This window comes from Lysinibacillus sp. NPDC097162 (assembly GCF_044762185.1).
GTDB lineage: Bacteria > Bacillota > Bacilli > Bacillales_A > Planococcaceae > Lysinibacillus.
The window spans coordinates 1-115,343 of sequence record NZ_JBIWDT010000001.1 but is presented as its reverse complement, the minus strand read 5'-3'; the positions used below and the strand labels follow the sequence as shown (position 1 = coordinate 115,343).

The window sequence follows — 115,343 nt, the reverse complement described above, 5'->3', positions numbered from 1 at the left end:
AACTATGAAGGTCGGACGTCAAATAACTGAAGTAATTTTGCAACATAAGAAAGTTTCTAAGGCTGATGCTAAAAAACGCGCAATCGAACTTTTAACGCAAGTAGGTATCCCCTTCCCTGAAAAACGTTACAATCAATATCCACATGAATTTTCAGGCGGGATGCGTCAACGTGTTGTTATCGCTATTGCACTTGCGGCTGATCCTAAGCTGTTAATCGCCGATGAGCCAACAACTGCATTGGACGTAACAATCCAAGCACAAATTTTAGAATTAATGAAAGAAATCCAAAAAAGTTCTAAAACTTCTATCATTTTCATTACGCATGACTTAGGCGTTGTAGCTAACGTTGCTGACCGCGTAGCCGTTATGTATGCTGGTCAAATCGTCGAGTATGGTACAGTAAATGATATTTTCTATAATCCAAAACATCCTTATACATGGGGATTACTTGGTTCTATGCCTGATTTAGATAGTAATGAGGACGAGCTATTACGTACGATTCCTGGTTCACCTCCAGATCTTACAAACCCTCCAAAGGGAGATGCTTTTGCTGCTCGTAATGAATTTGCAATGGCGATTGACTATGAGCAAGAGCCGCCAATGTTCCAAGTAAGCGACACTCACTTTGCAAAAACTTGGTTGTTACATCCTGATGCGCCAAAAATTCCACTTCCAGATGCGGTTGCTAAACGTATTGAGGGCTTTTTAGCGAAGGAGGCAGAATTCAATGACTAAAACAGGTGCAAAAAAAATTCTTGAAATTAAAAACGTAAAGCAATACTTTGGTTCACCAAGCAACCCTATTAAAGCTGTTGATGGTATTAGCTTTGATGTTTATGAAGGTGAAACACTTGGACTTGTTGGAGAATCAGGCTGTGGTAAATCGACGACTGGTCGCTCAATCATTCGCCTATATGATATTACAGATGGCGAAATTATTTTCGATGGTCAAAACGTGCATGGTAAAAAATCAAAAAGCGATTTAAAGACTTTTAATCGTCAAATGCAAATGATTTTCCAAGATCCATATGCTTCGTTAAACCCTCGTATGACAGCTGGGGAAATCATTGCAGAAGCTTTCGATATTCATGGCTTATACAAGGATAAGAAAGAACGTCGCGAAAAAATCAACCAATTGCTTGAAGCTGTAGGTTTAAACAAAGAGCACGCCAATCGTTACGCACATGAATTCTCAGGTGGTCAACGTCAGCGTATCGGTATCGCTCGTGCCCTTAGCTTAGATCCAAAGTTCATCATTGCCGATGAACCAATCTCTGCACTTGACGTATCGATTCAAGCGCAAGTTGTTAACTTATTAAAACAACTACAAAAAGAACGTGGCTTAACATACCTGTTCATTGCCCATGACCTTTCAATGGTTAAATACATCAGTGATCGTATCGCCGTTATGTATCGTGGTAAAATTATGGAAATTGGTAAAGCCGATGATATTTATAATCATCCTGTTCATCCTTATACAAAATCATTATTATCAGCAATCCCGCTTCCAGACCCAATGTCAGAAAAGCGTCGTCAACGTATTCCTTACAAACATACAGAAGTTGACGAAAGCGCAACATACCATGAAGTTGGCGAACAACATTATGTTTATGGTACTGCTGACCTTGTGAAAACATGGGTTGCCACTAAATAATATATGATCCATCCATTGAACTTATGCAATGGATGGATCTTTTTTTTGAGGATTCGATTATTCATCTCTTCTATAAATTGTAAGAAATACTATATTTACCATTATACACTTATTTTATCGGTGCATCAGCTATTAGTTCAAGATCTTGTATCTCTGTACCCGTTTCCCGATCAATATTATAGCTTTTTATCCGTTTATTGATTGCTATCGTTGACGTGCGGAAATACATTGGTATTATCATTGCCTTGTCACTCATATATTCTTGCCATGAACGGAATGCCTTCGCTCGATATGTTGCATCCAATGCCTCTTCTGAGTCAATATCATTTAATAGCTTTGTTAAGTCATCAGAAACGTAGCGACTAAAGTTAAATGCGGCTCCTTTGCTGTACAACCCTGCTGGTGACGGGTTCGTGCCAGTACTCCAAGCAGCCATATACATATCAATTTCAGGATCATCTGCTTGTACTTTATCGTAGAAGTTGTTGAATTCAATTAAACGCCCTGTCGTTAATTGCACATCTAAGCCTACCTCTTTCCAGTTTTGACGATAGTACTCGACGATCGCTTCATCCGTATCAGAACCTGACATCGCCGCTAAACGAATGGTAAACTTGTTGCCCTCTTTATCTTCACGAATACCGTCACCATCTATATCTTTATAGCCCGCTGCATCTAATAATTCTTTCGCTTTCTCAGTATCATAATGATAGCCCTCAAGCGCTCCATCATAGTATGTTTTAAATGCTGGTGGAATTAATGAATTCGCACGCACTCGCAGACCTTGATAAAACCTATCTGTTACGGTTTCGATATCCATTGCATAGGCAATCGCATGTCGTAATTGGATATCATTCATTTTAGCGTTTTCGTCATAAATATTTTCACCTTTTTCTTGATCGTATTTTCCTAATTTAAAGCCGAGATAGCTGTATGATAATTCAGGACGCCCTAAAATCGAAATATTCGATAAATTTTTTATAGTATCATATTGTGTAGCAGGGACTGAAGCGATATCAAATCGCCCTGCTTTCAACGCTTCACCAACAGTTGAAGTGGAAACGACTTGTACAATAAGCTTTTCAATTTTCGGTTTTCCTTTAAAATAGTGTTCATTTGCTACAAACTGCACGGACTCTCCATTCACAATTTGCTCAAACTTAAATGGTCCAAGTGTGATTGGATTTTTTCTTACAGCATCAGATGAAATTAAATCTTTTATCGCAATGGATTTTAGTTGATGCTTAGGTGCTGCATAGCCCCATAAACCATCACCACCTGAATAAATTGCAGGTGACACTTTCTTTAAAGAAATTTCAATCGTTTTATCATCAATCTTTTTAATACCAGAAATTGTAGTAGCTTTGCCATCATGGTATTCTTCTGCGCCTACAATATTTTTGAAGTTGTCATCATAACGTACGCCTTCATAATCGGGATGGCCGATTATTTCATATGGATAGATTAAATCCTCTGCCGTTAATGGCATTCCATCCGACCATTTTACATCACTTTGAATAGTGATTGTCGCTTTTTTATTGTCAGTATCAACTTCTAACTTGGCTATTCCTTCATCTGTTATTAGAAAGTCTCCATCGACTTCGAATAAACCATTTGAAGCATAGCCTGTAATAGAACTATCTGTAGCGTCCGCAGAAAGCTCAGCTAAGAAAATGCCTTTGAATGGTGAATCTGAAACAAGCCCTACATGTAATGTGCCTCCTTGAATGGCTTCACCCTCATTTATTACTTCAGTCGGTAGTAAACTTGTATCTATTTTGTTATCCTCTGTTTGTGCTGGTTTATCATTACTGCCTTCAGGCTCGTTTGCCTGCTCTTTATCGGTACGATTGCAGGCAGCTAATAGCAATAGGAATGCTAACATTACGGATAGTATTGACCATTCTTTTCTCATCGGTATTTCCTCCCCATTTCTTCCAATGAATCTCACTTCTCTTTATATTAGTTACATCATAAACATTGACCTATTTAATTGCTGTGTCTGCTATAAATTCAACATTTTGTAGCTCTGTAACATTTCCGTATTTAATAGTGTAGTTTTTTATGCGTTTATTGACAGGAATAATTTCAGTACGGAAATACATTGGTATAATCGTTGCCTTTTCATGCATATATTCTTGCCATGCACGGAAAGCCTGTGCACGATAATCTGTATCTAGCGCTTCCTCAGAATCGATATTATTTAATAAATTCGTCAACTCTTCCGAAACATAGCGACTGAAGTTAAACGCTGCGCCTTTACTATATAATCCTGCTGGAGATGGATTTGTTCCAGTTCCCCAAGCCCCCATATACATATCAATTTCAGGATCATCTGCTTCTACTTTATCGTAGAAGTTGTTGAATTCAAGAAGACGCCCTGTCGTTAATTGCACATCTAAACCAACATCCTTCCAATTTTGACGATAGTACTCAACGATCGCTTCATCCGTATCAGAGCCAGCTATCGCCGCTAAACGAATAGCAAACTTATTACCGTTTTTATCTTCACGAATACCATCACCATCTGTATCTTTATAGCCTGCTGCATCTAGTATTTCTTTCGCTTTTTCAGGATTGTAGTGATATCCCTCTAGCGTTTCATCGTAGTATGATTTAAAAGCTGGTGGGATCAGAGAATTGGCACGCACTCGTAACCCTTGATAAAATTTATCTGTTACAGTTTCAATATCCATTGCATAGGCAATCGCTTTACGTAAATCAATATCATTCATTTTTGCCTTTTCATCATAAATATTTTCGCCTTTTTCTTTGTCATATTTCCCTAACTTAAAGCCGAGATAGCTGTATGATAATTCAGGACGCCCTAATATCGAAATATTCGATAAATTTTTAATACTATCATATTGATTAGCTCTAAATTCTGATGTTATATCAAATTTCCCTGTTTTCAGCGCTTCCCCAACGGAAGTTGCTGGTACAACTTGCACAACCACTTTATCAATTTTTGGTTTACCTTTATAGTAGTGTTCATTTGCTACAAACTGTACGGACTCACCATTGACTATATTGTCAAATTTAAATGGCCCTAGTGTAATTGGATTTTTGCGAACGACATCAGATGAAATTAAATCTTTTACGGCAATGGATGCAAGTTGATGTTTCGGTGCTGCATAGCTCCATAAACCATCACCACCTGAATAAATTGCAGGTGATATTTTCTTAAAAGTAATTTCAATCGTTTTATTATCTATTTTTTTAATACCAGAAATCGTTTCTGTTTTGCCATCATGATATTCTTCTGCCCCTACAATATTTTTGAAGTCATCATCGTAGCGTACACCTTCATAATCGGGATGACCAATTATTTCATAAGGATAGATTAGATCTTCCGCGGTTAATGGCGTTCCATCCGACCACTTTACATCTCCTTGAATCGAAATCATTACTTTTTTATTATCTGCATCGACGTCTAACTTGGCGATGCCTTTATCAGTTATTAAAAAGTCTTCATCTACGACAAATAAATTATTTGTTGCGTAGCCCATAATTTCTGCATCATAGACATCTGCATAAAGCTCCCAGGAGAAAACTCCTTTGAAAGGCGAATCTGTCACAAGCCCTACATGTAATGTGCCCCCTTGAATAGTGTCCCCTTCGTTTGTTACTTCAACTGGAAGAGTACTTGTATCTACTTTGTTATCTTCCGTTTGTGCTGGCTTATCGTTGCTGCCTTCAGCTTCGTTTGCTTGCTTTTTATCGTTGCGATTGCAGGCAGCTAATAGCAATAAGATTGCCAACGTAACGATTGTCATCAACCACTTTTTCCTCATTGTTATAGCCTCCTCTGTTATCCCAATCTTTGTTTTGCATCAGCGGCGCGACGAAGTGCTTGTCCGATATAATTAATACCAAGCATTAAAACTAAAATTAATAAAGATGCTGGTAGCCAAACCCACCATTTGTCAGCTAAGACGAGCGGATTTCTAGCATAGCTTACTAAAGTTCCTAAACTTGGAGTCGAAGGGGGTAGCCCAAACCCTAAAAATGATAGCCCTGTTTCAATCCCAATATTACCCGCAAGACTTAATGTAAACTCTACTATTAAAATCGAACTTAAATTCGGTAATACCCCTTTAAACATAATAGCGATATCACTTGTCCCCATCGTTTTGGATGCACTCACATAATCCCGTCGTCCTTCTGATAAAGCTTTACTTCGAATTAACCGAGCAATCCCTATCCATTGAAATGCACTAATAATAATAACGAGCTCAAGAACGCCATATTCTGGAATGATAGAAACAAGGACAATAAAAATCATAAGTGTCGGTAATGTAATAATAAAATCAATTATTCGCATCATCACATTATCCACAATACCGCTGTAATAGCCCATAATAATTCCCATAGCTATGCCTATAATATTGGCTATCACCGTTACCCATATAGCAATTAAAAGCGAATTTTTCGCCCCAATAATTAGCTGGCCAAGCACATCACGCCCTGCCTCATCCGCTCCAAGAATGTATCCATTAACACCTGGTTCGGTATAGCGTTCTAGCAAATTAATTTTCAATACTTCTTCTTGGTTGAGCATCCCTGCTGCAATAAAAATCATTAACATAATAATCGTGACACCAAAAAAGGAAAACATCGCTACTTTATCTTTTTTAAACTCTCGTAAAACGACTTGTATACCTGTCGGCGGAGAGTTTTCCATCATATTCGTCTCGTAAGTTTGTTGCGTCATTCATATTCACCTCTTCTTACACATTATGTTAGTCGTTAGTCTATACGGATACGAGGATCCACAATGCTCATAATAATGTCCGACAGCAGACTACCTAATAATGCTAAGAAACCATAGAGCATGATGAGTGCAGTAATGACACTATAGTCGCGACTCGTTATTGAACTAATAAACAATTCCCCCATACCTGGGTAGCCATAAATAGTTTCTATGAAAATCGAGCCACCTAATAAACCTGTTATTGTAAACCCTAAAAACGCTGCAATAGGAAGAACTGAATTGCGGAAAATATGTCGCGCATATATTCTACGGATTGGAATGCCTTTACTTCGAGCTGTTTTTACATAATCTTGTGTTTTAGCATCAATAATTTCCGAGCGTAAATATTGGATAATCCCTGTAGTACCTAAAATAGCTGCCGTCATAGCAGGCAATAGCAAGTGATATATTTTATTCCAAAAATAGGCCATCGTTCCTGATTCAAGTCCAACATCAACGGTTCCACTCGTTGGGAACCACATTAAGCGATAACCAAAAACGAACAAGAAAACGAGAGATAATACAAAAGTGGGAATTGCGAAGCTAATAAAACTGTATAGGATAATCGATTTATCTAAAAATGTATCTTGCTTACGTCCTGCAAGCATTCCCAATGGTATGGCGAGCAAGTAGACAAGAATAACACTAAGTAATGAAAGCCAAAATGTATTAAGTGCACGCTCACCAATAAGAGTGGACACCGCAATTTTATATGTATAGCTTTGTCCAAAATCACCTTGAAAGGCATTCGTAATCCAGCGATAATATTGAACATACCAAGGATCATAGAAGCCCGCTTGTATGCGTAGTTCCTCAATCCTCGAAGGATCTGTCTCTGGTGTAATTAATCCTGTAAAAGGATCGCCAGGCATTTGTTTTGCCAAAATAAATATAATTAAACTCAATATAAACATTTGGGGAATCATTACAATAATGCGTCTAATAACAGTTTTCCACATTTTACAATCCCTCCTGCTCAATTTCAGACATCGCTACTTTATGGGTCTCTGAAATGGATTTTAAAGGGTATACTTTACCATTCTCATCATAATAGTGATGATGATCTTTGCGATACTTCTCTTCGACTTTTTGCCGAGCTGCTTTACGTGCTATCCTCGTTTCAGGCTCAATATGTGGTATAGCTGACAACAGGCGATTTGTGTAAATATGCTGTGGATTGATGTAAATATCCTGACGGGTACCCGTTTCAACAAAGCGCCCCTTGTACATGATTGCAATGTAATCACACATATGTTTTACGACTCCGAGGTCATGAGATATAAATAAGTAACTTAGCCCATATTCTTGCTGAATATCTTTCATAAAATTTAGTACTTGTGCTTGAACCGATAAATCAAGTGAGGATACAGGCTCGTCCGCAATAATCAATTTTGGATTAGTAGCAACTGCCCGCGCGATACCAAGACGTTGCTTTTGTCCTCCTGAAAATTCATGCGGATACTTTAACAAGACGTCCTCTGACATACCAACAATGGCAAGTAGCGCTTTAATACGCTTGCGTTCCTCCTGATCGCTGAGCTTCAAAAAATTGCGCATTGGCTCTGCTAGAATATCCAGTACACGCTTTCTTGGATTCATACTCGAGTGTGCGTCTTGGAAAATCATTTGAATATCTCTGTTATACGCAGAATTACGCTTACGTCGTTTATTAGTAACATCGTGCCCTTCATAAATGATTTGGCCAGACGTTACCTTTTCGAGACCAATGATTGCTTTACCTGTAGTTGATTTACCAGAACCTGATTCACCGACTAAACCATATGTTTTTCCTTTTTCAAACGCCATCGTCACACCGTCAACCGCATACACTTTATCAATGACAGTATTAAAAAAGCCACCTCGTATTGAATAATGGACGTTTAAATCTTTAATTAGCATAAATGTCATACTGTCCACCTCCTAGCTCCCCTTCAAAGCAAAAGTGTTTCCAGCAGGTGCAACGAACAAAATGCCCCGGTGCAATTTCATGTAATTGTGGATCACTTTCATGTGCTGATGCATCAATCCACGGTATGCGTGCAGAGAAACGACAGCCTTCACGTGGCAAATTCATGAGCGAAGGCACCATACCCCGTATTACCTCTAGCCGTTCATTTTCCTCATGTGTTTGTGGAATTGAATTTAATAAGGAACGTGTATATGGATGTTTAGCATTATTAAACAGTTCTTGAACGGGTGCCTCTTCAATAACTTGCCCTGCATACATGACGGCTACACGGTCTGCAATTTCTGCCACAACACCTAAGTCATGGGTAATTAAAATAATGCCTGCTTGTGTCTCATCTTGAAGCGACTTTAAAAGGTCTAGAATCTGTGCTTGAATCGTTACATCTAAAGCTGTAGTCGGTTCATCAGCAATAATGATGGCCGGTTTACTGGATAGCGCTATCGCAATCATGACACGTTGGCGCATACCACCTGATAATTGATGCGGGAATTGTCTAGCAACCCGTTTAGGATGAGCAATCCCTACTTGCTCAAGCAATTCTAAAACACGTGCTTCACGTTGCTTTTTAGTTAGTGTTGTGTGATAAATAAGACCTTCCGCAATTTGTTCATGAATGCGCATTAATGGGTTTAAAGCTGAAAGAGGATCTTGAAATATAAAGCCAATATCATTGCCTCTTAATTGGTTGAATTGTACTTCACTTAACTTTGTTAAATTTTGTTGATTGTAAAGTATTTCCCCAGTCACTTTTGTATTCCCATCATTATGTAAGCCAACAATAGTTGTGGCTAACGTACTCTTCCCACAGCCCGACTCTCCTACTATCGCTAAAATCTCATTTTTTCTTAGTGAGAGCGAGACATCTTCTACTGCTGCGTGGTATGTGTCTTTAATACGAAAACTCGTTGTTAAATTGTTAATTGTTAATAAGTTATTTGTACACAAACAATCTCCCTCCAACATTCAGTTTTCTGACAAATACATTTATCTTTATTTCAAAATTATAATTCCCCTAAACTAACCCCTCCCTATTTTTTTATTTTTGCTAAAGACAAGCACATTTAGCTTGTTAATTACAAGTAAAGCAACCTGCCTTCGTATAGATAGAATTATCTGATAATTAATTATAACGCTATTTTATCTAGTATTTATATGCAAAATCAAGCGTTTTTTTCAAATTATTATCATAAAAAAGAGTATTCTCACCTACTATTTATCTAGATGAATTTCATTTTCCACCTACCAATTTTACTTATTTGTTATATAAATAAAACAAATAAGTAAACGCTCATGAAATATTTTAAAATAATAAAATAGAGTGAAGTTTAACTTCATAAATCAACCTTTTTCAATAATTAATAAAAAAATTTGCTAATAAATAAATTTTATTTGAATGCTTTTATTCAAGTACGTTTTGTTTTAAAACGCTTTGTTTTTTAATTCCTTATTACATTAAAAAAATTTTATTTTTACCATAAACTTATAATTATTTTTTTATTTTCCACACAAAAATCAAATTTAAATTTAGCAACCTTTTACATAAAAATAGTTAGTTTCTACGCTTCATTTCAGGCTTCCATGTACAATTTTGATATTTCTTTCTACATATTTCTAATAGAGCGGGATTAGGTCCCTGCTTCGATGGATTACCTCTCTCGCTTCGCGGAATTCTCTCCTTGCTCCGCGGAATTCTCTCCTCGCTCCGTGGAATTATCTGCCCGTTCCGCGGAATTACACCCTCGCCCCGCGAAATTACCTCTCCGCTCCGCGGCATCACCCCCTTGCTCCGCGGAATTCTCTCCCCGCTCCGCGGAATCACTACCTCGCTCCGCGGAATTCTCTCCTCGCCCCGCGGCATCACCTCAATTACCTCCTCACTCCGCGGAATTACCTCCTCGCTTCGCGGAATTACACCCTTGCTCCGCGGAATTACACCCTTGCTCCGCGGATTTACATCCTTGCTCCGCGGATTACTCCCCCGCTTCGCGGAATTATCTCCTTGCTCCGCGGATTTACTCCCTTGCTCCGCGGAATTCTCTCCTCACTCCGCGGAATTACCTCCCCGCTCCGCGGAATTACCTCCTCGCTCCGCGGAATTACTACCTCACTCCGCGGAATTACCTCCTTGCTCCGCGGAATTACACCCTTGCTCCGCGGAATCACTACCTCACTCCGCGGGATTCTCTCCTCGTTCCGCGGAATTACCTCCTCACTCCGCGGAATCACCTCCCTTGCTCCGCGGAATCAACTCCTTGCTCCGCGGAATCACCTCCTTGCTCCGCGGAATCACCTCCTTGCTCCGCTAGCAGAATCACCCCCCTCGCTCCACACCAACAGCAAATGGCACCTATCAAAGTGAAGTTCACTTTGATAGGTGCCATTTATTTACCAACATTATCTTCTTGATTTTGGATTCATCGCATCTTTTAGTCCTTCACCGATAAAATTAATCGATAAAATTACTAATGTAATTGCTGTTGCTGGTGGAATCCATATCCAAATTTTATCTCTTAACACATCTGAGTTTCTAGCCTCTGCAAGCATATTTCCCCAACTTGGCGTATCTGCTGGCACACCGAAGTTTAAGAAGCTTAACGCCGACTCTATTACAATGGTTACCGCCATTAATAATGTAGCTTGTACAATGATTGTAGAAGCGACGTTCGGTAATAAATGTTTAATAATGATTTTCGATGATTTACAGCCGATTGACTGTGCAGCTAAAATGTACTCATTTTCTTTTTCTGCAAGAATTCGACTTCGTACAACGCGGGCAACACTACCCCAGCTTAAAACGGAAATGACAATGATTAACGTCCATAGCCCCGAAACTTTACCAACTAAAATCGTATTTAATACGATAACAAAAACTAATAAAGGGAACATTAATACAAAGTCAGTGAAACGCATTAAAATTTGATCAATCTTGCCACCAAAATAACCTGAAATAGACCCTATAGTTGTCCCAATTAAAACAATGAAAAACATACAACCTATACCAACCGTTAAAGAAGATTTACCAGCATAAAGCATTCGTGTAAATACATCACGGCCATTTGTATCGGTTCCAAGCCAATTCTCACTTGAAGGTGGTTGGCTAATTTTCATAAAGTCTACACGCACAATATCTTTTGTCGTAATATATGGCGCTAAAAACGATAGAATAATAACGATTAGTAAAAAAATAAGGCTTATCATAGCTAATTTATTTTTAACGAACTTTCTTCTCGCTATCACCCATGGAGAGGGGCTTTTATTCAGTGTTTTTGATGCAGACGCTTCTTGTTTTGTAATAATCTCCACATATTTCCCCTCCCTAATCTAGTCTAATTCGCGGATCTACTATACCATACAATAAATCGGCTACTAAATTCCCAAAAAGTGTTAAGAACGAAAGTAACATAGTTATCGACATCATGACCGCATAATCTCTTCTACCAACGGAATCTAAGAACAGTGCGCCTATTCCGGGATAAGTAAAGATGGTTTCTGTTATTACTGCACCACTAATTAATGTAGCGATGTCAAAACCAAGAAAAGTAATAATCGGAATAATCGAATTTCTTAAAATATGCTTGTTGTAAATTTTTGATTCCTTTGTTCCTTTTGCTCTCGCTGTACGGACGAAATCTTTTCTGCTGTTTTCAATAATATCGTTTCGTAAAAATTGCGTATAGGAAGCCGTTCCCATTAATCCTAATACAAGTGAAGGCAATAACACATGATGAACCCTACTTAGGTAATAAGCAAACGTTCCTTCTTGAAGCCCTACGCCAACTGAGCCGTTGAATGGGAACCACCCTAGTTGGAAAGAGAAAACATAAATGGCTACAATACCAGCGACAAATGATGGAATCGCTAAAGCCAAATAATTGTACGAAGCTATTAAATTATCGCCTAATGTATATGGTTTTCGCCCAGCATACATACCCATGAAAAAAGCAAAAATATACGTCAAAATTAAAGATGTTACTGCTAAAAATAATGTATTCGGAATTCGTTGTACAATTACTTCTACTGCAGGTTTTTTATAAACTGTTGATTTACCAAAATCCCCTTGTACAAAATTAGACATCCATCTTCCATATTGCACGATAATTGGATCATTATAGCCTAACTTCTCTCTCATTTCCTCGATGTATTGTGGGTTTGTATTTGATGGATCAATTTCTCCCGCAAATGGATCTCCTGGCATCATTTTTGCTAAGAAGAACACAACTAACGAAATAAGGAGTAACAATGGAATCATGCCGAGTAATCTTCGAAGTGTGTATTGAAGCATGTGACGTCCCCTTATCAATTATAATTTACTACTACCAGGCTCCTAAAAGAGCCCGATAGTAGTAGGTTTCTCAGCCTTTTTTAGGCATTTAACTTACTCGACAATATGCCATTTATAAACGTCTGTTTGGAAACCAACAGCGTTAATATGAACACCTTGTAGTCGGTTGTTAATACCATATAGATCTAGGTTTTCCCATAAAGGAAGTGCTGGTAATTGTTCGTTGAAGTATTTTTGCCAATCAACATAAACTTTTTTACGGTAGTCTTTATCAAATGCAGCTTCACTTAACGCTTCTTTTAATAATTTGTCGTTTTCCTCATCTACATAACGACCGTAGTTCCATTCTGCATCATTTGCCCATAGGCCAGATGGATCTGGATCAGAGCCCATACTCCAAGAACCGAAGAATGCCTCTAATGCAGCGTCATCATTATCTTTCATCTCGTTGTACAAGTTAAACTCAACTAAGCTACCTGTTGCTAATTCAGTTTTTACGCCAATATCATTCCAAGATTGGATGATTGCTTGTGAACGACCTTCAAATGCCGCTGGTCCTGCATAGTGTCCAAATGAAATTTTAAATGGTTGGCCTTGTGGATCTTCAACAAATCCATCGCCATCTTTATCAACATAGCCTGCTGTTTTTAACAGTTCTTTCGCTTTATCTACATTAAAGTCATATGCATTTAAATCTGAAGCATCTGCAGCAGTCCAGAAAGTAACTGGAATAACTGTATTCGCAACTTCAGCTTTTCCTTCTAAGAAAGCATCGATCATTGCTGGACGGTTAAGAGCATATAATAGTGCCTGACGTAATTCTTTTGAATTGAATTTATCAAAATCTGCTACATTTTTAAGTGTAGCTTTATCACGATGACCAAAACGAAGCCCGATATAAGAATAGCCTACACCAGTCGTTTCTTCGATACGTACATTGCTTAATGCTGAAAGCTCTTTCACAGATTGTGGTCTAATATCCATGATGTCGATTTCTCCGTTTTGGAACGCACCCGCAGCTAATGATGGGTCAATTACTTTTACAATTACACCATCAAGCGTTGGTTTCCCTTTCCAGTAATCATCAAAACGCTCTAATTCAGAATATTCGCCGTCAACAACTTTTTTCACCTTAAACGGTCCATTGCCTACAGGCGTTTCACGCACTTGCTTCGATTCACTTAAATCTTTTACTGCAATGCCTTCATAATGTTTCTTCGGCATTGGGAATTGCCAAATACTTTCTAGATTATTAATTTTCACTTCTTTAAATGTAACTTTAATCGTGTAAGGGTCAACAACTTCAATTCCTGAAATTTTATCTGCTTTACCTGCTTTTTTATCTTCTGCCCCTTTTACACCTTCAACATAATTAAAACGAGGGCCATCATAATCAGGATCTGCTAAAGTTTCTAAAGCGAATACCCAGTCTTCACCTGTTAATTCCTCACCATTATGCCATTTCACACCTTTTTCAAAGTTGAATGTATACGTTAATTTATCTTCACTAATATCCCATTTTGCAAGGTTTGGTATATATTCTAACTCATCATTTACATCATAAATACCATCCATCATGAAGCCTTGGATATAGCTATCTACAATACTTCCTGCAAAGGCAGGGTCAAATACGCCCTCTGGCGCTTGGTCTGTACCGAATGTTACAACGCCACCTGCTTTAGCATCAGTAGTTGTCGTTACTGGTTTTTCTGTATCCTTTCCTGTATCTTTGTCGTCAGTTTTCGATGAATCATTATTACATGCTGCTAGGAACAATGCCATGACGAGCATTAGTAAAAGTGACCATGATGTTTTAGTCTTTTTCATTTTTTTCCCCCCGTTAATTTTTTATTTTGAAAAGCATTTTTTCCTTTTTTTTCTTGCCATATTTAATATAAGTGGCAAGCAACTTTATGATCTGGCTTCACCTCCTTTAATACTGGTTTAGTTAAGGAACATTCCATCATAGCCTTCGGGCACCTTGGATGGAATGGGCATCCTTGCGGAGGATTAGCTGGGCTCGGTACATCGCCTTGTAAAACAATGCGATTGCTTTTTTTTCGAGGATCCGGCACAGGTATTGCTGAAATGAGTGCTTGTGTATATGGATGCAATGGCTCGTCATATATGCTTACCTTGTTTGCAATTTCAACAATATTGCCTAAATACATAACGCCAATGCGGTCACTCATATGTTTTACAACACTTAAGTCGTGCGCAATAAATAAAAAGGTTAAATCAAACTCATCTTGCAATTCTTTTAGTAGATTTAAAACTTGTGATTGCACGGAAACATCTAAGGCAGAAACTGGTTCATCGGCAATTATTAGCTTCGGTTTAAGGGCTAGTGCTCTTGCAATACCAATTCGTTGACGTTGACCACCTGAAAATTCATGCGCATATTTATAATATGCGTCCTTAGGTAACCCTACTTTTCTTAATAATTCAATGACTTCTTCTTTTAAAGAATTCAGTGTTTTATTATGAAAATTCATAATAGGCTCAGCTACGATACTCCCTACCATCTGCATTGGATTTAATGATGCATAAGGATCTTGGAATACCATCTGGATATCTTTTCTTATTTCTCTTAATGATTTGCCTTGTATTTTCGTAATATCCTTTCCATCAAACACGATTTGTCCTTCTGTAGAATCTAACAATCTAATAATCGTACGGCCTGTTGTTGATTTTCCGCATCCTGACTCACCAACTAAGCCCAATGTTTCACCATTTTTGATAGAAAATGAAATATTGTCTACAGCCTTCACTTGTCCGACTGTTTTTTTAAGAAATCCACCTTTAATAGGGTAATAGGTTTTTAAGTTGTTCACTTCGAGCAAAGTTTCTTTTTGTTGTTTGATTGTCGTATCAGTCATGTTGTTACCTCACACCTTCTCTAGGATAGAACCTTCATATAGTAAGCACGAAACCTCATGGCCATCGCCGATTTGGACAAGCTGAGGAGTTACCGTACTACACTCGGGTTTCACCGACGGGCATCTATCTGCAAATCGACAGCCGACTGTCGGCATATTTTTTAAAGATGGCACAATGCCTTGAATTGTCGTTAGCTCACTAACTTCGATATCAATGCGTGGAATGGATGCCATTAATAACTTCGTATAAGGATGCTTTGGATTATAGAATAGATTGTCCACATTCGTGCGCTCTACAATTTTCCCAGCATACATAATGATGACTTCATCACACATTTCTGCCACTACACCTAAATCATGCGTAATCAATATAATGGACATATCATTTTCCGCTTGAATTTTTTTCAGCAATTCAAGTATTTGTGCTTGTACAGTTACATCTAGTGCAGTAGTAGGTTCATCAGCAATTAAAAGCTTTGGATGACAAGCGATGGCAATCGCAATCATGACCCTTTGTCGCATCCCCCCTGATAGTTGATGTGGATATTCGTCGACAATTTTATCTGGTCTTGGTATGCCTACACTCTTTAATAATTCAATTGACTGCTGTCTTGCATCAGTTTTCGAGATTGGTAGATGGTTTAATAAAATCTCTTCAATCTGATTGCCAATTGTAAATACAGGGTTTAAAGATGTCATAGGCTCTTGAAAGATCATACTAATATCTTTTCCTCGTATTTTATTCATCTCATCACTTTTGTAGCCCTCAATACTTTTGCCTTGGAACTTTATTTCTCCGCCAGTAACTTTGCCAATCCCTTGAGGAAGTAGCTGCATAATCGACAGTGACATAACACTTTTTCCACAACCAGATTCCCCTACAATACCTACAATTTGGCCGGGCTTAACGGAAAACGAAACGTTATCCACCGCGTGATATATATCTCCGTCTATATCAAAACCAGTTTTAAGGTTTTTCACTTCAAGCATTAAATTCATTGCAATCATCACACCTTTTTGTATTTTTTCTAAATAGAAATATGTAGTAAAAACTTACGATGACAATCTTTTCTGATTCAATATTCAGAAAAAAGGATTCAAAATTGATTAAACTTATTTCAATATCATTTCTACTCAAATATTTATTAGTTTTTATATAATTCTAATTAAAAACAAATTAATAAATTTTTTACAGTAGAAACAAAAAAATCATCTAACTATATACTTATGGAATTATCTGAAAATTATTCATATTGCTATTTTATATAGAAATAACGCATTTAATCAAGAGTTTTTTTCCAACTCTCATAATGTTATATACATAATAAACCATACAACTATTACAAAAAATTATATAATTTTTCTATTCTTTTTAAACATCTATTTGCTTCCCTTCTTATTTTTTCTATTATCCATCAATTATTTATTATTTAAATATACTAATATTCTAAACTGTATTTCATGCTCTTCTCTCTTAATTCATTCTTTTATTTGGTAAACTTGAAGATTATAGGAACAATTCGATATTTCTGTTTATTTTAAATATTCAATAATTATTTTTATATAATTTTTCGGTTTAAAGTATTAACAACAAAAAGCACTTTTTGCTACAGTAAAAAACTATTTTTTTATAAATTTTTCTAAACGTACATCTTTATAAAAAAAAAAAAACGATCACTGGCTAATTTACCCGTGATCGTTTTTTATTCGTTTTTCTGATTTATTAAACTTATAATGTTCCAGCTTTAAGTTTTGCATGCCAGTCTTTTAAAAATGGAATATCTTCTTCTTTAATAGCACCTGATTCGTTTGCTGCTTCAATTAGAAAATCAAAGTTAGTTAAAGATACATATTGAATGCCCGCTTCTTCAAACGCTTGCTCAGCGCGTGGCAAATTATAAGTGTAGACACAAACAACACCTAGTACTTCACACCCCGCTGCACGCAAAGCTTCTACTGCTGTAATGGAAGAACCACCTGTTGACACAATATCTTCTACTACCACAACTTTTTGGCCTGCTGTGTATTTTCCTTCAATTTGATTTCCACGACCATGCTCTTTTGCTTTTGAACGCACGTACACCATTGGTAAGTCTAAAATATCGCTTACCCATGCAGCATGTGGAATACCTGCTGTAGCAGTACCAGCTACAATTTCTGTACCTTCGAAATTTTCCTTAATAATTTTCGCTAAGCCGTTTGCCAATTGCTTACGGATCACTGGATCTGAAATAGTTAAGCGTGTATCACAGTATATCGGCGATTGAATGCCCGATGCCCATGTGAAAAGATCTGTTGGATTTAATTCGACTGCGCCAACCTTTAGCATAGCGTGTGCGATTTCGTTTTGTAATGTCATTTTGTTGCCTCCCATAATTCACTTACGATTTTATATGCTGCTACTGGATCTTGGGCACCTGTTACGGCACGCCCTACTACGATTAATGAAGATCCATCACGTTTTGCACCATCTGGCGTAGCGATGCGTTTTTGGTCGTGTGCATCACCACCAGCTAAACGGATACCTGGTGTGACACGTAAGAAGTTCTCACCGCACACTTCGGCGATTGCCTGTGCTTCATGAACTGAGCAGACAACACCATTTAAGCCCGCTTGTTTTGTTAAGCTAGCATAATGTAGTACAGATTCTTGTAATGTTAACGCAATTTTTTGCTCCGCTTGCATTTGCGCTTCCGTAGTAGATGTTAGTTGTGTCACAGCAATCAATGCTGCACGCTCTCGACCTGCTGGTGTACCCGCTTCTAGTCCTTCGAGTGCAGCTTCCATCATTGGACGCCCACCTGCAGCATGTACATTGACTAAATCTACTCCTAATTTTGCTAAGCCCTTCATCGCAGAGCCAACAGTATTTGGAATATCATGTAGCTTTAAATCTAGGAAAATATCGTGCCCTAAATCCTTCACTTTACGTACAATATCAGGACCTTCCTGCATATAAAGCTCCATACCAATTTTTACGAAAAGAGGCTCTTGAAAATGTGCTAAAAACTTGAAAACTTCCGCTTCACCTGGGAAATCAAGTGCTAGTATTGGTTTTGTATTCATTAACGATGGCTCCTTCCGATTATGTCCGTAATATGCTCTACGCCTAATGCGTCAAGCTTTGCTGGTAACTCCTCAATGATGTTTGGACAAACGAAATGGTCAACAAAATTGGCTGTCCCAACTGCGACTGCTGATGCACCTGCTGACATAAAGTCAATGACATCTTGCGCTTCGCTCACTCCGCCCATTCCAATAATCGGAATATTGACGGCTTTATATACCTCATATACCATACGAATGGCAACTGGTTTTACTGCAGGGCCAGATAAGCCCCCTGTACCATTTGCAATTACTGGTTTACCTGTACGTTCATGCAAACGCATGCCAATTAATGTGTTAATCATCGTAATTCCATCCGCTCCACCAGCTTCAACTGCTTGAGCGATTTCTACGATATTCGTTACATTTGGTGATAATTTCACGTAAACAGGGACTTCAGAAACAGCTTTTACTGCTGCAACAAGCTCTCGTGCTGTTGCTGGGTCTGTACCGAATTGAATGCCCCCACATTTGACGTTCGGGCAAGAAATATTCAGTTCTAGCGCTTTTACATTTGGCGCTGCAGAGATGCGACGTGCAACTTCCACGTAATCTGCAGTTTCAGTACCAGCTACATTGGCGATAATTGGCACATCATAGCGTTCTAAAAACTTTAATTCTTCATTCATTACTTTTTCAATACCAGGATTTTGTAAGCCAATGGCATTTAGCATCCCTGCTGCTGTTTCCGCTACACGTGGTGTTGGATTGCCGGGTCTTGTTTCCACTGTTGTTGCTTTAATCATAATAGCGCCAAGCTTCGATAAATCGTACAACTGAGCATATTCACGACCAAAGCCAAAGCAGCCTGAAGCTGGCATAATTGGATTTTTTAAATTTAAGCCAGGTATTTGGATATTTAAACGACTCATAATGCCACCGTACCTTTCGGGAATACTGGACCGTCAGAGCATACTTTGACATAGTCTTTTTCAATTTGATCGGTTGTCTTGCACACACATGCAAAGCACGCTCCAATGCCACAGCCCATGCGCTCTTCAAACGATAAATAGCCTTCTTTTTCTGGGTAGAAGCCTTCTAACGCTTTGAGCATCGGTAGAGGGCCACAAGAATAGAACACATCAAACTCCGGCGCACGCGTTTCTAACACGTTTGTTACAAAGCCCTTCGTTCCTTTCGATCCATCTACAGTTACGTAATGTGTTTCACCAAGTGCATTAAATTCTTCCTCATAGAAGCAAACATCTTCTGTTTGGAAGCCTAATACATGGATTGTTTTCACACCACGAGCATTAAGCTGTTTTGATAGTTCATGTAAAGGTGGTACACCGATGCCGCCACCAACTAACAATGCCGTCCCGCCCGTCTTTACAGCATCGACTGGGAAGCCATTACCAATTGGGCCAAGGACATTGACTAACTGTCCTTCACGATTTGTCGCTAACACTTGTGTTCCTCGACCTTCCGCACGATAGATCATTGTAAATTCACTATTGTCTTTATCTATGTTTGCAATACTAATAGGTCGACGTAAAAGCGGCTCCAATGAATCTGACACCTTTACATGGACAAACTGGCCAGGAGTCATATCCTGAACCAGTTCACCATGAAGTGTCAATTCGAAAATGTTTGTCGCAATTTGCTTTTGAGAGACGACCGTCATTTTCTCTTGACGAATCATATTAATGTACTACCTCCGCTTTCGGCATTTGTTCTGCTGTAAATGTCATTGATTCAATTACACGAAGCATTGCTTCTGCTGTATCTAATGACGTTAAGCAAGGTACACCATTTTCTACAGACTCACGACGAATTCGGAATCCATCACGAGCTGGTTGCTTGCCTTTTGTTAATGTGTTGACTACTAACTGAGCTTCACCATTTTGAATTAAGTCTAGTAACGTTTGTCCTTTTGCACCGATTTTACCTACTACATCTGTACGAACGCCAGCTGCTTCAAACGCTTGTGCTGTACCTTCTGTCGCTACAATGCGGTAGCCAACTGTTGAAAAACGTTTTGCAAGTGCAATTGCTTCTTCTTTATCCTTGTCAGATACAGTGAATAATACTGTGCCTTCTGTACGAATTTCCATGCCAGCTGCAACTAAGCCTTTGTAAAGGGCTTTTTCTAATGTTGCATCTTTACCCATTACTTCCCCTGTTGATTTCATTTCAGGTCCTAATGTGATGTCCACACGGCGTAATTTTGCGAATGAGAATACTGGCACTTTAACAAACACACCTTTTTGCTCTGCCGCTAAGCCAGTTGGATAGCCTTGCTCTACGATTGATTTACCAAGAATCGCTTTCGTTGCAATGTTAGCCATTGGAATGTTCGTAATTTTACTTAAGAACGGTACTGTACGAGATGAGCGAGGGTTTACCTCAATCACATACACTTCACCTTGTGAAATTACATATTGGATGTTCATTAAGCCGATGATGCCAAGTCCTTTTGCTAGACGAGTCGTGTAATCGACTAAAGTATCTTTTTGCGCTTGTGTTAATTTTTGTGGTGGGTATACAGAAATCGAGTCACCAGAGTGTACCCCTGCACGTTCGATATGTTCCATAATACCTGGGATTAATACATTTTCACCGTCACAAATCGCATCTACCTCAATTTCTTGACCCGTTAAGTAACGGTCAACTAAAACTGGGTGGTCAGGTGAAGCCTCAACAGCATTCTCCATATAATGTTGTAATTCTTCTTCGTTATAAACAATTTCCATTGCACGTCCACCAAGTACATATGAAGGGCGTACTAGCACTGGGAAGCCTAAGCGTTTACCAATCACAAGCGCTTCTTCTGTTGATACAGCCGTTTCACCTGGAGGCTGTGGAATGTCTAATGCATGTAAAGCTTGTTCAAATTTATCACGATTTTCAGCACGATCGATGTCTTCTAGCGATGTACCTAAAATTTTCACACCATTTGCAGCTATTTTATCAGCTAAGTTTATAGCTGTTTGACCGCCAAATTGTACAACTACGCCAATTGGTTGTTCTAAATCGATAATGTGCATTACGTCTTCAATCGTTAATGGCTCGAAGTATAACTTATCTGAAATCGAGAAGTCTGTTGATACTGTTTCTGGGTTTGAGTTAATAATAATTGCTTCATAGCCTGCTTCTTGGATAGCCCAAACTGAGTGCACTGTAGCGTAATCGAACTCTACCCCTTGACCGATACGGATTGGACCTGAGCCTAATACGATAACAGATGGTTTTTCAGACTTGATTGATTCATTTTCTTCCTCATAAGTGCCGTAGAAATAAGGTGTTTCTGATTCGAACTCTGCCGCACATGTGTCCACCATTTTATAGACAGGGATAATACCGTTTTCTTTACGGTATGCATAGATTGCTTCTGGCGTTGTATCCCAAAGCTCAGCAATTTTTTTATCTGCAAAGCCTAGACGTTTTGCAGTACGTAATACTTCTTTATCGTTTTTATGGTCAGCAAGTGTTTGCTCCATATCTACAATGTTTTTGAATTTATTTAAGAAGAATAAGTCGATTGCAGACCATTCATGAATTTGTTCGATTGTTACACCACGGCGCAATGCTTCTCCGATGAAGAATAAGCGTTCATCGCCTGCTTTACGGATGCGTTTTTCAATCCAAGAATCAGAGTTATCTTCAGCATGTTTCAGCTCTAGATGAACTTGACCTGTTTCAAGAGAACGGACAGCTTTTAGCATCGCTTCCTCGAACGTACGACCAAGCGCCATAACTTCCCCAGTAGCCTTCATTTGTGTGCCTAGGTTACGTTTTGCAGATTCGAATTTATCGAAAGGCCAGCGTGGAATTTTTGCTACGATATAGTCTAGTGCTGGCTCGAAGCAAGCATACGTTGAACCTGTCACTGGATTTTTAATTTCATCTAACGTTAAGCCTACTGCAATTTTTGCTGCCAGTTTCGCGATTGGGTAACCCGTTGCTTTTGATGCTAATGCAGATGAACGAGATACACGTGGGTTTACTTCGATTACATAGTAGTTGAAGCTATATGGATCAAGGGCTAACTGTACGTTACAGCCACCTTCAATTTTTAGTGCGCGAATAATATCTAATGAGATATTACGTAACATTTGGTTTTCACGGTCAGAAAGTGTTTGTGTTGGTGCTACTACGATTGAGTCACCTGTATGAATACCTACTGGATCGACATTTTCCATGTTACAAACAACGATCGCATTGTCAGCTGCATCACGCATTACTTCATATTCAATCTCTTTCAAGCCAGCGATTGATTTTTCAAGTAAACATTGTGTAACTGGCGAATATTTTAAACCTGATGTGACGATTTCCTCTAGGTCTTGATCGTTGTAGCAAATACCGCCGCCTGTACCACCAAGTGTGAATGCAGGACGTACGATTACTGGGTAACCGATTTTTGCGACAAAGTTTTTCGCTTCATCTAAGTTATGAATAATGTCTGATTCCGGTACTGGTGCACCTAGTTCGTACATTAAGTTACGGAATAAATCACGGTCTTCTGCTTTATGGATAGCATCTAGTTTTGTACCAAGAATTTCGATATTTAGTTCATTTAAAATACCTGAGTTGTCTAACTCGATTGCCATATTTAAACCTGTTTGACCACCTAGTGTTGGTAGGATTGCATCTGGACGTTCTTTACGTAAAATGCGTGATACAAATTCTAGTGTGATGGGCTCAATGTAAACTTTGTCTGCAATTTCAGTATCTGTCATAATTGTTGCAGGGTTTGAGTTTATTAAAATAACGCGGTAGCCTTCTTCTTTTAATGAAAGACAAGCTTGTGTTCCTGCATAGTCAAATTCTGCTGCTTGTCCGATGACGATTGGGCCAGACCCGATTACTAAAATAGTTTCTATATCTGTACGTTTAGGCATGTTGTTTCCCCTTCCCTGCTTCTACTTCCATCATTTCAATGAATTCATCAAATAAGTGGTTTGAATCTTCTGGTCCTGGTGATGCTTCTGGGTGATATTGTACTGTGAAAATCGGATATTTCTTATGACGTACACCTTCACAAGTACCATCATTTAATGCGACATGTGTTAATTCTAAATCTGTATCTTTTAATGACTCAATATCGATTGCATAGCCATGGTTTTGAGATGTTATGTCTGTACGACCTGTGCGTAAATCTTTTACCGGGTGGTTACCTCCGCGGTGACCGAATGGTAATTTAAATGACTTCGCGCCACTCGCTAATGAGAAGATTTGATGACCTAAGCAAATACCGAACATTGGCACTTTTCCGATTAAATTGCGTACCGTTTCGATACCTTCTGCAACGTCTTCAGGATTTCCTGGGCCGTTTGACAGCATAATACCATCCGGATGCCATGCTAAAATTTCTGCTGCTGGTGTGTTGTAAGGTACGACTAGTACATCACAATCACGTTTATTTAATTCACGAAGAATACCATGCTTCATACCGTAGTCAATTAATACTACTCGTTTACCACGACCTGGTGATGGATAAGCAGCCTTTGGCGTTACTTCGCGAACATGATGCGTAATCGCTGGTGTCGCTTGTAGTTTTGCGACGATTTCTTCTACATTCACTTCTTCGTCAGCCGCAGTTAAAATCGCTTTAACAGATCCTTTGCTACGAATAATGCGTGTTAATTTACGTGTATCAATCCCTTCAATCCCTGGGATATCCTTTGATGTTAAATATTCATCAACTGTTAAATCACATCTGAAGTTTGATGGTGTTTTTGCTAGTTCGCGGACTACAAATCCACGAATTGCTGGTGTGATTGATTCGAAATCATCACGGTTAATACCGTAGTTACCGATAAGTGGGTATGTTAACGTTACGATTTGTCCGTAGAATGAAGGGTCTGAAATCGTTTCTTGATATCCTGTCATCCCTGTTGTGAATACGACCTCACCTTGTGAAGCTCGCTCGCTACCGAACGCTGTGCCTGTAAATACTGTGCCATCTTCTAAAATAAGTAAACGTTTTTTCATTACTCTGCCTCCTGGTATACGATATTACCTTCAAAAATTGTTATTACTGGCCAACCTTTTGCGACCCAACCATTGAAAGGTGTATTGCGACCTTTTGATACAAAACCTTCTGCATCAATAGTTTGTTCTTTCTTTACATCAATTAAAACCATGTCCGCTGATGCACCAACTTGTAACGTTCCATATGGTAAGTCGAAAATTTGTGCTGCTTTCACAGTCATCCAATCTATCAATTGCTTTAAAGTCCATTTCCCTGTCTCAACAAATTGTGTATACAACAGTGGGAATGCTGTTTCAAAGCCGACGATGCCGAACGGTGCGCCAACCATACCACAACATTTTTCTTCTATTGTATGTGGTGCATGATCTGTTGCGATGCAGTCGATTGTGCCATCAAGTAGTGCTGCGTGTAGAGAATCTTTATCGTCTGCACCGCGTAATGGTGGGTTCATTTTCCAGTTAGCATCATCGGATGGAATGTCCATCTCTTCAAGTAATAAGTGGTGTGGACAAACTTCAGCAGTGACACGAATACCTGCAGCTTTTGCATCACGTACTGCACGCACAGATTCTTTTGTTGATACGTGGCACACATGGTAGCGTGCGCCCGCAGCTTCTGCAAGAAGAACATCGCGCGCAATTTGAACAGATTCACAAATGGATGGAATACCCGGTAGTCCTAGTTCTTTATTGCGCTTGCCTTCATGCATGACACCATCATAAATTAATGAATTATCTTCACAGTGTGCTACAACAACCACGTTATGCTTTGCCGCATCCTGCATTTGTTCATACATCGTCGATGCTAATTGGATTCCTACACCATCGTCTGAAAATGCTACAGCACCATGAGCTTTTAATTCCGCGATATCCGTACGAACTTCACCTGAAATGTCTTGTGTTAATGAGCCATATGGCAGTACGCGAATCACTGCGCTTTCTTGAATAAGACCGTTAATTAGTTGCATATTTTCTACAGTGTCAGGCACTGGTTTCGTATTTGGCATTGCACAAATCGTTGTAAAACCACCTTTTGCTGCAGATGCAGAGCCTGTGGCAATTGTTTCTTTATGTTCAAAGCCTGGCTCACGCAAATGTGTGTGCACATCTACAAAGCCTGGAGCAACAACTAAACCGTTTCCTTCGATAATTTCCGCACCAGCTACATTGACATCTTGTCCAATGGCAGTAATTTTGCCATCTACCATGGCGATATTCACTGTATGCAGTTCACCTTGTTCATTTAACATTTGCACATTTTGAAGTACTTTTGTCATGTTATTCTCTCCCTTGTAAAATCGTTTCAATAATTGCCATGCGCGTATATACACCATTGCGAACTTGATCAAAAATTCGAGAACGTTCGCTTTCGACTAGCTCTGATGCAATTTCTACATCACGGTTAACTGGCGCTGGATGCATAATAATTGCCTTTTCCTTCATTTTCTTCTCACGTTCCACTGTCAATCCGTACTCTTCATGATAGCTTTCTTTTGAGAAGCTTTTATTTACTTTATGACGTTCATGTTGTACACGAAGTAACATAATAACATCGCTTATTTCGATTAAATCGTCCCAAGAATGATGTGCTTTAAAATCCCCTGCCCAATCTTCTGGGCAAAGAAAATGCACATTTGCTCCTAGTCGTTGTAACGCCGAAGCATTTGATTTCGCAACGCGACTATGAGATATATCCCCAGCGATTGTGATATTTAACCCTTCAAAAGAACCAAACTCTTTTTTTATCGTGTACAAATCCAGCAATGATTGTGATGGATGTTGACCAGCGCCATCTCCTGCGTTTATAACTGCAACATTAATGCCTTCTAGTAGCTCGTTATAATATTCATCTTCTTGTGCTCGGATAACGACCGCATCTATGCCAATCATTTCTAATGTTTTGACTGTATCGTACATTGTTTCACCCTTTGTCACACTTGAAAAGCTTGCGTCAAACGGGATTACAGTACAGCCAACTTTCCGCTCTGCCATCTCAAAACTTGTTTTCGTTCGAGTACTCGGTTCAAAAAATAAGTTTGCAACGTTGTAAGCACGAGATAACGATGATGTTTCGCCATTTTCAAAAGCCTGCGCACGATGTAAAATGCTGCTAATCTCTTCAGTTGTTAAATGTTCCATTGATAATAAGTTCTTCATCATGTACCTCCATTAGATTGTGTGTCATGAACGTCTATGTATGACGTTCTTCATTATTTAAGTGTCTAAATAATGTAAAAGCCCCGCTGATGTCATCAGCGAGGCATAAGGAGGCGTGACAAACTATAGTAAGCTCTATGCCTACTTATCGCTTGTCCACTACTTCCCTTTTTTTGCCTCTCTGGACAATTCATTAAAAGGTACTACTATGAATTATTATTTTGATTGTAAGGTACTGGTATATCGGCTTCTTTTTTACCAGGTAAAACCGCATTTAGCACAACTCCGATAATCGCTGCTAATGCCATACCTTCTAAACTTAGTGATTCTGTGACGATAAATTTCGCACCGCCGATACCTATTACTAGAATAACAGAGGCAATCACTAGGTTGCGGCTGTTGCCAAAGTCGACATGATTGTCTACTAACATACGGAGACCGCTTGAAGCGATGATACCGAACAGCAGAATGGAAACTCCGCCAAGAACAGCTGTTGGAATTGTTGCAATCACTGCCATTGCTTTCCCGAAGAATGACAGGAAAATCGCTACTACTGCCGCTCCTGCTATTACATACACACTGTAAACTCGTGTGATAGCAAGAACACCGATGTTTTCACCGTACGTTGTTTTTGGTGGACCACCAATGAATGCACTAACTAATGTCCCAAAGCCATCACCTAGTAATGAACGATGTAAGCCTGGTTCTTTAATATAATCGCGATTCACTACTTTTCCTAGCACGAGCTGGTGACCGATATGCTCTGAAATTGTTACAATGACAATCGGTACCATCGCTAGTAAAATCGTTGATGTAATCGTAAAGTCATAATCTACACCAGGAATGATGAAATGTGGTACTGCAAACATCTTTGCCTCTTTAATCGGTTCGAAGTTGACGATACCGATTAAAATGGAGTAAACATAGCCAACGATCAGGCCGATTAATATCGGCATTGTACTTAAAATCCCCTTAAAGAAGATTGTAAAAATAATGGCTGTAAATAGTGTGACAAGTGCTGCTGAGAAATGCAGTAAGTTATATTCTCCATCAACATTCATTGCCATGCCCACCGCTGTTCCTGATAAGCCAAGGCCGATAACCATAATAACAGGGCCTACTACGATTGGAGGAAGGATTTTCATAATCCATTTATAGCCGCTCTTCCAAATGATGAGTGACACAATGCCGTAGGTTACACCGACGGCCATTGCCCCTATCATGGCGTTACCTGGGTTGACACTTAAGCCATTGTCATCTAAACCGCCTGCGGCAAGTAAAATTGGTGCGATAAAGGCAAACGATGAGCCTAAATATGCTGGTACTTGAAACTTCGTTATTAATAGGAAGAACAATGTTGCAATTCCGCTTGTTAAAAGGGCAATTGCAGGGCTAAGGCCTACAAGCTGTGGTACTAAAATCGTTGACCCAAACATGGCAAACATATGTTGGAAACTTAATGTCACCAATTGGACTGGGGTCGGTTTGTCATTTACATCTAATACTGCCTTTGACATAACATTTCCTCACTTTATAGTTAGTCTTCTTTATAAATAATGACGCAATCTTCACCATCGACTTCAGTTAAATTGACAACGATGCGCTCTGTGCCAGATGTCGGAACATTTTTTCCAACATAGTCAGCTCGAATTGGTAGCTCTCGGTGTCCTCGATCAATCAACACTGCCAGTTGAATTTGTGCTGGTCGTCCTAAGTCCATTATGGCATCTAATGCAGCACGGACTGTTCGGCCTGTATATAGTACATCATCGACTAAAATAATTTTTTGGTTGGCAACTACATAATTGATATCCACTTGCTCGACATGAGCTTGCTCATTTTCATGCTTTGTCGATAAATCATCTCGGTAAAGAGTAATGTCAAGCTCCCCTGTACGAATGGCTTTACCTTCTATTTTTTCGATACGCTCCGCTAAGCGTCTCGCTAGAAAGGCACCGCGCGTTTTTATACCAACTAAAATACATTCATCAATGCCTTTATTACGTTCAATAATTTCATGTGCAATACGTGTTAATGCTCTTGTCATAGATGGCCCATCTAATAGCTCATTTTTTGACATCTTTTGTCCTCCTCTCTTGTATCTATTTTCAGTGTTGTCCATTATGCGCAACTTTTATTAGAGTATTACCTCTGGTAAGCTGTTTAGCACAATCGAATTGTTACGGGATGCTTCCTAAGTGGTAAAGCATCATTACAACGGCATAAAAAAACCTCTCGAGGCGAATAGCCTGAGAGGGTTGAGTACGTGTTTAAATAGCATGTCGGAAAAATTTGCAGCACAAATTTTAGCAACACGTTCACATGTACCTTCTCAGCCTCTCTGGACTGCCATTAAAGGTGAATATTAAGTTAAAGTCATTCATTCACTTTCGTTAGTATAGACCTTCTTTAAATATTCGTCAATCCTTATTTCGTAATTCATCTAATAATTGTACATAATCAACAGGAAGTGGTGCTTCAAACTCCATATATTCGCCTGTTGTAGGATGATTGAATCCTAAAACTCCTGCATGTAATACTTGTCCACCAAAATCAATTGTCTTTCTCGGTCCATATTTTGGATCACCAACAAGAGGGAATCCAATATAATTCATATGCACACGAATTTGGTGTGTACGGCCCGTTTCAAGACGACATTCTACTAGTGTGTATTCACCGAGACGTTCAATAACTTGGAAGTGCGTTACTGCATGTTTACCTTTATCAACGACTGCTTGTTTTTGACGATCCTTTTGGTCACGACCAATCGGTGCGTCAATTGTCCCTTTATCATGTGCAATATGTCCATGAACAAGAGCTGTATATTTACGCGTTACTGTTTTTTTAACAAGTTGATCGACTAATGATTCATGCGCAACATCATTTTTTGCTACCATCAGTAAACCGGATGTATCTTTATCGATACGGTGTACTATACCTGGGCGTAAAATACCATTAATGCCCGATAAATCTTTACAGTGATACATTAAACCATTTACAAGTGTACCTGCCATATGACCAGGTGCTGGATGGACAACCATACCCTTTGGTTTGTTAACAACGAGCACATCTGCATCCTCATAAACAATTTCAAGTGCTAGGTTTTCAGCAATTACATCTAATGGCTCTGCTTCTGGCACGATGATTTCTACAACATCGCCTGCTTTTACCTTATATTTCGCTTTAACTGTCTCACTATTTACTTTGACAATTCCTTCTGTAATCCAATTGCTAATTTGTGTACGAGACCACTCTGTCTGTATACTTGAAATCGCTTTGTCAATGCGCTCTCCTTGCTGTTGTTCTTCGATTGTATATAATACTTGCGTCATTGTTTCACCTGTTTCTTTTCTTTTTTATCTTCGGCGATTAAACCAATCATTAATACGACAACGGCAATTGTTAATGCTGCATCCGCAATATTAAAAATTGGGAAATCGTAATTCATAATAGGGATTAATACGTCGACAAAATCTACTACTTCTCCTCTAAATAAACGGTCAATAAAGTTACCAATGGCGCCGCCCAATAAAAGCATTAAACCCACTTGAAAAAGAGGCTTGCCCTTTGCTTCTTTGTGATAAAAGTAAATGATGGCACAAATAACGCCTATTGTTACAATAGAAAACAACCACATTTGCCCCTCAAGCATTCCCCATGCTGCCCCTCTATTACGATGAGATAAAATGCCAAACCATGGATCCCATACGGAAATGCGCTCACCAAACTCCATATTTTTCACAATTAGCCATTTTGTCCATTGATCTAAAATAATCACAAAAGCGGCCAATCCATAATATTTATACACAGCTATTCCTCCGATCACTCAACATCTAACCTATTCTACCATAAGAGCTTATATAGCAATAACTAATATAACATGAAAATATGACGGAAACACAAGGCTGCGGTCCAAAAGTAATAATCGGAGTGCTTAATCAATCGTTCAGTCAATAAAATCACATAAACGCCATGCCTTGTCCAAAAAAAGTTCAATAAGTTGTCCCCTATTTCAGACGTCTTCTACGCAAAATAGGAAGCCGTTGATTTCCGTTCTAGACGCTCCCTTTCCGCAGGCACGGCTCCAACTAATTTTTGCGGCTTCTGCCGCAAAAATGGATTTCCCTCTCGTGCTGTTCCTGCAGGAGTGTCGCGCCTTCCAGTCTAGTATCGCCTGCTAATAAAATAAACTGCTCCTAAAAAATACATGAGGTGATGATAACTCTTTTTGAGTTTCCTCACAAAAGTATCCGTGTTGGGACTTGCCTCGTGAAAAATATCCAACTTTACATAGTCCAATAGACGATTGCGGACACATTACTTTAAAAGAAGCATTAATTGATTGACCCAAAATAAAAAGACAGTAGACCAACTCAAACTTCTTTGAGTTAATCTACCATCTATGCTTGTTACAATCTATTACTAAATAGTGAAAGTTGTATCAGGACTTATGCAGTTTCAGATTCTTTCGAGTGTACGCGCTTCATAAAATCATTTACATCAGCAGGTACTTTACGATCTAACAATGACACAATAATGACAGAAAGGAAACCTACTGGTACTGTTACAATACCTGGGATTTTAAATTGTAGGAAACTCGGCAGTGTTCCTGGTAAGAAAATCATCCACATGGACACAACAAGGCCAATCACCAATCCAGCAATAGCTCCTTTTTCTGTCATACCTCTCCACCAAATACCTAATATAAAAATCGGTGTAAATGTACTCGCAGCAACCGTAAATGCTAAAGCGACTAAATGACCGATCGATGCATCCTTAACGAGTAAACCTAGTCCACCATAAAGAATACCTAAAATAACAATGGCTACTTTTCCGGCAACTACTCGCTGTTTTTGCGTAATATCTTTTTTCATAAAGCTAGCGTATAAATCATGTGCTAATGCGCCCGAGCTTGTAATGAATAGTCCTGATAAATTAGAGAAGATTGCAGCGAATGCCCCTGCAATAACAAGACCGAGAAGCCAATCGCCTCCTAAGGCAAGCGCAGTTGTTGGAATAACCATGTTATTGCCACCAAGTACTAAATCTCTCATCACTTCTTCACTTGCACTACCTGAAATGAAAATAGCACGGCCAACAACGCCTAAAAATACTGCTAACAAGAAGAACGTACTGGCAATTCCGATGGCCATCAAAGCGGATTTACGGGCAGCCTTAGCACTTGGATTCGTATAAAAACGCAATAAAATATGCGGTAATCCAATAGTACCTAGCGCCAAACCGATTGTCATACTTATCGTTTGCCAAAACGTCGGGAAATAAAAGCCTGTCCCTGTCCATGCCGCACCATCAAAATTGATATCACTACCATCCAATGCATAAGGTGATGTACCTGTAATCGGACCATTAAAGGAATTGATGGCTGCTAAAATTTTATCGTAATGCAAGCCCCCATACATTGCTGCAACTAGCATTACAATGAATGCTCCTAGACGAATCCAAAGCTCTAATGCTTGGTTAATTGTCGTCCCTTTCATTCCGCCTATTCCTACGTAGAAAATCATCACTACACATGTAAAGATAATACCGAATTCATAGGATGTACCAAAAAACATACTTAATATTTGTGCTGCTCCTAACAGCTGTGGCGCCGCATAGAAGCCTGAAATCGCTAAAACAACAATTACTGCAGCTAAACGAGCTCGTCTACTATGGAAGCGATAGGCTAAAAAGTCTGCCACAGTAAATGCTCCAAAACGTCTTAATGGCCCAGCAACAAAAATGGCTAATAGCGTCAAGCCAATTGAGAAGCAAAATGCATAATAGGCACCATCATAGCCTAGCTGAAATGTTAAACCAGCAATCCCTAAAAATGTAGCTGCACTTAAGTAGTCTCCCCCAATAGCTGATCCATTCGTAAACCATCCAAAGCTCCGTCCCCCAACGAAGAAATCAGATGCCGTTGTATTTTTTTTCGTTAAATACGTAATGTACACAATGGTTCCCATTAGTGCAATTGTCAGCAACATTTTAGGTTCTAAAATCGTCTCAATCATTCAACCTACCCCCTTTAGTGAACTACTTATTTGACATTTCATATTTTTTCAAGCGCTTTTCATACAAAGTCGTATGGACAAATGCAATAACAAATGCCATCACCATCATGACAATTGTCGTGACAAACCATGTTACAGTCATGCCTCCCCATACTTTCTTAAATGCAATTTCAGGAGCAAACCAATTCATTACTGGGATACTAAAAATTAAAATAAAATAAAATACCGTTAAGCTAAAGCCTGTAGTAAACTCATCCTTCATAATTTTATGCGTCGTCGGATCTAACGGTGGCAACTCTCTGACATCCACAGTTCCAGCTTCCACATACTCATAATCATGACTCCCCGCCATATTACTAACCCCCTTTAGTCTAGGTGAATAATTATCTGAAATTTCAAATTATTATTCACTACAACTATTCTATTCTATTTTTCTAATAATATAGGTACAATATTTTGCTGTATTAGTACAAAATATTGCTATTTTAAGTTAAAATACTTTTATCAATCTTCTTTTTATTTTTTGATTTTAGAAAGGGGCTGTTTAGCATTTTAAGCGTCGTATGGTACGTTGAGAATTCAATTGAAAAACAGCAAATGATAGGATGGCTAGAAGAGTTTCTCCCAAATACATTTACTGAATGTACACAACCGAGTACACAAGAGGTGGCGATTTTCGTCTATGAAATTAACCATTTATTTGATTGGGTTAAGGTCAAACGATTAAAGAAAAATTATCCTAATAGTATTATTGTCCCTATTGTTGCAGTACACTTAACCTATTCAGCAGGTATTGCCATTGAATTAAATTTACTAGCACTTCTTATTAAACCTTTGCAAAAACAAAAATTTTTACGAATTGTAAAAAAGCTTTATACATCCTATAAAGATCAGCAAGCAAGTACCGTTACGATGCTTGAGCTATCACAACAAATCCCACACAATCATACGTCACCATTTCGCGAAGCTTTTTTGAGACGACTCATACGGGGAGAAATTAATAACGAACAGGAAATTGTCCAAGCTTCTTCATTTTTATCAACTGACTGTATTCCAAATATCATTTTTTTAATCCAAGGCTATGTAGATGCTCAGCAAAACCGACCGATACTGTACGATGCAAGTAGTGTAATTACCAAAGTCTTTCGTCAGCATTTTTCGGACAAAGCACCCATGTCCTTTTTAAATTTCGAGCGTTACTTATTATTGCTGATGCGGATTCCTCATACGTATACATCATTTAAACATTGGTCAGATGGTGTCACCACTTTATTGACCGTTATCGAGCTTTTAAAAAGAGATTATAATATCCACCTTTTTATAGGAATTGGTGGTGTGTTTTTGCAATCTTTGCAAGTTAAAGAATCCTACAGTCAGGCTAGAAAAGCACGTAGAAAGCCACCTGTAGATAATATTCATATACGATTTTATGAGGACTTAACGAAGCATGAACAGCTACAAAAGGCTATTCAATATATTGAGGACCATTATGATGAGCAACTAATTATTAGTGATGTCGCTAAATCAATTAATTTTAGTCCTACTCACTTTAGTCGCTTATTTAAAAAAGAGACTGGTCGTAATTTTGTTGATTATGTAGCGTATACTCGCATAATTAAAACACTCCCTTATTTACGGAAATTTGACTACACTATTGAAAAAATTTCAGCAAGTTCTGGCTTTAATACACCCAATTATTACAGTCTTACATTTAAAAAATATGTAGGAATTTCTCCAACTGACTACCGCAATACAATCGAAATATTGTTTAAGTAAGTATCCTGAATGCTCGGTTTTCAAAACAGCTTCGTGCAGACACCCTCGCTTACTTCCTATTCAACGTTACTTTCCACTATCGTACTTAACTTTAGATCGGTATGTTCACAGCTATCCATTCATATAAAAAATGAGCAGTCGATTTCATCATCGACTACTCATTTTTATTTCATGAAATTTTATACGTAATACTTTTCAACAACTTCTGCACAACGAGCACATACTGTTGGTTGCTCTTCATTTGTTCCAACTGTTGCAGAAATTGACCAACAACGCTCACATTTCTCACCTGTTGCTTTTTCAACAACAATTGATACATGTTCTAAAGCTAGCGCTTCAGCAGGAGCTGATTCAATTGGTGCTACTTCAAAAGCAGAAACGATTGAAAGCTGAGCAAAATCAATGTTTGCATCATTCAATAATGCTAATACTTCTGGTTTTGCATAAACTGTTACTTTCGCTTCAAGAGACTTACCGATTGTTTTAGCATTTCGAGCTTCTTCTAATGCTTTTAAAATATCATCACGTACATCGATAATTGTTTCCCATTTTTCACGTAACTCATCGAAGTTTGCTTGCTCAACTACAGATGGGAAATCCGTTAATTGAACTGATACCTCTTCGACAACACCTTGTGCGTGTAAATAAGACCAAACTTCATCTGTTGTATGTGGAATGATTGGTGTCATGATTTTTACTAATGTCATTAATGTATCGTAAATAACCGTTTGCATTGCACGACGATCGTGATTGTCATGACCTTCAATATAAACAACGTCTTTTGCGATGTCTAAGTAGAATGAAGATAGTTCTACAGCAACAAAGTTATTAACTGCATGGTAGACAGCAGCAAAATCATAACGATCATAAGCGCTACGAACTGTTTTTAATACATCTTGTAGACGCATGTAAATGTATTGATCCATTTCACGTAAATCCGCATATGGTACACGGTCTTTCAATGGATTGAAATCAGCTACATTGCCGTGTAAGAAACGGAATGTATTACGGATTTTACGGTAAACTTCAGATACTTGCTTTAACATATCCATTGAAATACGAACATCAGCAGTATAATCTACAGAAGCTACCCATAGACGTAAAATATCAGCACCGTATTGATCCATTACCTTTTGTGGAATAATTACATTTCCTAGTGATTTACTCATTTTGCGACCATCGCCATCTAGAACGAAACCATGCGTTAATAGACCTTTATATGGTGCATAGCCATTAATCGCCACAGACGTAATTAACGACGAGTTAAACCAACCACGATGTTGGTCAGATCCTTCTAAGTAAAGATCAGCTGGATATTTCATACCACGTTCAACTAGCACACCTTGGTGAGATGATCCTGAGTCAAACCATACGTCCATAATGTCGTTTTCTTTCGTGAATTCACCATTTGGACTACCTGGATGTGTAAAGCCTTCTGGTAATAATTCTTTAGCCGTCATTTGGAACCAAATATTTGATCCATGCTCACGGAATAATGTAGAAATACGTGCAATTGTTTCTGGCGTAATAATCGGCTCACCATTTTCAGCATAGAAAATTGGAATTGGTACACCCCATGCACGTTGACGAGAAATAACCCAGTCTCCACGATCACGAATCATATTATAAAGACGTGTTTCGCCCCAAGAAGGTGTGAATGTTGTCGATTTTACCGCTTCTAATAATTCATCACGGAAAGCATCGATTGACGCAAACCATTGTGGTGTAGCACGATAAATTACTGGTTTTTTTGTACGCCAGTCATGTGGATAAGAGTGCGTAAAGAAGTTTAGTTTTTCTAATGCGCCAACTTCTTCTAATTTAGCAGTAACCATTTTGTTTGCATCATTGTAGAAAACACCTTCAAAGCCTGGTGCTTCGTCAGTATAACAACCACTGTTATCCACTGGACTTAGAATTGGTAAACCGTATAACTTACCAATTTGATAGTCATCTTCACCGTGTCCTGGAGCAGTATGAACACAGCCAGTACCCGCCTCAGCAGTAACGTGTTCACCGACCATTACAAGGGACTCACGGTCGTAGAATGGATGTTGTGCTACAATGCGATCTAATGCTTCTCCTTTTACTTCTTGGATAACTTCATAAGTTTCCCAATCAAGCTCTTTTGCAACTGTTTCAAGCAATTCTTTCGCAATAATGAATTTTTTATCCGCTACTGCAACAACAACATAAATGTATTCTGGATTTAAAGAAATCCCTAAGTTCGCTGGTAATGTCCAAGGTGTAGTAGTCCAAATAATAAATTTCGCATCAGCTGGGACAACACCTTTTGCATCTTTGATCGCAAAGCTAACATAAATAGAAGCTGATTTTACATCTTTATATTCAATTTCAGCCTCTGCTAATGCAGATTCTGAAGATGGTGACCAATACACTGGTTTTAAGCCTTTATAAATATAGCCTTTTTCAGCCATTTTACCGAACACTTCAATTTGTCGTGCTTCAAATTCTGGTTTTAACGTAATATATGGGTTTTCCCAATCACCACGAATACCTAAACGACGGAATTGCTCACGCTGATTATCGATTTGTTCATATGCATATTTTTCGCAAAGCTCGCGGAATTCAGCAATAGACATTTCTTTACGTTTTACACCTTTGTTCGTTAAAGCTTGCTCGATTGGTAAACCATGTGTATCCCATCCAGGAATATAGTTGACATGGAAACCTGTCATTGAGCGATGACGTGTGATCATATCTTTCAGCACTTTATTTAAGGCGTGACCAATATGGATATCACCATTTGCATATGGAGGGCCATCATGTAGAACATATTCAGGGCGACCTGCTGTACGCTCCATTTGTAGTTTATTGATGTCCATCTCATTCCATTTTTCTTGCATTTTTGGTTCATTCGCTGGTAAATTTCCGCGCATTGGAAAATCTGTTTTCGGCATTAGTAACGTTTCTTTATATTCAACCATTTGTTAATTCCTCCTTTATTTTTTTGCAAACAGAGAACAATTGCTAAGCATTTGATTACATTCGACAGATTTTTGTAAGTCCCAAGCAAAGGTAAACAGAACACAACTTGTGCCAATCATTTAAATTACACCTTTTTGCTATACTTTCCTAGTGACACGCAAAACAATCCATTAACAACAAAAAAAGCCCCTCAATCCCTGTAAGGGACGAGAAGCTTGAACTCGCGGTACCACCCTAGTTGTAGTACATAATTGTACTACCGCTTGAAAGCACGTTAACGTTGTGCGCTCCGAAATAACTTACTAAACGTTCAGTTATTTAGCTCAGAAGTGATTTTCTTTGTTATTTGCTTGTCTGGGCTCACACTATCCCCAAATCGCTTTACTACACCTAACAAATACTGTCTTCGTCTCTGCCTATATGCATATCTGTTCTTATTTAATTACTATTACAATAGTATATGGAAATCCATGTATGGCGTCAAGTCATATTCATTACATGACTACGTCACTTTTTCAATGGACTATTTAGATTTCTTCTGATTCTTGGGCTTCCTCAACAGAAGACTGAATTTCTGTTAAATCAATATCATATTGCAATAAATGATCCCAATCGTCTGCATTAAGTAAATCCAATTGTGCTTCTACAAGCATTTTAAATCGATTGCGGAAAACTTTTGACTGCTTTTTCAGCTCATCTATTTCTATAGTTACTTTACGTGCTTTCGTTAATGCCTCATTAACAATGCGATCAGCATTTTTTTCGGCTTCTTTCACAATAAGCTTTGCTTCTTTTTGTGAGTTTCTTCGTACCTCATCTGCTGCCTCTTGAGCGACAACAATTGATTTTTGTAATGTTTCCTCTAAAGAATTAAAATGTCTCGCTTGCTCTAAAGCCATTTCCAGCTGCTTATCGACATCTTTTTTTTCACGGAGTAATTTTTCATAATCTTTAATAATTTGATCTAAAAATTCATTTACTTCATCTTCAGCATATCCCCTGAAAGATTTTGTAAACTCCTTATTATGTATATCAATAGGTGATAATGGCATACGATCCTTCTCTCCTTTACATGTACATTCGTAATTCCTATTATACAATTGTTCTAACAACTTAGCAGTAAAAATAAATAGAAATTACATGTTTTTTACCCTTTTTGGGTCAAACGACCGATTTGCAAACGAATTTTATCTTTCTTTGTTCGGCCTTCTGTCATTATTATTTTCACACGACCACTACCTCGTACTGATAAAATATCACCTTCTTGACATTCAAAAGCAACACTATCTCGCTCAGTCCAGTTTACACGCACTTTTTTTCCGCTAATAAGAGCTTGCGCTTTTTGACGAGACACTTTTAATACCGTTGCAATAATGACATCCAAACGCATAGAAGTAACGGTATGAGATTCTTCCTGCCAGTCATCTTCATTTTCAATAAGCGCTTGTGACTCTTTAATAGATTCTACATGCACTTTAACCTTCCCAATCCCTGTTAAATGAAGGCGTACATAATCTGCGACCTCTTCAGCGACTACAAACTGCACTTGCTGCTCATTCACCCGAATATCTCCGAATTTAGCTCTGTCTAAGCCTAATGATAATAGGGCACCGAGCACATCTGGGTGGCGCAATTGGACAAATCTTGCAGGATAGTGAATTGTAAATACTGTAAGCTGATAATCGTCCTCTTGCGGTTCGAAATACGTTGGGAAAATAAGCATACGTTGACGTTCTGCCTCATGAAACAAGCCATCGCTTGTCGTTTGAAGCATATTATTTTGCGCAATGATAGACATCACGATAAAACGCTGCCTTGGATCTAAAAAATCTGTAAGTTTCGGAGCATAGCGGTCTTCCACCTCGCGTTGCCAACTTACTACCTGCTCAATAAAAGGCTGCTCGTCCTTCCTAAAATGTTGTATTAAATGCTCCATCTATCGTTCACCCCATCTACCTCATCCATTTGAAACTACTAGTTTATGTATGTCTAGTATTCCCTTTTTACACAAAAAATCCCCACTAATTGTGAGGATTCTGACTAAAACATAAAGAATATTTTTTGAATCACAATAAAAAGCCCATTTTTAATAAAATTCAACATGAATATTGCCACAATCGGAGAAATATCAATCATGCCAATAGGAGGAATGATTTTTCTGAAAAGCCCTAAGTATGGATCACACATTCTTTCAAGAAAACGGCCAATTGCTGAACTTTGAGCAGCTGGTACCCAAGACATTAAAACATATGCTACTAGCATAAATGAGTACACAGTAAATGCTAAATCCAAATAATGCAAAATTATATAAAAAGTCATATAAACTACAATCCTCGCTATTAATTATCGTCTAAAATAAAATTTGAAATTTCGCCAGACACTTCTACATTATCTGGTGTGCATAAGAATATATCTTTGCCTATACGTTGAATGTCTCCACCTAGCGCATAGACTGTACCGCTTAAAAAATCGATAATTCGTATACCTTGCTCTCTTTCAATACGTTGCAGATTAACAATTGTTGCTCTTTTGTTTTTTAAGTTTTCTGCGATATCCTGAGCCTCTGCATAAACTCTCGGTTCTACCAATACAACCTTTGCACCTTTTGTATTCATAGCTGCTTGTAAACTAACAATATTATTATTAGCATTTGTACTTTGCGGTACAATTTCATGAATTTGTGCCTTACGTTCTTTGATAACCTTTTTAGATGGTTTAGCTGCATGAATCGGTTGTTGTTGCACGGGTTGTTGCTGAATAGGAGCTTGCGTGATTTCTTCTTCTAGGTCTTCTTCAAGATAAAAGAAGTTTTTAATTTTATTTTTCATGCTCATCCTGTTCCCCTCTTTCATTTCCAACAAGAGCCGTTCCGACTCGAACGAATGTAGCTCCTTCCTCTACCGCTATTTCAAAGTCATTAGACATGCCCATTGATAACTCGGTACAAGGTGCGTGTGCGAATCCTCGTTCGGCTATTTGCTGTTGACATTGTTTTAATTGCTTAAAAACAGAGCGAATAATTGTTTCGTCCTCTGTATTTGGTGCCATTGTCATTAAACCTACAACTTGAATTTTCGTGAAGTCTTGTAAAGATTCAATAAAAGTTACTGCGTCTTTTGCTGTTAAACCATGTTTTGATTCTTCACCTGACACATTAACTTGTACAAAACATTTTACCGTTTTTGTTGCTCTTTTTTCAATTTCTTCAGCTAAGCTTAGACGATCTAAGGAATGTAAGTAATCAATTTCGTTAATAACTTGTTTTACTTTTCGAGTTTGTAATGATCCAATATAATGCCAGTGTACATTTGCTTGAATGGCTTCAATTTTTTGTTTTAAGCCTTCAGGACGATTTTCACCTAAATGTATAAGCCCTGCATCAATTGCTTCTTGTGTTCTCTCAACGGAAACCTCTTTCGTAACAGCAATAATTTGAACATTAGTTGCCTCACGATTTGAACGATGTTGTGCTGCTTGTATTTGATTATTAATTTTGTCTAAATTTGTTAAGATTTTCGTCACTGTTTTTCCCAACTTTACAACTTAGTTTCCTTTATTGTAACAAGCAACTGTTCATTTATCAATGAATAGCCTGACCTATAAAAATGCTGATACATTTACGCTGCTCACGCGGAATGAGGGGCTACAGTCTTACTGTTCGAAAAATATGAGCGAGCAGCACAAATGCTATGATTCTACGATAATGCCTTTACTAGAATGACATCCTTTCCGACTACAAGAACATCTTTCATATACACTTTTCTTATTGATTCTTCTCCTCTAAAAAACCCTAGATATTTTCGTGGCTCTGCAATCATAAATGCCGTTACATAGCCCGTTTCTTTTGATACTTCTGCATCTACAACAAAGCCTAAAAAACGTCCATTCCCTGCTTCTATTACTTCTTTTTGCTGTAACATCGAGAAACGCATCTGTATCCCTCCTACTAAATCAATTACCATTGTGTTTTATGTTGAGCTAAAACAATTACAATGCTTATTGATTAATTGCTGTATAGCTCATAAAAATCTATGACCGCTATCTTCATGTTCGCACTAACGCAATGAAGATAAAATGCGCACCGAAGTTTCGGGTGCGCATTGTCTACTTACTTATAATCTTTCTGCATTGTTTCAATGGCATTTTTTTCTAGACGTGAAATTTGCGCTTGGGAAATCCCTAATTCTTTTGCAATTTCAGTTTGTGTCTCACCATAATAAAAACGCTTCGCTACAATCATCTGCTGACGTACATCTAACTTTTGTAAGCTTTCCTTCACTGACACGTAGGCAACCCATTGATCTTCTGATACATCATCATCACGTAATTGGTCCATCATATAAACAGCGTCTCCACCGTCTGCATAAATGGGTTCTTGTAATGAAACTGGGTCTTGAATGGCATCTAAAGCAAATAATACATCTTCCTTTTTCATGTCAATCATTTCTGCGATTTCTTCAATCGTTGGTTCTCGCAAATTATCGGTTATCCATTGCTCTTTTGCCTGCATCGCCTTATACGCAATATCTCTAAGAGAACGAGAAACACGTAGTGCATGATGATCACGCAGATGGCGACGAATTTCACCAATGATCATTGGTACAGCATATGTTGAAAATCGTACATTATGCTTCAAATCGAAATGATCAATGGCTTTCATGAGGCCAATACAGCCTACCTGAAATAAATCATCTGCCTGTTCACCCCTGTAGGCAAATCGTCCGACAATACTTAGCACTAACCTTAAATTACACATTACAAGCTCTTCCCGAATCTCTGTTTCTCCTGCTTGTAATCGAATGAAGAGTTCCTTCATTTCTTCGTGCTTTAAAATTGGCAAAGTCGATGTATCTAAGCCGCAAAGATCTACTTTTGTTCGCATATTCGATTCCTCCGGATGTTATTCTCTGACTAAACCGTTACATCAGTTTGTCCGACAGAATCGAGAATATGCAGAAAAAATGTGACCAATTTTAGGTAGGATAAATTTCCCTATCTAAGATATTGGCTGATTCAAATTTTCTCGTAAATCTTGTATAATTTTCTTTTCTAACCTTGAAATATATGATTGCGAAATTCCTAAATGATCTGCTACTTCTTTTTGCGTCATTTCAATTTTACCGTTTAATCCGAAACGACATTCCATAATGTATCGTTCACGTGCACCTAATAAATTAATGGCATGGAACATATGCTGACGTTCGATTTTCTTTTCAACATTATCTAGAATAATATGTTCCTCTGTCCCTAAAATATCAGACAATAGTAACTCATTTCCATCTGCATCAGAATTTAGTGGTTCATCTAGTGAAACTTCACCCTTCATGCGACTTGTTTTACGTAAATGCATCAAAATTTCATTTTCAATACAACGTGATGCATACGTTGCAAGTTTAATATTTTTATCGGTATTGAACGTTTCAATCGCCTTTATTAAGCCAATTGAACCAATACTAATTAAATCTTCAATCGGCGTACCCGTATTATCAAAACGTCTAGCAATATAAACAACAAGACGTAAATTACGTTCAATAAGTGTATCTCTAGCTCGTAAATCTCCGTTCATAAAGGATGCAATGACTGTGACTTCTTCTTCTCGACTTAGTGGCACTGGCAATGAATCATTTCCCCCTATATAGTACGTTTCACGACTCCGAAACTTACCCCATAATTTTTTCAAGCTAGCAAGTAGCCTAAGAAGCAATAGTTCTCCCCCTCTATGAGTTATTTGAAAGCGCTGAAAAATGTAAAATTGCTGCTGTGCTATGCGGAAAATTTTTAGCTTTTTTTGTTAAAACGATATATTCATTTGTTTTTACTTGTGATGACTCTCCTTTAATATGCAATTCATCAAAGCGAAAGCCTAAGACAACAGTTTGTTGTTGCACAGTATTGACATGAATAAATCGAATAAGACGCTGATAATCTACTGAAAACATTGATACATCGTAAGGATCTGTTTCTTGCCATTGCGATAGTGCATCTCGAATTGTTGCTGGTAAATAAGGTCGTAGCGCTGAATACGAAACGAAATGAACAGGTTTCCCCGACAGTGGCTCAATACATTGATTTCCTGTATCAACAAATGCCGAAAGTGGGATAACTTCATCAAAAACCTTTAAGGTCGTTTGAAATACAAACTGTCCACTTACACGCTCCAGCTTTACAAATCCCCATTGCTTATAAAATATAAGGAGATTACCAAATGCCAGCAATAAGCAAAGTACAATAAAGTGAATGACAGAAAGATTCTTTAAATACGGTTGTAATGCTGTTAACAGTCCGCCAATAACAATCGTTGCGGTCAGTACAATAGGACCTTGCTTTTGAAAGCTTCGAAGTTTAAAGCGAAAAGCTAGACCAATTAGTACAATAAAGCTTAGCACAATCGTAAGCAGCATTTGACCACCGATTACAGCTATTAAACTACTAATAATTGAACTCATTAATAATCTCGTATTCTTTACATAAACGCCTGTAACTTTTGCTGTAAACGTCAATATTGCTAGATTATAAAGCGTATTAATGAGCACCAGCCATTCTCCATACATAACAGCCGCCTCCTACTTACAAAGTTAGCACGCCAGCGCCACAAATATTGTCAAACAATCGCATGATTTCCTTAAAATGTTTTGACAAAAAACTTCGTTTCCTTACACAAAAAGTGCCTGACACGCAAACAATTCAGAATTGTTTGCGTGTCAGGCACCTAAAAAAACTCGTATTTTACATATGTAAAATACGAGTTTTTATTATCCGCGATTTTTACGGTTACGTAAAAATGCAGGTACTTCTAACATGTCATCTTGTCCATAATTTTGCTGACTTTGGCGCTGTGGTTGTTCTTGCTGAACATGTACCTCTTGACGCTGCTCACGAATAGGTGCTTGTTGTTGAGGAGCAGCTTGTCGATTATTATTAATGCTGTTAATGCCTGGACGCGTATTTCCTCGGTGTTGTTGTAACGACTCTTCTGTGAAACCAGTCGCAATAACAGTTACAATGATCTCATCTTTTAAATTTTCGTTAATAACCGAACCGAAAATCATGTTAACTTCTTCATCCGAAGCCGATGCAACGATATCTGCCGCTTCTTGTACTTCAAATAAACTTAGGTTAGAGCCACCTGTAATGTTCATCAAGACACCTTTAGCACCATCAATTGATGATTCAAGTAATGGGCTTGAAATTGCTTTTTTAGCAGCTTCTGCTGCACGATTTTCGCCTGTCGCAATACCGATACCCATTAATGCAGAACCTTTGTTAGACATAATTGTTTTTACGTCAGCAAAGTCTAGGTTAATCAGACCTGGTGTTGCGATTAAATCCGAAATACCTTGTACACCTTGACGTAAAACGTTATCCGCTTCACGGAAAGCTTCTAGCATCGGAGTCGATTTGTCGACAATTTGTAATAGCTTGTCGTTCGGAATGACGATTAATGTATCGACAGCTTCTTTCATGCCACCAATACCACCAATTGCCTGTGTTTGTCGCTTTCGCCCTTCAAAAGTAAAAGGTCGTGTTACAACACCAACTGTTAGTGAGCCTAAATCACGTGCAATTTGGGCGATAACTGGTGCAGCACCAGTACCTGTGCCTCCACCCATTCCAGCTGTTACGAATACCATATCCGCACCGCGTAATACTTCTTCTAATTGTTCACGACTTTCTTCAGCCGCTTTTTTCCCTACTTCTGGATTAGCTCCTGCTCCTAAACCACGCGTAAGTTTTGTACCGATTTGTAGCTTAATTTCTGCTTTCGATAAATTCAAAGCCTGTGAATCTGTGTTTACTGCGATAAAATCAACACCTTGTACACCATGCTCTATCATTCGGTTAACAGCGTTGTTACCGCCACCACCCACACCAATGACTTTTATAACTGCAAGTTGATCAACACTTGTATCAAATTCTAACATTCTTTTTTCCTCCCACGGTAACTCGACTCTGTATCATTCATTACGCATTCAAGTTAATCAAAAAATTTATCAAATAATTTTTTTGCTCTACCGATTACGCTTCCTTTTGATTCTGAAGGTGTAGCATATTCTTGCTTTTTAGATGCTGGTGCTTGAGCACCGACAACCGCATACTCAATAGGCTGCGTATTCGTACCTTTTCCATAAAAATCATCTTCTAGATAGGCGTAACGAATCAGTCCAACTGCCGTCGTAAATGAAGGCTCTCTAACGCCAATATAATCTGGAGTATATATTCTAACACGCGTTTGCAGTATCTGGCGTGCTAATTGAGCTATACCATCTAGCTTTGCAACACCACCTGTTAAAACAACACCACCTGGCAAATCTCGAACGCCTAGACGTGCTAACTCATCAATTACTAGTTCAAATAATTCTTCTAATCTAGCACCAATAATTTCTGAAATAAAGCGTTGGCTGTACTGATCCCTTGAATCTGTACCTACAACTGGCACTTCAAAAAGTTCCTCGTCTGAAGCATCATCGTAAAAGGCATGTCCAAATTGGTGTTTAATTTGCTCCGCTTGATCTGTCGGTGTTTTTAAAACAATTGAAATGTCTTTTGTAATATGATCCCCACCTACTGGAATGACACCAGTATGTGTAAGTAGCCCCTCTTCAAATACCGCAATAGTTGTTGAGCCGCCACCTAATTCAATAAAGGCTGTACCTTGGTTTTTTTCATCTTCCGTTAATGCAAAATAACCAGCCGCCAGTGGTTGTAAATAAATCTCTCTAATGCTTAATCCCGCTTTCTCTACGCAACGTAGTACATTGTGTAACAACGTTTTAGAGGTCGTAATCATTGTCGCATCCATTTCGAGACGAATACCAATCATACCGCGTGGGTCTTTAATTTCGTCTAAATTATCTACTATAAACTGTCTTGGAATGATGTTGACTAATTCACGTTCAGGAGGTATTGACATGACTTGTGCAGATTCTACCACTCTGTCTAAATCATCATCTGTAATTTCTCTATTTTCACTATTTACAGCGACAACACCTTTAACTAGTTGTAACATCGTCTGATTAGCTGGAACGCCTAAAACGACTTCATCGATTTGATAACCTGTCATTCGTTCTGCTTGTTCTACTGCTTTTCGAATAGATTGAACTGTTGCATCAATATCAACAATTGCACCTTTTCGAACCCCATTCGATTTTACATTACCGACCCCAATTACATGTAATTGTCCGTCGCTCATTTCACCTATTAATACTTTGATAGAGGAAGATCCTATATCGAGTGATATATATAATTCTTGATGATTCAAATTCGCTGCACCTCCTTGAAAATGCTCTTAATTTCATTCTATTGTAAATCTTGCCTAATGTCTAAGCAAATCGAGTATTTTGGTCAATTTTTCTCTCATTCTATGGAAGTTTTTTTCTTATTGTGACGTTTTTCATCTAACCGAGTTAGTAAAATACGCCTAATTATTGCTATATTTTGGAACAAGCGTACTCCAAAGGCGAAAATGGCAGCTAAATACAAGTCCACCCCTAAATTCACACCTATGAACGCCAATCCCGCCGCAAGAACTATATTAAAAAAGAAACCTGATACAAATACTTTATCGTCATATACTTGTTGTAATTGAGCTCGAATACCTCCAAATAACGTATCTAATGCAGCCAGCACTGCTATTGACAAATAATTTTCATAGATAGAGGGAATTTGGATATTTGTTAACAAGCCAAGCGCTAGTCCAAATACCAAACCTAAAAATGGTAGCCACATATATTAATCTCCTTTTTTGACCTCTGTTAAATAATCATTCGTCAATGGTTGATCGAATGCCGGTATGGTTAACTGTGCAGTAGGCTCCTCTATCACTAATTTAAAATTATCTAAATAAAATGAATCGATAAATGTTGAAGCTTGAATAGAATTATACATTTTTTGTGCTGCTTTATATGTGCTTGTCCCAACATAGATTTCGAAAGGTGGTGATGAAAGTGCTACACTATTCACCGTCGTTTTCCCATTTATGTCTCTGATGGCTGATGTATGAACAATACGATTCCCATCAATGGCAACACTAGCAGCATCATATTTAAATAATTCATTCAGTAATTGGGTAAGTAAATCCGGAGAGATCTCTTTCATTTCATACCCCATTGCAACTAATTCCGGAGCTGGCTCTACTCGGAGTACTACCCCTGGACCTGTAGTATCCGTTAAGCCTGCCTGTTGTTTTAATTGATTGACTGTGTCATTTAAAACAGCTTGTAAATTAGCTTTTTCAGATTGCTCATAGCGACCCATTACCTCATTAAGTGAGCGAATATCTGCTAATAATGTGGAATGCCTTTGCTTTTCTTCTGCTAATTCCTCTCGTATGGCCCAAATATCTCGTGTATCTCGCTCAGCTGGTTTTTGAATGGTATTGTATTGTACCGCTATCATCAAACCGATAATAAATAGCACGATCGTTATTCGGGTGTACATATTTTTTTTCAAAATAGCCCCTCCTAGACGTATCGCAAACAATTACTCCTTGATATCGTTAAATTTAGATGTTGAATTGTTATATGAACAATTTTTATCTAGGACATCCGTGGGAGGCTTTACCTAATTTTTACCCCATGTTTATTCATGGAATAATAGTCGTTAACTTTCTACTTTTACATTTGGCATTGTTAACTTTTGATTTTCTTCTAATGACACTACAATATTGTCATTTAACAACTGATCTACTACACCACCACTTAAGTTCAGTGAAGCACGAAGTGTTGTAGAATCCCCTATCGCCTCAATTACAAAGGGGGCAGGGTGTTGCTTGCCGTCAATTGTAATAACAGGTCCATTACATCTTATATAAGAATTAGCCAAGACCCGTTGCCCATTAATGGCAATTGCCTGTGCTCCAGAAATTTTTAATTCATTCAATAATTTAAACACATGGCTTTCGTGGACGATATAATCATTAGGGTTTACAGATTTAGGATCGTAATCGCCATCTTGAAGCGTTATACGTATACCCTTTCCTTCCGAACTTAAATCACCTAATAGTAAACGTAAGTCTTCTGCTTCTTGAACTAATTGTTTAGAATCCTTTTCATTCGAAGCGAATTCTTTTTCATAGTTCCGAATCTTTTCTTGTAACTTGTTCGCTTCTTCTGTGAGTTCTTTATTGCGCTCCTGCTGTTCAATCAACTCCTCACGATACGTATCTTCTTGTTCAAATAGCTCAGATTTAATCGAGCTTGTTTGCCGATTGTCCTTTGCTTGGTTGTAAGAATAGCCGATGATAAACCCAGTAGTTATACAAACGATGAGGAGCTCAAATTGTTTCCTCGTAAAGAAATTCCCTTTGCTATTCTGTTTCTTGTTGTTCATCTTCATTCACTTCCTGGTTGGCGGCATTTTCATCAGGGTTGTCCGCTTTTTCATCAGGGTTGTCTGTCATATCAATGCTGACTTTATTGTACTCATCATTAAAGGGACGGTAATATGAGCCAACCTCGATGTCAATAACACCCTTTTCTAAATTTGCTATTTGCGCAACAATTGAAGGATAATAATTTAGCTTGTCAGCTAATGTTGGAATAACTGCACGTACTTCATAGCCATCATTCATATAAAGTTTGACCGCATTAGGATTAGCCTCATTACTGTTAGTATTGACTTGGGAGATTAAAGCTAATACTTCTGGTTTTAAACGTGCTAATTGCTCTACAAGCTTGTTAATTGTTTTTTCCCCTGTAATGCCAATAAAAACAGGTGCATCAATAGGGATATTGTCGCCCGCTTGTTCAAACTTCTTACCGTTCTCTAACAATGGGTAGTAAGTTCCGTCACCAGCTAAGTACGCAACTTTTTTCCATTCCTTAATATCAATCGTTACGCCCCGCAGCCATTTGCGCTGGACATGTGCCTCTTGTACCCATTTGTCCTTTAGCAATGCCTGCTCTACATCTTTCACCGTAAAACCCCACATCGACTTTCCTGGTGCAAGTGTACTAGCCTCTAAATAATATTGTTCGTCAGCTAGTTGGGCACCATTAACCGTAATGCTTTTAATATCACTGTAAGGAGATTGAAAATAAAGGAGTACAGCTAGCACTAAAAAGAAAAGTAATATTAGGACAATGAATTTACGATTTGTACGCTTTTTTCGTCGCTGCTTAAGCGTAGGGATGCGATCTTCTATATCAATTACTTTCTCCATAAAAAGTACTCCTCCTTTATATTTATTTCGCTAATTGATAAATAATACCTATTATCAACCACATTGTTACTAAAGATGTTCCACCATAGCTTATAAATGGTAATGTGACACCGGTTACAGGAACCAAACCGATAACTACAGCTATATTTAAAAACGCCTGTACAGTTAACATTGTCACAAGACCAATAATCGCATAATAGGATGTTCGTGTTTTAGCCTGTACTGCAAATTTATAACCAGCGTATATTGTCAGTATAAATAGTGCTAAAATAACGAGCCCACCCACCAAACCAATTTCTTCTAAAATAATCGCGTAAATAAAATCATTTTGCGGTTCAGGTAAATATAGGAATTTTTGTCTACTTTGTCCAAATCCATGTCCGAAAATCCCGGCTGGGCCAATTGCCATTAAAGATTGAACCGCTTGGAATCCACTTACCAATGGATCTGCCCAAGGGTCAAGAAACGCTTCAATACGTTTAAGTCGATATGGTGCTGTGGCAATCAAGCCTACTAATCCAGCAACTCCTGCTACCATTATCATCGCGTAAAGCTTTAACGGATACCCTGCCACAAATAACAATAAAAAAACAGATACTACAAGTATAAATACAGATCCAAAATCAGGCTGAAGCATAATTAACACAACGGGTAACACCACGATAACAGCATGTCGCCAATTAACGATTGGCGTACCAGTTTTGTGCTGCGCTAATATATGACTGATATACACTAGCACTGTAATTTTCGTTATCTCAGCAGGTTGTATCGTTAATGGTCCTACACCAATCCAGCTTTGAGACCCATTTCGTTCAAGTCCAATACCTGGTATCAGTACAAGGACTAGTAAAACCAACGAAAATATATAAGCCATCTTCCAAAAGGATTGCTCTTTTAATATGTTTAATCGAATGGTAATTAAAAACACTACAATGCCTACCACAAAATACAAACTTTGTTTCATATAAAACGGCATTTTTCCACTATAATGAACGGCACTCCAATAGGTGCCTGCAGAATAGACGAAAATAATGCCGATTATTGATAGCATCAAAGTTGTGACGAGCAATAAATAGCTTTCTTTCCCTCTCAGTAATGCCATCCTTCCACATCAAGTATATTCTAAAATAGTTACAGGCTCATTACAGCTTCATTACAGCATCAATAAAAACGTCACCACGAATTTCAAAGCTGTCATATTGATCCCAACTTGCACAAGCTGGTGATAGTAGAATAATATCTCCTTCTGCAGACATCGGCGCGGCATAATGAACAGCATCCTCTACATTTTGAGCAATAACCGTTTGCGATACACCACAAGACTTAGCAAATTCTACAAAACGTAAGCCCGTTTCACCGAACGCCACAACGCCTTTCACATGACCCATACAAGGTCTTAACTCTTCAAAAGAATGCCCGCGGTCTAAACCACCCGCAAGCAAAATAATTGGTGCTTGGAATGCATCTAATGCACTTTTTGTTGCTAAGCAATTGGTTGCTTTAGAGTCATTGTAAATTTTTCGACCATTCCACTCACGGACAAATTGTGTACGGTGACGGACGCCTCCAAATTCAGCTAATACCTCTTCCATTTTAGCTTTGTCACAGCCAATCAATATACAAGCTGCTACAGCGGCTAGAATATTTTCTAGATTATGTTTACCAGGCAGAGCAATATTCGCTCGGTCCATAAACGGCTCACCTTGCCAATAAATTGTCGTATCATCAGCGCTAATTCCTTGTTCAGTACGTCCTTTAGAAGAAAAAGGTACTTTTTTTGCATTTGATTTTGCAGCATAGCCAACAACAATTGGTTGATCCGCATTGTAAATGAAATAATCATTTTCATCCTGATTGCGTGTTACACCAAACTTTGCCTCAGCATAGTTATCAAACGTACCATGATAATCAAGATGAGCATCATAAAGATTTGTTAAAATAGAAATTTTTGGTTTAAATGTTTTGATACCCATAAGCTGGAACGATGAAAGCTCCGTAACGATGACGTTATCCTCTTGTGCTTCTCTTGCTACACCGCATGCAACTGTGCCGATATTCCCTGCAATTAACGGTTTTTTCGCACCGTTTTCCAACATCTCAAAAATTAATGTCGTCGTTGTCGTTTTACCATTAGAACCTGTAATACCAATAAATGGTGCATCACTAATTAAATAAGCTAGCTCTATTTCTGTCCATACAGGTATATCACGACTAATTGCATCTGCTACAATTTTATTGCTATACGGGATACCAGGGTTTTTTACAACGAGCTCAAATCCTTCGTCAAGTAAATCCTCTGGATGACGACCACAAATAACTGTGATGCCTTTTTGCAGTAGACCTTGCGCATCTGGGCTTTCATCAAACGGCTTTGAATCATTGACTGTTACAAAGGCGCCAAGCTCATGTAAAATCTCCGCTGCTGCCACACCACTTTTAGCTAGGCCTAAAACAAGGACTTTTTTATGTTGTAAATCTGTATATTCTCTCATAAGAACGCCTCCGATAAGACTGCAATCAATGCTACTGCTAAAGCAGTTGACCAAAATACAAGTACAACTTTCCATTCTGACCAACCTGATAATTCAAAATGATGGTGGATAGGACTCATTTTAAATATTCGTTTTTTACGAATTTTAAAGCTACCCACCTGTAAAATAACAGATAGTGTTTCAATAACAAACACTAATCCAACTAATAAAAGTAAAAACTCTTCTTTCACTAGTACCGATACCATAGCTAGTGCTCCACCTAGAGCAAGTGAGCCAGTATCTCCCATAAATACTTTTGCAGGGTTTGCATTGAATAGTAAAAATCCTAATAATGCTCCTGTTACCGCAAATGTAAATAACGCGATATCTGCTTGGCTTTGGAATAGTGCAATAACACCAAATGCCGCAAATGCAATCGATGCTGTACCTGCCACAAGACCGTCAAGACCATCTGTTAGGTTGACAGCATTAGAAAACCCAACTAACCAGAAAATCATAAAGGCTACATAAAACACACCAAAATCAATTGTCCAGTCTGTAAATGGAATGGCTAATGATGTATCAAAAGAACTAACGTGCAATAGGAAGTATGCAAGAATCGCAATAACGATTTGCCCTATTAACTTTTGAATCGATGTTAACCCTAAATTACGTTTGAAAATGACCTTTAAGCCATCATCTAAAAAGCCAATTAATCCGAAACCTGCTAGTACAAGTAAAAGGACCACAGTTTGTGTTGTTAATAAATCTAAAAAGCTGCCAATTGCTACCGTTGTAATGATGATGGCCATTAAAAAGATAATGCCTCCCATTGTCGGTGTGCCTGCTTTTTTCATGTGTGATTTCGGTCCTTCTTCTCGAATACTTTGCCCAAACTTCAATCGACGAAGAAGTGGAATACTAATTGGTGCCAAGATAACTGTTACTATAAAAGCAATAGCTAAAATGGTAAGCGTTGTTGCGAGTTTCATTGAAAAATCTCCTTTAAATCTTGTTTCACTTTCTTCTTCACGAAAAAAGCACAAACTCTCATATATTTATTACTACCCTTCATAATAATAGTGGTTCTTTCCCTTTTTTTAAAGGTAAAGTTACGTTAGTTCACTAAATATAAATGAATGGTGCCATCTTGTTTGATAACACTATCCACTTCAGGTAATTGACTACCAATTTTAGTACCTTCTCCATGCCATTCAATGCGGAATGGATAATGTTGCTTGGCAATATCATCCTTCGTTTGCCCTATGAAACTTGGTACTTTCACCGTAAGTGGGTCACCCCAACGATAATCTTTTTCAAGCTGTTCTTTCGATTTTTCAATGCCAACAAATGGTGCTGCATCTTCAATAATTTGGCCAACAATCGGAGCTGCTACAACACCACCAAATTGTGTTGTTTTCTTTGGATTATCCACTGCTACATACACGACGATTTGTGGATTGTCAGCAGGTGCAAATCCTATAAAAGATACGATATATTCGCCATCTTTATACCGTCCATTTTCAACTTTTTGTGCTGTACCTGTTTTGCCTCCAATACGTAGACCATCTCGATATGCTTGTCGACCTGAACCTTTCGCAACAACCGACTCTAATGCCTCACGTACTTTTGCAGACGTTTCCTCACGAATTACTTGCCTTTTAATAACTGGTTCTGTTTCATTGATGGTTTCGCCAGTATCTGGATTAAAAATCTTTTTCACAACATATGGCGTATAGAGCTTGCCCCCATTGACGGCAGCAGCTACTGCTTGCACTTGTTGGATCGGTGTAACTGCAACACCTTGACCAAATGAGGTTGTCGCTTGCTCTACAGGACCAAATGCTTCTTTAGAAAATAATATCCCTGAAGCTTCACCAGCAATATTGGATCCTGTTTTTTCTCCAAAACCAAAGTCTTTAATATATTGTAATAACTTTTCACCGCCCAAGCGTTGACCTAATTCAATAAAGCCTGGGTTACAAGAATTTTGTACTACTTCTAAAAACGTTTCATGTCCATGACCTTCACGCTTCCAACAGCGCAATCTAGCACCTGCAACCATTGTAAAACCTTGATCGTAAAAAGTATCATTTTCTAAATCTACCAAGTTCTCTTCTAAAGCGGCACTGAGCGTAATAATTTTAAAAGTTGAACCTGGCTCATATGTCATCCAAACCGGTAAATTTCGATTATAAATAACTGGCTCGACTAATTGATATTCGGCTGGATGAAAGGTTGGATATGAGGCTAAAGCTAGTATTTCTCCGGTATTTGGATTCATAGCAATCGCCATTGCTTGGTCAGCTTCATAGCGTTCCATTGCCTGCGATAGCTCTCGCTCAACGACTTGCTGTACATCTACATCAATTGTTAGCTCTATCGTTGCGCCATCTTCTCCAGCTTTCCATGCACTAGCGACATTCGGTAAGTTATTACCTTTCGCATCTGTAAAAAGCCTTATAGCAGAAGAATTAGCTTGTAACAGCTTGTCGTATTCATATTCTATTCCCGCTAGCCCTTGCGCATCATACCCTGTAAAACCTAAAAAGCGAGATAGTAGCGTACCATAAGGATATTCCCTTGAGTAATCTACACCACTATATAGTCCTTCAATTTGCATTCCTTGCAACTCAACAGCCTTCTCATAAGAAATATTTTTCGCTTCAGGTGCTAGCTTTACTAAGTACGCTTTTTTTTGCATTTTTTCTAACAGTTTTTGTTCATCTACTTCAAGCACCTGTGCAATTTTCGCTGCCGCTCCTGGAATATCTTTGCTTTGTGACGGCATGAAATATAATGTAGGAGCTAGCTTGTTCGTCACAATACTGTTACCATCTCGGTCCGTAATATGCCCGCGTTCATTTGCAAATGGAATTTCACGATCCCAGTTCTCTTCTGCTTTTTGCGTCAATTCTTTCTGATCAAACACTTGCAAAACAAATAACCGAATGACAATTGCAACTGCTACACACATAAACAAAACATATAAAATACGTAAACGCTTTTTGGAATGGATAGAAATCCACTTCATTCGACATCACACCTTGTTTTTTACAACGTATGAAATAAAGTGGACTTCTATTCAGTGACTATTCATCATCTACTTGTTCAACTTCTCCTTCAGATGGCGCTTCCACGTCTTGCACAAAGCTTTCAGCAGGTGTTTTCAATTTCACGACAATTGGTGCATTATCTGAAATCACTGTACCTGCAGATACACTTTGGCTCACTGCAAAGCCCTCTCCAACAACTTCAATCTGAAGACCTGACATTGATTTGAAAACTAATAGATTACGCAACGACCAATCAGTAAAGTTTGGCAGTGCGATATCACCTTCTGTTTTTAAAAATACAAAATTGCCTTTTACAAGCGTTTGTCCACCTTTTGGATATTGCTCTATAATTTTTCCACCAGCTCCAACAATAATTGGATTCAAACCATCATTTGCTAGCTCTACCTGTATAGCTTCTGCATTTTGACCAGTATAATCATTTAAATCTACATGATCTACATGCTGAACATCGTCTGGACTAATATTTAAATGTTTTAAACTATTGAGCATGACAGGCTTAAATATTTTTGACACTGGTACCGAGCCCAGTTCACCTTTAAGCTTTGGCTTTTCAACTGAAACATACATAATTAGTTGTGGATCATCATACGGCGCCATTCCTAGGAATGAGTACAAGAACTCATTAGCCCCCCATGAATAGGTACCGTTTGCCTTTGGAATTTGGGCAGTACCCGTTTTACCTGCTACTTGGTATTCATCGAGTACAAAGTCCTTCGCTGTCCCATATTCTGACGTTAATGTAGAAGCAAGTATTTCTCGTACTTGTTTCGCTGTATCCGCTGAAATTGGCTGACCCTTTTCAACAGGCTCATGCTGTTGAATCGTTTTTTCAGTTACTGAATCTACAATCTTATCAATAACATATGGCTGCATCATCTTACCATCGTTGGCAATTGCAGTCATCGCTTGTATAAGCTGTACCGGAGTCACTGTTGAACCTTGACCATACGTCGTTGTTACTCGTTGAATTGGATACTTCGATAAAATCGTACCCGTTGCTTCATTCGGTAAATCAATGCCTGTTTTCTTACCAAAACCGAATTTATCTAGGTAATCAACAAATACTTCATCACCAATACTCTTTAATAAATTGGCCATCGCTGTATTTGATGAACGTTGGAAACCTTCTAAATACGAAATTTTTCCCCATCCTACTTGGTTATGATCTCGGATTGTACGATCATGGACTGTATATTGCCCAGACATATACGTATCATATGGTGCCCATTTATCTGTATCGATAGCAGAAGCAAGTGTGAACGTCTTCATCGTTGACCCTGGTTCCATCGTTTCTTCTGTTACGGCATTGAGCCATTTCATATTCGTACTATCCCGCGTATCGGGGTTAAAAGTCGGACGCTGTGACATTGCTAATATTTTCCCAGTTTTCGGTTCAGCTACTACTACTATCATAGATTCAGGATTATACTCCTTCTCTACTTGCGACATCGCATCCTCTACGAAACTTTGAATTGTTTTATCAATCGTTAAATAGATATTATCGCCGTCTTTAGCAGGTGTAACCATTTTTTCACTGTTCGGTAATAAATATCTAAAAGCGTCCGTTTGGTATTTAACTTTGCCGTTGACACCCGTTAGCTCTTTGTCATACGTAAGCTCTAATCCCATTTTCCCTTTCGTTGTTACGGTTCCATCCTCATTGTCCTCTTTCAATGCAAAACCAATTAAATGAGAAGCAAATATACCATTTGGATAATAGCGTTTTAAATCGCTGACAAACAAAATCCCAGGTAATTTTAAGTCCTTAATTTTACTCATTACTTCATGGTTAATACCTCTGCCCGCAACGCCAAACTCCACCTGGTACGGCAATGTCCCATCACTGCGCAGCTTGGTTAGCCGCTTATAAATATCTTCTTTTTTCATCGGTATATATTCTGCTAAAACTTCCGCAGTTTTTTCAGGGTCTACAACGTGATGTGGATTCTTTTCATCTGTAGTAGCCTTATCGCTAACTACAGCAATTAATCGATAGCTTAGTGTATCTTCTGCAATGACTTGTCCATTTCTATCTAATATTTTCCCTCGGTTTGCTGTTATTGCACTTTCCTTGTTATATTTAGCTGCTGCCTTTGCAGCAAGCGCTTGTCCTTCTGCTTCACCTGTCGCCTGCAACGTAACCATTCTCGTGAATAATAGGAAAAAGAGCCCTCCATAAAAAACTAGTAATAGAAAGGCTCCCCATTGGAATCGAAATCTCTTTTTTTTCATTCTCCCGGCACTACCTTTACATTTTTCTCATTTTGAGTTAAACCGAGTTCTTTTGCTTTTTTCCATATATTTTCGTATGTAGAAAGTTCACTTACACGAACTGTCAAGTCAACATTCTGTTTCGCAATCTCATCTGCTTCTGCTTGGATTTTTTGAATGTCCATGCTTGTCGTTTGAATTGCTGCTTGGTTGTTTAATACTAATACTGACAATACAGCAATAATGCTTACTAGAGTTAGTAGCATCGCCTTTTCAAACTTCTGGTTCGTTTTTTTACGACGTATGATAGTGGGTTGTGGACTAGGTGGTGTTAACGGTTGTTGCACATGTTGCTGTTGGTGCTGCCTTACACGAACTGCTGCCATTTACTCACGCCCTTTGTCGTTAATTTTCTCCACCACTCTAAGCTTTGCTGAACGAGCTCGATTGTTAACTGCTAATTCTTCCTCAGAAGGTAGAATCGGCTTTCTAGATACAAGCTTTAAAGTCGGCTTCATGTCATCTGGAATTACCGGTAGATTAGGTGGTAATTCAGGTAAGGATGACGCTTCCTTAAAAATTGTCTTGCATAGGCGGTCTTCCAATGAATGGAACGTAATAACACTAATGCGTCCACCTACGTTAATCATATCAATCGCATCGACTAATGAATCCTCTGCTGCGCCTAGCTCATCATTGACAGCAATACGAATTGCTTGGAAGATGCGCTTTGCAGGATGTCCACCTTTACGGCGAGCCGCTGCTGGTATACCCTCTTTAATTAGTTCCACAAGTTGTCCCGTTGTTTCAATCGGTGCCGTTTTACGAGCCTCTTCGATTTTTCGAGCAACTTGCTTAGAAAATTTTTCTTCTCCATAACGGAAGAAAATACGGACTAAATCTCCGTATGCCCAGTCATTCACGACATGATACGCCGTAAGCGCTGCCGTCTGGTCCATACGCATATCAAGTGGAGCATCATGATGATAGCTAAAACCACGTTCTGGTGTATCTAATTGTGGCGAAGAAACGCCTAAATCATATAAAATGCCATCTACCTCTTGGATACCAATAGCTAATAGCTCTTCTTTTAAATAGCGGAAATTCGAATGCACAAATGTTACTCGCTCTATATAAGGAGCTAATCGAACTTTCGCATTTTCAATAGCCGTTGTGTCTTGATCAAAACAAATTAGACGGCCTTTATCTGATAATTGTTGTACTAAATATTCACTGTGTCCTGCTCCACCAAGCGTACAGTCCACATATACACCATCAGGATCGATGTTCAATCCGTCAACAGTTTCTTTTAATAACACGGTTGTATGATCGAACATACCAATCGCTCCCCTCAGGCCTTTACTTTTTCAACTGACGTTTTTACGTCTACTACAAAGTTAAAAATCAAAGCCAATCATATTTTCTGCAATTTCATTAAAAGATTGTTCAGACTCCGTGAAATAAGTTTCCCAAGCATCTTTTGCCCATATTTCAATTCGATTCGAGACACCTAGTACAACACATTCTTTTACTAAATGTGCATGTTGCACTAAAGTCGAAGGAATATTAATACGACCCTGCTTGTCTATTTCTACTTCCGTCGCACCTGAAAAGAAAAACCTTGCAAAAGCACGTGTATCTTTCTTTGTCATCGGTAAACCTTTTAATTTTTCTTCGAGTTTTCGCCATTCATCCATAGGATAGCCAAATAAACAATTATCAAGTCCGCGTGTCACAACAAAGGTTTCACCTAAGGCTTCACGAAATTTTGCGGGCACGATTAATCGTCCTTTCGCGTCAACAGAGTGTTGGTATTCTCCCATGAACATGCTAGTCACCCCACTTTATTAAATAATGTACCACATCGCCCCACTTTCCTCCACTTTTTTTAAAAAAAACTTGACATTTTAACCTTTTATGTGTGTTTAGACCTTTAAGCCAAATTTCATTTTGTGCTAAAGGGCATAAAAAAAGAACTACCCATAGTAGGATAGCTCTCTATTTTCCTGTTAAACCGACAAATTTCTTCAAATCTATATTTACATCATACCTTTAATAGTTCTAAAGATATATTTTTAATTCTTATAAATAAAGTAAATAGTGGTGATTTCCAACGCTATATGTTTTCTTGAGCATTTCATCAATTAACGTAGGTCCAAACTCATTGATATATTGATATGGATTATAAGAACGTTCTTGGAACCCATCATTTGGATATAGCTCATTTTGCAACGTCATAAATTTACGGATAGTAGTCTCATGCTTACTTAGCACCGTTTGCTCTACCTTTTGTTGCAAATACTCAAACTGCCTCACATGATTTTCTTTATTTTTTTCAAGTATTTTATCTAGCGACATATGTTGTTGTGCAAAATATTGTTCAAGAGTAGCATATTTATCTAAAACGAGTTGTTGCATCTCAAGAATTTGACGTTTTGCCTCATCATCTTGAACTTCGGCAATAAATTGCTCCTTCAATGCCATCGCTTTGCCATCCAATACATCCGTCACTGTTAAATGATATTCACGCAGTAGTTGTTCTACATGTCGTGTAACAATCGTAATATTGAGACGTGGTGCAAAAATCGGCATTTGTAAACCTAACACAGAAAAGGCATCCTTTAATGTTGCCCAATAAGCGAGCTCACCAGGTCCACCAACAAACGCTAATACCGGTATCGTCATTTCCTGCATTAACGGACGTGTTACAACATTATTACTTAAATCTTCAGGATTTTTTTCTGCAATTATTAATAGCTCTTCATGTGAAAGTTTGATATTTGCTGCTAAATTGACAAATTGATCGTGTCGTCTTTCTAGTAAAAAGCGTTCTCCATCTTTTACATAGAACAGGTTAGCTGCATCGTCGGTTGCTAAAATCGGCTTCCCGTAGCCAGCACTTTCCAACGCCGCTTCCTTTTGCGTTACTAATTTTGCAATTTCCTCACTATGGTTTATTAGACGCGCAAAATTGTTACGTTCGTATTGACGGAAGTTCATATCTGCCGCATCAATCATTAGCAGCCCTTCTTCTTTAAACAACTCGTTCATTAGTCGCGCAAAGAAATCTGTAAATGTTTCACTATTGTTCAACGCATCTAAAAGTTGGTTGAACAACCTTTCAGTATGGGCTGTTTCTCCAAAATCCTTAATGATAGTGTTAACTAATTGAACCATCGCTTCTTTGTTTAAGCTTGTTGTCGATGCCATTGTTTTTCTTCGCGAACGTTCACCATACGCACGTTTTTTTATATCCATATCATGCATTGTAAATGTATGGTTAATTTCCTCTAAGTCATGATCTTCTCCAGCAATCCAAAAAATAGGTACAACTGGTCGTTGAAGCTTTTCACTTTGTTCTTTCGCTAATGATATTACCGAAATGGCTTTATGAACCGAGTAAAGAGGGCCAGTTAATACACCCGCTTGTTGCCCACCGACAACCGCAACAGCTCCTTGCTCTAGTTGTTGCAAATGCTCATTCGCTTTTTCAGATAAGCCAAGCGGCTCCATAAACTGACGAATTATTGCTGTTAATTCCTTTTGGTCACACGCTCGTTGCTCCAAATATTTTGCTCGCTTTTCAAATGATTCATCATTATATTCATATTCAAAAAACTCATGAATGGCAGTATTTGGCGACCAATAATCTGCTAGCACACGATTTTTCACGGGTACTTGGATTGACTCCAGTTTCATTTAACACAAACTCCTCTACTCACTAAATCATCGTATTCCTTGTAAACATTTTAATGCTATTATTTTAACGCTTCTGTCTCCAACATGAAAAGAAAATGCTTATACAGAGTGTAAATATTCTACAACAGATTGAATCATGCCGACTATACAAATTAAAATATACGCTGCACTAAGTACTAAAAATAAAAAACGCCAAATTTTCCGTAATAGCGGCTTTACTTCAATTTCTCTTTTTGTACGCCAGTCTATATATGTAAAAATGATTGCCAGTATTATTGCTAGCATTACTAAAAAGGCCCCTACATTTACTCCCCACAGCACACTAATTGCCAATGGTACCGAGAAAAACAAACAAAACGTCGTCACATCAGATGCGGCTCCAAATGCATGCGTACCACGAATATTAACCTTTCGACTAATAGCATAGACAATGATGAATAAAAGAATTGGACAAAAAATAATGACGCTGATGACTATATGTAAAAAATCTTTCAAGATTGCCCACCGCTCTCTTCAATCGCTAGAACTTGGTGATATAAAGTTCGCAAAGTAGGTAATGGATAACCGTTCGCTGAAGCCTTTTGTAAAATTACCCCAACAATCGTTTCAACCTCACTTTTTCTACCTTGCATGCGATCAGCTAGCATAGATGATGTATTCGCCGCTGTTTTTTTACACAAAGCTATTACTGCTGAAAACGGAATGGTATTTTCAATATCTTTAAAAGCCTCTGTTAACTCCTGATATATGGTATGCATTAACAAGTATGCTTGCTTATTTGTTAATAAATCACCATTTTTAATTTGCAAAATTGCCGTTAAAGGATTAATCATGCAATTGAATACAGCTTTTTCAAAAAGCATTTGTTCGGCGTTTTCAACGAACTCTATTGGGAACAAAGGATTTTCTATGTGTAACAACTTTTCAAATACAATACTGTCTCCACGCCCTATTCCTATTTTGCATAGACCAACACCTCTATGTTGAACAGTTGTAAAATCAATTGTTTGAGCACCGAACGAAACTGAGCAAAAAGCAATCGTATTTTGTGGTAAACGTAAAGCCTCATCAAAATGTGCTAAACCATTTTGCACAAACAACAATGGTATTTCCTTAGGTAAATCTAATAATTGTTTATAAATATTTTGCAAATGACCATATTTCACAGCAACTACAATCAAATCCGGCCGAGGCAACATCTCTAACCCAACGCTAGAAGCAATTTGATGCAATGTTGTTGTACCATCTATATGGACCCTCGTTAAATGCTTCAAATTAAGTTCATCGGCTTGTTCTTGTCTTCTTACAACTAATGTAACATCCATACAAGCCTCCGCTAAGAAACTAGCCATTAGCTGACCGACTGCACCAGCTCCAATAACTACTACATTCACAACGTTCGCCACCTCCACTTAATGTAAAGAGGCTATCTAAACAGTAAAAAACAAACCTTTTAAACAGCCTAAACTGAAGTTATAAACGCTTCTCCAGCATTTACTTTTCTCGCACTGCAGTAACATAAACAACACTTTTCCTTACGCCATAGAAGGAGGTGCCTCAGAAATTCATCTGAGACACCTCCTTTGCAGGTGTTTCTATTATACAAGATTAGCTGGTGTTTACGATACAATAATGGTTGTTTTCATCCAGTGTAGGTAAAATGTTTAGTCGACGTTAGCGTTTACATCCTATGGTTTCTTTTGCAGCATTTTCTTAAAAGACCTTACTCTTTTTTTGAAAAAGAACGTAACTATCTACTTACAATCATTTTCCCTTTGACACGTTAATCTTTCATTAAAGAATAGCCTTGCTGTAACCATTTCACTAGCTTTTCATGTTCATTTTGTAATTCACGGTGTTTAACCTCAAGACTTTGATAGGCTTCTGTCAATTCATCAAAACTCGTTAACGCTAATTTTAAATGACTTCGCATAGATTGTTGAGGTTGATTGCGAACAGCTAAAAGCGATTGACTATATTGCCCACGTAACGTTTTATTCCAACGAAAGCCACATGCTTGTTTTGTACGCCCAAGTTCATCAGCAGCCATTTCAAATGCCTCTAACTGCGTTTTACCATTTTGCACATTATGCAAGACAATTTCTGCTAATCTTTCATCGTCTTCCTTCGTCCATTGATCTTTTCTTTTTTTCAGTTCCATAATCTATCACCCTCACATTTTTTACTACTATATGCGTTATCAGGCAAAATAGAATCACGGGACGAAAAAAGACAGTGATTATGTTTTCATGTAATCACTGCCACTATACGCTACTTATTATTCTTTTTAGTTAGAAAATTATTAACTGCCTCGTGATGTGCTTCACTTTCCCACAGTTTTGCACAAGTACGAACTTCCTCCATTACACGCTCATACATATTACGCTCACGCCATTTACGAAGTTCAATTTCTTTATAGGCCTTGTGTACAGAAGGATGTATTTTACGCATATGTTCAATAAAATCATTTAAAGCAAGTTGCTTCGATCCCTCAAATACGCGCATAGCCCAACCAATGTCATATAGTAATTCAGCTGGATATGGCTTTGCATCCACTAGCATCTTCATTGCACGATCATGACGTAAACCTCGTTCAAACAAGTATGTACCGCCACCCCAGCCACTTGTAATTGCTAATGTCCCTTGAATAAAGCCACATTTAGCATGACTCGCCACTAAGCGAAAATCACAAGCAGTCGCTATCTCACATCCACCACCGACAGCCGTTCCATTTATTAACGCAATCGTTGGTACTGGTAATGTAGCAAGATCATATAAAATCTCCCCCATCTTACTTAACATACCAAATGCTTCATCTTCCGTTTCAAGAGAATGAAACTCCGATAAATCGCCACCTGAACAAAAAGATTTTTCTCCCGCTCCTGTGACTACTAAAAAACGAACATCGTCATGATTTTGGATATATGTAATTACTTCTCGAAGACCATTCATTACCTCATCGTTTACAGCGTTGCGCTTTTCCTCACGATTTATCGTAAAAGTCATGATCCCATCTTGATTGTCAATTATATAAGACACTACAGTTCCCCCTTTGTCCCCATCATCAATTATCCCTCAGCGCAAGCGGAGCCCGCTTGAAAAGCTCCTCTTAAAGCTACAACCTCCACCAAGACTTTTAACTTCAGCCACGCTTTAAACCCCCGCTGACAGCAAGTTACATAAATTGTATCACACAATTATTATAGCACTATATAACTTTGTAATATTTATTAAAAATTCTGTCACTTCATACAAACAAAAAGGCTAGTAAAGAGCCATGGTCTCTTTACTAGCCTTTTAAGTGAGCAAACACTGTATTATTTGCTTACTACTTCTTTACCTTTGTATTGTCCGCAAGCTTTGCAAACACGGTGTGATAATTTTGCTTCACCACAGTTTGGGCAAGCTACCATACCAGGTACAGATAGTTTGAAATGCGTACGACGCTTTCTTTTTGCAGTTTTAGAAGTTCTTCTAAATGGTACAGCCATTGATGGCACCTCCTTACAGATCGTCTATTCGTCTGTTTGATCAAAATACTTAGCTAAATCAGCTAGTCTTGGATCCACTTTTGGTTCGTCAGTTTTTTTGTGAAGCTTCACGTCTTCATCAGTTGCGTAAGACCAGTTTTTACCACCATGCACTTGTCCTTCGGTATTCTCTTTGAATACTTGCATTGGTACTTCAAGAAGCACTAGCTCCTCAATAACTGGCTTCATGTCGATTACATCACCATCTAAATAGTGAATATTACCGGCATCTTCCCCTCTTTTTTCTTCGTCAATCCAGCTAAATAATTCAACTGTCTCAACTTTGATAGGAAACTCAACATCTTCCCAAGTGCGAGCACACGGGAGTGTTAACGTTGCTGTCACAGTAAGCTGACAAGTCATTTGCGATGCACCGAATGTACATAGCCCTTTTACATGAACGGGCGAAATTGCTCGAATATCCTGGTTTCGCTCCATCACCTCATCCAATTGGACATAGGTATCGATCGGCATTCCGTCTTGACGGTATTTAGATAATTGATGAATTGACCATTTCATTCGTTTAATCACCTCGAGACAACACTGTTGATTATATAATGTGTAAAAATAGATGTCAAGATAATTTCTTGTCACCACTCGAAAACCCACCTATAATTAAATACATCAAAATCATTCCACTTAGCCACAATACACAACCTATACGAAAATTTCAATAGTAATGAGCAAAGAATAGGTTACAGGCACAGTAAAACTATTTGTAGCATCCTGATTGGTCAAAAACAAGAAGCACAAAAAATATATAAAGGGGGTTTTACGTAATGAAAGCAGTCGGTATTGTTGTTGAATACAATCCATTTCATAATGGACATGCTTATCACTTAGAACAGGCAAAAAAAGTAGCGCAAGCAGATATAGCAATTGCTGTTATGAGCGGTACATTTTTGCAGCGCGGTGAACCTGCCATGGTAGATAAATGGACACGCACAAAAATGGCGCTCGCTAGCGGAGTTGATATTGTAATTGAGCTACCGTATGTCTATAGTACCGCACCCGCAACAGATTTCGCAAAGGGGGCGATTTCATTATTATCGGCAATTCGCTGTGATGCTTTTGCCTTTGGTAGCGAAGATGGCTCCATAGAACCCTTTATGAATACGTACCAGTTAATTTCGAAGCACCGCACCGAATATGACGCACTTATTAAAGAAAGCGTTAAAACGGGTGTTAGCTACCCTAAAAGCCTGCATTATGCCTATGAACAGCTTTCTCAAAAATTCCCTGCTACATACATTGATTTAGCACAACCAAATAATATACTAGGATTCCATTATATCGAAGCGGCAATAACGCTAGGAAGTGCAATTAAGCCTTTAACTATTCCACGTATAGCCGCAGGATATCACGATGCTATGCAGGAGGGGGCATCGATTGCAAGTGCCACTGGTATTCGTAAAGCACTCGCTACGAAAGGAACATTACAAAGCGTTCATGATGTACTCCCCCAAGCTTCCTTTAATTATTTAGAGGATTGGTATGTTCAATATAAAAATTTTGCTAGCTGGGAGGCTTTTTGGCCGTTTTTACAGTTTACCCTTATTCGGCACACAGCAAGCGAGTTAACGCGCTATGCGGAAGTAACAGAGGGTATAGAGCACGCACTACTAAAAGCCGCGAAAACGAGTAGCTCCTTTAGTAGCTTTATGGAGAAAATAAAATCTAAACGCTATACTTGGACACGTCTACAACGCATGCTAACACATATTTATACAGGCTTTACAAAGGAGCAACTTAAAAGCTTCCAATCCCCTTCTACAATCCGCTTACTCGGCATGAGTGCGCAAGGGCAAGCATACTTAGGCATGCATAAAAAGGACTTTACATTACCATTAATAAGCCGTGTTGCCTCTACAAATGATGCCATGCTCGCTGTAGATATACACGCTGCAGAAGTATACAACTTTAGTATAGAACAAGGGGCGCAGCAGTTCACATTGCCAAAAGATTATCAAACGCCACCGATTCGATTTTAACGGATGAATATTGCAGTTAATTGCCGTTGCGAGCGGACGCTTTAAGCTACAGTCTTAAGAGGCTGGAACATAACTTTAAAATTACGTCAGAGCAACGCGTTAGCGGGCTTACTGCGCAGAGCGGAAAGCAACCGCCGTAGCGGACATGCAGCACAGCAAAAAGTGTTAGATTGATGTCCATCAATCTAACACTTTTTCTCTTTTGTGGACCACAAATAGATATTTTTATTTAGGTTCTAGTTGTTTTAAATAAGCAATTGCATCATCGACCGTTTTCACAGGTACAATTTTCATTTTTGTACCGATATCCTTAGCCGTTTTGACTGCCGTCGCATAATTCGATTCTAATTCAGGATACTTTGCTTTCATTTCAGTTGAGATTTCATCATCAGGTGCAAAAAAGATTTCCATACCATCTCGATCAGCTGCAATGATTTTGTAATCAATACCACCAATTCGCCCAACTGATCCATCTATGAGCATTTCACCTGTTCCAGCTACTGCATAGCCTTTTGTTAAATCCTCTTCCAATAGTTGATTTAAAATTTCAAGTGTAAACATAAGCCCCGCTGACGGACCACCAATATCTTCTGTGTGCATTGTGACACTTGGATTCGTTTCAATCGATTTACTTTCTGCATAGGTAATTCCTAACCCAGCTCGCTTTTCCTCAGATTGAGGAATTTCCTTCAGAGTAACCGTTTCTTCTTGTTCCTTTTGATTACGTAATAATTGAATGGTCACTTTATCACCAATTTGTTTTGTTGATAACAAATCAACAAGCATTTGTTGGTTCGTAATTTCTGTACCATCCACTTTCGTAATTTCATCACCCGCTTTTAAGAAACCATCGGATGCGCCACCATCTAAGACATTTAATACAAATACGCCATTAAAGTGTATTTTCGTCTCTAACCCAGCTCTTTGAAAGGCCACATATTTTGCATTGAATTGAGAGTCTGACATTAACTTTAACTGTCGGATATTATATTCCTCGTCATCCTCTAATGGATTTCTCACTTGTTGAATATCCATTATTTTTTCATATTTTTGCGTTTTCGCCCATAAATACGAAAACGGTGTGGCTTGTTGCATAGCAACTGTCATTAAACTCATTGACCCCGCTTCATCCGTATGATCATTAGCGACACTAACAAATTTACTAACATCGTATGCACTGCCAGGCTTCATAATATATGCGTCTAGTCGGTATAGCATTAAAAAACAAAGCGCGACTAAAAACACTACATATAAACCAATTTTTTTCTTCATGAATGGACACCTCCTAAGACGCATGCAAAAACCAGTAGTTCATGTTTTTGCCTTTTTCACATATATTAATTTTAGCATTTGCCTATGTGAATGACAAAAAGTTGAAACGAGATGATAACATGTTTGCGACAATTCAAATAGCGCTCTGCATACTTCTTATCCTATTACTCTTGTTATTCCCACAAACTGCTCATACTGGTACCGATTTAGGATTAAATCTATTTATGGAGGCGTTATTTCCGTATTTACTACCTTATCTTATTTTAACGCAATGGTTACTTCGTTTAACCGCTCCTATGCGCGCTAAAACAAAAAGAGTTTCTTTATACGTACAAGCCTACTTGATAAGCGCACTCGGTGGATATCCAACTGGAGCTACAACAATTGTGTATCTTAAAAACAGTGGACAATTACATCCTAAGGAGGCCAATTTTTTACTAGCGGTTTGTCATGCACCAAGCCCTCTTTTTGTATTAGGTTTTGTTAGCCTTGATTTATTACACAGTAATACGTTTGGTTGGCTGTTTTTATGTTTACTACATAGTTTTAATATTTGTTGCTTAGTAGTTGGTTACTTTTTATTTCGTAAAACCGACACACCTACTATTTCTATACACAATACAACCTTATATTCATCCCCATTTTCAGAGAGCATAAAAGAAACAGCACCAACCATCTTGTTAGTTGGAACAACCATCATTTTTTTCACTACGATTCAAACAATATTACAGCAAAGTTTAGATAAAATGTTGCCTAATCTTCCACAACCAGTCGAGCATGCTATCGCCGCTGTATTAGAAGTAACAAATGGATTAAAAATGACTGTCACAGAATTCGGAGATTACCAATACTTATCATTGCTAGTAGTCATTATGCTGACAATGCAAAGCATTAGTATCCATTTACAAATTTTTGTCATCGCAAAATCTGCCAAGCTTTCGGTCAGACCTTACATTAAATTTCGCCTTCTTAGCATAATCATTGTGCCTACTATTTATGCTCTTTTTTTCTTAAAATAAAAAAACGCATTTCTAAGTGCCTGGCACTCACACAATTTTGAATTTTCATGGCACTGCCAATAAAGTAAACCTAGTAAAAATCCACGGAGACTCCTGCGAGAACGCACGCAATGTAAGACCCACAAGCCCGCGCGACAGCGAGGGTTGCGGCTTACAACGTGCCCGAGGAAAGCGCAGTGGATTTTTACGCTTTTAAAGTAAATTTAATGCTAGATAGCTTTGGAAAGTGCCAGGCACTCACACAATTTTTATTTATTTAAAATAAAAAAGACTATAGACAGCACTCGATTTTTTCAAGTTTGTCTATAGTCTTCTAAGAGGTTGTCTTAATTAATACATCCTCTATTTTTTATTTAGCAAAACCGTATTTTTCTTTTAAAGCTTGTTCCACGCAAACTGGAACAAGTTCATGAACATTGCCTCCATACTTTGCTACTTCTTTCACAATGCTAGAGCTTAAGAACGAATATTGATTTTTTGTCATGATGAAAAATGTTTCAATCGTCTCATCAAGAAAGCGGTTCATTGAAGTAATTTGCATTTCGTATTCGAAATCCGAAACTGCTCGTAGGCCGCGAACAATCGCCTTTGCGTTCTTTTCTTTAGCATAATCAATAAGGAGACCTGAAGAACTTTCAATTCGTACATTCGGCAATTCCTTTGTAACTTCAGCCATTAATGCCATACGCTCTTCTACAGAAAATAATGGGTGCTTTGATGAATTGTTTAAAACCGCAACATAAACAATATCAAAAACATCAGCTGCACGCTTAATTATATCTAGGTGACCAAATGTAACAGGATCAAAACTTCCAGGAACAACAGCAATTTTCTCCAACTTACTCTCCCTCTTCCCCAGCACAACGATAGACCGAAATAATCGTTCCGCCATATGTTTCTTGTCTCTGTAATAGAAAAGCACCAAAACTAGGTGGTAATTCTACTTCTTTTGCATGTTCACATAAAATAATACCATTGTGTTGTACTTTATCATGGTCCACAAGCACCTGTACTAAATCATAGTATTCTTTATGGTGATAGGGCGGATCTAAAAATACAAGATTAAACGTAATATCACGCTTTAATAGCGCTTTCACAGCACGCTTTGCATCAATGCGAAAAAGCTCTGAACAATTTTCATACCGACACTTCTTTATATTTTCCTGTAATACCTGATAGGCTTTAGCGTCTTTTTCAATAAAGATAGCATGTTCTGCACCTCTGCTGAGCGACTCAATTCCTAATCCACCGCTTCCTGCAAACAAATCAAGTGCAGTTCCGCCATCAAAAAATGGACCTATCATATTAAATATGGATTCTTTTACTTTGTCTGTTGTAGGTCTTGTTGTACTCCCTGCAACTGCCTTAAGGGGCATTCCTTTACGTTCTCCTGCTACTACTCTCATAGATGTATTTCACCGTACTTTCTGTTACAAATAGAAAGCATTTTTGCAGCGAAAGAACTCCTCCGCTGCAAAAAATTATTCTTGTTCTTGTGTTAAAACTTGAATTCGACCATCACTTTTTTGTAGTTCTACTAAAAATAGTCGTTGTAGCCAAGCTTCTTCTACATAATAATGATCCACAATTTTAATAATTGGATCAGAAATTGTGGAATATCTACGTTGATTGAACACGTAGAATCCAGATTCTTTCGGGAAACGGAATGTTCGATTGTCACTATTTACATAATAACCGTTCTTCCCTTCTCCTGCTGTATATCCTAGGTAAGGAAGTAATGTATCGGCACTGTATAATACTTGACCTTCATATAAAATAACATGAACATCTTTTTTATGAATGCCATCTACATAAATACTACGCTCGTCTTCCATTAATAACGGATACGTACCATTTTCTAGTGTTGCATTTAATTGGAAATAAGAAGTTTTCCCATTTAACACTGTTGAAAGTAGCTTATCCATTGTCACTGGAGAGATTGGTTCTTGTCCAAGGTTATCCATAGCTTCCTGCCATGCTAACTGTTGGCTTGCTGTCATGTAGTCTTTTAATGTTTGCACAATTTCTTTTGTCTTCTCTGAGCCTATCGTATCCTTCACTAAATAGGATGCCACAACTTCAGCCAACCATGCCGGTGAATTTTCAAAAGCATATTGTGAATGAATTTGCGAAAGAATCACTTCCTGCTCAACCGCTTGTGCTGTTAGCGTTGGTAAAAATAATAATCGTTCGTCATGTTGGGCAACAGGGTTTTTCTCCTGAACAATCGCTATATGCTCATCATTTAAGAACTTTAAATTTTCGAGTGATTTTAAGAAATCTTTTGAAATTGCCTGCTGTGCATAAATTGTTAAGACAGGAGTTTGCTCTTGCGCCTTTAAATCACCAGCTTGCCAATATAAATCACTCGCCGTGCCATTGCCGCTAAACATCGTATAGTTAACAAGCGATAATTGTTGCTGACCTACTAAAGGTAAACCTGTTATCCATTGTCCGACAGTTTTACTATCTGTTGAAATATGTATGACAGAATACGATACCTCTCCATTCGTTAAAGTGGCAAAGACATTTTGAAGCAGCATTTTATCTTTTAAGCCACCCTCGATTGGGATTATGTATGAAACGGATTGTGATTTAGTTTCGCCTTTTTCAAAATAGGAAACTTCCTCTGATAAACGATTACAACTATTTTCGTTATCGATAAAACACGTTGGGTTTGTTGCATCCTCTGGCCATTTTATTTTCACCTTTTGATTTGGCAAGTTTTTAAAATGATGCCGAATATCTAGACTATTTTCACGATAGACAATCTCAATTTCCTGTGAATAATGGAATGCACCATTTCCTGTCTCTAAATCAGAAGAATAGGCCTGATATTGGAAAAACAACACACCAGATACGACTAATACTAAAATTGAAAAAAAACTGACTGCAAATTTCATGTGCTTGACCTCCCGCAGCATGATACTATGTGTATTGGAAAGGATGTGCAATATTAAATGCCACAACAATTTATAGAATTAGGAGAAGGCTATGGCGATGTTTATGAACTACTTGAACTTATTAAAACGAATCAAGGTCGCTTTCACCAAGCCTTTATACTAACATCTACAAAAGAAGATAAAAAGGTAGCTTCTTTAGCTATCGCTTTAAAACCAGTCGGAGAAAGTAAATTCATGCCGATTTATATTTGTCGCGAAGGCATTCCATTCCATGAAGAAAAGCCTTCCAAGCGTCAAATTATGTTCGAAGAAAGTATTGAACAACTAGGTCGAAAAGCGGTTGTTGTAGAAATAAAGCACTCTTCTATATTTTCGGAGCCAAAACTATTTTATCAATACTTAATTGGAATAATGAGACTTCATCACTATATTCCAGCATTAAACTAATGTTATAGCCCCGCTTTATAGTCGTATTCCTTCGCTTTATCTGGCTTTGCATTTTCGAACTCAGTTTTAACGAAGGGACGATAAGATTCTACAACGTCTTTCACAAATGGAAGGCGTTGTAATTTTATTGACATCATTTCAATGTCCTCTCGATTGCAATATAATACTACGTACTTTTGCTTACGAGAAATGTAATGAACATGACCATATTTTCGAAGTGATTTCGCATGTTTTAATTGATGGACGTAAACGATTAGCCCTTGTCGTTCGTTCATATAGTTTCCCCTCATTTCTTACATAAAAGCATACCATAGACCGGAAAATGATAGCAACAGAGTTTAGCTGACAGAACGCTCATTTTTCCGTTATAATGGTAAAGCATAGCGCGTTTATCGACAGATTTACTTTCTCTCATGCTAGATAAAAGTGCTTTAGCTTGAACATTGCAAGTGAATTCGCCAGCACCTTTTATATTAATTTGATTGTTAAGGAGGACGAATATGGGTAAGAAAACGAAGATAGCTATTGCAATAGCAGCAGCCAGTGCAGCTGCTTGGGCAGGTAGTAAAGCTATTTCCAAACCTCAACAGCGTGAAGGGAAACAAGCATTACAATTTGATCGCCCGATCATTCTCGCACATCGTGGCGGAGCACATTTAGAACCTGAGCATACAATGCTTGCTTTTGAAAAATCTGCACAGTTAGGTGTAGACGGCTTTGAAATAGACATTCGCTTAACAAAAGACGAAGAAATTATCGTTTACCATGATGCTACCGTAGAACGTACTACTGATGGTTATGGGTCAGTATCAGAAATGACATTAGCAGAAATAAACGCATTGAATCATGGCTATCAATTTGAAGATTTAGCAGGTGAATTTCCTTATCGGGACAAAAAAGTTGACGTTGTTACACTACGTGAATTACTAGAAAGCTATCCAAATATGTTAATCAATATTGATATTAAAGATGCACCAGATACGTATGAAGGTAGTTTAATGCCTTCTAAACTATGGCGATTAATAGAAGAACTTAATGCAGAGGATCATGTCGTTGTCACTAGCTTTTATGGTGAACAAATTGACCGTTTTAATTTATATGCACAAAATCAAGTTGCGCTTGGAGCTGGTGAATCAGATGTACGCAAAGCATTTGCTTCATTCTCAAGTCAATTCGGACATTTATATCATCCAAAAGTAGACGTATTTCAAATTCCTCCAAAATCAGGTGTCGTATCGCTCGATTCACCGAAATTTATTCAGTTTTTAAATAACTTGAATATCCCTGTCCATTATTGGACAATCAACGATTCTGTTACGATGAATAAATTAATTAATAACGGCGCAAAAGGTATTATTACCGATCGACCTGATGTTGCAGTTGAATTACTACAAGAACATGATTGAAGACATAAAGGTAAGAGCAACTATTGTAAATGCTCTTACCTTTATCTTTTATAAAACGCCATTAAGATAATTGAGCTAAAATTGCATCAGTTACCTCCCGTAATGTGGCAGTTCCCCCTAAATCTCCGGTTTTTATACCTTGCGCCAATGTAGCCTCCATTGCATTTAGCACCGTTGAACCTAGCTCTTGATAGCCTAAAAAATCAAGCATCATTTTGCCTGTCCATATTTGCCCAAGCGGATTAGCAATTCCTTTTCCAGCAATATCTGGCGCGGAGCCATGAACTGGTTCAAACATAGAAGGATATTCGCGTTCAATATTTAAGTTAGCTGCTGGAGCAATACCGATACTTCCCATAATAGCTCCACCTAAATCTGTTAAAATATCTCCAAATAAATTGGAAGCAACGATTACATCAAAGTTTTCTGGTTTCATCACTAGGAAAGCTGCTAACGCATCAATATGGTTAGTCGCTTGTCCAATTGCTTTATAGTCTTTACCAACTTCTTCAAATACCTCATCCCAAAATGGCATGCTGTAAGTTAAACCATTCGATTTTGTTGCACTAGTAACATGCTGACGACGGGTTTTAGCCATATCAAAGGCATATCGCATCGCACGTTCGGTCGCTTTTCTAGTAAAGATTGCATTTTGAATGGCAATTTCATCCTGTCCGCTATGAATACGACCACCACTCTCTGAATACTCCCCTTCTGAGTTTTCACGTACAACAACAAAGTCAAAGCCATTCGGATTACGTAATGGTGATGCTAAGCCTTGTAGTAGCTTCGCTGGACGTACATTAATAGACTGCTTCATTTCACGACGAATTTTAATTAATAACCCCCACAAGGAAATGTGATCGGGTACTAGATCAGGCATTCCTACTGCCCCTAAAAAGATTTGATCATAGCCCTTTAATAGTTCGATGCCGTTATCAGGCATCATTTTACCTGTTTCTAAATAATAATCACAGCCCCATGGAAATGTTGTCCATTCAAATGTAAAGCTTCCATCTAATTGTGCAACCTTGTCTAAAACTTCTATCGCTGCTGGTACTACTTCTTTTCCAATACCATCTCCTGGAATAACAGCAATTCGATATGTATTCATTTCATTGCCCCCTTTTCCCAACTTTACTTACATATTTACTATATAATTTTTATTGCAAAAAAAATAGAAGCAGTGTTTTTTGACATGCTTCTACCTGTAGAGAATATGACACGATGATTTCCGTTCCAGGCGCTCCCTTTCCGTAGGCACGGCTTCAACTAATTTTTTCGGCAATGCCACAAAAATGGATTTTCAGCTACAGGAGTGTCGCACCTTCCACTCCAATCAACTAGTAGCATCTACATATAAAATAATTTGCTCCTAGGTTATGAATTTTCACAAAAAAAGACACAACACCTCGAGAGGTATTGTGTCTTTACATGAAGCAGTGTCGTTTTGACACTACTTCTATTATGCAGAACAGGAGCAAGAGCCACCTGAGCCACAACCGCTTCCACATGAAGAATTGGATGCGAAAAATGGATTACTTACTGGTACTTTTACTGCTTCTGATACAGTTTTACCTATAAGTAAGCTTATCTCATCTAGTAAATCTTGAAAATCATTTTCAGCTAACTTTAATGCTGAAATTTTTTCATTTAAATCGAGTGAGCGCTTTTGCTGACGAATCGATTTCATAATTGTATGATAATCCGGATGATATTTTCCGAAACGTTGTACATCTTCGTATTGCTCCTTCATGCGACCAAATGCATAAATAGCTTCAACTAGCTCACTATCGCTATATACAGCATTATACGCTAACCTTAGCGCATTCGCAGGCTCGGAGGAAAGAATCATTTCGCAAAGCGCATCGGCCTCATCCAAAATGATTGCCCATTCAGAGGTTATCATCATTTTAATTCCCCCAATCTAATACCCATCATAACAGATTTTGTGGTAATTTTACATTATTGATATTTCTAAAAGAAGGAGTTTTAAAATTGGCAACATCAACTAAAGGACAAATTGAAGAATTACTCGCTACTATTTTACAACATAGTACAGCGGAGGATGAGGAAGTTTTACTACACTTGCTAAATGGTATTCACGGTAAACAACAAGGCATACATCGCCGTTATATCAATGCCGCTTTACATATGGTGGGCAACTTCGAGCCAGACAGTAGTGAGGTACGGATACCTATTACACCCGTTATTCACAATACCATTAAAGTGCCGCACGGAGGGATTATTGCAACAATTGCTGATGCCGCAATGGGCGGACTCGCATCGCGTTCTGTTCCAGCAGGCTTTAATGTTGTAACAACAAATATTAACGTCTCCTATATAGCAACCACGACCAATAAAGAATTAGTTGCACGAGGACGTTTTGTTCATAAGGGACGTCAAACACTTGTAATGGAATGTGACATTGAGGATGAAACTGGTCGTAAACTGGCAATTGCCACCGCTTCGTTCTTTGTTATTCAGCGTCGTTAGTCATAACAGAGGCAAAATAATCTTTAATACATTGTTGATCGGAAAAAGGGAATTTTTGATTTTTTATTTGTTGTGTTTGTTCATGCCCTTTTCCGGCAACAAGCACAATATCTCCTTTTTGCGCTTTTGCCAATGCCTGATGAATCGCAACTTTCCGGTCTAAAAAAATTTCATAATATTGCTGCTCTGAGAAACCAGCAATAATACTTTCATTAATTAATATAGGATCCTCATCACGAGGGTTATCAGTCGTTAAGAAAATAACATCTGCATACTTGCTTGCCACAGCACCCATGGCAAAACGTTTTGCCTTATCTCTATTGCCACCGCAGCTAAACACTAGGTAGATGGTCTTCTTACTATCAAAAGTTTGTAACACTGCCTGCAATGCCTCTGCCGTATGTGCATAATCTACATACACATCAATACCAAGTAGGTTTTCTATTCGCTCCAGTCTACCTTCTGGTAATTTAAGTCCCCACATATGCTCCGCTAGTTCATCAATAGTGAAACCTAAACGCCACACAGCCATTAATGCAGCTACTGCATTTTGCACATGATACTTACCAACAAAAGGAATGGCAATAATGTGCTCACTCGTTGTCGTTTGCAAACATAGTACGGTTTTTCCAATAGTTTCACTCACGATTTGTATATGTAAATCATTGTGATTGTCAAAGCCGAATGAGCATGATTTTTTCTTGTCGTAAATACCAACGGAGCGGCAAAAATTATCGTCTCCATTTAACACAATTTTTTTTGATAAATCCGCTAATCTCTTTTTAGCACGTTTATACGCTTCTAGTCCCCCATGGTCTTCCAAATGATCCTCTGATAAATTTAAAAATACCCCACAATCAATATCGCAATGATCAAGTCTATGCTGTTGCAGTCCCATTGAGGAAGCTTCTAAAACAACATGTGTAACACCTTGACGAACACATTGTTTTAAAATAGGATGTAGCTCTTTTGCTTGTAATGTTGTTAACTGCTCATATTCTGTTTGTTGTTTTTGCCCATTAACGAAGAAGCCTACTGTTCCAATAACTGCTACATTTTTATGTAAAGCTTTTAGTAATTGGCTTACAAAATGACTTACCGTTGTTTTTCCATTCGTTCCCGTTATGGCAATAACCGATAATGCTTCAGCCGGAAAAGCAGCTAGTTTTGCACTTGCATAAGATAAAAACAAAGCGGTATTCGGTACCCAAACGAAAGGAATATTCTGATCGCTGAATGGTATTGCAATACTTTCCTCGGATACTACAGCGGCAGCTCCTCTTGCCAGTGCTTCTTTTACAAAGCGACTGCCAGATGTCTTTTTTCCTTTGCGGACAATGAAAATATCTCCAGGTTTCACCGATTGTGCATAATCCTCTACACCAGTAATTATTGTACGAATGGATCCACCAGTTACACTACATGGCCAATCTTTCAATAGCTCAGCTAATTGCAATGTCTCATTCCTCCTTTCAGTTCTCTATCATATGACGGCTTTTGTAACGGTGTGACGAAAAATGTAGGAGCCTCCAAATGCCATTTAAGTAGGCTATTGTAAACGTGGAAAGTTGCAAGCCATTCACCAATACGAAAAATATTAGCCATTTGATTTTGCCTGTTTTAGACAAAAAAAGATTGTCTTGAATTAATCAAGACAATCTTTTGAGACTGATTAAATTATAGAGTTACCTAAAATAATATAGGCTTCTTAATCGTAAAAATCCTACTCGCAAAGTTCAGAATTGTTTGAGTGCCTGGCACTTATTGAACTGCTTCTTCTGTATCCTCAACAGATTCCTCACTATCATCCTTTTGCTTCGATGGCTCCACGAAAATTTGAGTATAGTAATTTAAAAAGACACCTGATCCTACAGCAGAAAATTTATCGTTTAAAATTACTTTGCGATGTTCAGGTGAATTGAGCCAGCCATGCATTGCCTCAATCGCATCAAAGTATGCTGTCGCGAGGTTTTCATTCGCATCACTATAAGCAATTTCATGTGTGTCTAAACGTTTCTTTAAATCGCCATTTGTTGGTGATTCATGACCTGAAAAATTTTGCACTTTCATATCTTCACTGTGCAATTTTGCTACTTCTTCTAGTTTTGCATCAAGTTCCAATGGAGCTAAATCATGATGAACGCGCGTGACATTAATTAAATCATCAAGCTGTGCAGTACTTGCTTCATTAATAACTTGTTGTAAAAACGAGGATGGCGGCGTCGGACTAACAAGCTCACCTTGATAAATCATTTCATAAGGCTGATGTAGTACGAGCGTCTCACTATCCGTAAAGCGAACACCTTGTAGTGCACTCGTTTCTCTATCAATATAAAGTTGTGCAAATAGTCCATCAAATTTTATTAGTAGCCTAGTCTGCATATCTTCCTCACTCATAGAGAAAATGAAAATATTTTCCCCCACATTGGCAGCTACTTCATAATCTATAATCGTCATTCGGTAAATATCGTCCCGCTTCTGACCTATTTTAAAAGGTGTAGCATCTAGCTTATCACCCGCTATGTATACTTGTGTCACTACATCATTTTGCACGCCCAGCATAAAAAATGTCGACACACTTGTTTTATAAACCCACCATTCATAACCAAATGATGAAGGCTCTTTCCTTGCCGGTTCACCATATTGTTCTAAGACAACTTGAATTCCTTGGCCAATTAATGTCGACATACCACTTTGCGGACGTGTCATCGCTCCAACTTCTGGTTGCTCCAGCTCTGTTTTCGGAATAATATTTGAATTGGCATTTGGACCTTCAAGTGGCTCATTTTCTTTAGGCGTATTAAAGAACATAAAGCCGATAAACGCAATCGTTGCACAGGCAATTAAAATGCGAAATAAAGCTTTCATAAACGACTCCTTTCTTCCCCATTATTGTAAGTTATTATATCAATTGTAAACGTGTTGACACAATGTTGTCATTGCAACAATGTCGAATATGCTCTATTATAAAAATGAGCGTATACTATGTACGAAAAGCTAAAGGAGGATTATTAGATGTATTTTGAGAATACTAACCTTGAGAATTTAACAGCTGACCAAGAACTGATTGAAAACATTATGAAAAATAATGGTTTAGAATGTGATGGTGCTTGGGATTACGAACGCATGACTTTTGACCGTCGTTTCGATACTCGTGAAGGCCGTTACTACCTACGCGTATTCGCATATGCGCAATCTGGTGATGTTGGAGCACATGATGCTGTCTTAACATTAATGAAACCAGCTCTTGGTAAATACTACTATCCACATGGTGTTGAGTATGGTGACGATGAAGTTTTCCCAGCTCATCTTGTAAAAAAATGTGATGAAATCTTAAAAAAAGTAAGATTAGACTTAGAAGCATTCGTAGTTGAGTCTCCTTCTAACAAAAAAGCGTTGGAAACTGTTAACGCTTAATTAGCGCTTTAGCAACAACGTAAAGCCAATGTCTTTGCATAGTAATGACCAAAACAATGGTATTAATGCAACAACAAATTCATGTTTACAGAATTTATATGTATAATTATCAAGAAAAGACTGGTGGTCCAGTCTTTTTTATTTTGAGTAAAAAAATTATTTCTCCTCATACTAACGGTATCTTTCAAATGATGTAGGTGAGATACTTGATACAATTTTTTAAAAGACCCTTTTTTCGTCATCCTATAATTGTCATCGCCATAGGATTAATTATACTATGGTTTTTATCCTTATCTTTTCCTATACTTCTTGCCTATGTAACCGCACTATTATTAGAGCCTCTTATTATTCGAATGAGCAAACGCTTTCGAAAAAAGCGTAAAATCATTGTCTCCATTTTTTTAGTTTTCTTTTTTTGCATAACATTACTACTATGTATTCTCTTAGGTTATATAAGCTGGAAACAGTTTTCGTCATTTATTATTCATATTCCAGATTATCTCAACCAATTATCAGCACTATGGATTCAAATTCAATCTAAGCTAGCTAATTATACGTATCATTTGCCACTTGATCTTGTGACACAAATTCAATTAATAATTGAACGAGGGTTATCCTCCATTGAAAAATTTGCACTTTCTTTAACAAATATTAATGATTGGTCGTCGTTACTTTCCCACTTACCATCACTTTTGTTTGATATTTTCGTTTATTGGATTGTGTTATACATGCTTCTTTTAGATTTACCATCGATTAACAAGAGACTAATGGCACCTATCCCTTTTCATTACCATCAAAAAATACTTTTTATCGGAGAGCGTGTTAAAGTTGCATTATTTGGCTTTATTAAAGCGCAATTACTTGTTGGAATTTGTATATTTGCCGTAGCCTTAATATCGTTTTTTTTATTAAAAACGCCTTTTCCGTTTATATTAGCACTTCTAATAGTACTATTAGATGTTATTCCCTTTTTAGACTCATTTATTTTACTGTTACCGTGGGCAATTTACAAAGCATTTACTGGTGATTATGTCTTTGCTATTGCCTTAGTTGTGCTGACAGTCGTACTTTTCTTAATACGTCGTATGATTGAGCCTAAAATTATTGGTGATAAAATTGGTCTTTCTTCGCTCTCCACTTTTATCGCGATGTTTATCGGCTTTAAAGTATTTGGTTTTCTCGGTATTTTAATCGGCCCATTACTCGTTGTCGTTGCTCTTTCTTTATTTAATCAGTCTTCTATAAAAAATCTCCCACCTTCTCAAGAGTAAGGAGGGAGATTTTTGTGTTAAAATCCTAAAATCGCTTTAATAACAGATGTTGTTTCACCTGGCTCAAATAGTATATACAATAACATGTACACCATAACACCTGTTACTGCTACAAAGAACCAGATAATACTAGTGATTGGTCCAATTCGCTTATGAAGCTTAATGTTTGTTTTTAAACCTGAAATAATACTAACTAGTCCAAATACGGCTCCAGCTGTTGCTAATGTAATGTGGAATATTAAAAAGAATGTATAGTAAGGTTTTAAATCCTCACCGCCACCAAAAGCTGTATTACCAATAAAGACCGTACGTGAAGCGTAGATGATAAAGAAGCAAAGTGCAGCAACACCAGCAGCTAACATAACCTTTTTATGTGCTTCTACTTTTCCCTTTATAATTAAGCCCCAACCAATTGCTACAAGTACAGCACTTATTACAATAAATGATGTACTAATAGTAGGCAAAATTTGCAATTCCATTCACAAAACTCCTTATACAAAATAAATTTCAATTATTACAGCTGATGTTGATGTTCTCTTTCCCATTTCTGTTGGTGTGCTTTTAATGCATCGGCAGTAATTTTATCAGGGTCCTTTTGCTCAGAACGGTACCATTTTGTAAAGATAGCGCCGATTAAAACACCAAAAATAATCTCTTGTAATATTTTCATAAGAACACCACCAAGTTGCTGATCCGCAACAGGCGTCATATCTGTAAATAACTCTGGTCCAGATAAAGACAAGCCCGATAAAGTTGAGGCTGGTACACATAGCTCCATTGCTTTGAGCCAAGCTTCACCACTCGTATATGTTTCATACATAGCATTAGGCGCAAAAATGATTAAAGCACATGCAGGAGTAATTAAAACCGCATTGGCAATAATATACGCTAATTTATGCAAAGGTTTCATTTCAGCACTATCTGGTATTTTTTGAATTAGAGGCCAGTACATTAAAACAGCAGAAACAAATAACACAAATGTATAAGTACCGTGTAATGTTTCGTTTAATTTAATGTAGTCTAATACTGATGGTAAATGGTAGATAGAAAATAAACCTATAAAAACAAATATCGCAACCACTGGTAATGTTAACACTTTAAATAAAGGTTTGACAACAGGCGCTTCAATTGCAACTTTCCACACCCACCATGGAATACCCTTAATTAAGAAAATTGGCACAAGTAATAAAAGAATAGCCATTTGCACCATATGCATCGTAAACATAATATGGGCCATTAAATCAATCGGAGATCCTTTAATAATATAAATCGTAATCATTGCCAATACAAAATAAATTGCTTCACTTTTTTTCAATGGCTCACTTACTTTAAAATCTTTACGCCATTTCGTTGTCACTAAAAAGTAAATCGCTGTTATAAAAACGAGAACTCCTATTAAATACGGGCTCCATAAAGCTTGGAAACCAAATATACTAAGTGGCATACAATACGCGCTCCTTTAACTTTTTCCAGCATACATTCCTAACGCCTTAAGCAAGTGATGCACGCCAAAATGTTTTACTTATCTTAGAAACAAACATTTACAAAATAAAGTTACGCCTCTAGCGAATATCGTGTTTTTTTTAAAACGCTAGCACTATAAAAACAGGCACGATTAGACAGAGACAATAAAACTCAATATCCCTATTATAAAACGCTTACAGCTATACTGCAATGAACGAACGGTGAACAATTTACCAGTACTACATTCTATTAGCAAAACAAAAAAAGCACGTCTCTGCGAAGAGCAGAGAACATGCCTTTTGGTGATTACCACCAAATAATTGTTAAAAATGCTAAGAAGAATGTAAATGCGATTAATACACCCATCCACATAAAGAATGCAATAACACCACCGAAGTGTGTTTTTTTATCTTCTAAGTGCATGAAAGCATAAAGTTGAAGAACAACTTGAACGCCAGCTAGCAATAGAACAAATGGTGCTATTAAGTATTTAGAAAAACCAGCTGCAACTACAGCGAACGCGATAAACGTAAAGAAAATCATGATCGCAAAGTTGATTACTTGTTTACGCATATGAACGGCATTATGATGACGATCATATTCGAATTGCGCTTGAGACTTAGCAACTACAGGTGTATCATGTGATGACATATTATCCGATCACTCCCATCAAGTATACTACTGTAAAGATAAATACCCAAACAACGTCGATAAAGTGCCAGTATAATGCAGCCACAAAGAATTTAGGCGCATTGTACAAGTTAAGTCCACGTTTAGCGTTACGGATAAGTAATGTTGTAATCCATACTAAACCTAAAGTTACGTGGAAACCGTGTGTACCTACTAGCGTATAGAACGAAGTTGCGAATGCAGATTGGTTAAAAGTGAAACCAAGGTGCACATAGTGTTGGAACTCATAAATTTCTAGGGCAAGGAAGCCAAGACCTAAAAGTAACGTGATTGCTAACCAAGTTTGCATACCTTTGTAATTAAAGTTACGCATATGGTAAATCGCATAAACAGAAGTCAGTGAAGACGTTAATAGTAACATCGTCATTGCAAATGCTAACGGTAATTCAAATAAACCTTGTGTTGTGAACTCCATGCCAGCTGGCCCTTTGTTCTTAAGTGCTAAGTAAGTTGCAAATAAACTTGCGAAAAGTACAACTTCACAGGCAAGGAAAATCCAGAAACCAACGACTTTATTTTTACCTTCCATCGTTGCTTGTTCAGGATGATCTGGCCAAGTATGAGGAGTAAATTTAGTATTGATATCCATTATTTATTTCCTCCTTTACCGTAAAGTTGTTCTTCAATTTCAATAATGTCTTCTTTGTGTAAGTGGAAGCCGTGATCGTCCTTAACAGAACGGAAAATCATAGCACCAAATGTAATAGCAAGACCAATAATTAATACATAAATTGACCATGGTTTATCTGCATCTGGATTATAAAGAGCACCGAATGCTGCGATAAACATACCTAAAGAAATAACGAATGGTATTGCAGAGTTGTTTGGCATATGAATATCACCTAATGGCTCAGCAAATGTAACATCTTTATTACCTTCTTGCTTTTCGATCCACCATGGATCTAGACCACGAACAAGTGGTGTTTGACGGAAGTTATAGAATGGAATTGGTTGTGGAATTGACCATTCTAAAGTACGTCCATCGCCCCAAGGATCGCGACCTGCCGGTTTACCTTTGATAGACATTAAGCAGTTAATTACCATTAAGATAACCCCTACACCCATCATCAATGCACCGATTGTAGAAATATAGTTGAACTGATCCCAACCTTGACCTTCCATGTAAGTGAATACGCGACGTGGCATACCCATTAAACCTAAGAAGTGTTGTACGAAGAATGTTAAATGGAATCCGATAAAGAATACCCAGAAAGTCAATTTACCAAGCGCTTCGTTTAACATACGGTTGAAGAAAATTGGCCAGTAGAAGTGCGCTGAACCGAATAAAGCAGTTACGATACCACCTACGATTACGTAGTGGAAGTGAGCAACGATAAAGTAAGAATCGTGTAATTGGTAATCAAGTGGAGCAGATGCTTGCATTACCCCAGTAACACCACCCGCAACGAATGACGGGATAAAACCAAGTGCATAAAGCATTGGTGTAGTAACTTTAATAGACCCGCCCCAAATAGTTAAGATCCAGTTGAATACTTTCATACCTGTTGGAACGGCAATTGCCATTGTTGCAACAGCGAAAATTGCGTTCGCAGTTGGCCCAAGACCAGTTGTGAACATGTGGTGAGCCCAAACCATGAAGCCTAGGAAACCAATTAAAATTGTTGCGAATACCATTGAAGAGTATCCGAACAGACGCTTACGAGAGAATGCTGGGATAATCTCCGAGAATAAACCGAAAGCAGGTAATACTAAAATATAAACTTCTGGGTGTCCGAAGATCCAGAATAAGTGTTCCCAAATTACTGTGTTACCACCCATTGTATGGTCAAAGAAGTTACCACCGAACATACGGTCAAATAACATCATTAATAAACCAATAGTTAATGGAGGGAATGCGAATAAGATTAATGCACTTGATACTAGAGCAGTCCAAGTGAATAATGGCATACGCATAAATGTCATACCAGGAGCACGCATAGTAATAATCGTTACGATAAAGTTAAGACCTGAAATTAACGTACCCGCCCCTGAAATTTGTAAACCAAGTACATAGAAGTCAATACCATGTCCTGGAGAATATAAAGATAATGATGCATAAGATGTCCAGCCCGCATCAGGTGCGCCACCCATAAAGAATGATAGGTGAAGGAATACAGCACCTAGGAAGAACAACCAGAACCCTAAAGAGTTAAGGAACGGGAATGCAACGTCACGTGCACCAATTTGTAATGGTACAAGCATGTTCATAAATGCGAATAGTAATGGAGTCGCGGCAAGGAATAACATTGTCGTTCCGTGCATCGTTAATAATTCATTGAAAAAACCAGCTGAAACGAAATCGTTATTTGGTTTCATTAACTGAATACGCATTAATAACGCTTCAAAACCAGCGATAGCGAAGAACAATGTACCGGCTAATAAATACATTACAGCTAACTTTTTATGGTCAACAGTTGTAATGTAATCCCAGACAGCTGCTCCAAAGCCCTTTTTCTGTGTATATGAGCTCACAACTTTTACCTCCCTCAAAGTTTGTTACATAAAACGAAAAATTATTTCTCTACTGATAAGCCCATGATGTAAGTTGCAAGAGCTTGAATTTCTTCTTCAGATAAATCGCCATAGATTGGTGCAGTACCATCTGGATTCATCATTAAGTTACCTGGTTTAAAATCACCTGGGTTTTTAATCCATGCTTGTACGTTTTCTTCAGTATGTTCTAAGAAACCTGCAACACGGTTACGGTCACCGAATGTAGTTAAGTTAGGACCTACTCCACCAGTACCACCTACGCCAGATACAGCGTGACAAGCTAAACAGCTGTTAGCAAATGTAGCTTCACCAAGATCAGTTGAATCTTTTGAAGCAGTTTGTCCTTCAGTTGCTTTCATGCTAGCTACCCAAGCATCGAATGCATCTGGGCTAACTGTTTTTACCTTAAAGTCCATTAGTGCGTGTGAAGGGCCACATAGCTCAGCACATTTACCATAGAATACGCCATCTTTAAGATCTGCTGATTCTTTATCGAATACTAAATAGAATTTGTTTAAGTTCTCTACGTTAGTATCCATTTTACCGCCAATCGCGGGAATCCAGAATGAGTGCTTAACATCAGCAGCTTTTAAGTTAAAGTAAACTTTTTGACCTGTTGGTACAACTAATTCTTGTGCTGTTACAATCCCTTGGTTTGGATATTCAAACTCCCACCAGTATAGTTTTGCAGTTACATTTACTGTTAGGGCAGTTTTATTACCTTCAGCATCTACTTCGTCCATTGCAGCAACATCTGCAAATTTATAAGTAGCAGTAACAACCGGTACAGCTAAGATTAATAATAAAATAATTGGAATAACTGTCCAAATTACTTCAAGTGTGTGACTACCTTCCACTTGCTTAGGAATAACGTTTTCGCCTACTTTTGATCGGCGGAATTTTAAGAATGCAAGTAAATAGATTACAGATACTATTACTACAACTAACGTCATAATTCCAGTAGCCAACATTAATAGGTTGAATTGTTCTTTACCTACTTGACCAGACGGTTTCAGTGCAGAAATATACTCTTCACCACAACCAGAAAGGAAAACCATCATCACTGCTAGAAGTGAAAAAAGACGCCACTTTTTAAGCCCTTTCATCATAGCTTAATTAAACCCCTCTTTCTTTGTTGTATTTTCATGTGTACCTAGGACATTGGTTCTATCTATATGAATTCTTGTGAAAGAAAGAATTCCAAATTAGCTGAATACCGCAAATATTATGATAGCCACAAATAGTATGGTCATATGATTCAATGAATAAATAAACATTTTATTTGCCCACTTCATATCGTCTTTTGTGGTAAAGCCCTTTAAAGCTAGTAATAACCAGCCTACGTTCAAAGTAGTCGCAAGCACTAAGAATCCAACTCCAAGCTCAGGTAAAAGGAACGGTAGCGGTAATAATAAAAGAATCCAGAAAAACATTGAGTACTTCGTTCGTTTAAAACCTTTTACAACTGGTAGCATTGGAATATTAGCTGCACGATATTCTTCAGTACGTTTCATAGCAAGCGCATAAAAATGCGGTGGCTGCCATACAAACATGATAAGAAATAGGGCAAGTGCTCCTGGGCCAAGTGCAGGTTCAACTGCTGCAAAACCAATTACAGGTGGAATCGCCCCAGAAATACTTCCAACAATCGTGTTACTAACATGCTTCCTCTTTGACCACATTGAATATAGAACAACATAAGCGAATATTCCAACTAGTCCCCACATGCCGGCCGCAAATGATGCCGTAAATAACAAAATTTCACCTACAATTAAAAATGAGAGGGCAATAGTCAATACAAAGTTCAGCTTAAATCTACCTGTCACTGTCGGTCTTGACTTTGTGCGTTTCATTATAGGGTCAATATCTCGATCAATGAAATTATTCATTGCACCAGAACCGCCAATAATTAATGCAGCACCAAGCATGATACAAACTATAACATCAAGCTCTTGCAAGAAATGTCTACCAGTAAATTGAAATGCTAGCCACATCCCTGTAAACGTTGTGACAAGATTCGAGTTAACGATTCCAATTTTTATCAGTGCTAAGAAATCTTTTACAACGGATGAAGTTCCTGGATTAGTATTTCTAGTAGCTGAAAACGTACGACCGTTTGACATGTTACCTCTCCTTTCATTTTTGTAAGCATATTCCGCTAACAATAACTATAGCGAAATTTGCGATTGATTTCTAGACGTTTAGTGAAATTTAGATGAAGTTGTAAAAATTAGCTTTGTCTAGAAATATAATTAAAAACAACATATCTATAGTAAATCATTTTCTAAAATGAATTGTGAAGGTTAAAGCACGAAATTATGAACAATTTGTGAAATGGAATCAACATCTAAAACTACCTACTCCTTACAAGTTGTTTTTTAAACGTATTTTAGATATCATCTAGTAGCAGAAACATTACTTTCATGTAATATTGATAGATAAAGTAGGTGACTCATTTTATGCAACACAACAGGTATATGAAGTGGTTTGCTGTTGCCGCTACAGTGGGAATGCTCCTTATTTTACTAGGCGGGGCACTCGTTACTAAAACAGATAGTGGCTTAGGCTGCGGTAGAAACTGGCCGGATTGTAATGGATCTCTTATCCCAAAAGAAATTACAACAGAAGTATTAATCGAATTCTCGCATCGTCTTGTAACAGGAGTCGTATCAATTTCAATTCTTGTCTTAACAATTTGGACATGGCGGAAACTTGGGCATATTCGTGAAGTAAAATTTTTAGGTTTTTTATCGATGTTCTTCTTAATCGCACAGGCACTAATTGGAGCAGCTCAAGTATTATGGGGACAAGGAGACTTCATTCTAGCACTTCACTTTGGAATCTCACTTATTTCTTTTGCTGCCGTTCTTATTCTTTCTATGATTGTATTTGAAGTTGATCGAAAGTTTGATGCAGATAACGTATTTATTGGGAAAAAACTACGTTGGCATACAATTGCTGTCACAATTTATTCTTATTTGGTCGTTTATACAGGGGCACTCGTTCGACATACAGATTCTAGTTTAGTATGCCCAGACTGGCCATTTTGCTACAACGAAACACCGTTTGCCTCACCAAACAATATGTACGAATGGGTACAAATGGGACATCGACTTGCAGCTATCATTATTTTCATTTGGATTACATACATAACTTGGCACGCTATAAAAGAATACAAACAACAACGTGTTATTTATTATGGCTGGATTACCGCTTTCATCATAGTTATATTACAAGTTTTAGCTGGTATGTCAGTAGTCCTTACTAGATTGAATTTAACAGTAGCTTTATTGCATTCATTGTTCATTTCACTTTTATTTGGTCTCCTTTGTTACATGATTATGCTTGTAGCACGTAGCAATTATAATGAAAAAAATAAATAATTTTAGAAAAGGATTCGGCTCTGTCGAGTCTTTTTTTCATTTACCCCACTTACTCCTCATCCAAAATTAAATAACCCACATGCACGAATTTTGCTAAGAAACAGCTAATTTATATTACTTTTTTGATATGAAGGAAAAGACTAATTGTTTACTTCGATTATAAAATCTTCGATAAGAAATTGGACATAATACAACAACAGCATCAGCAAACAATAAACCGCCTATACCTTAAGTCAAAAAAAGTGAATTTCTACTATTATAATAGTGAAATATTTTTTACTATTAAAACTATTTTTATAGGGTTTTGTACTATATTATTTCTTGAGCACTTCCTACTATTCTTTTTTATAAGAAAAAAGGTTATTAGTATGCAATAGCAGCAAACTAATAACCTTCTTCTATCATTAATTATTCAATTTCAATTAATAAATCGCCTGTTGAAATGGCATCGCCCGCAATTGCATAGACCTCTTTCACTATACCGTCTTTTGGTGCTTGTACAGTTGTTTCCATTTTCATGGCTTCGGTAATTAACAAGTGGTCACCACGTTTTACTGGACTGCCCTTTGATACTACGACCTTCAGAACAGTACCTGGCATTGTCGCCCCAATTTGATTTGGATTGCTTGGGTCAGCCTTCAGTGCTATACTGCCGTCCACTTCTACTGTCATATCTTGAATGACAAGCTCTCGTGATTGACCATTTAACTCGAAGTACATAACACGTGTACCATCATGCTGTGGCTCACCAATCGATACAAGTTTAATAATTAACGTTTTACCTTTTTCAATTTCTACTTCAATTTCTTCGCCTAGCTTTAATCCGTATAAGAACGTAGGTGTGTCTAAAACTGAAATATTCCCAAATGATTCTACAGTTTTAGCATACTCTTCAAATACTTTCGGGTACAGTGCATAGGCAAGTATGTCCTTCTTCGTAACAGGACGATTTAATTTGTCCGCCAATACTTCCTCTAGCTGTTCAAAGTTAACTGGCTGTAACAGCTCACCTGGACGAACAGTAATTGGCTCACGCTCTTTCAATACTACTTTTTGAAGCTCCTCAGGGAAGCCGCCGTGTGGTTGCCCTATATATCCTTGGAATAATTCGATAACTGAATCTGGGAAATCAATTGTTTGCCCTCTTGAAATAACCGTTTCTTCATTCAAATCATTTTGCACCATGAATAAAGCCATATCACCAACCACCTTCGATGATGGTGTTACTTTCACGATGTCTCCAAATAATAAGTTTACACGTGAGTACATACGTTTTACTTCATCCCAACGATCGCCAAGTCCAACAGCCTTAGCTTGCTGCTGTAAGTTACTGTACTGTCCACCTGGCATTTCATGGACATAAATTTCAGAATGCGGACTGATCATGCCGCTTTCGAAATCTTTATAGTATTTACGAACATCCTCCCAGTAATATGAAAGCTTTTCAAGCGATTCAATATCGGCACGAATTTCACGTTGACTACCCTTCATCGCATAGTACAGTGAGTTTGCACTTGGCTGTGACGTTAAGCCTGCCATTGCGCCGAGTGCTGTATCTAAAATATCGACTCCTGCTTCAATCGCTTTTGCATATAAATAAATACCATTGCCACTTGTATCATGCGTGTGCAAATGAATAGGTAGGCTTGTCGCTTCTTTTAACTCCGAAATTAAGCGATATGCAGCTTCCGGCTTCAATAGCCCAGCCATATCCTTAATCGCTAAAATATGGGCTCCTGACGCCTCTAAAGACTTCGCCATATCTTTGTAATACTGCACAGAGTATTTCGCACGTCCATCATCTAAAATATCTCCTGTGTAGCAAATCGCAGCTTCAGCAATTTTTCCTGCATCTCTTGCCGCATCAATCGCTACTTCCATACCTTTAATCCAGTTTAAGCTATCGAAAATTCGGAATACATCAATGCCAGATGCAGCTGACTCCGCGATAAACTCACGAATTAAATTATCTGGATAGTTTGTATAACCTACAGCGTTTGCCCCACGTAGCAACATTTGGAATAGTACATTTGGTATTTGCGCACGTAGCTTCGCTAAACGCTCCCATGGATCTTCTTTTAAAAAGCGGTATGCTACATCAAACGTTGCGCCTCCCCACATTTCTAGCGAGAAGAAGTTATGCATCATACGTGCTGTTTCATCTGCAATTTGGTACATATCTTGAGAACGTACACGTGTGGCCAGTAAGGATTGATGTGCATCACGGAACGTTGTATCCGTTAATAATACATCTTGCTGTTCTAAAATCCATTTTGTCAGCCCATCTGCACCATGTTCATCTAAAATTTGTTTTGTACCTGACAGTGGCTGTCCATTCAAGTCTACTAGTGGCTTAATAGGCTGAGCAAAAATTGGCTTCGCCTTATTTTCCACCCCTGGGAAACCATTTAACGTCACATTACCGATATAGCTTAGCAGTTTTGTTCCGCGGTCTTGGCGCACAGGGAAGTTAAACAATTCAGGCGTTGTATCGATAAAGCTTGTATCAAACGTGCCTTCTATAAAATTTTTATGTGTTACTACATTATTTAAAAACGGAATATTTGTTTTTACCCCTCGAATACGGAATTCTTTTAAATTTCGGTCCATTTTCGCAGCGGCTTCTTTAAACGTCATACCGGAAGTTGAAATTTTTACGAGCAACGAATCATAGTACGGTGTTACAACGGCACCTTGGAAGCCATTACCGGCATCTAAACGAACGCCAAAACCACCACTTGAACGATATACCATTAACTTTCCTGTATCCGGCATAAAGTCATTAGCTGGGTCTTCTGTTGTAACACGCGATTGGATTGCATAACCAATCATCGGAATATCCGCTTGTTGTGGAATATGAATTTCCTCGCTATGCAAGCCGTAGCCCGCAGCTACTTTAATTTGAGCATGTACAATATCGATACCTGTAATCATTTCCGTAATTGTATGTTCTACTTGAATGCGAGGGTTAACCTCGATGAAATAGAAATCATCGCCTGCAACTAAAAATTCCACTGTCCCTGCATTTATGTACGAGACATTTTCCATTAGCTGAACCGCAGCATCACAAATTTTATTTCTTAAATTTTCTGAAATCGAATTCGATGGTGCAATTTCTACAACCTTCTGATGACGGCGTTGAATAGAGCAATCACGCTCATATAAATGCACAATATTGCCCATTTTATCGCCTATAATTTGAACTTCAATATGCTTTGGTTGGAGAATGCACTTTTCTACATATACTTCATCCGAACCAAAAGCTGCTTTTGCCTCTGATTTGGCACGTTCATAAGCAGACGCAACGTCATCCTTTGTTTGTACAACACGCATTCCACGTCCACCGCCACCTAAAGAGGCTTTAATCATAAGCGGATAACCATATTGTTCACCAAAAGCTTGTACTTCTTCTACAGAAGCAACTGGACCATCTGTACCTGGAATGACAGGGATATTTGCGTTAATAGCTTGTTCACGTGCTTTTACCTTATCACCAAACATATCTAAATGCTGCGAAGTTGGGCCAATGAATAAAATTCCCTCTTCCTCACAACGACGTGCAAAATCCACGTTTTCTGATAAAAAACCATACCCTGGATGAATCGCATCAACGCCTGCATCCTTAGCGATTGCAATGATGCCCTCAATATCTAAATACGCATCGATGGGCTTCTTGCCTGCCCCTACTAAATAAGCCTCATCTGCTTTAAAGCGATGAAATGCCCCACTGTCTTCACGTGAATATATAGCGACAGTGTTAATGTTGAGCTCCGTACACGCACGGAAAATTCGAATTGCAATTTCTCCCCGATTGGCTACAAGGATTTTGTTGATTGATTCCATAGGTATCCCCCTTATGTTTGTGATTTCTTTCTTTCTACCCTTTCGAACATGGAAACATTGACCAATATTCCCATAGCTAAAGATAGCAAAATTATAGATGTCCCGCCATAACTAATGAAAGGCAGCGTGACACCGGTTAACGGGATTAACCCGGTTACACCCCCAAGATTAATAAACGATTGCCAAGCTATCCAGCTAGCAATACCTGCCGCTATCATACGTGCTAGCGGATCTTTTGTTCGTAATGCGATAGAAAAACCTTTATATACTATAAATCCTAAACCACCTAAGACGATTAACACGCCCCATATACCAAGTTCCTCCATCACTATTGCCATAATAAAATCGGTTTGTGGTTCAGGTAGATACCCTAATTTTTGAATAGATTGACCGAGCCCTCGACCTTCTAAACCACCACCGCCAATTGCATAATAACTATTGACAACTTGGTGACCTACCCCGTTTTCATAATCAAACGGATTAAAATAAGACTCGATACGTCCTTTACGGTTCCCTTTTAATAGTTCGCCCTTAAAGAGCCAAAGCATACCAAGAATGGCTGCACCAAATGCACCTAATACGCCAAAAAACTTCCAAAACGTTTTAAAAGGAATACCACTTGCCGCTACAACGGATACTGCAATGCCACATAAAATAATGACAGCACCTAAATCTGTTTCAAATGCCACACCAGCAACAACAAGAATCCATAGGAAAATCGGATAAAAAATTTCTGTTGGTTGTAGCTTTTCAAATGTATATTTTTGAGATTTTCGATAAAATGCTGCAGCAAAATATAAAATTATAAATAGTTTCGCATATTCAGAAGGCTGAAAATTCCCGAATCCCGGTACATGAATCCAACTTTGAGATCCTACTTGCTCTGCACCATTACCCGCTACTTTTACCCATGTAAAGAGAACGATTAATACTATCGTAAGTAACAACATAATATTTTTATTTGCATAATGCTTATAAGGGAAAAATGCTGCTACCAAAAAACCTAAAGACGCGACAGCTAAATTAATTAGTTGTTTTTGATAAAAATAATCAGGTGCTTGTTCCTTTTGTACAATTGCAACCATCATACTCGAACTATAAATCATCACTAACCCAAATAAACTTAACAACAAGACAGTAAAAAATAATGGATAATCAAAATTTTGAGCATATCGTTTTAAGTATTGTTTCATTGGAAAACCTCGTTCTAGTAAAAAAACTCAAATCGCAAGCAGCGTTTGAGTTTTTTCTTTTTATTTGTCTGTATACGCGTCATGTAGTACAGAAAGTTCTTTCTCGAGTGAATCGAGAATTGCTTTGCCTTTATCGCGTTCAATAAGTCCAAGCTTCACAGCAAAGTCAATTTCACGTGAAAGGCCGAACATTTGTGTATCTAATACTTCTTCATATAAAGGGCATTGTGGCATCGTTAAATGATCCATTTGTACTCGAATGAGGCGAGCAATTTTATCTGCATCAGCTACTAAAAGCTCCAAAGCCTTCTCTTGAAAGGAAGTTTGTGATTTCGTATCCATGAGGACGCCCCCATTATCTGATATTTCTTCGATTCTATCTTAATAAAGTTTATCTTTTAGTCGATAAAAATGCAAGTGTCTTCGTAGGAAAATAAAGAATCCAAATTATATTTCTTTATTATCTCCTTGCATTAGCGTTATACTAATTCATGGATATACAAGATTTGAGGAGGATTTCTATTATGGAAACAATTATTCCTATCAAGGGTGCAGTTTCGTATCAGCTTACATTAGATCCAACTGTTTGGATTTTTGACGATCGTAAACTAGACTTAAATACGTACTTCCAAGCAAGAGAAGTAGAGGAAGATGCGGATACAAAATATATGCGTGAAGTCGGTGCTCACTGGTCACGCGAAATTATGGAAGGTGCTACTTTCCCACCAACTTTAAAATCAGAACGAAAATTCGATCGTAAAGGGATGGAAACAGGTACATTCGGTATCGAATTAAGTCATTTCTTGAAAAATGCTGAACTTAAACCAGAGGCGACAAAAATCGTCATTGAATGCAAAGACAGCGAAGAACACGCATTTACAATTGCAGAAGCACAGACATTAATTTTTAAATACAGCCAGGATGGCAAACCTTTATCCGAAGATGGCCCTGTCCATATATTATTTGGAGACGGTTCAAATGTTGACAACCCTATCAAAAATGTATTAGCCGTTCGTGCGGAATAGGGAGGGAATGCGATGCGCGTAAAATGTGTCATTTGCGATACTATTAACCAGTTAGATGATGATTTACCGTTAGCAAAAAAACTACGTAATCGCCCAATTCATACGTATATGTGCGACACATGCCACGATCGTATTAAAGAAAATACGGTGACGAGAATTGAAACGGGTAACTTCCGTTTTTATCGTACCTCACCACAAATGGATAAAGAATTTTAATAAGTGCCATTTAAAGTGTCAGGCACTCAAACAATTCTGAATTCTTTGCCTGTACGGTAAGTAAAAGTCCACTTAGATTCCTGCGGGAACGCACACTACGTAAGACGCAACAATCCGCGCGTTAGCGACGGTCAAGGCTTACGCTGTGCCCGCTGAAAGCGCACGCCTGGAGCGGAAATTAACAGCACAAAACGCAAAACCTTATGAAAACAGGTTTTGCGTTTTTTAATTATCCATTATTTTTAATAATCACTTTTTCGATCAATTCGACAACTTGATACATGATTGTCGCAAAGAAAGCGATAATGAGCAGTGACATAAGGACAAGATTAAAGTTAAATACTTGGAAGCCATAAATGATTAAATAGCCAAGTCCCTTTGAAGCAACTAAAAACTCACCGACAATAACACCTACCCACGATAATCCAACATTCACTTTTAAAGTCGAAATAATTGTTGGAAATGACGCGGGCAAAATAACCTCTTTGAAAGTTTGCCAACGAGAAGCTCCAAAAGTTTGCAATACTTTACTATAATTTGGGTCAACACCTTTAAAGGCGGTGTAAACTACAATTGTTGTAATAATGATTGAAATTAGTGCACCCATTGCTATAATCGAAAAATATCCTGGGCCAAGCGCTACAATTAAAATCGGTCCTAACGCTACTTTCGGCATTGCGTTTAAAATAACTAAATACGGATCAAGTATTTTTGATAACATCGGAGACCACCATAGAAGAGTTGCAATCAAAGTCCCTAATAATGTACCTGCAATAAAGCCGATAACTGTTTCCATTAACGTCACACCAACATGTAATGTTAGCGAGCCGTCACTTACTTTTTCAATGAACGTATGCCATACATTTGTGGGCGAGCTAAAGATTAAACGATCAATCCATTCAAGCCTTGATAGTAACTCCCACCCTCCAAAAAAGACGATTAAAATAATAATTTGATATAATCGAACAAAGCGTTTTTCCTTTTTTAGCAATTGTTGATACTGTTTAAACAATGTGTTATCCAAGGCTCTCCAGCTCCTTCCAAATCGTTTGGAATACTTCTGTATATGCTGGATGCTGCCTTACATCGAACGGGGATAGCTGTTGTAACGCAGAAGGTATTTCAAACACTTTGTGTAACGTACCAGGATTGGCTGAGAAGAGAAAAACTCGTTCACTCATCGCAATTGCCTCACCAATATCATGTGTGACAAGAATCGCGGTTTTTTGATAGGCCTTTAATGTTTCGACAACTAAGTCCTCAAGCTTTAATTTAGATTGATAATCAAGTGCTGAGAACGGCTCATCTAGCAGTAAAATTTTCGGATTAACTGCCAATGTCCTTGCTAGTGCAACGCGTTGACGCATTCCTCCTGACAATTCTCTCGGATAATAACTTCCGACATGAGGTAAACCAACTTCTTGTAAGAGCGCATTTGCAGTTACTTTATGCGTCTTTTTATCCCGCTGCATTATTTTTAAACCAATTGTGACGTTATCCTCAATCGTTTTCCACGGAAATAAATAATCCTGCTGAAGCATATAGCCAATAAGCGATTGATTGTGTGGTGCGATGATTTCCCCATCAATAAATACCTTGCCCTCTGTTGCAGGAAACAACCCAGCAATAATAGACAATAAAGTCGTTTTCCCACAGCCACTTGGCCCTATAAAGGAAACAAATTCACCTTCACGAATATTTAGGTTAATGTCACGTAAAACTTCCTTCGCCTGCGTACTGGAGTAATAACTATGGTGAATATGTTCTAGTTTTAAAAAATCCATTTACTCCGCAGCCTTTTTTGCAAACTTCGTATTCACAAGGTCTTCATATTTTACTCGTTGAGGAAGTTCACCTGCTTCCTCCATTATTGTTTGTAAATTATCCCACTCTTCTTCATCCAAAATCGGATCTGTCGCGTAGGAGCCTTGTGATTTATAGCGCTCTACTACTGTTTCAATTAAAGAAACGTCTACATTTTCAAAGTATGGTTGAATTATTTTTGCCACTTCTGCTGAACTTTTTTCCTGTACAAAATCTTGTGCTTTTTTCAGCGCATTTGTAAAACCTTGCACTGTTTTAGCATCATCCTTTAAATAACTACTTTTTGCCATGAAGGATGTATATGGTAAATGACCTGATTCTGTACCAAATGATGCAACAATATAGCCCTTACCTTCTTTTTCAAATACACTTGCTGTCGGTTCAAACAGCTGTACATAATCCCCAGTCCCAGAAGCAAAGGCTGTAGCAATATTCGCAAAATCAATATTTTGAATAAGTGTCAAATCTTTCGTAGGATCAATACTATGCTTTTTTAGGACAAATTCGCCAGCCATTTGTGGCATTCCACCTTTACGTTGCCCTAAAAATGTAGATCCTTTTAAATCATCCCATGAAAAATTCTCCATCTTTTCACGTGCTACTAAAAATGTGCCATCTGTCTGTGTTAATTGCGCAAAATTTTGAATCGGATCATTGGCACCTTGAGCAGTGACATAAATAGATGTCTCAGATCCAACCAAAGCAATATCAATACCATCAGATAGTAACGCTGTCATCGTTTTATCGCCACCAGCAATAGTTTGTAGCTCTACGGAAAGGCCTTCTTCTTCAAAGTACCCTTTTTCAAGCGCTACATATTGTGGCGCATAGAAAATCGAGCGCGTCACTTCTCCGACTTTTACTTTTTCTAGCTCAGCTTTATTACACGCTGCCAACGAAAGGAGCAACAAAGCAATACCACTAAATAACAAACCTTTTTTAAGCCAACGCATTCCATTTCCTCCTTGATTTGATAAATAGCCTATCGAGACTAACTTATTCACATACAAAGATTTCGGTGCCTACCATATTTAATAAAAATATAATGGAAAATAAACCCTTTTCGAATGCGCTATAATGAAGAATCTATTCAAACATGCATATTTGTCCAAATCGTTTTCTGCCCTTTATTTGAAACTAGCAAACAACAATCGAACTATTTTATTAACGATAGAAAAAGAAAACAGCCTTAGCAAATAAATGCTAAGACTGTTTACGGTAAAGGAGCCAAGCTACTCTCATTGATTGGCAGCTTGTTGCTCTTCTCTTTTTTCTCGCCACATACGTGTTTTGTATACAATTAAAATTAACGCCGCTACGATGAGGCCTTCAATCATAGGTAGGAATAACGCGAAAAATGTCAACATAATACATCCCAAAAATAGGAACACATAAATGACAATATTTTGAGATAGCTTTAACTTTTTTGCAAAGCCTAATTTATAGACTATTGCAGAAAGTGCAAACACTAGAAGGAATACAACATAGCCTGCAACTTCATAGCTCGGTAAATTTTCATATAAAAATCTTGTTATACCAGCCATTCTTTCATAAACCTTTGTTGTTTCCTCCGCATTTACAGGTGTAGCAACTTGAATAACATTTAGTTCACCCAATAAAGCGGACTTTATATCCAAGACTCCTCTTCCTTTCATTTCAGCGGAAAATTATTATTCAGCGTTTTTTAATTTTTTCGCTGCTTTCTCACGTTCGTTTTTATCTAGAATTTTTTTACGAAGGCGAATAGATTCTGGTGTGATTTCTAAGTACTCATCATCACCTAAGTATTCAAGAGCTTCTTCTAGAGATAAAATACGTGGTTTTTTAATAACATTCGTTTGGTCTTTATTTGCTGAACGGATGTTTGTTTTTTGTTTCATTTTTGTAATATTTACAGTGATATCAGCGTCACGAGTATTTTCTCCAACAATCATACCTTCGTAAATATCTGTACCTGGCTCTAAGAACAGTGTACCACGGTCTTCAATTTGCATCATACCATAAGTTGTTGATTTACCAGTTTCCATTGAAACAAGTACGCCTTGGTGACGACCACCAATTTTTCCTGGTAATAATGGTTGGTAGCAATCAAACGTATGGTTGATAATACCGAAACCTTTTGTCATCGACATAAATTCAGTTGTATAACCGATTAATCCACGAGCTGGTACTAAGAACGTTAAACGAACTTGACCACTGCCGTTGTTAACCATATCAAGCATTTCACCTTTACGTGTACCAATAGATTCAATAATAGAACCAACATTTTCTTCAGGTACATCGATTTGAACGCGTTCGAATGGTTCACATTTCACACCATCGATTTCACGCACGATTACTTGAGGTTTTGATACTTGTAATTCGAAACCTTCACGACGCATGTTTTCAATCAGGATAGATAAGTGAAGCTCACCACGACCTGAAACTGTCCAAGCATCTGGAGAATCCGTATCTTCAACGCGTAAAGAAACGTCCGTTTGTAATTGAGCACGTAAACGCTCTTCTACTTTACGAGAAGTAACCCATTTCCCTTCACGACCTGCAAATGGAGAATTGTTTACTAAGAAAGTCATTTGTAAAGTTGGCTCATCGATACGTAAAGGCGTAAGCGCTTCTTGGTGTTCAACAGGACAAACTGTTTCACCTACGTTGATATCTTCCATCCCTGAAACGGCGATTAAGTCACCAGCTTTTGCTGTCTCTACTTCTTCACGTTTTAAACCGAAGAAACCAAAGATTTTTGTTACACGGAAGTTTTTCACTGTACCGTCTAATTTCATCAGTGCAACTTGTTGACCTACAGAAATTGTACCGCGGAATACACGGCCAATACCGATACGTCCAACGAAGTCATTATAGTCAAGTAAAGCTACTTGGAATTGTAATGGGTCTTCTGAGTTATCAACTGGTGCTGGAATAGCCTCAATGATTTTTTCAAATAGACATTTCATATTTTCTTCTTGTTTAGATGGATCAGCGTCTAACGAAGCTGTACCATTTACACCTGAAGCATAAACAACTGGGAAGTCTAATTGATCGTCATCTGCACCTAGCTCGATGAATAATTCAAGCACTTCATCTACTACTTCTAGTGGACGAGCAGAATCTTTGTCTACTTTGTTAACTACAACGATTGGTGTTAAACGTTGTTCTAATGCTTTTTTAAGTACGAAACGTGTTTGTGGCATACAACCCTCATACGCATCGACAACTAGTAAAACGCCGTCTACCATTTTTAAAATACGTTCTACCTCACCACCGAAGTCAGCGTGTCCAGGCGTATCAAGGATGTTGATACGAGTTCCTTCATAGTTTACTGCTGTATTTTTAGCTAAAATCGTAATACCGCGTTCACGTTCAATATCATTAGAGTCCATTGCACGTTCTTCAACACGTTCGTTTGAACGGAATGTACCTGATTGTTTTAATAATTGGTCGACTAAAGTAGTTTTACCATGGTCAACGTGGGCGATAATTGCGATATTGCGAAGATCTTGACGTAAGTTTGTCATTATTCCACTCCATATTCTTTTTTCGAATGTTTAACTGTGATATTATAGCACAAGAAGGATGTAAATGTCCTTATTAGAATTTCTATCATTCTAAAAAAATATTTTCAATCACAAATTTATTATAAATTAGGGGGCGCTCGATTATGAATCGTGGAAAAATCGTAATGGCCATTTATGCACTAGCAGCTGTACTAGCAATGTGTTCTATCGGGTATTCAGTAGCAGCAAGTAATACATTTGGTGTAATAGCAGGCATTGTCGCTACTTGTGTCATTTTCATGACAGCATTTAAAATGAAGCGTAAACTGCGAGAACAAGGCTTACTTTAATGTTAGTATTCGCTTACTAACAACATTTATGTGTCCAAAATGACACATTATCACAGTAGGAGCTGTACATTATTAGGCAACTCCTTCCATACTGTAGAAAACACGAGTCATTGTCCATTGTAGACAATGACTCGTGTTTGTTTATAATTCCTATTGCTCAAAAATATTATTTAACGCTTTGCAACTATCTCCTCAGCATTCAATCAAACAAGTGACACTTTTCTTTAATGGTCTTTTGCTAGGTAATCTAAAGTTGCTTGTCCTAAAACATTTGCTGCAATGCGCAATGAGCGTTCATCAATATCGAATTTTGGATGATGGTGGGGATATACTTCCTCCCATTCTGGATTTTTTGCTCCCGTAAAGAAAAATGCCCCTGGAATTTCCTCTATATAGTATGCAAAATCCTCACCACCCATAGTTGGGTCTACGAATTCAACCGCCGTCACATCTGTTACTTTTCTTGCAGATGCCATTACATGTTCTGTTTCTATAGCATGATTAACAACTGGTGGGTAACCACGACGATACTCATATTCATAGTCCGCCTTTGTTAAATAACATGTTGCCTTTAATAGCTCCTCAATTTCACGTTCTAGTAAATCGCGCTCCTCCTCATGGAAAGTACGTACAGTTCCTTTCATGTAGACTTGGTCTGCAATTACATTAAAAGGATTTAATGCCTCAATATGACCTACCGATACTACCGCCGGACGCAATGGATTTATACGACGAGACACAAGCTGTTGTAAATTTGTAATAAATTGCGCTGCAAGCAAGATTGAATCCTTCGTATCGCTCGGGTTTGAGCCATGACCGCCCTTTCCTTTAATCTTAATGTAGATACCATCAGCCGCAGCCATAAATGGTCCGATTGCTGTCTGCACCCTTCCAAGTTCTGTTGGTGCCCATAAATGTGTACCAAAAATAACATCCACACCTTCTAAACAACCATCCGCAATCATTGATTTCGCTCCACCTGGTGCAAGTTCCTCTGCATGTTGATGAATAAACACAATTGTTCCAGCTAAGTTGTCTTTCATTTGATTAAATGCCTTCGCTAAAATTAATAATGAAGCTGTATGTCCATCATGTCCACAAGCATGCATACGCCCTTTAATTTTTGATTGGAAAGGCAAAGCTGTTTCTTCTGTAATAGCTAAAGCGTCGAAGTCTGCACGTAATGCTACTGTTTTTCCTGGCTTACCGCCTACTAATTTCGCCACAACACCATTGCCACCAACACCTTCACGTACGTCATGTCCTAATGCGCGATGAAATGCCGCAATAGTTTTCGGTGTTTCAACTTCTTCAAACGAAAGTTCAGGATTTTCATGGAAATGACGACGAAGCTGTATCATTTCCTCTTCATATTGTTTTAATAAATCAATTAACTGCTCTTGCTGTAAAACTGTCATAGATTAACACTCCTTATTTTAAGTATATATAATCTCCAGGTCCAAGTGGTAAACCAAGTAAGAACCAAATGGCAAACAGTAGAATCCAACCGATTGCAAAGAACACAGAAAACGGTAGTAACGCTGAAATGAGTGTGCCAATACCGATATTTTTATCGTAGCGCTTGGCAAATGAGAGCAAAATGGCGAAATACGGAAGCATCGGTGTAATTGGGTTTGTAATTGAGTCCCCTACACGATATGCCATCTGCGTTACAGCCGGGGAATAGCCTAAGTATAGGAACATTGGTACGAAAATTGGTGCAAGTAATGCCCATTTTGCAGATGCACTGGCGATTAATAAGTTAACGAACGCACAAATTAATACAAATCCTATCATCATCGGTAAACCTGTAAAATTTAATGCTTGTAAAAGTTCTGCACCTTTAATAGCTAATATGGCACCGATATTACTCCAGTTGAAAAAGGCAATCATTTGTGAAGCAGCAAATGCTAAGACAATAAATGGAGCCATATCAGAAATTGATTTAAAGATTTTCTCAGCAACTTCCTTGTCATTTTTCACTTCTTTTGCCGCAATACCATAGGCAAGACCAGGTAAAAGGAAGAAAAATAACATAATCGGTACAATGCCTGACATGAACGGTGAATTTAAAAAGCCACCTGTTTCAGGATCGCGTAAAAGACCGTTCGACGGAATGACCGTAAATGCAATTACTACAATATAAATGACTGTAACAATACCTGCCCATAATAAACCACGTTTTTCTAAAGCTGTTAGTGGCTCTAACTTTTCAACCTTGCCTTCAAATATGCCAAAGCGAGGCTCTGTAAACTTTTTCGCAACCCATGTACCAATGACGATTAATAAAAACGTCGAAGCAATTAAAAAGTAATAGTTCATTGTTGCTCGTCCAGTATATTCTGGGTCTGCAATATGCGCTGCGGATTCAGTAATTCCTAGTAATAATACATCTAGTGAACTAATTAAAATATTTGCACTAAAGCCCCCAGCTACGGCTGCATATGTAATAATTAAACCTGCAAGTGGATTTCGGCCAATGCTCATGAAAATCATTGCTGCAATTGGCGGTAAAATGATGAATGCTGCATCAGCAGCTAGATTACCAACTAAACCTGTGAAAATAATAAATGGCACAATTAATTTTGTAGGAGCTGACATTACAAGCTTTTTCATAACAGCTGAAATAAGTCCTGTTTGCTCTGCTAAACCAATACCAATCATTGTTACGATTACTAATCCCAAAGGAGCAAAACCTGTAAATGTCGATACCATTTGCGTTAAGATTAATATAAGACCTTCTTGACTCAACAGATTTTTTACTTGTATGACATTTTCAGTGCCCGGTTGAACCGCTGAAATACCAAAAATGGATAATATCCATGATAAAACAAGCACAATACCTGCTAAAATAATAAATAGCGTAATTGGATCAGGCAATTTATTACCTGCCCTTTCAATGTTATCTAGCAGTTTATCAATCCAGGATTTCTTTAGAGTGTCTGATTTTTTTTGCATAAATCCCTCTCCTTCTATTTTTAAAATTCGACTTATGCTATTCAATCTAACACTATTTTAAGACATTGATAGCATGTGTCCTTAATACAAAGAAACCATATTTTTAGAATATTTTCAATATTTAATTTAAAATTAAGGAGATAATACTATGTATAAAATTAATGTTTTCACTGCTAAATTATCCCTCTCATGGGTACAGCAACTTGAAAAAATTAAACCATCTTTTTGCGAATTCCATTACCATTCCTACACAGATTATGAACATTTATATACACTGTTAGAGCAACATTTAACAGCAGGAGACGGTGCACTTTTTAGCGGGCAAATTCCATACTTTTTTACACAAACAAATTTTCCAAACATGGGTATACCTATGCTCTATTTTGATATTTCAGAACGTGATTTTTACCGTGCTTTAACAGAGTTATTTTATGAGAATAAAATTGCTATGAATCGAATTGCCATTGATTTTTGTTATGAGGAAAACGACTATCTCGGCATTCATGAATGGTCAATGGGAAGACAGCCTTATCTTTTTAGTCAAACTATGAATGAGTACGCAAGCAACGATATTATAGATAAAGTTGGGAACTGGCATATTCAGTTACATCGCGACAATAAAGTAGATTTAAGTTTTACTCGTATTGCAGAGATGCGGGAGCGATTGGCACACCAAAATATACCGTTTATCGCTTTTCATCCTTCACTCCATGCCATGCAATTAACATTGGATCAGTTGGTAAATCAGCTACACCTTCGCCAACTTGAGCAAAATAAAGTAGTCGTTGTACATATTTTAATACCGATAGATAAATCCAATATAGATGAATTGGAATATCGGCAAATTGCTTTATACAAAGCCATTTTAGATTTTAAGCAACTGTATGACAGCACCTTTATAGTGCATCGGGAAGCTTCTTATATCGCCATCATCACAACCTATAAGCAATTTTTAATGACAACCAATGATTATACACGTTGTCAACTCGTAGATTTTTTAGATGAAAAATTACTATTTCCTGTAAAAATAGGTTGGGGCATTGGTAACTCTCTAACCGAAAGTCAGAATTTCGCAAAAAAGGCTGCAACACTCTGTTCTTCAAAGGAAACACAGGGCTATATTATTGAAAATGCAAAAGAAATTGGTCCGTTACTATACGGAGCTTTATTGCAGTTTGATAACGAAAAACAGCAGTGCTTAAAAAAATTAAGCGCTGCCCATGATATCCCTTTATTGCAATTGCAAAAAATCGAGGCTGTTATGGAAAAATTAGCAACAACTATCGTCAACGGGGAACTGTTAAGCACACATTTAGGTATCACTGTGCGCTCTGCAAATCGCATTTTAAAACAACTCCATGAAAAGAATTTAGCGGTCGAATTACCAAGTCTTACTTCAACTACACGGGGACGTCCAAAAAAATACTATCAACTCAATTTATATTAGCGTCAACAAAAAAACTGTTTAGGAAAATATTCCTAAACAGTTTTTATGTAAAAGCTATACATCATAAGGCACAATATATTTTCCTAATAATTCTTGATGAATGGCAGGGTTAGCAATAATAAATGTATCCTGATGTAGGAAGTCAAAGCCTTCCCCATGTAAATTTGTTGTGATAGCTCCAACTTCTTGAGCAATGATTATTCCTCCAGCGATGTCCCAAGGAGATAGTCGCATCGACACATAGGCATCTAGTTTCCCACTGACAACAAAGGCAATTTCCATTGCAGCGGAGCCATAAGAACGCGTACCTCGCACTTTTCGAACTAATTCTATTACTTTTTCATGATGTATATGTCGATTTGGTGCTACCCAATGTGCATTAATGCCAATAACAGATTCTTCAATTTTCACAGGCTGTAATTTGCGCAGCGGTGATGCATTATACCAAGCACCTTCTCCAGCAACTGCATTGAATAAGTCTTCACGCATTACGTCATATATGTAACCAAGTTTCCCTAAACCATCAATAAATATGCCAATAGAAATCATAAAGTGACGATGTTGCTTTACAAAATTCATTGTTCCATCAATCGGATCAATAATCCATACAACACCATCTAACGATTCGACTTTTTCTCCCATTCCCTCTTCGCCTAAAATTTTATGGGTAGGGTCAAAAGATTTAATTTTTTCAATAAAAAATAATTCTGTTTCTCGGTCTATATTTGTAACAAGGTCATTCGCATTCGATTTTGTCTCGATCACTAAATTATATGAAAATGCATTACGAATACGTTTAGCTGCTTCAACAATGATACTTTTCGCGTATTGATCGATTTGCTTTAAATCCATAAAAACCCACCCCTCGAATATAGAAAACATTCACGCTCTTGCACAACGCATTTTGCTAGTCCTTACCATTCGAGCGACATAGCTACTGTACGCTACACAATACATACATTAACCCGTTTCTAGTCATCAAAATAGTATACCCATTAACAGAAAGCGTGAGTTATGTATTATATTACACCTTTCAGACCATTTAATGTGCAATGTCACGCACTAAAAAATGAAAACAATAAATTCTATTATGATATATTGTCTATTTTAACCTTTATAACAACAAAAATCACCTGCTGTCAGAATATTCAGCAAGTGATTTTATATGGGGGTTAATTTTTTTTTACGCATAGGCGTGCAAACTTTCCAGCTCCATCTGTATTTCGACTAGTCGCTTTTTACTTTTCGCTATTTCACCCTCATCTTTCTCATTCATCGCAGAAAATAGTGAGGCTAATTCATAATCAATTTCTAATTGTAGAATGCGTTCATATTGCTTTTCAATGTCAACTTTACGTATAATTTTTACGACTTGTTTCATAAAAGTCACTTCCCTTTTTTATTTTTTTACAAAACCTTATACTATTCGATAAAGTTCTTGTTATAAGATTTTTTCCCATTTTTTTAATAAAATAAACCTTATAATCGAAAGGAGTTACTAAAAATGTCTACCTTAAAATGGACTAATAAAGACTTTAATGTTTTTCAAATAAACGGTTTAGAACAACGGATGGATGCTTTAGAATCCTGTGTACGACCAAAATTCAATAAACTAGGAGAAAACTTCTCCGCCTTCTTTTCCAGCCACCTAGGGGAAGAATTTTATCCCCATGTAGCAAAACACGCCCGCAGAACGGTTAATCCACCAAATGACAGTTGGGTTGCATTCGCTCCTTATAAAAGAGGTTATAAAGCGTTGCCTCACTTTCAGATTGGTCTTTGGAGCACACATTTATTCATCGTCTTGGCTATTATTTATGAAGCACCGCAAAAAAATTTAATGGCAGAGCGTTTGCTAGCCAACAAAACCTTGTTACAACAGCTTCCGGATGAATTTATTGTTTCTGGGGATCATATGTCGCCTGCTGCGATTTCCTTACAAGACGCTAAAGAAGAACAATTAGAAGAATTGCTTATACGTCTACGTGATGTTAAAAAAGGGGAATTTTTAGTTGGACGTCATATTCCAAAAGAAGAAGCGATAAAAATGTCTGTTAAACAGTTCCAACAACTGACAGAAGAAACATTCCAAACATTACTTCCTATTTATAAAATTATTCAAGGAAAATAATTTGTCGAGTCTCATCATAAAAATGTGGAATAAAAATCTTACTTGAACAAGTATAATTGAAAGATTGTGAAACCCGAATTTTATAAGGTTTTACACATATGGACGAGGTCTTAATGTAGGTCTTTTGAGGAAATGCCCAGCACAGCTTAAGATGTATTGACGATGCATATTGAGGGTATGATAATTTTTATATCATTTGACATTAGTTCTATCGCATTGAGCGTGTGGACGAGGTGTTGAACGATCGTCCGTGAACATTTTGTTACAGAAATCGATATTGCTGTAGTTTATGCAAATTTTCATTAATTAACACAATATTTCACATAGTGATTTAATAAAATTTCAAATAAAAATGCTATAAGAAATCCGCTTCGCTTTTCGTAGGCACAGGCTAAGCAGAGTTTTTGCATAGTTAGTTGTATTATCGTTAATAACGGTTCCTACAGAAAGCTTTGCGGGTTTTTTCTTAACTAAAAAGGCATGCTAGGAAATATCCTAGCACACCATTCTCACTTTTGGCCGCGACGATTTTAACGTCGTTGCTTTGGAACTACTTTAATTAACGTTCCATCAGCTGCCTCTTTTGCTTGTTTCACAACTGGATAGCTTACATAGCCACTTGCTTCTTCAAATTCTCGGAAAATTGTTTTTTCCTCAGCTTGTGAAGGAACAATTTCTTTAAAGCGACGATATTTTGCCATCATCACTTCACGTTTAATGCCCTTTTCATAAGCAAGCTCGATGCCTTCAAAAAATTTAACAACATCAACAATCTCTTCAGTCGACCAATCAATTGAAAACGGATAAGAATATTCCATTTGGACTTTACCACCTTTACATTACTGTCCCCATTTTACCCGGATACTTTCCGCTTCTGCAACCATTCGTGTAATGAGCTCGTCCACTGTTGGAATATCTTGAATCATTCCTGTAACTTGTCCTGCCCAACCAATGCCTGCATCCTTTTCTCCATCATAAATAAAACGCTTATTAGCACTCCCACTAATATAATCTTTCAATGCTTCATAAGTAGGTGTCTCACGCTCTATTTCTAAAATTTTCTCTGTGAAATTACTGCGTAACGCTCTTGCTGGTGCCCCAATAGAACGCTTAATAACAGTTGTATCTGCCTCTGAACTAATGAGTAACGCCTCTTTATATGCTTGTGATGCATCTACACATTCTTTTGTAGCAATAAAGCGTGTCCCCATTTCAATGCCTTCTGCACCGAGTGCATGTGCTGCCATCCAGCCACGACCGTCACCAATACCACCAGACGCAATCACAGGAATTTTCACACTATCCACAACTTGTGGTACAAGCACCATAGTCCCGACATCGTCACGACCAAGATGTCCACCACCTTCTTGTCCCACTACCATTACTGCATCTGCACCAAGCTCTTCCGCTTTCTGAGCTTGTCTACGAGCTGCAACAAGTACAAGTTTTTTTATATTTGTTCCTTCAAGTAAATCAAATATCGGAGCTGGATTTCCACCCGTCATTGTGACAACGGGTACATTTTCTTCAACAGCTACTCGCACCATATCCTCATAGCCTGTGCCATGCATTCCGATAGCAAAATTCACTCCAAATGGATTATCAGTTAATGTTCTTACTTTATGGATTTCTGCACGCAATAAGTCTGGATCTCGTAAGCTCATAGCAGTTATTTGCCCTAGACCGCCAGCATTCGACACCGCGGCTGCTAAATCTGCATAAGCTAAATAAGCTAATCCTCCTTGAATAATTGGATATTTTATTTTTAAAAGTTCGGTGATACGTGTCTCCCAATTCATCGAATCTCTCCTTTCGTACCATACTAACTTCTCGTAATCATGAAAAAATCCCTTTATTTTTTTAATTAAAGTCTATTTTTTCATGTCGTTAGGTGCTATAATTCATTTGTTTTCTTAGATATTATAAAAGTGAGGTGGTACCTGCGTTGTCACAATTAGAGACTCCATTGTTCGACGTATTACTAAAACATCGGAACAGACATCCAATTCAGTTCCATATTCCAGGCCATAAGAAAGGGCACGGTATGGATCCTGCTTTCCGAGAATTCGTCGGCGACAACGTTTTATCAATCGATTTAATTAACATTGCTCCACTAGACGACTTACATTCACCAAAAGGTGCAATCAAGGATGCACAAGCACTTGCTGCAGAAGCTTTTGGTGCTGATCATACATTCTTTTCCGTACAAGGTACTAGTGGCGCCATTATGACGATGATCCTGACCGTCGTCGGTCCAGGTGATAAAATTCTAGTACCACGGAATGTTCATAAATCCATTATGTCAGCGATTGTTTTTGCTGGTGCCATTCCTATTTTTATTCATCCTGAAGTAGATAGCGAATATGGCATTTCTCATGGTATTTCAGCGGAAGCGGTTGAAAAGGCATTAAATGCTTATCCAGACGCTAAGGCTGTTCTAGTCATTAATCCAACATATTACGGCTTCTCAGCGGATTTAAAACGCATTGTCGAAATTGTCCATCGTCGTAATATACCAGTCGTTGTCGATGAAGCGCATGGGGTACACATTAAATTCCATGACGAGCTACCCTACTCTGCAATGGAGGCTGGCGCAGATATGGCTGCAACAAGCGTACATAAGCTTGGAGGCTCTATGACGCAAACTTCAATTTTAAATGTACGTGAGGGACTAGTTTCCGCAAAACGTGTACAAGCAGTCTTCTCGATGCTCACAACAACATCAACATCCTACCCATTACTTGCATCGCTTGACACAGCACGTCGTCAGCTAGCAATTCATGGCTATGATTTAATTGGTGATGCACTTCGTTTAGCAAAAGATGCACGTAAACGCATTAACCAAATTCCACATTTAAAATGTGCTGGTAAGGAAAAACTTCACTCATCAGCAACATTTGATATGGATCCATTGAAGCTATTAATTAGTGTAAAAGACTTAGGTATGTCAGGCCATCAAGCTGAGGAATGGCTTCGTCACAATGCGAATATAGAAGTGGAATTATCAGACTTATATAACATTTTATGTTTAGTGACATTAGCAGATACAAAAAAAGAAATTAATCTTCTTATTAATGCATTAAGTCGTATGTCAAAAGCTTTCGATTCAGAAGCTGCCATTACAGAAGCAGTAGTCAATGTACCTGAAATCCCAGCACTTGCAATGTCACCTCGTGATGCATTTTATGCAGATACAGAGGTAGTACCTCTTGCAGATGCGGATAATTGTATTTGCGCTGAATTCATAATGGTTTATCCACCTGGAATTCCAATTTTTATTCCCGGGGAAATAATTACGCAAGAAAATATTCATTACATTCAAATGAATATTGAAGCTGGTTTACCAGTTCAAGGACCAGAAGATACAACATTAAAAACGATTCGTGTTATTAAAGAACGCAGAGCGATTATTTAAAATAATTTAAAACTTCAAAGCTACCTCTTCTAAATACAGTCTTAAGTGTTGTTGATTTCAGTTACGTGCTACGGCTTTCCGCTCAGCACACTGTAAGCTGCAACTCTTGCTAGCGCGCGGTTTATGCGCACTAAGCAGGAGACGCCGCTCCCACTCCAATCAACAAGATAAAAGGTATCAAGTTAAATTTCTTGATACCTTTTGTCGACACTCTGACCCCTTGTAACTATAGAAGAGGTAGCTTTTTAATGTCTTAAAGTATTCAGTTACCAGTTCTTCATAAATCCTAATTATGTTTACTAAACCTGTTCACTGTAATGGTTAGAAGTTATTTAATTTTTTTCTCAATTTATGCAGCACTGTATTACTTAAGCGTTGAATATGTTCCTTATTTTTCACCAGTATTCGATAAGAATCGATAATTGATAATATACGAATTAACATGTAAACACCAACTGCAATGAAAGCAATTAACAATGGATAATAAGGTATTAAAACTTCTGGTGCTACAAATTCTTTTTTTACTAATAAAAAGGAAATACCACCTGCTACAATTAAGCAAACTCCCACTACCATAATCACCGTATTTTTTTTCTTAACCTCTTCGTATCTTATGCTCAATTCTTTTAAATAATTTTGGTCAAATATTAATGCTTCTCTTTTAAGAATTGAATACCGATCTTCCTCTATAAAGCCCGCTGTAATCATTCCAATTCCAAGAACAACAATAATCGTAATAAGAATGGTATAAATTAATGGATCTTGTTTAAAAAGGAAATAAGGTATAGTGGATATAATAAGTAGACTAAAACCTATAGCGAAATATTTGGAAATTTTACGTTGAGATAATACATAACCTTCCGCCATTTCTTTACTTACATAATAACCATTGCTATCTTCATGGCTATGTTCAATAGTATCTTTTAGCAAGTAATCTATTGACACTTCGAAAACATTACCAAGCATTAAAAGTTTCTCTGTTTCAGGAAAACCTTGTCCATTTTCCCACTTACTAATAGCTTGCCTAGTAGTATTTAATTTTTCAGCTAGTGCCTCTTGTGATAAACCTTTCTCTTTTCTTAATTTAAAAAGTTTTTCACTAAATGTCATATCTTGACTCCCCTTTCTGTTATTAATTAAATTTTATTAAAACAATTCTACTAATTCCATATTTCAGGGAGTGCACTTTGTCAACTTCAAGTTGCAACTATGTTATTTGGCGCAATTTCTATATTACGAAGCGAAAAATTAGATTAAGTATTGGACATTACTTACAATATTTAAAAAGGGAGTGAATTGAATGAATACATGGGATGAACGTTTTAAAACGGCAGAATATGTTTATGGTGAACAACCAAATGCATTTATAGAAAACTATGTAGATTATTTAAAGGGGTATGTAAATGTAGCAGCCTATGCTGAAGGCGAAGGTAGAAATGCGGTTTTTTTAGCATCTAAAGGGCATACAGTAACTGCATTCGATTATGCTAAAAGCGGTCTTGAGAAAACAGCACAGCTAGCAAGAAAGCAATGTGTTACTGTTAATACTCAACTTGTTGATTTACTGCAAGATGAATTACCAATAGAAAAATTTGATGCCGCAGTCATGGTTTTTGGTCATTTCCCTGTAGAACAGCAGCATGCCGTTTTTAAACGTATAGTTCATTCTGTTAAACCTGGCGGCCGCATTATGATGGAATTATACTCCACATATCAACTACCATATGCCACAGGAGGCCCACAGAATATAAATTTATTATATCATCCTATTTCTATACTTACTTGGTGTCAGCCCTATAAAATTATTCATTTCTTTACAGGCGAACAAACACGAAATGAAGGTAGCTTACACACTGGTCTAGCACATACCATTCAATTAATAATTGAAAAAGATTAGACAAGCTTCATTTCGAAAAGACCCATCCCTTTACAAGCACATTATATCTTGTAAAGGGCCTTTTATTACATAAATAGATAAACAAAGAGCGGACATAGAAACGCTCCTATAATCGCTGTTAACCCCATAGAAAGCGAGCCAACTGATAATTCTTGTTCACCATACTCTCTAAGTTTAACAAGTCCTACACCATGCGAGGCGCTTCCTATCGCTACGCCTCTACTAACAGCAGAATCAATTTTTCCATATTTGATAACTAACGGTCCAATAATAGCTCCAACAAAACCTGCAATCATAACAAAAACTGCTGTTAAAGGAGGAATTCCGCCAATCGTTTCACTTACTTGCATACCTACAGGTGTTGTTAAAGATTTAGGCAAGGCTGTTAGCATCCAACTATCCTTTACACCGATCCATTTTAACAATATAAAAATTGTAAGTAATCCGGTAACCATTGCTAGCATTATTCCTGAAAGAATGGAGTACTTATATTTCATAATAATGGCTCTTTGATTATAAAGTGGGTATGCAAGTGCAACAACAGCTGGACCGAGCATTTTTTGAAGCCATTCCCCACCTACCATATAGGTTGAATACGGAATATTAAAGACAACTAAAATAACAGCACTGACAATAGTTGTTGTTACTAAAGGAATCATTATAGGATGTGGGAACCGTTGATAAAGCTTCGTAAATAAAACGAACAACCCTATCGTACCAAGTACAACTATAAGTTCAATCAACAGATAATTCTCCCTTCCCGTCTTCAACATTTACTTCTTTTTCTTTCTTCGCTAATTCTCTTTTTTCAATCAGTTGGGTCAGCACTCCTGTTAAATAAATGGAAATTAGTGTACTGGCAATTACAGCTAAAATAATGAATAGACCTGTTGTGGACATTAATTCTGGATAATCAATAATACCAACCGTTGCTGGAATAAAAAACAATGTTAAAACGCCAATTAAAAAACCAGCACCATCTTGAATGTATTCTACTTTAATTATTTTAAAATTGAGTAAAAGTGCTAATAACAGTAATCCAATTACACTTCCAGGAAGCGGAATGTGCAAGTACGAAACAATGCCCACACCAATATAATAAAAAATATTGAGAATCCCAATTTGAACAATAATACGGACAGCACGCATTAATATCATAGTAAATTTTTCGTTCAACATTTCGCCTCTTTTCACCCCCTATTACGCTTATTCTACAACTGCAGGAATTTTCTGTCTATTATAATTTTAGAAAAACAATAGAAAAAGGAGTCAACCTAAAACTTAATAGGTTGCTCCTTTTCATTCAATATCGTCTTAATAGCACAGCTTTTTCTGCATTTTTATGTTACCTAATGGGATGAAAAACGTAAATATGTTAGAGCATTTTGCTTATCGGTATTTGTCGTTAAACTATAAGGCGTGTCCTGAACCGCCGTCTATATTAACAGCAGTACCTGTCACATAACTCGCTGCATCTGATACTAAAAAAGTAATGACATTGGCAGCTTCTTGTGTTTCTCCTACGCGGCCAAGTGGTATCGTTTGACCGACTTTTTGCGAATAGTCTTCCCATGTTAACTCTGATGCTTCTTTTTTCCATAGCTTCTCAATTTGATCACTTCGAATTAAGCCAATACACACTGAATTCACACGGATATTATCTTTCCCTAAGTCCTTGCTCATCGCTTTCGTTAAAGCTAGTCCAGCTGCACGGCTAACTGTTGTAGGAAGTGAACTTGCTGGTGGCGTTTTAGCCATAACTGCCGTTACATTAACAATTGCTCCACCGCCAACCTTTCGCATATGTGGTACTGCATATTTGGAACAATTAATAGCACCAAATACTTTTAAGTCAATATCAGATTGCCACACTTCACTGCTAACCGTTTCAAATGGATGTGCTGACGCTGTACCTGCATTATTAATAACAATATCAATACGCCCAAAATGCTCTACTGTACGCTCTATTAGTCTCTTACAATCTTTCTCCTTTGTGATATCCGTTGGAACAAATAACACATCTTCGCCCGTTTCGTTTTTAATGCATCCAGCGGCCACTTGTAGCTGTTTTTCGCCACGTGCACTAATAACTACCTTCGCGCCTTCTTTCACTAGCTGCATCGCCGTATAATAGCCTATACCTTTACTTGACCCAGTAATAATCGCCACTTTTCCTTTTAAGCCTAATTCCATTTCGTCCCACCCCTATTTTTTCGAATAGTCATTCAATAGTTTTACTGTATCAAAATTAGTAGAATTATACAAAAAAACGACTATAAAGCGTATACGCTTTATAGTCGTGTATCTGTGTTAAATTATTTTTTTGCTACAATATGGATTGGGTTGCCTAGTAATACTTCAGCAGCTTCCATCGTAATTTCACCTAATGTTGGGTGAGCATGAATTGTTAACGCGATATCTTCAGCAGTCATGCCGCCTTCGATTGCTAAGCCCATTTCAGCGATCATATCAGATGCACCTGCACCTACGATTTGAGCACCGATTAATAAGCCATCTTCTTTACGCGCAACTAGTTTCACAAAACCTTCTGTTTGGTTCAATGCAAGAGCACGACCATTTGCTGCGAATGGGAATTTTGCTGCAGTATATTCAATACCTTCAGCTTTAGCTTGATCTTCGTTATAGCCCACTGTCGCCATTTCTGGATCAGTGAAGC

108 protein-coding genes, 1 pseudogene and 1 other annotated feature (1 of these 110 running past the window's edge) are annotated in these 115,343 nt (G+C 37.9%); of the genes and pseudogenes, 18 read left to right on the top strand and 91 right to left on the bottom strand.

Annotation, left to right across the window (positions count from 1 at the left end):
* A protein-coding gene (locus tag ACIQXW_RS00545) for an ABC transporter ATP-binding protein (protein WP_401020441.1) crosses the window boundary here: on the top strand, positions 1 to 736 show its 3' portion. The gene continues 320 nt to the left of window position 1, outside the view; only the last 736 of its 1,056 coding nucleotides appear in the window; the start codon falls outside the window, past its left edge; it ends in the stop codon at positions 734 to 736.
* Complete coding sequence (locus ACIQXW_RS00540; protein WP_340825926.1) at positions 729 to 1,655, top strand: ABC transporter ATP-binding protein; 927 nt, start codon at positions 729 to 731, stop codon at positions 1,653 to 1,655. The genes ACIQXW_RS00545 and ACIQXW_RS00540 overlap by 8 nt, the downstream gene beginning before the upstream one ends.
* Before the next feature lie 109 nt (positions 1,656 to 1,764).
* Here ACIQXW_RS00540 and ACIQXW_RS00535 read toward each other — a convergent pair whose 3' ends face one another.
* The 25 genes from ACIQXW_RS00535 to ACIQXW_RS00415 all read right to left on the bottom strand — a co-directional run bounded on the left by ACIQXW_RS00535 (position 1,765) and on the right by ACIQXW_RS00415 (position 33,103).
* The gene (locus ACIQXW_RS00535; RefSeq protein WP_402759364.1) at positions 1,765 to 3,570 is read right to left on the bottom strand and encodes an oligopeptide ABC transporter substrate-binding protein; all 1,806 of its coding nucleotides are present in this window, start codon (positions 3,568 to 3,570) and stop codon (positions 1,765 to 1,767) included.
* Between the two features lie 70 nt (positions 3,571 to 3,640).
* Positions 3,641 to 5,449 carry an oligopeptide ABC transporter substrate-binding protein gene (locus ACIQXW_RS00530; protein ID WP_402759362.1) on the bottom strand — a complete coding sequence of 603 codons (1,809 nt, stop codon included), beginning with the start codon at positions 5,447 to 5,449 and terminating at the stop codon, positions 3,641 to 3,643.
* 17 nt (positions 5,450 to 5,466) lie between these two features.
* Complete coding sequence (locus ACIQXW_RS00525) at positions 5,467 to 6,369, bottom strand: ABC transporter permease (protein ID WP_402759360.1); 903 nt, start codon at positions 6,367 to 6,369, stop codon at positions 5,467 to 5,469.
* Positions 6,370 to 6,404: 35 nt separating this feature from the next.
* Positions 6,405 to 7,367, bottom strand: a complete 963-nt coding sequence (gene opp4B / locus ACIQXW_RS00520) for an oligopeptide ABC transporter permease (RefSeq protein ID WP_340825936.1) — start codon at positions 7,365 to 7,367, stop codon at positions 6,405 to 6,407.
* A 1-nt stretch (position 7,368) separates the two neighbouring features.
* Entirely contained in the window at positions 7,369 to 8,316 is a 948-nt protein-coding gene (locus ACIQXW_RS00515; protein WP_402759358.1) for an ATP-binding cassette domain-containing protein, read from the bottom strand.
* Positions 8,297 to 9,322, bottom strand: a complete 1,026-nt coding sequence (locus tag ACIQXW_RS00510; protein WP_402759356.1) for an ABC transporter ATP-binding protein — start codon at positions 9,320 to 9,322, stop codon at positions 8,297 to 8,299. Before ACIQXW_RS00510 ends, ACIQXW_RS00515 begins: the two co-directional genes overlap by 20 nt.
* Before the next feature lie 1,449 nt (positions 9,323 to 10,771).
* Entirely contained in the window at positions 10,772 to 11,680 is a 909-nt protein-coding gene (gene opp4C / locus ACIQXW_RS00505; RefSeq protein ID WP_401020457.1) for an oligopeptide ABC transporter permease, read from the bottom strand.
* 13 nt (positions 11,681 to 11,693) lie between these two features.
* Entirely contained in the window at positions 11,694 to 12,659 is a 966-nt protein-coding gene (gene opp4B, locus ACIQXW_RS00500; protein WP_340825946.1) for an oligopeptide ABC transporter permease, read from the bottom strand.
* A gap of 93 nt (positions 12,660 to 12,752) precedes the next feature.
* On the bottom strand, positions 12,753 to 14,486 hold the full coding sequence (gene opp4A, locus ACIQXW_RS00495; protein ID WP_402759353.1) for an oligopeptide ABC transporter substrate-binding protein: 1,734 nt from the start codon (positions 14,484 to 14,486) through the stop codon (positions 12,753 to 12,755).
* A gap of 62 nt (positions 14,487 to 14,548) precedes the next feature.
* Complete coding sequence (locus ACIQXW_RS00490; protein WP_401020461.1) at positions 14,549 to 15,538, bottom strand: ABC transporter ATP-binding protein; 990 nt, start codon at positions 15,536 to 15,538, stop codon at positions 14,549 to 14,551.
* Positions 15,539 to 15,547: 9 nt separating this feature from the next.
* Positions 15,548 to 16,546, bottom strand: coding sequence for an ABC transporter ATP-binding protein (locus ACIQXW_RS00485; protein ID WP_340825952.1), 999 nt, complete (start codon positions 16,544 to 16,546; stop codon positions 15,548 to 15,550).
* A 721-nt stretch (positions 16,547 to 17,267) separates the two neighbouring features.
* Positions 17,268 to 17,897, bottom strand: a complete 630-nt coding sequence (pyrE, locus tag ACIQXW_RS00480) for an orotate phosphoribosyltransferase (protein ID WP_402759351.1) — start codon at positions 17,895 to 17,897, stop codon at positions 17,268 to 17,270.
* Positions 17,894 to 18,604, bottom strand: coding sequence for an orotidine-5'-phosphate decarboxylase (gene pyrF, locus ACIQXW_RS00475; RefSeq protein ID WP_340825954.1), 711 nt, complete (start codon positions 18,602 to 18,604; stop codon positions 17,894 to 17,896). The genes pyrE and pyrF overlap by 4 nt, the downstream gene beginning before the upstream one ends.
* Complete coding sequence (locus ACIQXW_RS00470) at positions 18,604 to 19,515, bottom strand: dihydroorotate dehydrogenase (protein WP_340825956.1); 912 nt, start codon at positions 19,513 to 19,515, stop codon at positions 18,604 to 18,606. Before ACIQXW_RS00470 ends, pyrF begins: the two co-directional genes overlap by 1 nt.
* Entirely contained in the window at positions 19,512 to 20,285 is a 774-nt protein-coding gene (locus tag ACIQXW_RS00465) for a dihydroorotate dehydrogenase electron transfer subunit (RefSeq protein WP_340825958.1), read from the bottom strand. The genes ACIQXW_RS00470 and ACIQXW_RS00465 overlap by 4 nt, the downstream gene beginning before the upstream one ends.
* A 1-nt stretch (position 20,286) precedes the next feature.
* Positions 20,287 to 23,484: a carbamoyl-phosphate synthase large subunit gene (carB, locus tag ACIQXW_RS00460; RefSeq protein WP_401020467.1), complete on the bottom strand. Its 3,198-nt coding sequence runs from the start codon at positions 23,482 to 23,484 to the stop codon at positions 20,287 to 20,289.
* Positions 23,477 to 24,577 carry a glutamine-hydrolyzing carbamoyl-phosphate synthase small subunit gene (carA, locus tag ACIQXW_RS00455; RefSeq protein WP_340825961.1) on the bottom strand — a complete coding sequence of 367 codons (1,101 nt, stop codon included), beginning with the start codon at positions 24,575 to 24,577 and terminating at the stop codon, positions 23,477 to 23,479. Before carA ends, carB begins: the two co-directional genes overlap by 8 nt.
* Positions 24,577 to 25,854, bottom strand: coding sequence for a dihydroorotase (locus ACIQXW_RS00450; RefSeq protein WP_401020471.1), 1,278 nt, complete (start codon positions 25,852 to 25,854; stop codon positions 24,577 to 24,579). The genes carA and ACIQXW_RS00450 overlap by 1 nt, the downstream gene beginning before the upstream one ends.
* A gap of 1 nt (position 25,855) precedes the next feature.
* Positions 25,856 to 26,734, bottom strand: coding sequence for an aspartate carbamoyltransferase catalytic subunit (locus tag ACIQXW_RS00445; protein ID WP_340825963.1), 879 nt, complete (start codon positions 26,732 to 26,734; stop codon positions 25,856 to 25,858).
* A gap of 206 nt (positions 26,735 to 26,940) precedes the next feature.
* Complete coding sequence (locus ACIQXW_RS00440) at positions 26,941 to 28,251, bottom strand: solute carrier family 23 protein (protein ID WP_402759347.1); 1,311 nt, start codon at positions 28,249 to 28,251, stop codon at positions 26,941 to 26,943.
* Between the two features lie 20 nt (positions 28,252 to 28,271).
* Positions 28,272 to 28,814: a bifunctional pyr operon transcriptional regulator/uracil phosphoribosyltransferase PyrR gene (gene pyrR / locus ACIQXW_RS00435; RefSeq protein ID WP_340825966.1), complete on the bottom strand. Its 543-nt coding sequence runs from the start codon at positions 28,812 to 28,814 to the stop codon at positions 28,272 to 28,274.
* Between the two features lie 340 nt (positions 28,815 to 29,154).
* Positions 29,155 to 30,066, bottom strand: coding sequence for an RluA family pseudouridine synthase (locus tag ACIQXW_RS00430; protein WP_340825967.1), 912 nt, complete (start codon positions 30,064 to 30,066; stop codon positions 29,155 to 29,157).
* Positions 30,063 to 30,542: a signal peptidase II gene (gene lspA, locus ACIQXW_RS00425; RefSeq protein WP_340825968.1), complete on the bottom strand. Its 480-nt coding sequence runs from the start codon at positions 30,540 to 30,542 to the stop codon at positions 30,063 to 30,065. The genes ACIQXW_RS00430 and lspA overlap by 4 nt, the downstream gene beginning before the upstream one ends.
* A gap of 640 nt (positions 30,543 to 31,182) precedes the next feature.
* A complete protein-coding gene (locus tag ACIQXW_RS00420) occupies positions 31,183 to 32,751 on the bottom strand; it encodes a sodium/solute symporter (RefSeq protein WP_340825969.1) in 1,569 nt (522 codons plus the stop codon).
* A gap of 22 nt (positions 32,752 to 32,773) precedes the next feature.
* Positions 32,774 to 33,103 carry a DUF485 domain-containing protein gene (locus tag ACIQXW_RS00415; RefSeq protein WP_401020475.1) on the bottom strand — a complete coding sequence of 110 codons (330 nt, stop codon included), beginning with the start codon at positions 33,101 to 33,103 and terminating at the stop codon, positions 32,774 to 32,776.
* A gap of 245 nt (positions 33,104 to 33,348) precedes the next feature.
* Between ACIQXW_RS00415 and ACIQXW_RS00410 the strand changes: the two genes are divergently transcribed.
* Positions 33,349 to 34,527 (top strand): AraC family transcriptional regulator, encoded by a 1,179-nt coding sequence (locus tag ACIQXW_RS00410; protein ID WP_402759344.1) that lies wholly within the window; start codon positions 33,349 to 33,351, stop codon positions 34,525 to 34,527.
* Between the two features lie 179 nt (positions 34,528 to 34,706).
* On the opposite strand, the gene ileS is transcribed toward ACIQXW_RS00410, so the two are convergent.
* The 31 genes from ileS to ACIQXW_RS00255 form a co-directional block, all read right to left on the bottom strand.
* Positions 34,707 to 37,475 carry an isoleucine--tRNA ligase gene (gene ileS, locus ACIQXW_RS00405; RefSeq protein ID WP_402759342.1) on the bottom strand — a complete coding sequence of 923 codons (2,769 nt, stop codon included), beginning with the start codon at positions 37,473 to 37,475 and terminating at the stop codon, positions 34,707 to 34,709.
* Positions 37,476 to 37,675: 200 nt separating this feature from the next.
* Positions 37,676 to 37,898 (bottom strand) — a binding site (T-box leader).
* Positions 37,899 to 38,003: 105 nt separating this feature from the next.
* Positions 38,004 to 38,528: a DivIVA domain-containing protein gene (locus ACIQXW_RS00400; protein ID WP_340825975.1), complete on the bottom strand. Its 525-nt coding sequence runs from the start codon at positions 38,526 to 38,528 to the stop codon at positions 38,004 to 38,006.
* 95 nt (positions 38,529 to 38,623) lie between these two features.
* Complete coding sequence (locus ACIQXW_RS00395; protein ID WP_340825976.1) at positions 38,624 to 39,412, bottom strand: YlmH family RNA-binding protein; 789 nt, start codon at positions 39,410 to 39,412, stop codon at positions 38,624 to 38,626.
* 104 nt (positions 39,413 to 39,516) lie between these two features.
* On the bottom strand, positions 39,517 to 39,795 hold the full coding sequence (locus ACIQXW_RS00390; protein WP_340825977.1) for a YggT family protein: 279 nt from the start codon (positions 39,793 to 39,795) through the stop codon (positions 39,517 to 39,519).
* A 20-nt stretch (positions 39,796 to 39,815) separates the two neighbouring features.
* Positions 39,816 to 40,310 (bottom strand): cell division protein SepF, encoded by a 495-nt coding sequence (locus ACIQXW_RS00385; RefSeq protein WP_340825978.1) that lies wholly within the window; start codon positions 40,308 to 40,310, stop codon positions 39,816 to 39,818.
* Positions 40,294 to 40,998, bottom strand: coding sequence for a YggS family pyridoxal phosphate-dependent enzyme (locus ACIQXW_RS00380; protein WP_402759340.1), 705 nt, complete (start codon positions 40,996 to 40,998; stop codon positions 40,294 to 40,296). The genes ACIQXW_RS00385 and ACIQXW_RS00380 overlap by 17 nt, the downstream gene beginning before the upstream one ends.
* 173 nt (positions 40,999 to 41,171) lie before the next feature.
* Positions 41,172 to 41,408, bottom strand: a complete 237-nt coding sequence (locus tag ACIQXW_RS00375; RefSeq protein ID WP_173477847.1) for a YlmC/YmxH family sporulation protein — start codon at positions 41,406 to 41,408, stop codon at positions 41,172 to 41,174.
* 176 nt (positions 41,409 to 41,584) lie between these two features.
* The gene (sigG, locus tag ACIQXW_RS00370) at positions 41,585 to 42,358 is read right to left on the bottom strand and encodes an RNA polymerase sporulation sigma factor SigG (RefSeq protein WP_024362132.1); all 774 of its coding nucleotides are present in this window, start codon (positions 42,356 to 42,358) and stop codon (positions 41,585 to 41,587) included.
* A gap of 114 nt (positions 42,359 to 42,472) precedes the next feature.
* Complete coding sequence (sigE, locus tag ACIQXW_RS00365; protein ID WP_024362133.1) at positions 42,473 to 43,180, bottom strand: RNA polymerase sporulation sigma factor SigE; 708 nt, start codon at positions 43,178 to 43,180, stop codon at positions 42,473 to 42,475.
* Positions 43,181 to 43,193: 13 nt separating this feature from the next.
* Positions 43,194 to 44,027, bottom strand: a complete 834-nt coding sequence (locus ACIQXW_RS00360) for a sigma-E processing peptidase SpoIIGA (protein ID WP_402759337.1) — start codon at positions 44,025 to 44,027, stop codon at positions 43,194 to 43,196.
* Between the two features lie 201 nt (positions 44,028 to 44,228).
* Positions 44,229 to 45,398 (bottom strand): cell division protein FtsZ, encoded by a 1,170-nt coding sequence (ftsZ, locus tag ACIQXW_RS00355; protein ID WP_340825983.1) that lies wholly within the window; start codon positions 45,396 to 45,398, stop codon positions 44,229 to 44,231.
* Between the two features lie 53 nt (positions 45,399 to 45,451).
* Entirely contained in the window at positions 45,452 to 46,735 is a 1,284-nt protein-coding gene (gene ftsA, locus ACIQXW_RS00350; RefSeq protein WP_173477851.1) for a cell division protein FtsA, read from the bottom strand.
* Between the two features lie 95 nt (positions 46,736 to 46,830).
* Positions 46,831 to 47,202 (bottom strand): small basic family protein, encoded by a 372-nt coding sequence (locus tag ACIQXW_RS00345; protein WP_173477852.1) that lies wholly within the window; start codon positions 47,200 to 47,202, stop codon positions 46,831 to 46,833.
* A 3-nt stretch (positions 47,203 to 47,205) separates the two neighbouring features.
* Positions 47,206 to 47,925, bottom strand: a complete 720-nt coding sequence (locus tag ACIQXW_RS00340) for a DUF881 domain-containing protein (protein ID WP_340825984.1) — start codon at positions 47,923 to 47,925, stop codon at positions 47,206 to 47,208.
* Between the two features lie 150 nt (positions 47,926 to 48,075).
* A complete protein-coding gene (locus ACIQXW_RS00335) occupies positions 48,076 to 48,804 on the bottom strand; it encodes a DUF881 domain-containing protein (RefSeq protein WP_340825985.1) in 729 nt (242 codons plus the stop codon).
* Positions 48,782 to 49,636, bottom strand: coding sequence for a cell division protein FtsQ/DivIB (locus ACIQXW_RS00330; RefSeq protein WP_340825986.1), 855 nt, complete (start codon positions 49,634 to 49,636; stop codon positions 48,782 to 48,784). Before ACIQXW_RS00330 ends, ACIQXW_RS00335 begins: the two co-directional genes overlap by 23 nt.
* Before the next feature lie 22 nt (positions 49,637 to 49,658).
* Entirely contained in the window at positions 49,659 to 50,738 is a 1,080-nt protein-coding gene (gene ftsW / locus ACIQXW_RS00325) for a putative lipid II flippase FtsW (RefSeq protein ID WP_340825988.1), read from the bottom strand.
* Between the two features lie 40 nt (positions 50,739 to 50,778).
* Positions 50,779 to 52,128, bottom strand: coding sequence for a UDP-N-acetylmuramoyl-L-alanine--D-glutamate ligase (gene murD, locus ACIQXW_RS00320; protein WP_402759333.1), 1,350 nt, complete (start codon positions 52,126 to 52,128; stop codon positions 50,779 to 50,781).
* A complete protein-coding gene (gene mraY, locus ACIQXW_RS00315) occupies positions 52,125 to 53,099 on the bottom strand; it encodes a phospho-N-acetylmuramoyl-pentapeptide-transferase (protein ID WP_340825991.1) in 975 nt (324 codons plus the stop codon). The genes murD and mraY overlap by 4 nt, the downstream gene beginning before the upstream one ends.
* Positions 53,100 to 53,224: 125 nt before the next feature.
* Positions 53,225 to 55,141: a stage V sporulation protein D gene (locus ACIQXW_RS00310; protein WP_340825992.1), complete on the bottom strand. Its 1,917-nt coding sequence runs from the start codon at positions 55,139 to 55,141 to the stop codon at positions 53,225 to 53,227.
* Between the two features lie 58 nt (positions 55,142 to 55,199).
* Positions 55,200 to 57,416 (bottom strand): penicillin-binding protein, encoded by a 2,217-nt coding sequence (locus ACIQXW_RS00305; RefSeq protein ID WP_402759330.1) that lies wholly within the window; start codon positions 57,414 to 57,416, stop codon positions 55,200 to 55,202.
* On the bottom strand, positions 57,413 to 57,781 hold the full coding sequence (gene ftsL, locus ACIQXW_RS00300) for a cell division protein FtsL (RefSeq protein WP_340825994.1): 369 nt from the start codon (positions 57,779 to 57,781) through the stop codon (positions 57,413 to 57,415). Before ftsL ends, ACIQXW_RS00305 begins: the two co-directional genes overlap by 4 nt.
* Positions 57,782 to 58,732 carry a 16S rRNA (cytosine(1402)-N(4))-methyltransferase RsmH gene (gene rsmH / locus ACIQXW_RS00295; protein WP_402759328.1) on the bottom strand — a complete coding sequence of 317 codons (951 nt, stop codon included), beginning with the start codon at positions 58,730 to 58,732 and terminating at the stop codon, positions 57,782 to 57,784.
* Positions 58,733 to 58,792: 60 nt separating this feature from the next.
* Positions 58,793 to 59,224 (bottom strand): division/cell wall cluster transcriptional repressor MraZ, encoded by a 432-nt coding sequence (mraZ, locus tag ACIQXW_RS00290; RefSeq protein ID WP_139860193.1) that lies wholly within the window; start codon positions 59,222 to 59,224, stop codon positions 58,793 to 58,795.
* Positions 59,225 to 59,477: 253 nt separating this feature from the next.
* Positions 59,478 to 61,094, bottom strand: a complete 1,617-nt coding sequence (gene bshC / locus ACIQXW_RS00285) for a bacillithiol biosynthesis cysteine-adding enzyme BshC (protein WP_402759326.1) — start codon at positions 61,092 to 61,094, stop codon at positions 59,478 to 59,480.
* A gap of 99 nt (positions 61,095 to 61,193) precedes the next feature.
* The gene (locus ACIQXW_RS00280; protein WP_402759324.1) at positions 61,194 to 61,589 is read right to left on the bottom strand and encodes a DUF3397 domain-containing protein; all 396 of its coding nucleotides are present in this window, start codon (positions 61,587 to 61,589) and stop codon (positions 61,194 to 61,196) included.
* The gene (locus tag ACIQXW_RS00275) at positions 61,586 to 62,488 is read right to left on the bottom strand and encodes a ketopantoate reductase family protein (RefSeq protein ID WP_402759322.1); all 903 of its coding nucleotides are present in this window, start codon (positions 62,486 to 62,488) and stop codon (positions 61,586 to 61,588) included. The genes ACIQXW_RS00280 and ACIQXW_RS00275 overlap by 4 nt, the downstream gene beginning before the upstream one ends.
* A 389-nt stretch (positions 62,489 to 62,877) precedes the next feature.
* Positions 62,878 to 63,255 carry a transcriptional regulator gene (locus ACIQXW_RS00270; protein WP_340826002.1) on the bottom strand — a complete coding sequence of 126 codons (378 nt, stop codon included), beginning with the start codon at positions 63,253 to 63,255 and terminating at the stop codon, positions 62,878 to 62,880.
* Positions 63,256 to 63,365: 110 nt separating this feature from the next.
* On the bottom strand, positions 63,366 to 64,133 hold the full coding sequence (locus tag ACIQXW_RS00265; RefSeq protein WP_402759321.1) for an enoyl-CoA hydratase/isomerase family protein: 768 nt from the start codon (positions 64,131 to 64,133) through the stop codon (positions 63,366 to 63,368).
* Positions 64,134 to 64,411: 278 nt separating this feature from the next.
* Complete coding sequence (gene rpmF, locus ACIQXW_RS00260; RefSeq protein ID WP_010858320.1) at positions 64,412 to 64,585, bottom strand: 50S ribosomal protein L32; 174 nt, start codon at positions 64,583 to 64,585, stop codon at positions 64,412 to 64,414.
* A 24-nt stretch (positions 64,586 to 64,609) separates the two neighbouring features.
* Positions 64,610 to 65,143, bottom strand: a complete 534-nt coding sequence (locus ACIQXW_RS00255) for a YceD family protein (RefSeq protein WP_340826003.1) — start codon at positions 65,141 to 65,143, stop codon at positions 64,610 to 64,612.
* 260 nt (positions 65,144 to 65,403) lie between these two features.
* Between ACIQXW_RS00255 and ACIQXW_RS00250 the strand changes: the two genes are divergently transcribed.
* Positions 65,404 to 66,615 carry a nucleotidyltransferase gene (locus ACIQXW_RS00250; RefSeq protein WP_340826004.1) on the top strand — a complete coding sequence of 404 codons (1,212 nt, stop codon included), beginning with the start codon at positions 65,404 to 65,406 and terminating at the stop codon, positions 66,613 to 66,615.
* Between the two features lie 225 nt (positions 66,616 to 66,840).
* On the opposite strand, the gene ACIQXW_RS00245 is transcribed toward ACIQXW_RS00250, so the two are convergent.
* Positions 66,841 to 67,887 (bottom strand): SepM family pheromone-processing serine protease, encoded by a 1,047-nt coding sequence (locus ACIQXW_RS00245; RefSeq protein ID WP_340826005.1) that lies wholly within the window; start codon positions 67,885 to 67,887, stop codon positions 66,841 to 66,843.
* A gap of 41 nt (positions 67,888 to 67,928) precedes the next feature.
* Between ACIQXW_RS00245 and ACIQXW_RS00240 the strand changes: the two genes are divergently transcribed.
* Positions 67,929 to 68,906: a hypothetical protein gene (locus ACIQXW_RS00240; protein ID WP_340826007.1), complete on the top strand. Its 978-nt coding sequence runs from the start codon at positions 67,929 to 67,931 to the stop codon at positions 68,904 to 68,906.
* A 349-nt stretch (positions 68,907 to 69,255) separates the two neighbouring features.
* Here the strand turns inward: ACIQXW_RS00240 and coaD are convergent, their stop codons facing one another.
* The 3 genes from coaD to ACIQXW_RS00225 all read right to left on the bottom strand — a co-directional run bounded on the left by coaD (position 69,256) and on the right by ACIQXW_RS00225 (position 71,809).
* Positions 69,256 to 69,798: a pantetheine-phosphate adenylyltransferase gene (coaD, locus tag ACIQXW_RS00235; RefSeq protein ID WP_483869801.1), complete on the bottom strand. Its 543-nt coding sequence runs from the start codon at positions 69,796 to 69,798 to the stop codon at positions 69,256 to 69,258.
* The gene (gene rsmD, locus ACIQXW_RS00230; RefSeq protein WP_340826009.1) at positions 69,746 to 70,312 is read right to left on the bottom strand and encodes a 16S rRNA (guanine(966)-N(2))-methyltransferase RsmD; all 567 of its coding nucleotides are present in this window, start codon (positions 70,310 to 70,312) and stop codon (positions 69,746 to 69,748) included. Before rsmD ends, coaD begins: the two co-directional genes overlap by 53 nt.
* Positions 70,313 to 70,387: 75 nt before the next feature.
* Positions 70,388 to 71,809: an RNA polymerase II gene (locus ACIQXW_RS00225; RefSeq protein ID WP_402759317.1), complete on the bottom strand. Its 1,422-nt coding sequence runs from the start codon at positions 71,807 to 71,809 to the stop codon at positions 70,388 to 70,390.
* Between the two features lie 57 nt (positions 71,810 to 71,866).
* On the opposite strand from ACIQXW_RS00225, the gene ACIQXW_RS00220 reads away from it, so the two are divergent.
* Entirely contained in the window at positions 71,867 to 72,256 is a 390-nt protein-coding gene (locus ACIQXW_RS00220; RefSeq protein WP_340826012.1) for a DUF7147 family protein, read from the top strand.
* A gap of 2 nt (positions 72,257 to 72,258) precedes the next feature.
* On the opposite strand, the gene ACIQXW_RS00215 is transcribed toward ACIQXW_RS00220, so the two are convergent.
* Complete coding sequence (locus ACIQXW_RS00215) at positions 72,259 to 72,531, bottom strand: YlbG family protein (protein ID WP_340826014.1); 273 nt, start codon at positions 72,529 to 72,531, stop codon at positions 72,259 to 72,261.
* Between the two features lie 225 nt (positions 72,532 to 72,756).
* Here ACIQXW_RS00215 and ACIQXW_RS00210 point away from each other — a divergent pair, with 225 nt between their 5' ends.
* On the top strand, positions 72,757 to 73,662 hold the full coding sequence (locus ACIQXW_RS00210; protein ID WP_401020511.1) for a glycerophosphodiester phosphodiesterase family protein: 906 nt from the start codon (positions 72,757 to 72,759) through the stop codon (positions 73,660 to 73,662).
* A gap of 61 nt (positions 73,663 to 73,723) precedes the next feature.
* On the opposite strand, the gene ACIQXW_RS00205 is transcribed toward ACIQXW_RS00210, so the two are convergent.
* Complete coding sequence (locus ACIQXW_RS00205) at positions 73,724 to 74,776, bottom strand: tartrate dehydrogenase (protein WP_401020513.1); 1,053 nt, start codon at positions 74,774 to 74,776, stop codon at positions 73,724 to 73,726.
* Positions 74,777 to 75,127: 351 nt separating this feature from the next.
* The gene (locus ACIQXW_RS00200; RefSeq protein ID WP_402759314.1) at positions 75,128 to 75,574 is read right to left on the bottom strand and encodes a YlbF/YmcA family competence regulator; all 447 of its coding nucleotides are present in this window, start codon (positions 75,572 to 75,574) and stop codon (positions 75,128 to 75,130) included.
* Between the two features lie 86 nt (positions 75,575 to 75,660).
* Between ACIQXW_RS00200 and ACIQXW_RS00195 the strand changes: the two genes are divergently transcribed.
* The gene (locus ACIQXW_RS00195; RefSeq protein ID WP_340826019.1) at positions 75,661 to 76,158 is read left to right on the top strand and encodes a PaaI family thioesterase; all 498 of its coding nucleotides are present in this window, start codon (positions 75,661 to 75,663) and stop codon (positions 76,156 to 76,158) included.
* Here ACIQXW_RS00195 and ACIQXW_RS00190 read toward each other — a convergent pair.
* Positions 76,142 to 77,614 (bottom strand): UDP-N-acetylmuramoyl-L-alanyl-D-glutamate--2,6-diaminopimelate ligase, encoded by a 1,473-nt coding sequence (locus ACIQXW_RS00190; RefSeq protein WP_402759312.1) that lies wholly within the window; start codon positions 77,612 to 77,614, stop codon positions 76,142 to 76,144. The two genes, ACIQXW_RS00195 and ACIQXW_RS00190, sit on opposite strands and share 17 nt — an antisense overlap.
* 305 nt (positions 77,615 to 77,919) lie before the next feature.
* On the bottom strand, positions 77,920 to 79,026 hold the full coding sequence (locus ACIQXW_RS00185; RefSeq protein ID WP_402759310.1) for a CAP domain-containing protein: 1,107 nt from the start codon (positions 79,024 to 79,026) through the stop codon (positions 77,920 to 77,922).
* Positions 79,027 to 79,173: 147 nt separating this feature from the next.
* Here ACIQXW_RS00185 and ACIQXW_RS00180 point away from each other — a divergent pair, with 147 nt between their 5' ends.
* Together ACIQXW_RS00180 and ytvI are read left to right on the top strand one after the other, a co-directional pair.
* Positions 79,174 to 79,575, top strand: coding sequence for a YugN family protein (locus ACIQXW_RS00180; RefSeq protein WP_173477879.1), 402 nt, complete (start codon positions 79,174 to 79,176; stop codon positions 79,573 to 79,575).
* Positions 79,576 to 79,781: 206 nt separating this feature from the next.
* Complete coding sequence (ytvI, locus tag ACIQXW_RS00175; RefSeq protein ID WP_402759308.1) at positions 79,782 to 80,846, top strand: sporulation integral membrane protein YtvI; 1,065 nt, start codon at positions 79,782 to 79,784, stop codon at positions 80,844 to 80,846.
* 17 nt (positions 80,847 to 80,863) lie between these two features.
* On the opposite strand, the gene ACIQXW_RS00170 is transcribed toward ytvI, so the two are convergent.
* The 7 genes from ACIQXW_RS00170 to cyoE form a co-directional block, all read right to left on the bottom strand.
* A complete protein-coding gene (locus tag ACIQXW_RS00170; RefSeq protein WP_340826024.1) occupies positions 80,864 to 81,325 on the bottom strand; it encodes a DUF420 domain-containing protein in 462 nt (153 codons plus the stop codon).
* 35 nt (positions 81,326 to 81,360) lie between these two features.
* The gene (gene ctaG, locus ACIQXW_RS00165) at positions 81,361 to 82,290 is read right to left on the bottom strand and encodes a cytochrome c oxidase assembly factor CtaG (RefSeq protein WP_340826025.1); all 930 of its coding nucleotides are present in this window, start codon (positions 82,288 to 82,290) and stop codon (positions 81,361 to 81,363) included.
* 326 nt (positions 82,291 to 82,616) lie between these two features.
* Positions 82,617 to 82,961: a cytochrome C oxidase subunit IV family protein gene (locus ACIQXW_RS00160; protein ID WP_340826026.1), complete on the bottom strand. Its 345-nt coding sequence runs from the start codon at positions 82,959 to 82,961 to the stop codon at positions 82,617 to 82,619.
* A 1-nt stretch (position 82,962) separates the two neighbouring features.
* Positions 82,963 to 83,589, bottom strand: a complete 627-nt coding sequence (locus ACIQXW_RS00155; protein WP_340826027.1) for a cytochrome c oxidase subunit 3 — start codon at positions 83,587 to 83,589, stop codon at positions 82,963 to 82,965.
* A complete protein-coding gene (gene ctaD, locus ACIQXW_RS00150; RefSeq protein ID WP_340826028.1) occupies positions 83,589 to 85,472 on the bottom strand; it encodes a cytochrome c oxidase subunit I in 1,884 nt (627 codons plus the stop codon). Before ctaD ends, ACIQXW_RS00155 begins: the two co-directional genes overlap by 1 nt.
* 41 nt (positions 85,473 to 85,513) lie before the next feature.
* A complete protein-coding gene (gene coxB, locus ACIQXW_RS00145) occupies positions 85,514 to 86,602 on the bottom strand; it encodes a cytochrome c oxidase subunit II (RefSeq protein ID WP_340826030.1) in 1,089 nt (362 codons plus the stop codon).
* A 96-nt stretch (positions 86,603 to 86,698) separates the two neighbouring features.
* Positions 86,699 to 87,616 (bottom strand): heme o synthase, encoded by a 918-nt coding sequence (cyoE, locus tag ACIQXW_RS00140; protein WP_401020525.1) that lies wholly within the window; start codon positions 87,614 to 87,616, stop codon positions 86,699 to 86,701.
* Positions 87,617 to 87,952: 336 nt separating this feature from the next.
* Between cyoE and ACIQXW_RS00135 the strand changes: the two genes are divergently transcribed.
* Complete coding sequence (locus ACIQXW_RS00135; RefSeq protein WP_340826032.1) at positions 87,953 to 88,876, top strand: COX15/CtaA family protein; 924 nt, start codon at positions 87,953 to 87,955, stop codon at positions 88,874 to 88,876.
* Positions 88,877 to 89,284: 408 nt separating this feature from the next.
* Here the strand turns inward: ACIQXW_RS00135 and pyc are convergent, their stop codons facing one another.
* From pyc to ACIQXW_RS00120, 3 genes are read right to left on the bottom strand one after another with little or no spacing between them, the layout of a single operon-like run.
* Positions 89,285 to 92,719 carry a pyruvate carboxylase gene (gene pyc, locus ACIQXW_RS00130; RefSeq protein ID WP_402759304.1) on the bottom strand — a complete coding sequence of 1,145 codons (3,435 nt, stop codon included), beginning with the start codon at positions 92,717 to 92,719 and terminating at the stop codon, positions 89,285 to 89,287.
* An 11-nt stretch (positions 92,720 to 92,730) separates the two neighbouring features.
* Positions 92,731 to 93,912: an FtsW/RodA/SpoVE family cell cycle protein gene (locus tag ACIQXW_RS00125; protein WP_402759302.1), complete on the bottom strand. Its 1,182-nt coding sequence runs from the start codon at positions 93,910 to 93,912 to the stop codon at positions 92,731 to 92,733.
* 60 nt (positions 93,913 to 93,972) lie between these two features.
* A complete protein-coding gene (locus tag ACIQXW_RS00120; RefSeq protein WP_173477891.1) occupies positions 93,973 to 94,254 on the bottom strand; it encodes an Fpa/YlaN family protein in 282 nt (93 codons plus the stop codon).
* Between the two features lie 182 nt (positions 94,255 to 94,436).
* Between ACIQXW_RS00120 and ACIQXW_RS00115 the strand changes: the two genes are divergently transcribed.
* Complete coding sequence (locus ACIQXW_RS00115) at positions 94,437 to 94,937, top strand: peptidyl-prolyl cis-trans isomerase (RefSeq protein ID WP_340826036.1); 501 nt, start codon at positions 94,437 to 94,439, stop codon at positions 94,935 to 94,937.
* A gap of 12 nt (positions 94,938 to 94,949) precedes the next feature.
* Positions 94,950 to 95,153 (top strand): YlaI family protein, encoded by a 204-nt coding sequence (locus tag ACIQXW_RS00110; protein ID WP_173477893.1) that lies wholly within the window; start codon positions 94,950 to 94,952, stop codon positions 95,151 to 95,153.
* 229 nt (positions 95,154 to 95,382) lie between these two features.
* Here the strand turns inward: ACIQXW_RS00110 and ACIQXW_RS00105 are convergent, their stop codons facing one another.
* The 5 genes from ACIQXW_RS00105 to typA all read right to left on the bottom strand — a co-directional run bounded on the left by ACIQXW_RS00105 (position 95,383) and on the right by typA (position 100,489).
* Positions 95,383 to 96,177, bottom strand: a complete 795-nt coding sequence (locus ACIQXW_RS00105; RefSeq protein ID WP_402759300.1) for an ABC transporter permease — start codon at positions 96,175 to 96,177, stop codon at positions 95,383 to 95,385.
* Positions 96,170 to 96,937 (bottom strand): ABC transporter ATP-binding protein, encoded by a 768-nt coding sequence (locus ACIQXW_RS00100; RefSeq protein ID WP_340826038.1) that lies wholly within the window; start codon positions 96,935 to 96,937, stop codon positions 96,170 to 96,172. Before ACIQXW_RS00100 ends, ACIQXW_RS00105 begins: the two co-directional genes overlap by 8 nt.
* Positions 96,938 to 97,930, bottom strand: coding sequence for an ABC transporter substrate-binding protein (locus ACIQXW_RS00095; RefSeq protein ID WP_340826040.1), 993 nt, complete (start codon positions 97,928 to 97,930; stop codon positions 96,938 to 96,940).
* 285 nt (positions 97,931 to 98,215) lie between these two features.
* On the bottom strand, positions 98,216 to 98,614 hold the full coding sequence (locus ACIQXW_RS00090) for a YlaH-like family protein (RefSeq protein WP_340826042.1): 399 nt from the start codon (positions 98,612 to 98,614) through the stop codon (positions 98,216 to 98,218).
* 33 nt (positions 98,615 to 98,647) lie between these two features.
* Positions 98,648 to 100,489 carry a translational GTPase TypA gene (typA, locus tag ACIQXW_RS00085; protein ID WP_340826044.1) on the bottom strand — a complete coding sequence of 614 codons (1,842 nt, stop codon included), beginning with the start codon at positions 100,487 to 100,489 and terminating at the stop codon, positions 98,648 to 98,650.
* Positions 100,490 to 100,632: 143 nt separating this feature from the next.
* On the opposite strand from typA, the gene ACIQXW_RS00080 reads away from it, so the two are divergent.
* A complete protein-coding gene (locus ACIQXW_RS00080; RefSeq protein WP_340826045.1) occupies positions 100,633 to 100,818 on the top strand; it encodes a DUF5325 family protein in 186 nt (61 codons plus the stop codon).
* 224 nt (positions 100,819 to 101,042) lie between these two features.
* On the opposite strand, the gene ACIQXW_RS00075 is transcribed toward ACIQXW_RS00080, so the two are convergent.
* Positions 101,043 to 102,236 (bottom strand): amidohydrolase, encoded by a 1,194-nt coding sequence (locus ACIQXW_RS00075; protein WP_340826046.1) that lies wholly within the window; start codon positions 102,234 to 102,236, stop codon positions 101,043 to 101,045.
* A 13-nt stretch (positions 102,237 to 102,249) separates the two neighbouring features.
* Positions 102,250 to 103,776: an AbgT family transporter gene (locus ACIQXW_RS00070; RefSeq protein ID WP_340826047.1), complete on the bottom strand. Its 1,527-nt coding sequence runs from the start codon at positions 103,774 to 103,776 to the stop codon at positions 102,250 to 102,252.
* 148 nt (positions 103,777 to 103,924) lie between these two features.
* Here ACIQXW_RS00070 and ACIQXW_RS00065 point away from each other — a divergent pair, with 148 nt between their 5' ends.
* Positions 103,925 to 105,223 carry a hypothetical protein gene (locus tag ACIQXW_RS00065; RefSeq protein ID WP_402759296.1) on the top strand — a complete coding sequence of 433 codons (1,299 nt, stop codon included), beginning with the start codon at positions 103,925 to 103,927 and terminating at the stop codon, positions 105,221 to 105,223.
* Positions 105,224 to 105,277: 54 nt separating this feature from the next.
* Here the strand turns inward: ACIQXW_RS00065 and ACIQXW_RS00060 are convergent, their stop codons facing one another.
* Both ACIQXW_RS00060 and ACIQXW_RS00055 read right to left on the bottom strand, forming a co-directional pair.
* A complete protein-coding gene (locus ACIQXW_RS00060; RefSeq protein WP_402759295.1) occupies positions 105,278 to 106,075 on the bottom strand; it encodes an inositol monophosphatase family protein in 798 nt (265 codons plus the stop codon).
* 331 nt (positions 106,076 to 106,406) lie between these two features.
* Positions 106,407 to 106,604, bottom strand: coding sequence for a hypothetical protein (locus ACIQXW_RS00055; protein WP_340826050.1), 198 nt, complete (start codon positions 106,602 to 106,604; stop codon positions 106,407 to 106,409).
* 123 nt (positions 106,605 to 106,727) lie between these two features.
* On the opposite strand from ACIQXW_RS00055, the gene ACIQXW_RS00050 reads away from it, so the two are divergent.
* Complete coding sequence (locus ACIQXW_RS00050; protein WP_340826052.1) at positions 106,728 to 107,354, top strand: YktB family protein; 627 nt, start codon at positions 106,728 to 106,730, stop codon at positions 107,352 to 107,354.
* A 530-nt stretch (positions 107,355 to 107,884) separates the two neighbouring features.
* On the opposite strand, the gene ACIQXW_RS00045 is transcribed toward ACIQXW_RS00050, so the two are convergent.
* Both ACIQXW_RS00045 and ACIQXW_RS00040 read right to left on the bottom strand, forming a co-directional pair.
* Complete coding sequence (locus ACIQXW_RS00045) at positions 107,885 to 108,172, bottom strand: UPF0223 family protein (protein WP_340826054.1); 288 nt, start codon at positions 108,170 to 108,172, stop codon at positions 107,885 to 107,887.
* Positions 108,173 to 108,193: 21 nt separating this feature from the next.
* Entirely contained in the window at positions 108,194 to 109,153 is a 960-nt protein-coding gene (locus ACIQXW_RS00040) for an NAD(P)H-dependent flavin oxidoreductase (RefSeq protein WP_340826055.1), read from the bottom strand.
* A gap of 146 nt (positions 109,154 to 109,299) precedes the next feature.
* Between ACIQXW_RS00040 and ACIQXW_RS00035 the strand changes: the two genes are divergently transcribed.
* Positions 109,300 to 110,769 (top strand): aminotransferase class I/II-fold pyridoxal phosphate-dependent enzyme, encoded by a 1,470-nt coding sequence (locus tag ACIQXW_RS00035; RefSeq protein WP_402759293.1) that lies wholly within the window; start codon positions 109,300 to 109,302, stop codon positions 110,767 to 110,769.
* A gap of 321 nt (positions 110,770 to 111,090) precedes the next feature.
* On the opposite strand, the gene ACIQXW_RS00030 is transcribed toward ACIQXW_RS00035, so the two are convergent.
* Positions 111,091 to 111,879 (bottom strand): helix-turn-helix domain-containing protein, encoded by a 789-nt coding sequence (locus tag ACIQXW_RS00030; RefSeq protein WP_401020544.1) that lies wholly within the window; start codon positions 111,877 to 111,879, stop codon positions 111,091 to 111,093.
* Between the two features lie 190 nt (positions 111,880 to 112,069).
* On the opposite strand from ACIQXW_RS00030, the gene ACIQXW_RS00025 reads away from it, so the two are divergent.
* Entirely contained in the window at positions 112,070 to 112,666 is a 597-nt protein-coding gene (locus tag ACIQXW_RS00025) for a class I SAM-dependent methyltransferase (protein WP_402759291.1), read from the top strand.
* 65 nt (positions 112,667 to 112,731) lie between these two features.
* Here ACIQXW_RS00025 and ACIQXW_RS00020 read toward each other — a convergent pair whose 3' ends face one another.
* The 4 genes and pseudogenes from ACIQXW_RS00020 to ACIQXW_RS00005 all read right to left on the bottom strand — a co-directional run.
* Complete coding sequence (locus ACIQXW_RS00020; protein ID WP_340826064.1) at positions 112,732 to 113,409, bottom strand: LrgB family protein; 678 nt, start codon at positions 113,407 to 113,409, stop codon at positions 112,732 to 112,734.
* Positions 113,402 to 113,845 carry a CidA/LrgA family protein gene (locus tag ACIQXW_RS00015; RefSeq protein WP_340826065.1) on the bottom strand — a complete coding sequence of 148 codons (444 nt, stop codon included), beginning with the start codon at positions 113,843 to 113,845 and terminating at the stop codon, positions 113,402 to 113,404. Before ACIQXW_RS00015 ends, ACIQXW_RS00020 begins: the two co-directional genes overlap by 8 nt.
* 231 nt (positions 113,846 to 114,076) lie before the next feature.
* Positions 114,077 to 114,859 carry an SDR family NAD(P)-dependent oxidoreductase gene (locus tag ACIQXW_RS00010; protein ID WP_402759288.1) on the bottom strand — a complete coding sequence of 261 codons (783 nt, stop codon included), beginning with the start codon at positions 114,857 to 114,859 and terminating at the stop codon, positions 114,077 to 114,079.
* A gap of 122 nt (positions 114,860 to 114,981) precedes the next feature.
* Positions 114,982 to 115,343, bottom strand: a pseudogene (locus ACIQXW_RS00005) (dihydrolipoyl dehydrogenase); the annotation flags it as partial.

Bases quoted from the DNA above. Each gene is read 5' to 3' on its own strand.
- ACIQXW_RS00540 (WP_340825926.1), top strand. From the start codon at position 729: ATGACTAAAACAGGTGCAAAAAAAATTCTTGAAATTAAAAACGTAAAG.
- ACIQXW_RS00535 (WP_402759364.1), bottom strand. From the start codon at position 3,570: ATGAGAAAAGAATGGTCAATACTATCCGTAATGTTAGCATTCCTATTG.
- ACIQXW_RS00530 (WP_402759362.1), bottom strand. From the start codon at position 5,449: ATGAGGAAAAAGTGGTTGATGACAATCGTTACGTTGGCAATCTTATTG.
- ACIQXW_RS00525 (WP_402759360.1), bottom strand. From the start codon at position 6,369: ATGACGCAACAAACTTACGAGACGAATATGATGGAAAACTCTCCGCCG.
- opp4B (WP_340825936.1), bottom strand. From the start codon at position 7,367: ATGTGGAAAACTGTTATTAGACGCATTATTGTAATGATTCCCCAAATG.
- ACIQXW_RS00515 (WP_402759358.1), bottom strand. From the start codon at position 8,316: ATGACATTTATGCTAATTAAAGATTTAAACGTCCATTATTCAATACGA.
- opp4B (WP_340825946.1), bottom strand. From the start codon at position 12,659: ATGCTTCAATACACACTTCGAAGATTACTCGGCATGATTCCATTGTTA.
- opp4A (WP_402759353.1), bottom strand. From the start codon at position 14,486: ATGAAAAAGACTAAAACATCATGGTCACTTTTACTAATGCTCGTCATG.
- ACIQXW_RS00490 (WP_401020461.1), bottom strand. From the start codon at position 15,538: ATGACTGATACGACAATCAAACAACAAAAAGAAACTTTGCTCGAAGTG.
- ACIQXW_RS00485 (WP_340825952.1), bottom strand. From the start codon at position 16,546: ATGATTGCAATGAATTTAATGCTTGAAGTGAAAAACCTTAAAACTGGT.
- pyrE (WP_402759351.1), bottom strand. From the start codon at position 17,897: ATGACATTACAAAACGAAATCGCACACGCTATGCTAAAGGTTGGCGCA.
- pyrF (WP_340825954.1), bottom strand. From the start codon at position 18,604: ATGAATACAAAACCAATACTAGCACTTGATTTCCCAGGTGAAGCGGAA.
- ACIQXW_RS00470 (WP_340825956.1), bottom strand. From the start codon at position 19,515: ATGAGTCGTTTAAATATCCAAATACCTGGCTTAAATTTAAAAAATCCA.
- ACIQXW_RS00465 (WP_340825958.1), bottom strand. From the start codon at position 20,285: ATGATTCGTCAAGAGAAAATGACGGTCGTCTCTCAAAAGCAAATTGCG.
- carB (WP_401020467.1), bottom strand. From the start codon at position 23,484: ATGCCTAAACGTACAGATATAGAAACTATTTTAGTAATCGGGTCTGGC.
- carA (WP_340825961.1), bottom strand. From the start codon at position 24,577: ATGAAAAAACGTTTACTTATTTTAGAAGATGGCACAGTATTTACAGGC.
- ACIQXW_RS00450 (WP_401020471.1), bottom strand. From the start codon at position 25,854: ATGACAAAAGTACTTCAAAATGTGCAAATGTTAAATGAACAAGGTGAA.
- ACIQXW_RS00445 (WP_340825963.1), bottom strand. From the start codon at position 26,734: ATGAAGAACTTATTATCAATGGAACATTTAACAACTGAAGAGATTAGC.
- ACIQXW_RS00440 (WP_402759347.1), bottom strand. From the start codon at position 28,251: ATGTCAAAGGCAGTATTAGATGTAAATGACAAACCGACCCCAGTCCAA.
- pyrR (WP_340825966.1), bottom strand. From the start codon at position 28,814: ATGTCAAAAAATGAGCTATTAGATGGGCCATCTATGACAAGAGCATTA.
- ACIQXW_RS00430 (WP_340825967.1), bottom strand. From the start codon at position 30,066: ATGACGCAAGTATTATATACAATCGAAGAACAACAGCAAGGAGAGCGC.
- ACIQXW_RS00420 (WP_340825969.1), bottom strand. From the start codon at position 32,751: ATGATTGAGACGATTTTAGAACCTAAAATGTTGCTGACAATTGCACTA.
- ACIQXW_RS00415 (WP_401020475.1), bottom strand. From the start codon at position 33,103: ATGGCGGGGAGTCATGATTATGAGTATGTGGAAGCTGGAACTGTGGAT.
- ACIQXW_RS00410 (WP_402759344.1), top strand. From the start codon at position 33,349: ATGATAGGATGGCTAGAAGAGTTTCTCCCAAATACATTTACTGAATGT.
- ileS (WP_402759342.1), bottom strand. From the start codon at position 37,475: ATGGTTGAATATAAAGAAACGTTACTAATGCCGAAAACAGATTTTCCA.
- ACIQXW_RS00400 (WP_340825975.1), bottom strand. From the start codon at position 38,528: ATGCCATTATCACCTATTGATATACATAATAAGGAGTTTACAAAATCT.
- ACIQXW_RS00395 (WP_340825976.1), bottom strand. From the start codon at position 39,412: ATGGAGCATTTAATACAACATTTTAGGAAGGACGAGCAGCCTTTTATT.
- ACIQXW_RS00390 (WP_340825977.1), bottom strand. From the start codon at position 39,795: ATGACTTTTTATATAATTTTGCATTATTTGGATTTAGCATTTACTGTG.
- ACIQXW_RS00385 (WP_340825978.1), bottom strand. From the start codon at position 40,310: ATGAGCATGAAAAATAAAATTAAAAACTTCTTTTATCTTGAAGAAGAC.
- ACIQXW_RS00375 (WP_173477847.1), bottom strand. From the start codon at position 41,408: ATGCGTTTCTCGATGTTACAGCAAAAAGAAGTAATAGAAGCAGGGAAT.
- sigG (WP_024362132.1), bottom strand. From the start codon at position 42,358: ATGCGAACAAAAGTAGATCTTTGCGGCTTAGATACATCGACTTTGCCA.
- ACIQXW_RS00360 (WP_402759337.1), bottom strand. From the start codon at position 44,027: ATGTATGGAGAATGGCTGGTGCTCATTAATACGCTTTATAATCTAGCA.
- ftsZ (WP_340825983.1), bottom strand. From the start codon at position 45,398: ATGTTAGAATTTGATACAAGTGTTGATCAACTTGCAGTTATAAAAGTC.
- ACIQXW_RS00345 (WP_173477852.1), bottom strand. From the start codon at position 47,202: ATGTGGCTACCATTTTTAGGTTTGGTATTTGGACTAGCGCTTGGCTTG.
- ACIQXW_RS00335 (WP_340825985.1), bottom strand. From the start codon at position 48,804: ATGAACAACAAGAAACAGAATAGCAAAGGGAATTTCTTTACGAGGAAA.
- ACIQXW_RS00330 (WP_340825986.1), bottom strand. From the start codon at position 49,636: ATGGAGAAAGTAATTGATATAGAAGATCGCATCCCTACGCTTAAGCAG.
- ftsW (WP_340825988.1), bottom strand. From the start codon at position 50,738: ATGGCATTACTGAGAGGGAAAGAAAGCTATTTATTGCTCGTCACAACT.
- murD (WP_402759333.1), bottom strand. From the start codon at position 52,128: ATGAGAGAATATACAGATTTACAACATAAAAAAGTCCTTGTTTTAGGC.
- mraY (WP_340825991.1), bottom strand. From the start codon at position 53,099: ATGAAACTCGCAACAACGCTTACCATTTTAGCTATTGCTTTTATAGTA.
- ACIQXW_RS00310 (WP_340825992.1), bottom strand. From the start codon at position 55,141: ATGAAGTGGATTTCTATCCATTCCAAAAAGCGTTTACGTATTTTATAT.
- ACIQXW_RS00305 (WP_402759330.1), bottom strand. From the start codon at position 57,416: ATGAAAAAAAAGAGATTTCGATTCCAATGGGGAGCCTTTCTATTACTA.
- ftsL (WP_340825994.1), bottom strand. From the start codon at position 57,781: ATGGCAGCAGTTCGTGTAAGGCAGCACCAACAGCAACATGTGCAACAA.
- rsmH (WP_402759328.1), bottom strand. From the start codon at position 58,732: ATGTTCGATCATACAACCGTGTTATTAAAAGAAACTGTTGACGGATTG.
- mraZ (WP_139860193.1), bottom strand. From the start codon at position 59,224: ATGTTCATGGGAGAATACCAACACTCTGTTGACGCGAAAGGACGATTA.
- bshC (WP_402759326.1), bottom strand. From the start codon at position 61,094: ATGAAACTGGAGTCAATCCAAGTACCCGTGAAAAATCGTGTGCTAGCA.
- ACIQXW_RS00270 (WP_340826002.1), bottom strand. From the start codon at position 63,255: ATGGAACTGAAAAAAAGAAAAGATCAATGGACGAAGGAAGACGATGAA.
- rpmF (WP_010858320.1), bottom strand. From the start codon at position 64,585: ATGGCTGTACCATTTAGAAGAACTTCTAAAACTGCAAAAAGAAAGCGT.
- ACIQXW_RS00255 (WP_340826003.1), bottom strand. From the start codon at position 65,143: ATGAAATGGTCAATTCATCAATTATCTAAATACCGTCAAGACGGAATG.
- ACIQXW_RS00250 (WP_340826004.1), top strand. From the start codon at position 65,404: ATGAAAGCAGTCGGTATTGTTGTTGAATACAATCCATTTCATAATGGA.
- ACIQXW_RS00245 (WP_340826005.1), bottom strand. From the start codon at position 67,887: ATGAAGAAAAAAATTGGTTTATATGTAGTGTTTTTAGTCGCGCTTTGT.
- ACIQXW_RS00240 (WP_340826007.1), top strand. From the start codon at position 67,929: ATGTTTTTGCCTTTTTCACATATATTAATTTTAGCATTTGCCTATGTG.
- coaD (WP_483869801.1), bottom strand. From the start codon at position 69,798: ATGGCGGAACGATTATTTCGGTCTATCGTTGTGCTGGGGAAGAGGGAG.
- rsmD (WP_340826009.1), bottom strand. From the start codon at position 70,312: ATGAGAGTAGTAGCAGGAGAACGTAAAGGAATGCCCCTTAAGGCAGTT.
- ACIQXW_RS00225 (WP_402759317.1), bottom strand. From the start codon at position 71,809: ATGAAATTTGCAGTCAGTTTTTTTTCAATTTTAGTATTAGTCGTATCT.
- ACIQXW_RS00220 (WP_340826012.1), top strand. From the start codon at position 71,867: ATGCCACAACAATTTATAGAATTAGGAGAAGGCTATGGCGATGTTTAT.
- ACIQXW_RS00215 (WP_340826014.1), bottom strand. From the start codon at position 72,531: ATGAACGAACGACAAGGGCTAATCGTTTACGTCCATCAATTAAAACAT.
- ACIQXW_RS00210 (WP_401020511.1), top strand. From the start codon at position 72,757: ATGGGTAAGAAAACGAAGATAGCTATTGCAATAGCAGCAGCCAGTGCA.
- ACIQXW_RS00205 (WP_401020513.1), bottom strand. From the start codon at position 74,776: ATGAATACATATCGAATTGCTGTTATTCCAGGAGATGGTATTGGAAAA.
- ACIQXW_RS00200 (WP_402759314.1), bottom strand. From the start codon at position 75,574: ATGATGATAACCTCTGAATGGGCAATCATTTTGGATGAGGCCGATGCG.
- ACIQXW_RS00185 (WP_402759310.1), bottom strand. From the start codon at position 79,026: ATGAAAGCTTTATTTCGCATTTTAATTGCCTGTGCAACGATTGCGTTT.
- ACIQXW_RS00180 (WP_173477879.1), top strand. From the start codon at position 79,174: ATGTATTTTGAGAATACTAACCTTGAGAATTTAACAGCTGACCAAGAA.
- ACIQXW_RS00170 (WP_340826024.1), bottom strand. From the start codon at position 81,325: ATGGAATTGCAAATTTTGCCTACTATTAGTACATCATTTATTGTAATA.
- ctaG (WP_340826025.1), bottom strand. From the start codon at position 82,290: ATGCCACTTAGTATATTTGGTTTCCAAGCTTTATGGAGCCCGTATTTA.
- ACIQXW_RS00160 (WP_340826026.1), bottom strand. From the start codon at position 82,961: ATGTCATCACATGATACACCTGTAGTTGCTAAGTCTCAAGCGCAATTC.
- ACIQXW_RS00155 (WP_340826027.1), bottom strand. From the start codon at position 83,589: ATGGATATCAATACTAAATTTACTCCTCATACTTGGCCAGATCATCCT.
- coxB (WP_340826030.1), bottom strand. From the start codon at position 86,602: ATGATGAAAGGGCTTAAAAAGTGGCGTCTTTTTTCACTTCTAGCAGTG.
- cyoE (WP_401020525.1), bottom strand. From the start codon at position 87,616: ATGTCAAACGGTCGTACGTTTTCAGCTACTAGAAATACTAATCCAGGA.
- ACIQXW_RS00135 (WP_340826032.1), top strand. From the start codon at position 87,953: ATGCAACACAACAGGTATATGAAGTGGTTTGCTGTTGCCGCTACAGTG.
- pyc (WP_402759304.1), bottom strand. From the start codon at position 92,719: ATGGAATCAATCAACAAAATCCTTGTAGCCAATCGGGGAGAAATTGCA.
- ACIQXW_RS00125 (WP_402759302.1), bottom strand. From the start codon at position 93,912: ATGAAACAATACTTAAAACGATATGCTCAAAATTTTGATTATCCATTA.
- ACIQXW_RS00120 (WP_173477891.1), bottom strand. From the start codon at position 94,254: ATGGATACGAAATCACAAACTTCCTTTCAAGAGAAGGCTTTGGAGCTT.
- ACIQXW_RS00115 (WP_340826036.1), top strand. From the start codon at position 94,437: ATGGAAACAATTATTCCTATCAAGGGTGCAGTTTCGTATCAGCTTACA.
- ACIQXW_RS00110 (WP_173477893.1), top strand. From the start codon at position 94,950: ATGCGCGTAAAATGTGTCATTTGCGATACTATTAACCAGTTAGATGAT.
- ACIQXW_RS00100 (WP_340826038.1), bottom strand. From the start codon at position 96,937: ATGGATTTTTTAAAACTAGAACATATTCACCATAGTTATTACTCCAGT.
- ACIQXW_RS00095 (WP_340826040.1), bottom strand. From the start codon at position 97,930: ATGCGTTGGCTTAAAAAAGGTTTGTTATTTAGTGGTATTGCTTTGTTG.
- typA (WP_340826044.1), bottom strand. From the start codon at position 100,489: ATGACAAACTTACGTCAAGATCTTCGCAATATCGCAATTATCGCCCAC.
- ACIQXW_RS00080 (WP_340826045.1), top strand. From the start codon at position 100,633: ATGAATCGTGGAAAAATCGTAATGGCCATTTATGCACTAGCAGCTGTA.
- ACIQXW_RS00075 (WP_340826046.1), bottom strand. From the start codon at position 102,236: ATGACAGTTTTACAGCAAGAGCAGTTAATTGATTTATTAAAACAATAT.
- ACIQXW_RS00070 (WP_340826047.1), bottom strand. From the start codon at position 103,776: ATGCAAAAAAAATCAGACACTCTAAAGAAATCCTGGATTGATAAACTG.
- ACIQXW_RS00065 (WP_402759296.1), top strand. From the start codon at position 103,925: ATGTATAAAATTAATGTTTTCACTGCTAAATTATCCCTCTCATGGGTA.
- ACIQXW_RS00060 (WP_402759295.1), bottom strand. From the start codon at position 106,075: ATGGATTTAAAGCAAATCGATCAATACGCGAAAAGTATCATTGTTGAA.
- ACIQXW_RS00055 (WP_340826050.1), bottom strand. From the start codon at position 106,604: ATGAAACAAGTCGTAAAAATTATACGTAAAGTTGACATTGAAAAGCAA.
- ACIQXW_RS00050 (WP_340826052.1), top strand. From the start codon at position 106,728: ATGTCTACCTTAAAATGGACTAATAAAGACTTTAATGTTTTTCAAATA.
- ACIQXW_RS00045 (WP_340826054.1), bottom strand. From the start codon at position 108,172: ATGGAATATTCTTATCCGTTTTCAATTGATTGGTCGACTGAAGAGATT.
- ACIQXW_RS00040 (WP_340826055.1), bottom strand. From the start codon at position 109,153: ATGAATTGGGAGACACGTATCACCGAACTTTTAAAAATAAAATATCCA.
- ACIQXW_RS00030 (WP_401020544.1), bottom strand. From the start codon at position 111,879: ATGACATTTAGTGAAAAACTTTTTAAATTAAGAAAAGAGAAAGGTTTA.
- ACIQXW_RS00025 (WP_402759291.1), top strand. From the start codon at position 112,070: ATGAATACATGGGATGAACGTTTTAAAACGGCAGAATATGTTTATGGT.
- ACIQXW_RS00015 (WP_340826065.1), bottom strand. From the start codon at position 113,845: ATGTTGAACGAAAAATTTACTATGATATTAATGCGTGCTGTCCGTATT.
- ACIQXW_RS00010 (WP_402759288.1), bottom strand. From the start codon at position 114,859: ATGGAATTAGGCTTAAAAGGAAAAGTGGCGATTATTACTGGGTCAAGT.